Here is a 114248-nt window from a genome sequence, read left to right on the forward strand (position 1 = left end):
CTCGGGTCGGGACGATCCCTTGTACGGTCTGTCCGAGACACACTCGCCGGTAATTGACCACCGGTTGAAAGAGCCTCACGGTCGTGTCATCCGGCCGCGTTCACGACACGCCTCCCTGTGGAGCCGCGTGCCCGTCGGTCAGGAGCAGCCATGGAACCCAGAGCGACGATCAGCACCGAGCGGATCGAGCCGGACATCGTCATCGTCCGCCCGTCCGGCCACCTCGACCTCTCCTCCTCGTGGGAACTCGAGGCCGTCCTGCGCCACGCCCTCGAGGCGGGCGAGATCCGGGTCGTGGTCGACCTTGCGGGAGTGCAGTTCCTCGATTCCTCCGGCCTCGGCGTGCTCGTCGCCTGCCTGAAGGAAGCGCGCCGCGTCGGTGGCTCTTTGCGCGTCGCCGCCGCCGGGGAGCAGCCGGCTCTGGTGCTGCGACTCTCCAACCTCGACCGGCTCCTCGGCAGCACCGCGACCGTCGAGGAGGCCTGTCGTGCCTGAGCGCTCCTTCGTCGTGCGCACACCGCCGGAGGATGGCGTCAGCGTTGTGCACCAGTCCCTCACCGAGCTCTGGGAGGAGGCTCCGGACGTCGAGCGTGTCGATCGCATGTCCTTCGAGACGGCGCTGATCGAGCTGACGTCGAACATCGTCCAGCACGCGCACTCCTACCGCCACGTCATCTGCGTCGTCGAGATCCACGTCAGCGCAACCGAGCTGCGCGCGTCGCTCAACGATTCCGCCGAGGAAGCGCCCGCCGAGGTCGCGGACGTCCGCCCGATGCCCGACGAGTGGGAGGAGGCCGGCCGAGGTATCCCCTTCATCCACGCTCTCGTGAGCGAGTTCTCCTACCGGCGCGTCGATGGCCAGAACCTCTGGACCCTCGCCAGAGCGCGAACATGAGCGAGGCAGCCGAGCACATCCGGCTCGCCTCGGTCGCCGAACTCGACATCAGCGTCGTCACGCCGCAGGAGCGCTTCGACCGCATCACCCGGGTCGCTCGTCAACTACTGCGCGTACCCCTCGCCGAGATCAACATCCTCGAGGAGACGACGCAGTTCACGAAGTCGCCGCTTCGCCCGCCCGGCACGCGCCGCATGCCCCGCGCCGAGTCGATGTGCGACGTCGCCGTGCAGCAGCCGGACCTCCTCGTGGTGGAGGACGCGACGACCGACCCGCGCTTCGCTCAGCGCGGTGTCGTCACCGGCGCGCCGCACGTTCGCTTCTATGCGGGACGACCACTGACCGTCGGCGGCGGCATCCGCGTGGGCACCCTCTGCGTCATCGATAGCGAGGCGCGCCGCTTGACGGACGAGGACCGCACCATCCTCGAGGAACTCGGGCGATGGGCCGAGCGGGAGCTGCTCGAGATCATGCTCTCGGAGCGTGGCCGCGACACTCAGCGACGCCTGCGTTCCGACCGGGTCGCCGAGGGCAACTGGAGCATCGACGCTATGACCGATTCTCTGCATGAGGTCGCCGGTGACTACACCGCGTGGCGGTTCGCCGACGGCGCGCTGACGCTCGAACTGGTCGACGTGATGGGGAAGGGCGTTTCCGCGGCGCTCGTGGCCGCGGCGATCCGGTCCGCCTTCCAAGCCAGACCCTCACTCGCTCCCGCCGATGCCGTCGCCGCGGTCAACCAGCAGCTGATGGCCGATCTCACGGCGACGGGGATGTTCGCCACCGCCCTGGTGGCGCGCCTTGATCCCGTCAGTGGCGCGTTCACCTTCGTCGATGTCGGGCACGGGCTGACCCTGCTGCTCCGGTCCGACGGCTCGACGGAACGACTCGCCTCGACCGGGTTCCCGCTGGGCATCACGGCCGACGGCTCCTGGTACGAAGAGCAGCGATTTCTCGCCCCGGGCGACACGGTGCTCTGCTGCAGCGACGGCCTGCTCGACGCCCTGGGCGGCGGACTCGACGCCTTCGACACACTTGCCCCGCTCGTGCGCGCCGGCGACGACGACGCCCTCTTCGCGCACCTGCACGAGCTCGCAATGGACGCGCACGACGATGTGACAGCGTTGGTCCTGCGACGCACTCCCGCCGCCTCCCCCTCCTGATCGAAAGGACCTCGCTCATGCCTGGTGCACTCGTCCTCGCCGGCGGCGGCCTCGCCGGAATTGCCTGGGAACTCGGGATCCTCCGTGGTCTCGCCGACGCCTCCCCCGAGACCGCCCGCCAGCTGCTCGACCCCTCGACCACCTTGATCGGCACATCGGCCGGATCCGCCGTCGCCGCCCAGCTGAGCACCGGCACCGGACTCGACGAGGCGTACGACGCGCAGCTGCAGGAGGAGTCGGCCGAGATCGGCGCCAACGTCGATGGCGAGCGCCTCCAGGCTCTCTTCGCCGCAGCCGTCGAGGGAGCAGCCTCGCCCGAGGACGCCCGGCGCCGCATGGGCGTGCTCGCTCTCGAGACGGCCACCCTGCCCGAGGGCACGCGCCGCGCCGTGATCGCCGCGCGCGTCGGTGACGCCGACTGGCCAGAGCAACGGCTCCTCATGACGGCTGTCGACACCGCGACAGGCGCGCTCCGAGTCTTCGAGCGGGCCGACGGAGTCCCGCTGGTCGACGCGATCTCGGCCAGCTGCGCCGTGCCCGGCGTCTGGCCACCCGTCAGCATCGACGGCGTGCGCTACATGGACGGCGGTGTGCGCTCCGGCAGCAACGCCGACCTTGCCGCAGGTGCCGACTGGGTACTCGTCGTCACTCCGCTCCCGGGCATGGGCACGCCGGGTGCGGGCCTGATCCCGACGACGGAGCTTGACGCCCTCGCCGGTTCCCGGGTCGAGGTGCTCTACGCCGACGAGGCGTCCGTCGCCGCCTTCGGACCGAACTCCCTCGATCCGGCTGTCCGTGCCGCGTCAGCTCGGGCGGGCCGCGCTCAGGGAGCCCGGGTCGCCTCGCGGATCGCCGCCCTCGTGGGCGCCGAGTAGAGCCAGGGTCACCGCCGCACGCTGTAGCGCGTGAAGAGTGTTCCGTCCGAAAAAGTCTGCTCTTCGCGAAGCTCGAGCCGGGCCTCGAAGCCGCTCGGGAGAAAGCGCGTCCCCCCACCCACGGCGACCGGAACTGTATAGAGCTGCACCTCGTCGACGATGCCGGCGAACAAAGCCGTTGCGGCGAGGGTCGGACCCCCGATGGACACGTCGTGCGCGAGGGCCTGTACCCTCGCCGCGACGACCACGGTGTCGAACTCAGCCTCGAGCCGCGTGCGGCGCGTCGTGACGTCCTGCAGTGTCGTCGAGAACACGATCTTGCTCGCCTCCCACCACATTTCTTGGAAGTCGCGAATGAACGAATATTCCTTGGCGAGGACGAACGGCTCCTCCCAGGCGCGCATCGTCTCGTACATCCGCCGGCCGTAGAGGTAGGTGCCGACAGGCGCATCCCGCTCCGTGATGAACCGGTGCACCTCGGCGCGCGGCTTGGCCCAGGCGAATTCTCCGTCCTCGTCGTTCACATAACCGTCCAGCGATGCGATCCCGCTGTAGATGAGCGCGCACACATCAGCCTCTTTTTCTGGCCGGCTCCGGGTCTGGCCACCGGCGTGACCGTAGGCCCGTGGGCCGAACCCGGCAACGGCCGTCGTCCCGAGTGGCGCGAATCGACTGATTCCGTTCTCAGACAACAGGCTCGCCACTGCGCTAGTCGGTTCTGACCTGTGCCCCTGACCGCGTACCGTGGTCACGCCGCAGAGCGCGGCCGTGGAGGGTTCGGATGAAGGTCAGCCAGCTGCGCCATTTCGTGGCAGTCGCCGAGGAGCTGCACTTCGTGCGCGCCGCCGAGCGGCTCGGGATCTCGCGGCAGAAGCTCGACTCCTCCGTCGCCGCCGTCGAACTCGATCTCGGCACGCCTCTCTTCGAACCCGGCGCAGCAACGACCACGCTCACCGCCGCCGGCCGGCAGCGCCTAGCACAGGCTCGCGAGGAGCTGGCTGCTTTGGGCGACGAGCCAGAGTCGGCGCCGAAGTCGGGCGGCAAGGCAAAGGCGTCCAAGGGAACGGGTCGCGCCCCGATCGTCAAGGGCCAGCCCAAGCCCTACAAGCGCCGCCAATCGCGCTGACCGCGGCGGCTGCGCTGACCTTGGCGGCTGTGGTGGGCCCTACCGGGCTCGAACCGATGACATCCACGGTGTAAACGTGGCGCTCTACCAACTGAGCTAAAGGCCCCCGTCGCGCGGCACACCGCCGACGAGCATCTCGATACTACGACAGGCGCCGCGTCTCGCCCACGGTCTCCTCGCCCGAAGCGTCAGACGTGCGCGGGAGCGAGCGCCTCGATGGCGGCGCGGTAGGCGTCGATCGTGCGGGGCTCGCCAGGAGCGGTTATGAAGGTGTCGCGGATGACGCCCGCTTTGTCGATCAGGAACGTCGCGCGGGCCGCGTAGCCCTTGCCCTCCAGGAACACGCCGTACTCCTTGGCCACGTCTCCGTGCGGCCAGAAGTCCGAGAGCAGCGTGAAGTCGTAGCCCTGCTTCTCGCCCCAGGCGCGCAACGTGTGCTTCGAGTCGACAGAAATCCCGATCAGCTCAACCTCTGCGTGCTGGAACAGCGACACATTCTCGCGCAGACTGCAGAATTCGCCAGTGCAGGTGCCGGAGAAGGCGAGGGGAAAAAATACCAGGGCGACGTTACGCCGCCCGTGGAAGTCGCCCAGCTGGATGCGCTCGCCGTACTGATTCGCGAGTTCGAAGTCGGGAGCCAAAGTCAGCTTCTCGAGAGCCATCGTGTCGATGTCCTTCCGTGCGCACGAGAATCGCGCGAGCACGAGGGGAAATGCTAGCCCCGCTTCTCCGATTTACCAAGAAAAAAGCCCGTCGAAGGGGGACAATCCTCGGCGGTTCCGTCGTGGATCGCCACAGTCCTCATGCGGCCCAAGGCCGCCGAAATCGGTAGGCTGACGGAGGTGCCCGCGCGCGGCTCGTCATCCGAGCCCCGAATCCGCGGATCCGCACCGCTTCATGAGAGTGATGTCTCGGGCACGATCTGCCCCCAGAGAGAGGTCGAGGGTGACTGTTAACGATCAGGACCCGTATTCCGTCGGTCACGTGGACTCGGACCCCGAGGAAACGTCGGAGTGGAACGAGTCGCTCGACGCGCTCGTCGAAGAGCGGGGTGCGGGTCGCGGACGCGACGTCATGCTCAGTCTCCTCAAGCGCTCGAAAGAGCTGCACCTCGGCGTGCCGATGGTGCCGACGACGGACTACATCAACACGATCGCGGCCGAGAACGAGCCCGACTTCCCGGGCAATGAGGACGTCGAGCGCCGGTATCGCGCGTGGATCCGCTGGAATGCGGCGATCCTCGTGCACCGGGCACAGCGTCCGGGCATCGGGGTCGGCGGCCACATCTCGACCTACGCGTCGAGCGCCTCGCTCTACGAGGTCGGCTTCAACCACTTCTTCCGCGGCCAGGACCACCCGGGTGGCGGCGATCAGATCTTCATTCAGGGGCACGCCTCCCCCGGTCCCTACGCCCGCGCCTTCCTCGAGGGACGCCTAAGCGAGCACCAGCTCGACGGGTTCCGTCAGGAGAAGTCGCACGCCGGTGGCGGGCTCTCCAGCTATCCGCACCCGCGCCTCATGCCCGAGTTCTGGCAGTTCCCGACCGTGTCGATGGGTCTCGGACCCATCAACGCGATTTACCAGGCGCAGGCAAACAAGTACCTCACCAACCGCGGCATCAAGGACGCTTCCGACCAGCAGGTCTGGGCGTTCCTCGGCGACGGTGAGATGGACGAGGTCGAATCCCGCGGTCAGCTCCAGGTCGCGGCGAACGACGGCCTCGACAACCTCAACTTCATCGTTAACTGCAATTTGCAGCGCCTCGACGGCCCCGTCCGCGGCAACGGCAAAATCGTGCAAGAGCTCGAGTCGTACTTCCGCGGTGCCGGCTGGAACGTCATCAAGCTCATCTGGGGCCGCGAGTGGGACGATCTGCTTGCTCGCGACACCGAGGGCGCGCTCCTGGACCTGATGAATAAGACGCCCGACGGCGACTTCCAGACCTACAAGACCGAGGACGGCGCCTACGTCCGCGAGAACTTCTTCGGCCGCGACCCGCGCGCCGCGAAGCTCGTCGAGGACTACTCCGATGAGCAGATCTGGGGTCTTCGCCGCGGTGGCCACGACTACCGCAAGATCTACGCCGCCATGAAGGCCGCGACGGAGCACAAGGGCCAGCCGACCGTCATCCTCGCGCACACCATCAAGGGCTACGGTCTCGGCCGCAGCTTCGAGGGCCGCAACGCGACCCACCAGATGAAGAAAATGACGCTGGACAACCTCAAGACGTTCCGCGACACGATGCGCATCCCGATTACGGATGCGCAGCTCGAGGAGAACCCCTACCTCCCGCCGTACTACCACCCCGGTCAGAGCGACGAGGCGATCGAGTACCTGCAGGAGCGTCGTCGCGCCCTCGGCGGCTACCTGCCCGAGCGCCGCTCGAAGTACACGCAGCTGAACCTGCCAGACGACTCCGCCTATGCCATCGGCAAGAAGGGCTCGGGGACGCAGGAGGTCGCCACGACGATGGCGTTCGTGCGCATCCTCAAGGACATCCTGCGCTCGAAGGACTTCGGCAACCGCGTCGTCCCGATCATCCCCGACGAGGCCCGCACCTTCGGCATGGACGCGTTCTTCCCGAATGCGAAGATCTACAACCCGCGCGGCCAGCACTACACGTCGGTCGACCGCGAACTGCTCCTGGCGTACAAGGAGAGCCCACAGGGCCAGATCCTGCACGTCGGGATCAACGAGGCGGGTGCCCTCGCAGCGTTCACCGCGATCGGCACGTCGTACGCGACGCAGGGCGAGCCGCTCATCCCGGTCTACGTCTTCTACTCGATGTTCGGGTTCCAGCGCACGGGCGACGCCATCTGGGCGGCGGGCGACATGATGTCGCGGGGCTTCATGATTGGCGCCACTGCCGGGCGCACCACGCTCACCGGCGAGGGCCTGCAGCACGCGGACGGGCACTCTCCGATCCTTGCGGCAACGAACCCAGCCGTGGTCAGCTACGACCCGGCGTACGGGTATGAGATCGCGCACATCGTGCAGTCCGGTCTCGACCGGATGTACGGCGGGCAGCACCCCGATCCGAACGTCATGTACTACATCACGGTGTACAACGAGCCCATCGTGCAGCCGAAGGAACCGGAGGACGTCGACGTCGAGGGCATCGTGCGCGGCATCCACCGCATCGCCTGGGGCCAGTGGGACGGGCCGAAGGCGCAGCTGCTCGCGTCCGGCGTCGCCGTACCGTGGGCCATCGAGGCGCAGAAACTCCTCGCCGAAGACTGGGGCGTCTCGGCGGACGTCTGGTCGGTCACCTCGTGGAACGAACTGCGCCGTGACGGCATCAAGGCCGAGCAGCACAACTTCCTGCACCCGCAGGACGCTGAGCGAGTGCCCTACGTGACACAGAAGCTCGCCGACGCGAAGGGTCCCTTTGTCGCCGTGTCCGACTTCTCGCACCAGGTCCCCGACCAGCTGCGTCAGTTCATCCCGGGCGACTTCGCGACGCTCGGAGCGGACGACTTCGGCTTCTCGGACACTCGAGCGGCCGCGCGGCGCTACTTCCAGATCGACGGTCCGTCAGTCGTCGTGCGCACGTTGCAGCTGCTCGCCAAGCGCGGCGAGGTCGATCCCTCGCTCGCCGTCCAGGCCATCGAGAAGTACCAGTTGCTCGACGTCAACGCCGGCACCACCGGCAACGCGGGCGGCGAGAGCTGACGGACGAGTCTGTGCCCTCGCAGGAACCCGCTCCGCGGACGAAGGAGCAGACCCTCGCCTGGCTGCGCACCCTCGCGGGTGAGCTTTCGACGCAGACGATCAAGCGTCTCGAGGACACGCTGCCCTGGTACGGCAGCATGCCCCCGGGCCGACGCTCCGCCGTGGGCCTCGTCGCCCAGGCGGGTATTACGTCGTTCATCTCGTGGTTCGACGACCCGTCCGCGACGCCGTGGATCGCTGCCGACGTGTTCGGCGCGGCCCCACGCGAGTTGCTCCGCTCGGTGTCACTGACGCAGACACTTCAGCTGATCAAGGTCACCGTCGAGGTGGTCGAGGACCGCATTAGGAACGGCGGCGAAGACCTTCGCGAGGCGATCCTGCTCTACTCGCGCGAGATCGCCTTCGCCGCGGCCGACGTCTATGCCCGCGCCGCCGAGGCCCGCGGGCTCTGGGATGCGCGCCTTGAGGCCCTCGTCGTCGACTCCATCCTCACGGGCGAGGCCGATGACGAACTCCCGAGCCGCATCGCCGCTCTCGGCTGGCACGGCCACGGCGAGGTCGCGGTGCTCGTGGGGACCGCTCCCAAGATGCTCGACGTCGACCAGCTGCGCCGCACTGCGCGGCACATGAACGCCGACGTGCTGATCGGAGTGCAGGGCAGTCGCCTCGTCCTCGTCATCGGCCGCGCTGAGCCAAGCGAGAACGCGACGGAGGAGACCGGTCCGCCTGTCGGGTTCCTCGAGATTGCCGAGGCGCTCGAGCCGGGGTTCGGCACGGGTCACCTCGTGCTCGGCCACGAGGTGCCGACACTCGTGGACGCCTCCCGGAGCGCCCGTGCTGCCCTCGCAGGCTTCGCTGTCGCTCGCTCGTGGAGGAACGCTCCTCGTCCCGTCAGCGCCGACGATCTCCTCCCCGAGCGCGCCCTTGCCGGCGATCCGCTCGCCCGGCAGAGCCTGATCACCCGGATCTATCGCCCGTTGCAGAAGCATTCGACCGAGCTGCTGACCACGCTCTGGGCCTACCTCGACAACGGTCGCTCGCTGGAGGCGACGGCGCGGGAACTCTTCGTCCACCCGAACACAGTGCGCTACCGCCTCAAGCGCGTGGCCGAGGTGATCGGCTGGGATGCGACGGGCGCGCGGGAGGCGCTCATCCTGCAGTCCGCGCTGATCCTCGGTTCGATGAGCGACCCGGACGGTGCTGTCCGCCGTCGGCCCGCACGTGGCTGACGGTTGTAGACCCGCGACAAGCTCCTTGTCGTTCGTCTGTCACTCCACGCGCCGCACTCGCGTGCGCAGATCGGAAGACTGGATATCGTGATCGTCGTTGTCGCCCCGGGTCAGGGCTCCCAGACCCCAGGTTTCCTTGCGCCCTGGCTCGACGTACCCTCCGTCGCCGAGCAGGTCGCCGCGCACTCGGAGGCGGTCGGCATCGACCTCGCCGCTCACGGCACAGAGTCGGATGGGGACACCCTCCGCGACACCGCGGTCGCGCAGCCGCTGATCGTGTCCGCCGGGCTGGTCAGCCTCGCCGCGCTCCTCGAGGGCGGTCGCCGCGACCGGATCGCCGGCATCGCCGGGCACTCGGTGGGCGAGATCACCGCCGCCGCCGGAGCGGGTGTCCTCTCTGAAGCCGACGCGCTGGTGTTCGTGCGCGAGCGCGCGCGAGCCATGGCCGATGCTGCCGCCGCCACCCCGACCGCCATGAGCGCGGTGCTCGGCGGCGACGAGGAGGCCCTTCTCGCACGTCTGGACGCACTTGGACTCGAGCCCGCCAACTACAACGGCGGCGGCCAGATCGTGGTGGCCGGCGCCGTGGACGCGCTCGCGGCCCTCAAGGAGGAGCCCCTCCACGGCACGCGAGTGATCCCCCTGCAGGTCGCCGGCGCTTTCCACACCCACTACATGGCGTCTGCCCGAGATTCCCTCGCCACCGTCGCCGCCGAACTCGCGCCCGCCGATCCGTCGCTGCGGCTCTGGACGAACCGTGACGGCTCCCTGGTCACGTCCGGCGCGCGATTCCTCGAGCTGCTCGTGGGCCAGGTCGCCTCCCCCGTCCGCTGGGACCTCTGTATGGCGGCGTTCGCCGAGGCGGGCATCACCGGGATCATCGAACTGGCCCCCGCCGGCGCGCTGGTCGGCCTCGCCAAGCGCGGTCTCAAGGGCGTGCCGAGCATCGCCATCAAGTCCCCCGACGATCTAGGCGCCGCCCGTGCCTTCCTCGACGAGCACGCCGCCCAGTAGGAGAGACCCCATGACGACCCCTTCCCTCACCCAGTCCAGCGGCAGCGCCTATACCCGCATCCTGGGCATCGGCGCGGCTCGCGGCGATCTCGTCGTCCCGAACGACGACTTGATCGAGCCGATTAACTCCTCCGACGAGTGGATCCGCCAGCGCACCGGCATCATCGAGCGCCGCCGCGCCTCCGCCGACATCGACGCGGTCGACCTCGCGACAACGGCCTCCCTGGAGGCGATCGAGAAGGCCGGCATCCGCCCGGAGCAGATCGGCGTCGTCCTCGTCTCGACCATCAGCAATACCGTGCAGACCCCGTCGCTTGCCGCGCTGCTCGCCGACCGGATCGGAGCGAATCCCGCCCCGGCCTACGACATCTCGGCCGCCTGCGCCGGCTACACGTATGGCATCGCCCAGGCCGACTCCTTCATCCGCTCCGGCCTCGCCGAGTACGTGCTGGTCGTGGGCGCCGAGAAGCTGTCCGAGCTGGTCAAGCCGACCGACCGCAGCATCTCGTTTCTCCTCGGCGACGGTGCAGGGGCCGCGATCGTCGGCCCGAGCGAGACCGCTGGCATCTCCAAGACCGTCTGGGGCTCTGACGGCTCCAAGTGGGACACGGTCGGCATGGACAACCCGCTTGCGGCCTACCGCGACGGCACCGCGGAGTGGCCCACCCTGCGACAGGACGGCCCCTCGGTCTTCCGCTGGGCGGTCTGGGAAATGGCGAAGGTCGCGAAGCAGGCGCTGGCGGAGGCGGGCATTCAGCCCGAGGATCTCGCCGCGTTCATCCCGCACCAGGCCAATATGCGCATTATCGACGAGCTAGCGAAGCAGCTGAAGCTGCCGGACACCGTGGCTATCGGCCGCGATATCGAGACGACCGGCAACACGTCAGCGGCCTCAATTCCGCTTGCCACCCACCGCTTGCTCGAGGAGCACCCGGAGCTGCACGGCGGCCTGGCCCTGCAGATCGGCTTCGGCGCCGGACTCGTCTTCGGCGCCCAGGTCGTGGTGCTCCCCTAACCGGGGCGGCCCCACCCTAAACTGACCTGTGGTCACCTGACGAAGACCTGATAACAACCCCTCAAGGAGAGAACCATGGCACTGTCCACCGAAGAAGTCCTCGCCGGCCTGGCCGAGCTTGTCAACGACGAGACGGGCATCGCGACCGACTCCGTCGAGATGGACAAGTCGTTCACCGACGACCTCGATATCGACTCCATCTCGATGATGACCATCGTCGTCAACGCTGAGGAGAAGTTCGACGTGAAGATCCCCGACGACGAGGTCAAGAACCTCAAGACGGTCGGCGACGCCGTCACCTTCATCGTCAACGCGTCCGCGTAGTCCGCGCCAGCGCACCCCGGCCGACGCTCGATGGCCGGGGTGCGCCCGGCACCCACCCGTTACGGAACAGAGAAACTCGTCATGACCAAGAAGATCGTCGTCACCGGAATCGGAGCCACTACTCCCCTCGGCGGAACCGCCCGGGACTCCTGGGACGCACTCCTCGCTGGCGAGTCCGGCGTCCGCTCCCTCAAGCACGACTGGGTCGCCCAGTACGAGATTCCCGTCACGTTCGCTGCCGAAGCGAAGGTGCGCCCGGAGGAGGTCCTCTCCCGTCCCGAGGCGAAGCGCCTCGACCCCTCCAGTCAGTTCGCCCTGATCTCAGCGCGCGAGGCCTGGGCCGATTCCGGAATCACCGACGTCGATCCGCTGCGGGTAGGAGTCGACTACTCCACTGGCATCGGCGGTCTCTGGACCCTTCTCGACGCCTGGGACACGCTGCGCGAGCGCGGACCCCGCCGAGTCCTGCCCATGACCATCCCGATGCTGATGCCCAATGCCGCCGCCGCCGCGATCAGCATGGCCATCCCCTCCCGCGCCTACGCCCGCACCGATGTCTCGGCGTGCGCGTCAAGCACCGAGGCCCTCGCGAACGCGTACGAGCACATGCAGCTCGGTCTCGCCGATGTCGTTATCGCCGGCGGCACGGAGGCGGTCGTGCATCCCCTCCCGATCGCCGCCTTCGCCTCGATGCAGGCCCTTTCCCGTCGCAATGACGACCCGTCGACCGCGTCCCGTCCCTACGACGTCTCGCGGGACGGATTCGTGCTCGGCGAAGGCGCCGGCACCCTGATCCTCGAGACGGAGGAGCACGCTCTCGCCCGCGGCGCCCGTATCTACGCCGAACTCGCCGGCGGCGCGGTCACCAGCGACTCCTACCACATCACGGCTCCCGACCCCGAGGGATCGGCCGCTGCCCGCGCGATGATCGGCGCCCTCGAACAGGCCGGAGTCGCACGGACCGACGTCACCCACCTCAACGCCCACGCGACCAGCACGCCCGTCGGCGACATTGCCGAGTACCGCGCACTTGCCCGCGTTTTCGGCGACCACCTCCCCTCCATCGCCGTGTCAGCGACGAAGGCGGCCACTGGCCACCTCCTCGGCGGCACCGGAGCAGTCGAAGCGATCTTCACCGTCCTCGCCCTGCACGAGCGCACCGCTCCGCCCACCATCAACCTCACCGAGCAGGACCCGCAAATCCCGCTCGACGTGGTCACGAGCCCCCGCCGCCTCAACGACGGACCACTCGTCGCGCTCTCGAACTCGTTCGGGTTCGGCGGGCACAACGCTGTCGCCGCGTTCCGGACGGTGTAGCGGCGGCGCTCAGCCGACCCCGTGCATCCACACCACCGGCGCGAAGTCGCTCGCGTAGCGGAACGGCTCGAGTTCGTCCTCCCACGCCTGGCCGAGGGCGAGACGGAGTTCGCGGTGCAGCTCGATCGGGTCGGCGCCGGCCCGTTCCATAGCGGAGCGGATGCGGTCCTCGGGGACGACCGTGTTGCCGGCGCAGTCGGTCTGCGCAAAGAAGATGCCGAGAGCGGGCGTGTGCATCCAGCGTCCACCGTCGACACCCAGCGAGGGTTCTTCGGTGACCTCGTAGCGGACGTCTGCCCAACCGCGCAGAGCGGAGGCGATGACCGCGCCGGTGCCGGCCGGCCCCTCCCACACGAACTCGGCCCGCTGGGTGCCCCGCAGCACGGGCTGCTCGATCCAGGCGAAATTTACGGCACGACCAAGAGCGCGACCTGTCCCCCACTCGAGGTGGGGGCAGAGCGCGCGAGGGGCGGAGTGCACGAAGAGCACACCCCGAGTCTGTTGCGCCACCATGGTGTCCTCCGATCGTCCCGGTGCGTCTTCCCCAACGACCCGGACCACGGAACACCTTGCGGCGCATTCTTCACTTAGACGGTGAACAAGCCACCGGGTCACATTATGCAGGAGGCGCGGACGTCCGACAACACGGCTCGCCGTCGTTGCCCCTGCCTATACTCAGGTCGTCCGCGCCGCCGGCCGGACAGCAATGGGGAGGAGTTCCGTGTCTGTCCGCGACGGCCTGCTCGGCCTGCTCACTCTCGGACCCGCGTACGGTCTCCAGTTGCACGCGGAGCTGCTCGATCGTGCCGCCCATCGTCGCCGGGTGAACGTCGGCCAGATCTACTCCACTCTCGAGCGTTTGCGCGAGCGCGGCCTCGTAGCGGCTGCCGGAACGACCGATGACGGTCTGCCGCTGCACGCCCTCACCGAGGAAGGCCGTGCCGAGGCACTCGCCTGGCTGAACGGCGACGGCGCTTCCTCCGAGGAGGACTGGGACGACGTCCTCGACCGCATACTCCTCTCCTCAAGCGTGTCCGCGGACGGACTCGTCGCGGTGCTTGACGCTTACGAGCGCTCGATGCCCGTCGAGCCGGTCGAGGAGGAAGACCTCGAGGGGCACCCGCAGCGCCGCCTTGCCGCGGTCGCCGCACAGCTGCGCGCTCAAGCGCTTCGACGCCTCCTCGACGCGGCCCGCGACGAGCTCTCAGGCGAGAGCCCAGGGCGGAGCGTGCGAGGCTTCGCCCTTGAGCGACCGCGCCGCGGTCGCCGCGCAACGAGCCGAAACGAGACAGGTACGGGTGCGGTCGCCTAGGGTAGTCCGCATGTCCCGCACCCCCCTCGGTCTCCGCACGCCCTCCCGGGCGCGTCGCCGCCTCCTCGCGGCTGGAGCGGGCACCGTCCTCGTGCTCTGCACGGCATTCGCCGCGCCGCTGTCCGCGTCCGCCGCCTACGATCCGTCCGACTACCCCTCGTGGTCCGATGTCGAGGCCGCGAAGTCGAGCGAGAGCGCGACCGCCGCCGAGGTCGCTCGCATCACCGGTTTCCTCGCCGACCTGCGCGACCAGGCCGCAGCGCTGACCGACGCCGCCATCAGCCGTGCCGCCGAGTCCGACGCCGCGCAGAGGGCGCTCGACGAAGCGACCCAGCGCGTGAGCGCACTCGAAGAGCGAGCTGCCTCCGCCCGCTCCGATGCAGACGCTGCGAAGGGGCAGGCCGGCCGTCTCGCCGCTCAGCTGTACCGCACGGGCGGGAGCGACGGGACACTCAACCTCCTCATGGGCGGGAAGGAGTCGAGCGAACTGCTCTACCGCCTCGGCACAATGTCGCAGCTCACCCAGCAGACCAGCCGACTACAGACCGCGGCGCAGTCGACCGAGAACCAGGCCGCCTCCCTCGCCGCGCAGGCCGAGCAGGCCCGGAGCGAGCGCGTCTCGCTCGCCACCGCTGCCGCCGACGCGCTCTCCTCCGCTCGTTCAGCGCAGGCCGACGCCGACGCGAAGGTCGCCGAACAGGAGAAGTACAGCGAGCAGCTCTACACGCAGCTCGCCTCGCTCAAGAGCACCACGGCCGAGGTCGAGAAGCAGTACTCCGACGGCCAGGATGCCAAGGCCTCCTTCGAGGAGCAGCAGCGCCAGTCCCGCCTCGCAGCCGAGGCCGAAGCCGCCAGACAGAGTGCGGCCAGTGCCCCCGCACGCTCCGATGGCGGCAGCGGCGTCGAACTCGGCAATGACGACCCGACCGGCGCCCGCAATAGCTCCGCGAAGACGATCGGCGCGCTCGGCACGTACACGGGCAACTCCGGCGGCATGTCGCCGGCGCAGGCGCAAGCGTATGCCCGGTCCGTCGTCGGCAACTATGGCTGGGGCCAGGACCAGGTCGATCGCTGCCTTATCCCGCTGTGGAACGGGGAGTCGGGCTGGCGCTGGAACGCGTTGAACAGCTCCTCCGGCGCCTACGGTATTCCGCAGGCTCTGCCCGCAAGCAAGATGGCGACCTCGGGTGCCGACTACCAAACGAACGCGCAGACGCAGGTCAACTGGGGCCTGTCCTACCTCAAGAATTCCTACGGCTCCCCGTGTGCCGCCTGGTCGAGCTGGAACAGCCGCTCTCCGCACTGGTACTAATCGGCACTGGTACTAATCGGCACTGGTACTAGCCGCTCCGCTCACTTCGCCCGGTCGTACGACTCGACCACCGCGACGGTGACCGGGAAATCGACCTCGCCCGCTCCGAATAGAGAACGTCCGGCGCGCACGGCCGACTCCCGGACGATCGCGGCCACGCGCTCGGCCGCCTCCGTCGGGGCGTGCACGATGACCTCGTCGTGCAGGAAGTACACCAGGTGGGCACGACCCACGGCGCCGCCCTCGGCGCGCAGGCGCGCCCGCAGCTCGCCCATCCAGCACAGCGCCCACTCTGCCGCCGTACCCTGTACGACGAAGTTACGGGTGAATCGGCCCCACTCGCGCGCTCGCGCCGCGTCTGCCGCGAGCCCTTCTGCGCCGGGCGGCGAGCTGCGTCCGAGCCGGGTCGACACGGGCTCGCCGCGCTCCCCCGCGCGCGCTGCCGCCTCGACGTGCGCAACCGAGCGAGGGTAGGCCCGGGCGAGCCGGGGCAGGAGCCGCCCCGCCTCCCCACTCGTTGCGCCATACATCGCTCCGAGCATCGCAACTTTGGCGCGCGGCCGATCAGGGACCACTCCTGCGTCCACGATGCCCTGGTAGAGGTCACGTCCGCCTCCGGCGGCGGCCATCGCCGAGTCCCCGGACAGGGCGGCCAGGATGCGCGGTTCGAGCTGTGCGGCGTCGGCGACCACGAGACTCCAGCCCGGATCGGCGGTAACCGCCGCGCGGATCTGCCGGGGCAGTTGCAGCGCGCCTCCGCCCGAGGTCGCCCAGCGGCCGGTGACGACGCCACCCACCACGTACTCGGGGCGGAACCGACCGTCGTGCACCCAGGCGTCCAGCCACGCCCAGCCATTGGCGGTCAGCAGGCGCGAGAGCTTCTTGTACTCCAGGAGCGGAGGCACCGCCGGGTGGTCGATTGACTGCAACTCCCACGAACGTGTCGACTCGACGGCCAGGCCCGCGCGTCGCAGGGCCCGCAGAAGTTCCGACGGCGAATCGGGATTGAGTTCGGGCGCATTCAGTTTCTCGCGCAGGACGACGGCCAGTGCCTCGAGGCGAGACGGGCGCCCGCCGAACAGCGGCCGCGGACCGAGCAACTCGGTCAGGACGCGGTCGTGCACGTCGGCGCTCCAGGGCAATCCGGCCGCGGCGATCTCCCGGGCGATGAGGGCTCCGACGGATTCGGCGGCGAGCAGCAGGCGGAGGCGGCCAGCCTCGGACGCGGTCGAGAGAGCCTCCTCCTGACGCGCGAGTTCGGCCAGCGGGTCGAGTTCGTCCGCGCCATCGCCAGCCTCCTCGAAGCCCACCAGCGTGTCGAGGGCAGCGGGCGCTGCGGCTCCGGCGTCCCAGGCGTCGAGGGGTGCCCGGGCGAGCGGCGAGCCAGCCGTAGCAACCGAGCGGCGGAGGATCGCGCGGGCCAGCCGCAGGTCGAGGCAGCGCGCCACCACGACTCCAGCGGCGAGCAGCGCGGGATACCAGCGTGCGGTGTCGTCCCAGACCCAGCGCGGTCGATCCAGCTCCCGTTCGCGGACGAACGCGACCAGCTCGACGGGCCCTCGGCCACTGCCCGTCTCGGCGCCGGTGCCGGCGTCGACTGCCCGCCATGCGCCGGTGGGACCGCCCACGAGTGCGAGGAGCATCCGCCCATTCTTCTCCGCCGATGCGCGCGCGACGACGCTCATGCTGGGGTCTGCGACGACGGGTAGCCCGGAAACGGCTTCTCCTGGGCGGTCGGCGGCTGGTGTGCCCAGAGAGCTGCGGCAATCGTGTCCATCGAGCGGGAGTAGCCGACCAGTACGCGCCTGCTCGGTTCTGCGGCCCATGTGACGGCCCGGAACCAGGTCTCCCGGTAGGGGCCAGTCTCGATTCTCCGCACGACGCCAATCCGGCCGGTGCGCATCGCATCGACCATCACCCACTCGTCCGGGCCGCTGCTACGCAACATCTGGAGCGGACTCCACTCGACCATCGCGTCTCCCGCCGTTCGATCCGCCACCGTGGCGAGGACGGTCGCTGCGGAGCACACCCACAGACTATCGAACATATGTTCGAATGGTGACAGTGTGGAGACGAAGTTGGCGCTTCCCGGCGGCCGATCCGGTGAACGCGAAGCTAGTTGTCGCCCGACCAGGGAGCCTTGGTCATGGCGATCAGTGCCGCGGTCCCGGAGACGATGCCGACACCGGCGATGGCGGCTACGACGAGCCAGAGCACGAGTTCCATGAAGGCAGTCTACCGAGCCCGCGTCACGCGGAGAGCGGCGATCCGGCGCCGACGTTCCTGGCGGCGGCGGCGCACCCGGTGCGTCCAACGCTGCGTGGGCGAGCCGAGCCCAGGATGGCGGCCCAGCGTGTGCACGGCGCGGTCGAAGCGCCGAACCATGTCGGCAAGCGCACCGAAGGGGCGCGCCGAGATGCCCACCTCAAGGTGGCGGTCGAACACGATCCTGTGCCGCAGGCCGAGGTGGACACTGATCTCGACGTCGTCGTGCACGTAGGCATCATGGCGGTGCACCTCGTCGGTGATCTCCTCCCATGCCGAACGCCGGACGGCACAGTTGGAGCCGAAGAGCGGCCAGTTCGCCAGCGCCGACCCCATCAGCACGAAGTAGGCGTCCATGTAGACGAACCTGGCCAGGACTCGCGCGAGCGGTCCGAGTTCGTCGAAACGGCCGGGTCCGGTGACGGCACCCACCTCCGGATCGGCGAAGTGCGCGGCGACACGCGCCACCCAGTCCGGTCCTGGCCGGGAGTCTGCGTCCAACCGCGCCAGCACCTCTCCCCGGGCCTCATCGAAGCCGTGCGCGGTGCTCGCGGGGATCCCCGCACCCCCGTGCCGCACCACCCGCGCTCCCGCCGCACTCGCGACGACCGCACTGTCGTCCGTGCTGCCGTCATCCACGACAACGACCTCGAACGGAGCGAGCGTCTGCTCACGGAGGAGAGCGAGCAGCTGCTCGAGATGGCGGGCGTCGTCCTTCACGGGGACGACGACCGAGATACGCCGGTAATCCATCCGCACAGTCAACGCGATCGGAGCCACTGGCGGCGACTGCGCCACGCTTCTGACCGACATGCCTGACCCCTGACCCGGAAATGGCGTCCGCTCGCCCGGTATTCTCGAAGGAGTGCTCCGGCGGGCGGGGCGCCGGTTCCAGAATGTAGGTGACGCACGTGTGGTTCCGGCGTCGGCGCAGATTCAAAATGCGACCCTACGACCCCGACGAGAATCCGTCGCCCGAGCCAGCCTCGGTCGAGGAGGCCGCCGAGGAGGGCCTGATGCTCGCCCAGTACGCGAGCCGGATGGCGGTGAAGAACCGGGTGCTGATGGACGGCCTCGCCGCCGACGTGCCCTTCGACGTGGCCAGGTACTCCGCCGCGGCCGCGGCCGAGCTCGACAAGCTCGCGCGGGAATCAGAGGCGGCAGCTGTACGCCTGCACGGGATCGCGGAGGACGTGACGTCGGTGGGCGGCCGCTCCGATCACGTGCACGACTACCGCTCGGCCGATGTGGACAACCTCGATCATCGCGAGCAGCTCTCGCTCCTTGTCGCCAACTCCCTGCGCGAGCGCGCCCGCGATAAGGAGTACCTCGCCCGCCTCGTTGACGACGCACGGCAGGACGCGTGGCGCGAACTCGCCGAGTCGATCGAGAAGAGGCTCGACAGCACCCCCCGGCTCGACCCGGACGACGAGGAGTACCGCCGCGACCGATCGGTGCGGATGGCGCTCGTGGTCGTCGATGACCTCATGAAGCTGGCCCAGGAGCGCGGCGTCAGCCTCGAGGACTGAGCATCAGGCCCAGCGTGCGCATCAGGCCCAACCTGCGCGGAACGACTCCGTCGCCTCGGCGGAGTGCGCACGCACCGACTCCAGCAGCTCCTCCATCGAGGTGCTGCGGAGAAATGCCAGCCGATCGAGCTCATTCACCGGCGCGACGCCGGCCAGCTGCCACGCGTGCGCGACGGGGTCATCGGCCAGCTCGACGACGGCTCCGTAGCGCTGCTCGACGAACTCGCTCGCGACGGCAAGCGCCGTGCGGACCGCCGACTCCGCTGCACGGAGTGCAGGCGCGTGCCCGTCGTCCCAGTCGAGGTCCGGCAGCAGACGCACCTCGGCGCGCGGATAGGGGTCGTCCTCGTACCAGCGCACGACCTCGAACCGCTCCGCGCCGACGGAGTCGAGAGTAACGAACGCCTCGGCGCCGTCGATGTTGAGGATGCGAGCGCGCGCGCCGACCGCGAAACGCTGGTCGCCGCCGCCCACCTCCTGGCCGCGCTCGATGAGCACGACGCCGAAGGCGAGAGTCTCGTCCTCGAGCACGTCGCCCAGCATCCGCAGGTACCGCGGCTCGAACAGCCGGAGCGGGAGCGGCATGTGCGGCAGAAGCACCGAGCCGAGCGGGAACATGGGGAGATCAGGCACGGATTCAGGCAACCACGTCGCGGCGTGGGAGGCCAGTACGGGCGCGGGGGGCTTCGGACGTGCTAGCGGTCTGCCGCGGTACTCGACGCACCCCTTTACGTGTTCCACGCCCGCGAGAGGCCGAATCGCGAGGGCATGCTACCGTCCACAAGTGGCAAACCCGGAACTGTCAACCGCCTTGCGCGCAAGCCTACCCGATCGCCTTCGCTCGCTCGACGGGCTCCGCGGTATCGCGGCCCTCGTCGTTCTCGTGCACCACGCGCTCTTAACAGTTCCCGCCCTCGCTGACGTCTACTTTGACGGTGCGCCCGAGCCGGAGACCGGATCCTTCGCTTGGTGGATGACCTACACGCCGCTGCACCTGTTCTGGATGGGAACAGAGGCGGTCTCGCTGTTCTTCGTCCTCTCCGGATTGGTTCTCGTCCTGCAGGTTGTCCGCTCACCGAAGTTCTCGTGGCGAGCCTATTACCCGTCCAGACTCGTTCGGTTGCACGGGCCGATCGCAGCAGCCGTTGTCCTCGGTGCCCTTCTCACCGTGTTCGTCCAGCGCTACGACGACCCCGACTTCAGCCGCTGGGTGAACGTTGTCGGCGACAGGTACGACGCGAAAGGCTTCATTAAGGACATCGTCGTCGTCTTCGGAATTTCCGGCGTCATCATCCCGCTCTGGTCCCTGCAGTGGGAGATAATCTTCTCGCTCGCGCTTCCTGCTTATGTCTGGATCGCAACCCGTGGTGCGCAGTGGGCGTGGTGGAAAATCGCCGCCTCGCTGCTACTCATCCTCGCCGGCGCGCTTACCGACCAGGCCGCGCTCTGGAACCTGCCCGTCTTCGCGATCGGGGGAATCCTCGCCGCGCACTGGAGCGCTGTCTCCGCGGTCGCTGACCGGATTACGCGGCACCGGTGGGCCTGGCCCGCCATCGTCGCGGTCGCGGTCGTGCTTGCCTCGGTGCGGTGGGAAGCGATCCAGATCGGTGTAGATGAGGGGCTCGCACGCCGTGTCAATGTCATCGCAATCATCGGTCTTACTCTCCTCGTCCTCGCGGCAGCGTTCTGGCGGCCGATGGTTGGGCTCCTCGAGTCGCGATTCGCGCAGTGGGCTGGACGTGTGTCGTTCAGCCTTTACCTGGTGCACGAGCCCATCGTTGTCACGACCCGGTACCTGTTCGCGGACTGGTCGCCGTGGGCGTGCCTTGCGGTGTCGGTGCCGGTGTCTCTGCTGGTCGGGCACCTGTTCTTCAGCCTGGTCGAGAAGCGTTTCCACAACCTCTCGAAGAGCGTAGGCCGGCGGCTCGCGCCGCAGGCCTAAGACGTCTCGGCGGACGCTACAGCGGCGAGCAGCACGGTGCCCGGCAGCTCGGAACTTCGATCGGCACATCGAAAAGGCCGTTGGTCGAGGCCCGTCCCCCGAGGACTCATCTCTGCCGGTGTGGGCGCTGGAGTTCGACGCGAAGGCCATCCGCCTCGACGCGGCCACGCAGTACGCGAACGCTGTTCACGCGATGGCGTTCGACCTCACCCACGACGTCAACGAACTAGTGCGTTCCGCGCAGTCAGGAGATAAGCGATGCCGAAGAGGAGACGGGCGCCGCTAATGGGGTGGCATCCCTCGGTGCCGATGCAAAGCAGCTGCTAGCGGAGCAGCCGGATCGGGTTCCGAACCCGACAGGACTGTTCTCCGCCGGCTCCGGCTACCGAGAGGCCGGCATTGCGCCCGGATCTATCTGGAAGAAGGACTCGTCGTTCTTCCGCTGGTTACCCTCTCCGAGTGGGGCGGTGGCACGTCCTACGACTACGGCGGACCCGGCCCGATCATCCGGCACCAGCAGCAGGCGAGCAGGACGTACGGAAACGGTGGCATCTCGCTCACAAACGTGCAGGTGCTCGAATCAGATTTGACCAACACGGCCCACGATCAGCGCCGAGACGACATCGTGCAGCACTAGTCGCGACCACCACATGACTATGTTCCGACGGTGCGAGCACACCGCCGGCTCCCGACTCCCCTCCTTCGCGAAGCTTGTGAGGACTTTCTTGTGGCGAGTCTTGTGAAACGAGTCGTCCAAGCGGCAACCTTGCCGCTTCGCGGCTCGACTTCGACCCACACAACGAAAAAGACGATTCCCGCAGACGGCAAGACTGGTCAAGGAGGACGGATGGAGACGGACGAGGGAGCGATGCCCGAGAGTAGTCCCACAGGTTCCGACCGCGACGACTGAGAAGGATAACTAGATCGGGTCGCTAGCGAGTCAGACGACGGCAGACGCCGCCACTCGCCGTGCTGGGTTACCTGCCCAGGCTTCTCCGGCGGGCACGTCCGCGAGCACGACCGCATTAGCGCCAATCACTGCATCGTCGCCTACCCTCAGGATGTGGCCCGAGCGGAACAGGACGACGGCACCCGCTCCGATGACGACCCGGTCGCCGATGATGATGCCTCCGCCGGGCTTAGACACGCTAGAGGGCAGGTGCACATCCGAGCGACCGAGCGTCACTCCCTGGTAGAGCTTCACGTCGTCGCCGAACTCGACGGCAGGGTGAACGACGAGACCGACAGCCCCGTGCGCGAGACGAAGCCGCTGGCCGCGTACGACGCCAGCAGGGAATTCGACGCCAAGCAGTTTGAGCGCGCGGAAGGCCAAGGGCCGGAGCGGCCCGGCGAGGGCTTCAACACAGCGCTCCGGCAGATTGCGGTCAGAAGGCATGCAGAAATCGTACACGGTTGCACAAAATCGCGAGAGTATCCGTCGTCGCGTGCAGGAGCTCCTCGCGAGGCGCGGCAGCGGTCATGCTCAACCCGGAAAAGGGTCGGGGCCTACACGACTTCGAGGGTGCGCGACCTCGCCAACAACCGCACGATCGCGCGTGGAGCGCCGACTTCCTTCTTCTGCCCCACGTCTGAAACCGCGAAGCCCCGACTGGCCGCCCGATTGGGCAGTTCCCGCAGGGCGTACGGGACTTGAACCCGCGACCGACGGATTATGAGTCCGCTGCTCTAACCAGCTGAGCTAACGCCCCGCGATGCGGAGGGAGGCGCGCTTCATCTCCTCGAACGCCTCGGGCGCGAGCGTGAGTGCCGTCGTCAGACGCTCGGCCAGGGCCTCGGCGCTGCCGGGCTCGAAGAGGTAGCCGTTCTCGCCGTCGTGCACGAGGTGCGGGAGGGCCATCGCGTCGGCGGCAGGCCCCCGAGGACATCAGGGCAAATCAGCACATCTCGTGCTCCGACCGGGTGCGACTACGAGCGCTATCACGGATCAGAGGGTCTGCTCTACCCTCACAGCATGTCGCAGACGGGGATCTCGAACGCCATCCAGGTAGCAGCAGTCGTCGCAGCGGTGATCGCGTCGATCATCGCGCTTGTCATCTCGTACCTTGACAGACGCAACGCCAGACGCATCGCGGACGCGGACCGAGCAACAGCTGCGCGACAGGCGCGGCTTCAAATCGAGTTGGACGCTGCGACAAGACTTCTTACCAATATGACCAGAGGCGGCTCGCCGTCAACGCGATCCTTCGAGACATGGATCAGGTATCCACGATGCGCGTGCACCGTAGACGCACGGCTGCCAGCTGAGGACCCCGCATCCGGCGTTCCGCTACTGTGTATCGCATGACCTTTTCGGAAGCGTTCGAACTCTCGCCCGAATGGCTATCTCCTTACGCGATAACCATCCTTTTAGTCGCCCTCCTACTTGCCGTTCTACCCTACGTAATCGCTTTCTATATCATTCGCGGGGCAGTCCTCAGCGCCCTGAGAAAGTTCGCGAATACGGAGCCGCCGCGGGAGACGCCCGATCAGATTATGAACCGCAAGCTGATTGACGACGAGCGCAAACCGGACGAGGCACCCTGGTGGGAAGACCGGGAACCAAAGTGGAAGCGGGACCTACGCCATCCCAAGGACTAGAGGTCACGGCATATAGCGCGAGTTCGGATTGCGGGACAGAAATGCGGGACATCGTTATCCAGGAGGGGGACGGATCACCGCATGGGATTCTTTGAACGACGACGCCTAGGGGATGATCGGCCGCGAGGCTCTTGGCCACAGATCGGAAACGTGCACAGAAACGGCGAACGGCAGGTCGGCATCGAATCTGGGCCTGTTGACCCGTTTTACGCAGCCGGCACGCCCCCCGTGCAACGTCTGTATCACTCGACCGTGTCGCCTGCGATCGCTGGCGTGCGCATCGATGACGCTCTCGACGTGTCGTTCGACGGGGTGAAGCATTGGTGGGCGTATCTGGACGGTGAACGTCTAGGCCGGCTGACGTGGAGTGTGAGCGATGGGCCTCGTATCGCTGAGCAGGATCCCGGGTTTACATATCCGCCCGACAAAGTCGTCAACTGCGGCGGATTCGTCTACCCGAGGTAGCTCGCCGGCCATCGGCGTTCGGGCAAACGGAAACGCAGCAGCCCTACTGCTTCCTGCGTGCGAAAGGAGAGCACGCCATCCGCTGAACACGTCTGTCAGCGGACGTTCACGGGTCAGGCGGGAAGGGTGACCGCGACGTCGCCGAGATGTGGTTCAACTCTCGGCAGGAGATTGGCGGCTCGACGCGCCGACGGTACCGCACGGAGCTTGACCGGTACGTCCTGCCGAAGTTCGGGGACCGGACGATCAACTCGATCAGCGAGCAGATGGTCGAGGAGTGGGTGGTCGAACTGCGCGAAGGGTGCCCCCCACGAGTTCAAGATCGAGCGGCGGCAGGCAGCGCTCGTCGCGCCGACAATCGTCCACGGTGGATCACCGACGCTACGAGTCGATGTCCGGGGCACGTTTACGGAGGACGAAGAGGGGAACAGGGTAGAGACTCGCACGAAGAGCCGGAAGACGCGCATCGTCCCGATCCCCCGGTTCGTCACCGACAAACTCGAGCCGCTGACGGTCGGGAAGGCCGGCGCCGACTACCTGTTCCGTACGTCGACTGGCACCGCGCTACACGATCACAACTGGCGCTACCGCGTATTCGGGAAGGCTGTTGAAGGTGCCGGTCTCGGTGGTCTCGGTCTCACTCCCCATTCGAGGAGACACACCGCGGCGAGCATGGCGATCACCGCCGGCGCTGACGTGCTCCTCGTGGCCAGGATGCTCGGCCACGCGAACCCGTCGATCACACTGAGCCTCTACAGCCACCTATAGCCGGACCGGATGGCCGTGGACCCGCGTAATCTCGCGGACCTAGGGCCGTTTTTGTAGGGCGTACGGGACTTGAACCCGTGACCGACGGATTATGAGTCCGCTGCTCTAACCAGCTGAGCTAACGCCCCGCGGCGCCCGAGGCCGTCAGAAGGCGGCGCGCGCGGACGCAGCGTCGGCGGCCGGATCGGCCACCGGCTCCCCACGATACAGGCTCTCGAAGGTGCTGATCGTGCGGTTGATGTCGTGCGCCGCGACGATGCGGAGGGAGGCGCGCTTCATCTCCTCGAACGCCTCGGGCGCGAGCGTGAGTGCTGTCGTCAGACGCTCGGCCAGGGCCTCGGCGCTGCCGGGCTCGAAGAGGTAGCCGTTCTCGCCGTCGTGCACGAGGTGCGGGAGGGCCATCGCGTCGGCGGCGACTACGGGGAGTGCCGACGCCATCGCCTCCATCGTCGCAATGCTCTGCAGTTCGGCGATCGATGGCATGGCGAACACGGAGGCGCGGGTATATGCCTCTTTCAGCTCGGAGTCGGAGACGTAGCCGGTGAACCGCACGCGGTCGGAGATGCCCAGCGTGGAGGCGAGCTGCTGGAGGTTGCGCATCTGGTCCCCGCCACCGACGATCTCAAGCATCACGTCGAGCGACGGATCGAGCAGAGCGACGGCGCGTAGCAGGACATCGATGTGCTTTTCGCCGGTGACGCGGCCGACGAAGAGGATCACATTGCTCGAGCGCGGCGTGAAGTCGGGCGTGTAATTGTCGGCGTCGATCCCGCAGGAGATGGCGCGAACGCCCTGGAGTCCCGTGTACTTCTCAAGGAACTGCGCTGCCTTGCGGGTCGGCGTGGTGACCGCCTCCGCGCGCCCAAAGGTCCGGCGCGCCGCCCGCCACGCCATCTGCACGGCTTTGGCCTGGACGGCCTTGGGCAGGAGGGTGAACTCGAGCATGTTCTCGGGCATGAAGTGGTTGGTACCGACAATCCGGATTCCGCGCTTAGCGGCCTCGATGCCAAGACCGCGGCCGACGATGATGTGTGACTGGAAATGCACGACGTCCGGCTTCACCTCGTCGAGGATGCGTGCGCTGTTCTGACGTATCCGCCACGGCATCGCGAAGCGCAGCCAGTCGTGCGGAAACCAACGCCAGCTGTAGAGGCGGTGGAGGGTGACCCGCTGGCCCTCGTGGGTCTCGACCCTGGTGCCGCTCCAGCCGTCGGCCGAGGGCGCGATGACATGGACCTCGTGGCCGCGCTGGGCGAGGCCGGCCGCCAGGCGCTCCGCGAACTTCGCGGCTCCGTTCACATTGGGAGCGAAGGTGTCGCAGCCAATCACGACCGTGAGCGGACGGGCATCGGACGACTTCGAGGGGAATTCGTCGCGGGAATCTGACACGGGGTGGTCCTAACGGTGTCGTGCCGCTCGTGGAGAAAAGGGAGCGATCGGCGGAGGTCGGTCTGTGTCGGGGTTCTCGGGCGATTCATTGTAGGCAGAGGACTTCTCAGCACCCAGGAGCACACGCCGCCTATCGCGCCTGAGGGTGATGCTTGGCGAGAAGGAACACGCCCGAAATGGCGACGGCTCCCGCAGCGATGAAAAGGGGGATCGCCCACGGAGCGGCGTACTCGGCCTCGCCCAGGACGATGATCCCGATGGCGACGGCGACGAGCGGATCGATCACCGTGAGCCCGGCGACGACCAGGTCCGGCGGGCCGGTCGAGTACGCGTTCTGCACGAAGTAGCCGCCGAGCGCGGCCGCGGCCACGAGCGCCACGATGCAGACGACGGTCAGCGGATCGAACTCGGCGTACTTGATGCGGTTGAGGACCACCTTTGCCAGGGTCGCCACAAAGCCGTAGACCACTCCTGCTCCGACGATGTAGAAAAGCGCCTTCGCCCCGCGACGGAAGACGCGGAAGGCGACCACGAAGACCACGAGTACGACGGCCAGAATCACGAGGATGGTGATCAACTCGGGCGTCCTAATCGCCTTGTCCACGGCGTTGAAGGCGGCAACGAGCACGAAGGTTCCCACGCCGCCCACGCAGAGGATGACCGCGCGCACCGACGCCGCATTCAAGCGCACATGGCTGACCCGGGCATTGACGACGGCCGTGATCACGAGTGCGACGGCCCCGAGCGGCTGCACCACGATAAGTGGGGAGAAGCCGAGGCTCGTCAGCTGGAACACGATCGCGAGGCCCAGCAGGAGCGTCCCGATCACCCAGGACGGGCGGGAGAGCAGGGCGATCATCTGCCCGCCGCTGAGGCTCGACGAGCCGGAGCGCTTCGAGAACCGCTCCACCTTGGCGACCCCGCGATGCTGGAACTGCGCGCCAAGAGAGAGGAACACTGCGCCGACGAGGGCGATGGGAATGCCGATGAATTTCGCCGGATCGTTGAGAAGTTCGGCGAGATCGGCGGGCATGGGGTCGACCCTACCCAGATCGGGGGCGGGAGACCTCCGACGCACGGGGGACGGCGCAAGCTGAACGGACGATCGCCGTGGGGGTCCCACTACCCTGGCGGTATGGCCGTCCTCCCCATCCGCATCGCCGGCGACCCTGTCCTGCACTCCCCCGCTGCTCCCGTCACCGAGTTCGACGACGCGCTGCGAAGCCTCGTCGCCGACATGTTCGAGACGATGGACACCGCCCCCGGGGTCGGTCTCGCCGGGCCTCAGGTCGGCGTGCCACTGCGGCTGTTCGTGTACGACTACCCCGACGAGGACGGCACTTCCAGACGCGGCGTCGCCATCAATCCCGAGCTCTTCGTGACGCCGACCGCACTCGGCGAGGCCGATGAGGAGACGGAGTCGGAGGGCTGCCTCTCCTTCCCGGGCGAGCGCTTCCCTCTGCGCCGCTCCGAGCGGGCGATCCTCCGCGCGGTCGATCTGGCGCACGAACCGTTCGAGATCGTTGCAGAGGGCTGGTTTGCGCGCGTGTTCCAGCACGAGTTCGACCACCTCGACGGTGTGCTCTACGTCGACCGCCTGGAGGACGAGTACCGCAAGCCCGTCGCCAAGATCATCCGCAAGCGCGGCTGGGGCCAACCTGGCGTCTCATGGCTGCCTGGCGTGGAGCACCTCGAAGACTGACTAGGTCAGATCGACTCCGTGCACACCATTGTGGTGGCGGACCACGGGGAAGGAGGCGGTGACGCTGCGGCCGACGCCGGGGGTGCGCTTCTCGGTCACGTCACCGCCGAAGAGGGCGGCGCGCTCGCGCAGTTCTGCCAGGGCGGGACTGTCGATCCGCTCGGTGAGGGAGCGCAGGTCGGCGTCGAAGGCGCTCAGGTCCTCTTCGGCGCCGCCGTGACGTTCGCGATCGTCGTCGACCTCGACTCGCAGTCCCGTCGTGGTCCAGCGCGAACTGATGCGCACCTCGGTTCCGGCACCGCCCGTCGCGAGAGCGGACTCGAAGGCGTACTCGAGCACGCGCAACACCGCCACTTCTGCCCCGTCCTGCAGCGGGAACGGCTCGCCGAACGACTCCTCGCGCACGCTCAGACCGCGCTCACGCGCACTCTCGATCAGCGGGACGGAGCCGCCGGTGCGCGGCAACTCGCCGGGATCGACGTTCGCGACTGTCGCGATGCGGCGCAGCTGAGCGAGAGAGGCCTCGGCAGCGCGCACTGCGCGCACGGCAGAGCGCGAGGCAGCAGCCGGGTCGCGGTCCACGGTGAGTCGAACGCTCTCGGCCTCCTCGATGACGTGCGCGGCACTGCGGACGGCGAGCTGCTCTAACTCCCCCACGATGCGCAACCGCGCCTCCTGCTCGCCGACAGCCAGCTCCAGGCGAACGACGCGCGCTGCCTCCTCGGCTCGGCCCTCGGCCGCGCTGCGCTCGGCTGCGACAGCGCGCCGCCAGAGCACGACAGCCACGATCAGCGCGAGCAGGGCGAGGACGAGGACGACTTCGAGCACGACGGCCTCCGGAGCTGTTCGAGCGGATCGGCGCGGGGGACACCGGAGAGAGATGGTACTCGCGAGCCGGTCGGCAGACCTAAGCGGTCGGAAGGGATTGCGGAGTCTCGCAGCCGAGAGCGTGTCAGTGCCGAATGGAGCGCGTCACGGTGAAGCGGCGGTCGCGCGCCACGACCGTCGTCGGCCCGACCGCGCGGCGGAGTTCGGCCGGGTGTGCCAGGTGCGAGTTGAACACGGTCCAGAGCAGGCCGCCCGGGCGCAGCACCCGGCCGGCCGCGCGGAGCATCCGGCGCGCGACGAGATCGGTGACGGCGCCATCGGAGTGAAAAGGCGGATTGCAGAGCACCGTGTCCACCGAGCCGGGCGCGAGCGTCGAGGCGTTGTCGTCGCGGAGTACGTGCACAGCCACTCCGTTCGCCGCAGCCGTCGCGCGGGCCGACTCGACCGCGATCCGCGAAGTGTCGGTGGCGGTCACCGCGATGTCGGGACGTGAGCGGGCCAGGACCGTGGCGAGGATCCCGGTTCCGCAGCCGAGGTCAAGGGCCGTGCCCGCCGGCAGCGAGCCGAGGTCGAGGGCGTCGAGGAGCGCGCGCGTGCCGAGGTCGAGCCGGGCGCCGGCGAAGGCGCCGGGCAGAGCGACCACCTCCAGGGCGAGCCCGTTCAGGTGACGACGCTCAGGTGCGGGAGCGAGTGGCTGCTGGACGCGGGCGTCGCGTGCCAGAAGTGCGCGCGACTTCTGCCGGGCGAGGGAGATGTCGACCCGCTCGTAGCGCTCGCCGAGGAGGTCGTTCATCGAGTGGGTCATGTGCTTGATCCGACCCGCGCCGATGAGGGTCGCCGACGGATTCGCGAGCGCGACCTCGGCGGTGAGGGCGGCCAGCGCGTCGAGCGAGCGCGGTAGGCGCAGCAGCACGGTGTCGGCGTCGCGGACCGCCTGCGCAGCCGATTCGACGATCTCGATCGGGGCGACCTCAATTCCCGATCCGCGCACCGCCTCCGCGTTGAGGGCCAGCGCCCGCTCCGCGGTGATCGAATCCTGCACCACGCGCACGGAACGGCCCTCGGCAGCGAGGCCAAGGCTGAGCGCTCCGTAGGCGTCGCCGACGACGGCGACCCGTCTGTGGTCGGGGGCGAGGTCGAGCAGCAGACGATCGCTCGCATCTACGGCGACGAGCGCGGGAGACTCGACGTCTGGGCGGCGGCGAACAAGGCCAAGCACGTCCTCGCGCATCGCGCCTTCCCGTCGCTGGCGTCCGCCCGGAGGACGAGCGGGCAGGAAAAAGGGCCGGGCAGGAAAAAGGGCCCGAGAGTGGAGTCTCAGGCCCTTCGCTCCCCGACTTGGACTCGAACCAAGAACCTATCGGTTAACAGCCGATTGCTCTGCCAATTGAGCTATCGAGGATCATCCGACCACCCGGAGGCGATCGACGGGTTTACTTTACCAAAGTCCCCCAGAACACCAAATCCGCCCGTCTCACGATGCTCGCGGGGACGCGTCAGTAGCCGGCGCGAGGTCAGTAGCCAGCGCGAGGGTCGACGCGGCCGAGGAGCGGGGCGCCGGCGGCGAATGCCTCGACGTTGGCGCGGACCCGCTCGGCCAGGAGCGGCGCAGTCATCTCGGGAGTATCTGCGCTGTGCGGCGTGATGAGGCAACGGGGCTCGCTCCAGAGCGGATGCCCGTCAGGCAGCGGCTCGGGATCCGTCACGTCCAGAGCGGCTCCGGCCAACCGTCCCTCCGCCAGGGCGACGACGAGCGCGTCGGTGTCGATGAGGCTCCCCCGCGCGATGTTCACCAGCACGGCACGCTCGGGCAGGCACGCAAGCACGTCCGCGTCGACCAGGCGCTCTGTTCCCGAGGTCGCGGCGGCGGCCAGCACGAGCACATCGGCGTCCTCGACCACCTCGGGCAGGCTCGCGCTCGCGACCGTCCGCTCGGCCCCCGGCACCGGCTCGTCCCCACGGCGCACCACGGTCACCCGGCACTCGAAGACGCTGAGCAGCCGCAGCAGCTCGAGGGCAATGCCTCCCGCTCCGACGATCACGACCGAGGCGCGGTGCAGAGTGACCGCGCGCTTCTCGCCCCAGGAGGAGGCGCGCGCCCGCTCGGGCAGGAAGCGCAGCAGAGCCAGCACGAGTGCCAGGGCGTGCTCGGCGACCGGCTCCGAATACGCGCCCTTGGCGCTGGTCCAGACGACATCGGCGTCGGAGGCGGCGAGCATCGGGGCGAACACGTCGACCCCGGCCCACGGCAGCTGCACCCAGCGGATCGACGGATGCTTCTCGAGCACCGCGGCCAGCTCGTCGGCGCGGCCGTAGGACAGCCAGAGCAGCCCGTCGGGGCGCTGGTCGAGTCCGACGACGGTGCCGCCGGCAGACTCGATCGCCTCGGTGAACACCGGCTTGGCCCGTGGGAGCACCGCCACCCTTGGAGCGCTCACTGCTCCGCCGCCTCAACGCGGTGCGCCCGGGAGGAGTCGAACCGCTCGTACTCGGCGAACGCGGCCCCGAGTTCGCGCACGTAGGGGTGCCGTGCCTCGACCAGCACGTCGAGCAACGGCCCGTGGGCGACGACCTCGCCGCCGACCAGCACGGCGATCCGATCGGTCGCCCGGCTCAGCACGTCGACGTCGTGACTGACCACGACCGCCGCGAACCCGTCCTGCCGCCGCAGGTCGGCCAGCAGGTCGACAATCGACTCCCGAACGGTCGCGTCGATGCCCGAGGTCGGCTCGTCGGCGATGAGCACCGTCGGGCCAAGCACCAGCGCGCGAGCGATGGCGACGCGCTGGCGCTGCCCGCTCGAGAGTTCGTACGGGTAGCGGTCGAGGAGGAACAGCGGCAGGTGCACAGAGTCGAGCAGGGTTGCCACGCGCATCGCGGCGGCCTTCGGGTCGTAGTGCCGGTCGCGGAGGAAGATCGGCTCGGCGATCAGCTCCGAGACGGTCAGCTCCGGGCGAAGTGTCGCCCCGGCGTCCTGCGCGAGGTGCGCAACATCGACGGTGAAGCGCTTGACGTCACGGGCGGGGAGCGAGCGGAGGCGGTGGCCCGCCACGATCGCGTCTCCCCCAATAATGGCGGGTCGGATGCGGCCACCATCGCCACCGAGCCCAGCACCACCGAGCCCAGCACCACCAAGGACCCGCGCCAGCGTTGACTTGCCCGAGCCGCTGCCACCGAGGATCCCGAGTACCTCGCCAGGCTCGACCCGCAGGCTGACGCCTCGCAGCGCCGTCCACCTGCGGCTGATGCCGTGGGGTGGATACTCGACGCTGAGGTCGTCGATGATGATCGGGGCCGGATCCTCGGCGGTGCGGCTCACGCCCGGCGCTCCGCCGCGACGATGGAGTGCAACAGCTCGCGGCGCGTGGCCTGCTCGACCGGGTCCGGCACCGGCAGAGAGGCGAGCAGTCGCTGAGTGTAGGGGTGCTTCGGCGCCGCGAGCACCTCGGCTCCCGTGCCCTCTTCGACCAACTCACCGCGGTAGAGCACCGCTATGCGATCGGCCAGCAGGTCGACCACGGCGAGGTCGTGGCTGATGAACAGCGAGGCGAAACCGAACTCACGCTGGAGCTCGGCGAAGAGCTCGAGCACGCGCGCCTGGACCGACACGTCCAGGGCCGACGTCGGCTCATCGGCGATCAGCAGCTTCGGCCCGAGCGCGAGGGCGCGGGCGAGGCTGGCGCGCTGGCGCTGCCCTCCCGAGAGCTCGTGCGGGTAGCGGTCACCGTAGGAGCGCGGGAGCTGCACCGCCTCGAGCAACTCATCGACCCGACCGCGGGCGGCTCGGGCGTCGCCGGCCCGCCCGTGCACGATCAGCGGCTCAGCGACGCACTCGGCGATGGTGAGCAGCGGATTGAAGCTCGACGCCGGATCCTGGAACACGAAGCCGATGCCGCCGCGGACGGGGCGGAAGGCGCGCTCGCGGATGCCGCGCATCTCCTGACCGAGCACCCGCAGCGAGCCACCGGTGACCGAAGTCAGGCCGGCGATCGCTCGGCCGATGGTCGTCTTGCCCGAGCCGCTCTCGCCTACCAGGCCGAGCACCTCCCCCGCGCGGATGCGGAACGAGACGCCGTCGACCGCGACGAAGCCGGGACGTCCGAGTCGGCCGGGGTACTGGATCCGCAGACCGTCGGCCTCGACCAGGGTCTCGGTCTCGGGCGCCTCGGCGCGCTCGATGGCGCGGACACGGGCACGCTCAACACCCTGACCCACGTGCGGCACCGCGGCGAGGAGCGTGCGCGTGTACTCGGCCTTCGGCGACGAGAACAGCTCGGCGACACTCGCCTCCTCGACGAGCTCGCCCTGGTACATCACGGCGACGCGGTCGGCGAGGTCGGCAACGACACCCATGTTGTGGGTGATCAGCACGATCGAAGTGCCGAACTCGTCACGGCAGCGCCGGAGCAGGTCGAGGATTTCGGCCTGCACCGTCACGTCGAGAGCAGTGGTCGGCTCGTCGGCGACGATGAGGCCCGGGTCGAGCACCAGCGCCATCGCGATGACGACGCGCTGCTTCTGCCCGCCCGAGAACTGGTGCGGGTAGTAGTCCACCCGCTTCTCCGGCTCGGGGATGCCGACGGTGCGCAAGATGTCGATCGCCCGCTGCCGCGCCTCCTTCTTCGTCACGGAGCCGTGGGCGCGGAGCCCCTCGGCGATCTGCCAGCCGACGGTGAACACGGGGTTGAGGGCCGTTCCCGGCTCCTGGAACACCATCGCGACGTCCGTGCCGCGTAGCTCGCGCAGGCGCGCCGTCGGCACGGACACGACGTCGGTGGCCGAACTCCCGTCCTTCTTCGAGAGCAGTACCACTCCGGAGGCGGTCGCCGTTTCGGGCAGCAGGCCCAGGATCGTCTTCGCGGTCACGGTCTTGCCGCTGCCGGACTCGCCGACGATGGCGAGGACCTCGCCGCGCTCGACGCGAAGGCTGACTCCGGCAACGGCGCGGACGGCTCCGCGGTCGCTCGCGAACGCGACCTTGAGGTCCCTGATGTCAACGATCGGGCGAGCGTCGTGATCCACCGTCCGGTCCCTCATCGCGTTCCCTCCACTCCGGCGACGGCACCGGCAGCCACCGCGCGCCGACCCCGCAGGCGCGGGTCGGCAAGGTCGTTCAGACTCTCGCCGACGAGCGTAATACCCAGCACCACGAGCACGATGGCCAGACCCGGGAACACCGAGGTCCACCAGATGCCACTCGTGACGTCGGAGAGCGCCTTGTTGAGGTCGTAGCCCCACTCGGCGGCCGAAGTCGGCTCGATGCCGAAGCCGAGAAAGCCCAGGCCCGCGAGCGTCAGGATCGCCTCGGACGAGTTGAGCGTGAAGATCAGCGGCAGGGTGCGGGTGGCGTTGCGCAGGACGTGGCGGAACATGATCCGCGGCGTCGACGCTCCAATGACCTTCGCGGACTCGACGAACGCATCACCCTTGATCCGCACCGTTTCGGCGCGGATGACCCGGAAGTACTGCGGAATGTAGACCACGGTGATCGAGACCGCCGCGGCGACGATGCCCGCCCACAGGTTGGACTGCCCACCCGAGATGACGATCGACATCACGATCGCGAGCAGCAGGGTCGGGAAGGCGTAGACCGCGTCGCAGATCACGACCAGCACCCGGTCGAGCCAGCCGCCGAGGTAGCCGGAGACGAGACCGAGGAACACACCGAGAAAGAGCGACAGGACGACGGCGACCACGATGACCAGAAACGCGGTCTGCGCCCCCCAGAGCACGCGCGAGAGGACGTCGTAGCCACCGACGGTGGTGCCGAGCAGGTGCTCAGCGTTCGGTGGCTGCTGCGCGCCGAACGCCTCGTCGCCCGAGCGCAGCTGCGAGTAGCCGTAGGGCGCGATCAGCGGAGCGAGGAGCGCGACCAGGAGGAACGCGCCCGTGATCACGAGGCCAGTGACGAGCATCCCCCGTTGGAGGCCGATGCTCTGGCGCAGCTGGTGGACGACCGGAAGGCGGTCAACGAGGCGGCGGCGCGGGCGCGCCGAGGCGGTAGTGCTCATAGTCAGTACCTCACTCGCGGGTCGATGAGCGCCGCGATGACGTCGACGATGAAGTTGGTCAGCGCCACGATGACGGCGAGCAGGGCGACGATGCCCTGCACCGCCACGAAGTCGCGCGCCTGGAGGTACTCGGCAAGCTGGAAGCCGAGGCCCTTCCACTCGAAGGTGGTCTCGGTGAGGACCGCGCCGCCGAGCAGCAGTGCGATCTGTAGGCCAATCACGGTGATGATCGGGATGAGCGCCGGCCGGTACGCGTGCGTGCGGACCAGGCGGAACTCGCTCACTCCGCGCGAGCGCGCCACATCGATGTAGTCGGTGCCGAGCGTGCCGATCATGTTGGTGCGCACGAGGCGGAGGAAGATGCCGGCGGTCAGCAGGCCCAGCGCGACGGCGGGCAGCACCGCGTGCGAGAGGACGTCGGAGAGCGCGTCCGGGTCGCCGGTCTGGAGCGCGTCGATCAGGTAGATGCCGGTCTTGTTCTCGAGGAACTGGAGCGAGAGCTCGGTGCTGGTCGAAGCGCGGCCGGCGACGGGAAACCACTTCAGCCAGACCGAGAAGACCAGCTTCAGCAGCAGCCCGGCGAAGAACACCGGGGTGGCATAGCAGAGGATCGCGACGATGCGCAGCACCGCGTCGGGCGTGCGGTCGCGGTAATAAGCGGCGAGCATCCCGAGCGGAATGCCGACGACGAACGCGACGATCAGGCTGTAGAAGGCGAGTTCGACGGTCGCGGCGCCGTAGGTGAGCAGCACCTCGGTGACGGGGCGATTGTCGCTGAGTGTTGTACCGAAGTCACCGGTGACCAGGCCGCCGAGGTACTCGACGTACTGCACGAACAGCGGCCGGTCGTAGCCCGCGGCGGCGACGCGCTCGGCAAGCTGATCCGCGGTCAGGCGCCCGCCGAGGGCCGCCGTGATCGGGTCGCCCGTGGAGCGCATGAGCAAGAACACCATCGTCACGAGGATGAAGACGGTCGGGATGATGAGCAGGAAGCGGACGAGCAGGTAGCGCCCGAGTCCGCCCCCTGAGCCGCGCGGTCGCCTGGTGGGCGCCGTCGGTGCAGCCGTCATGGCTGGCGTCACGTGATGCCTTTCGTGGCCGCGAGGGTGTGGATCAGCTCTTGCTGAGTGCCGCGTAGCGGAACTTGAACGAGGCGTCGAGAGTGCCCTCGGCTCCGCTCACCGCGCTGCCGACGACGGCGACCTGCGACCCCTGCAGGTAGGGGACGGTCGAGAGCTGCGCCGCGACCTTCTCCTGAATCTGCTCGATCAGCGCAGTGCGCTCGGCGGAGTCGGTGGTCGACACTTGCTGCGCGATCAGGCTCTGCACCTGGGCGTCATCGAAGTGGTTCGCGAGGAAGTTCTCCTTGATGAAGAACGGCGAGAGATAGTTGTCGGCGTCGGAGTAGTCGGGGAACCAGCCGAGTTGGTACGCGGGGTAGACGTCGCTCGAGCGGTCCTTCGAATACTGCACCCACTCGGTGGTTTGCAGGTTGACGGTGAACAGGCCGGTCGACTCCAGCTGGTCCTTGATCAGCGCGTACTCATCCCCCGAGGACGGCCCGTAGTGATCGTTCGAGTACTGCAGGTTGAGGGTGACCGGAGCGGTCACGCCGGCGGCGTCGAGGGTCGCTTTGGCCTTCGCAGCGTCAGGCTTGCCCGCGCCGTCGCCGTAGAGCGACTTCAGCGGCTCGACCGCACCGGTCAGACCGGCGGGCACGTAGGAGTACAGCGGGGTGTAGGTGCCCTTATAGACCTGGTCGGCGATCTCGTCGCGGTCGATCAGATCGGCCACGGCCTGACGCACGGCGAGGGCCTTGGCGCTGTCCGCCTCCGCGGTGGTCGCGCCAAACGGCTGGGTGTTGAAGTTGAAGACGATGTAGCGGATCTCGCCACCCGGGCCGTCCACGACTTTCACCGTATCGTTGCCGCGCAGGTCGTCGACATCGGTCGCCGACAGGCTGCGGAACGCGACGTCGATATTGCCTTCCTGGATGTCCAGCTTGAGGTTCGAGGAGTCGGCGTAGTACTTGACGTTGACCGTGCTCGTCTTCGCCGCCCCGAGAACACCCTGGTACTCCTCGTACGCCCTGTACTGGATCAGATTGTTCACGTCGTAGTTGGTGATCGTGTACTGGCCGGCGAAGGCGTCACCCGAGACGATGTCGGCGTCGGGGGTCAACGCGTCGGCCGAGAAGACCTCCTCATCCACGATCGGGCCCGCGGGGCTCGAGAGGATCTGCGGGAAGGTCTGATCGTTCTCCGACTTGAGCGTGAAGACGACGGTCGTCTCGTCTGGAGCCGCGACACTGTCGAGGTTCGCGAGCAGCGAGGATGGGCCGTTTTCGGCTGCGATGCCGACCTGGCGATCGAACGAGAACTTCACGTCGGAGGAGGTGAGATCGTGGCCGTTGGCCCACTTCAGTCCCTCCTTGAGCTTCACGGTGTACTCCGTGGGCGAGGTGAACTCGGCCGACTGTGCGATGTCGGGCTCGACGTCCGGGCTGCCGTACGGCGTGTTCATCAGGAACGGGAACACCTGGTTCATTACGGCGAATGAGCCGTTGTCGTACGAGCCAGCGGGGTCGAGGGTCGTGATCTTGTCGGTGGTGCCGATGGTCAGGGCCCCTCCGGCGCTACCGCCGGGCGAGTCGTTCCCGCCGGCGGAGCAGCCCGCCAGCACGAGCGCGACCGCGGCGAAGCCTGCCGCCGCGGCGAATGCACGGGTACCGCGGGTGGATGCGGAAGTCATCTCCGTCTGCCTCTTCCTGTCAAAGAATGGGATGCGGGCGTGCGCGTTGTCGGCACACAGATGTCCTGCCCGCAGTTCTGTTCCTCAGTGGTAACACAAGTGGAAGCGCTCTCCGAACCCGAATGGGGGTGCTGTGGATTTCTTCACACGACCGCAACACGCTCACTCGACGCGCAGAGCTCGCTTCTCTCGCTCCAGCTCGACGAGCCGAACCTGCACGGCGCGGGCCAGCACCGGGTCGGCGGACGCGCGCTGCAAGGCTCCGTGCAACTCGGCGATCTCGCGCAGCAGGTCACGTTCGATGAGCGAGATCGCCACGTCACGGGCATAGCGCTCGAGGCCCGCCTCGTCGGCGGCCGGGATCGGAGCGACCGCGAGCTGGCGCACCAGCGAGGCGAACGGCCCGGGGACATCGTCCGCGACATGCTCGACCCAGTCGCGATCATCGGCGCGCTCGAGGTTGGCGACCACGGCGTCGCGGACCACGCGCAGAGTCTCGTTGGTGACCGCCGCGTGCGCCGCCCGGGCCAGCAGCTCCTGACCCATCGCCTGGGGCAGTTGCAGCATCGCCATCAGCGCCTCGCGCTCGATCCGAGTGACCACGTCGACCGGCAGGTCCGCGAGGCGCGCGCTCGCGACCTGCTCCGAGCGTTGCTCCTCCGGCTGGGCACGCGGCCGATCACGACCGGCATTGCGGATAGCCCGATTGGCCTCCTCGATATCGATCCCCCCGATCATCGACGCCAGTTCCCGGGCATAGCCGTCCCTTTCGGCCCAGTCCCTGATGTTCGCCACGTACGGTGCGGCACGACGAAGAGCGGCGACACGACCACCGACACTCGTGAGATCGAATTCGGACACCATCTGCCGGAGTGCGAAAGTATGCAGCGGCTGCTTGCCGTCGATCAGTCGGCGAACAGCGTCGTCGCCTCTGTTCAGCCGGAGGTCGCACGGATCCAGACCGCTGCTCTCAACCGCGACGTACGTCTGCGACGCGAAGCGGCTCTCCTCATCGAATGCCTTTTTCGCGGCATTCTGGCCGGCGGCATCCGGATCGAACGTGAAAATGACCTGACCGTTCACGCCGCGCGCATCACCGAGCACTCGCCGGATGACCTTGATGTGGTCCACACCAAAGGCCGTGCCGCAGGTGGCGACCGCGGTGGGGACACCCGCGAGGTGGCAGGCCATGACATCCGTGTAGCCCTCGACAACCACGACCTGATGCCCACGCGAGATATCGCGCTTGGCGAGATCGAGCCCGTAGAGCACCTGGGACTTGTGGTAAACGGGCGTCTCCGGGGTGTTCAGGTACTTGGGTCCCTTGTCCTCCTCCAGGAGGCGGCGCGCGCCGAAGCCGACGGTCTGACCGGTGATGTCGCGGATCGGCCAGATGAGCCGGCCGCGGAACCGGTCGTAGACGCCGCCGCGGTTGTTGCTGCTGACGAGACCGGCGGCGGTGAGCTCCTCCTCCGAGAAGCCGCGGCGCTTGAGTGCGGTCGTCAGGCCGTCCCAGCCGTCGGGGGCGAAACCGACTCCGAAGCGGTCGGCGGCGGCGCGGTCGAAGCCACGCTCGCCGAGGAAGCGGCGGCCCACATCGGCTCCGGGAGTCGCGAGCTGCTCGCGGAAGAACTCCTCCGCCGCATCGTTGGCGGCGAGCAGTCGCGCCCGACCGCCGGTCTCGGGAGCCTGGCCGCCGCCCTCGTCGTACTGGACCTGGTAGCCGACCCGCGCGGCGAGGCGCTCGACTGTCTCGCTAAAGGAGCCGTGGTCCATCTTCATGAGGAAGCTGTAGACGTCGCCAGACTCCTGACAGCCGAAGCAGTGGTAGAAGCCAGCTTGCGGGCGGACGTGGAAGCTGGGGCTGCGCTCGTCGTGGAAGGGGCAGAGGCCCTTGAGCGAGCCGACTCCCGCTGACTTCAGCGTGACGTACTCGCCGATCACGTCACCGATATTGATGCGGGCCTTGACCTCCTCGACATCTGACTGTCGGATCCGAGGCATACCCGCCATCGTATCCGCCGCGAGAGCGCCCCGGCCGGGCTGTGGGAACTTCCGGCGTGCGCATCAGGTCAACCGCTCGAACCACGCCAGTGCGCTCTGATCGGTGAGGTTCGCGACCTGGTCGACGATGACCCGGCGGCGAGCGTCGTCGTCGGAGGCGGCATGCCAGTCCTCAGCGAAGCCGGGTTCGAGGGTGCCGGGGCCGCGGTCGAGGAGGGTGTCGGCGAGCCGGGTGAGCACGTCGCGCTGCTGGGCGTAGATCGGCTGCCGGGTGTTCCGCGACATCACGAAAGTCGCGACGATGCCCTTGAGCACGGCGATCTCGGCCTGCTGCTCGCGCGGCACGACGACGTGGCCGCCGAAGCGGACGAGGTCGGGGTGCTGGAACGCCTCCCGAGTCGCTTCGGTGGCGGCGCCGGCGAAGCGACCGATGAGCTGGCTCGTGAGGTTCTTGAGCCGGGCGTGGTCGCGACGGGAGCCGTCCCAGGAGGAGACCCAGACATCGAGCGAGTCGAGCCGGTCGAAGGCGGCGGCGAGTTCGTCGTGGTCGACCTCGCCGCCGACCCAGGAGTGCATCGACCCCACCAGGTCGTCGTGGTCGGCGCGGGAGCCGAGCGCCTCCACGTCGATGTAGCCCGAGACGACCGCGTCCTCGAAGTCGTGCACCGAGTAGGCGATGTCGTCGGAGAGATCCATCACCTCCGCTTCGATGCAGCGCACCCCCTCCGGCGCCCCCTCCCGCATCCAGGCGAAGGCGGGCTCGTCGTCGGCGTAGTAGCCGAACTTGGCACGGCCGGACGGGTCGGCGACCGAACGGGTGTCGGGCCAGGGGTACTTGCAACTCGCGTCAAGGCTCGCGCGGGTGAGGTTGAGGCCGTAGGGACGCGCATCGCCGCCGAACACCTTTGGTTCGAGCCGGGTGAGCAGGCGGAACGTCTGCGCGTTGCCCTCGAAGCCGCCAATGCCCTCGGCCCAGGCGTTGAGCGCACGCTCACCGTTGTGCCCGAAGGGCGGATGGCCAATGTCGTGGGCGAGGCAGGCAGTGTCGACCACGTCGGGGTCGAGGTCGAGGCTGGTGGCCAGTTCGCGGCCGATCTGCGCCACCTCGAGCGAGTGGGTCAGGCGGTTGCGAGCGAAATCAACCCCTGCGGTCGGGCTGAGCACCTGCGTTTTCGCCGCGAGGCGCCGCAGAGCACTGGAGTGAAACAACCGCGCACGGTCGCGGGCGAAATCGGAGCGGCGGGTCGAGTGGTCCTCCGGCAGGAAGCGCTCGATGTCGACGAGCGAGTACCCCCAGAGCGCGCGGTCATCCACCGCTGTTGTGGATCTCGGCGGCCGAGACCGCATTGCGCTGGAGGGCGTCGAGTTCACGGGACTCGAGCCAGCGGTCGGGCAGCGAGGGGACCTTCGGCGAGCCGGCGCGTCCACGCTGGCCCTCGGCCGCCTCGCCGGGGTACGGCTGGCTCCAGTCGAGGGTCGCGAGCAACTCATCGAGCTGCGCGAGCGACTCGACCGTCGCGAGGCGGGCGCGCAGGTCACCACCGACCGCGTAACCCTTGAAGTACCAGGCAACGTGCTTGCGGATGTCGCGGCAGCCGCGCTCCTCGCTCTCGAAGAAGTCAACCAGCAGCTCAGCGTGGCGGCGGAACGCGCCCGCGACCTGCCCGAGGGAGGGGCGAAAGCGCTCATCCGAGCCCGCGAAGGCGGCGGTGAGATCGCCGAAGAGCCAGGGGCGCCCGAGGCAACCGCGGCCCACGACGACGCCGTCGCAGCCGGTCTCGTTCATCATCCGCAGCGCGTCCTCGGCCGACCAGATGTCGCCGTTGCCCAGCACAGGCACGTCGGTGATCGCCTCCTTGAGGGTGGCGATGGCCGACCAGTCGGCGTGGCCGCTGTAGAACTCGGAGGCGGTGCGCGCGTGCAGCGCGATGGAGGCGACGCCCGCGCCCTCCGCAGCCCGCGCGGCCTCAAGGTAGGTCAGGTGATCGGGATCGATGCCCTTGCGCATCTTGACGGTCAGCGGGACACGCCCTGCGGCCTGCACCGCTCCTTCGACGATCTGGCGGAACAGCGGCAGCTTCCACGGCAGCGCCGCTCCCCCGCCCTTACGCGTGACCTTGGGCACCGGGCAGCCGAAGTTGAGGTCGATGTGGTCGGCCCGGTCCTCGGCAACGAGCATCGTGACCGCCTCGGCGACCGTCGTCGGATCGACTCCGTAGAGCTGGATAGAGCGCACCGACTCGCTCGGGTGATGGCGGATCAGGCGCATCGACTCCGGCGTACGCTCGACCAGCGCGCGGGACGTGATCATCTCGCTGACGTAGAGGCCATTGCCGTACTCGCGGCAGAGTCGACGGAACGCCGTGTTGGTGATGCCCGCCATCGGGGCGAGCACCACCGGCGCATCGAGTTCGAGGGGGCCGATCCGCAACGCCGGTGCGGTGCGCGCGGGCGGGGTGACCGTAAGAGTGGAGGACATCGGTATCGATTCTCCCAGATCCTGTGTTGGGGAAAGCGGAACGGCGAGCGGAGAGGTGGAGAAGATGAGCGAGAGCACACCTGTGGAGGAGGGCCTAAAGCGTTTCGCGGCCGATGCCCGAGCTCGACACCTTGAGGTCGAGATCATCGAGCGGCCCCCGGCCGGCAGCCTTGCGGAGGCGGCAGAGGCTCTCGGGATCGAGACGAACGAGATCGTGAAGTCCCTCGTCGTCAAGCGCCACGACGGCGGCTACCTCTTCGCGCTGATCCCCGGTGGCCGGCAGATCGCGTGGCCCAAGCTCCGCGCAGTCGTCGGCGTCAACAAGCTGCGCCTTCCCGACGAGGCCGCAGCTCTGTCTGCGACCGGCTATCGCCGCGGCACCATCACGCCCATCGGTTCAACCACCGCGTGGCCGGTCTACGCCGACGAGCGGATCCTCGGACGGCGAATCGCGATGGGCGCAGGAGCCGACGGCCGCAGCGCCTTCATTGACGCGGACGCCCTGGTCGCCGCGTTCGGGGCGACGGTCGCGGACATCACCACGGAGGAGCCTGCGCGCTGACCGCTTAGCCGCGGCCGAAGCGTCCTAGCCCCGCAGCAGCCGAACGAGCTCGTCCACATCGGACTCATCGTTCCAGAGGTGGAACGCCACACGGAGCCGGCCCCCGCGCCCTGAGACGCGGAGCCCCGCAGCCTGAAGCCGAGTGAGGTCCGCGGCGTCGGCGTCCGGCCACGACACAATCGCCCGGTGCTGCGGCTCCCGGTCGAGCCGCTCGCAGAGAGCGTTGCCCAGGCCGGAGGCATGGGCCCACACCGCGGCGAGGTCGAGCGAGCGGAACAGCGCGAGCGAGGCTTCCGCCCCCGCGAAGGCCTGCCAGGCGGGAGACACATCAAAGCGGCGTGCGTTCTCGGCGAGGTGCATAGCAGGCCCGTAACAGGACGACCAGACGTCCTCGCCGGAGTACCAGCCGGCCTGCACCGGCACCAGTTCGGCCGCGTACTCGGGCGAGACCGTGAGGAACGCCACTCCACGCGGCGAACAGAGCCATTTGTAGGCGTGGGTGAGCGTCGCGTCGAATCGGGACGCGTCGACTGGGAGCACACCCGCGGCCTGAGTGAAATCGCACGCGGTCCGGACCCCGTGCCGAGCGGCGGCCTCGATCACGGCGTCGAGGTCGGCGAGGGCACCGCTGCTCGACTGCACCGCCGAGAACACCACGAGGTCGTCCGCGTCCTCGACCGCATCGGCCAGCGCCTCCAGCGCGACGGAGCGGACGGCTACTCCGCGGTGCGCCTGGGCCAGGAAGGGGAAGACAATCGAGGAGAAGTCGCCGTCGACGCAGAGCACCCGGGCTCCGTCGGCCAGCGAGGCAGCGAGCACAGCGGCCATCGCTGAGGTCTGCGAGCCGATCGCAACGGAGCTGGCGGGGACACTCACGATGTCGGCGAACGCCTCCCGGGCGCGCTCAGCGACGGCACCGTAGCCGGCCGCCGTGTTCTCCCCCGACGACCAGCCCTCGAGGTCTGCGCGCAGGGCCGCCACCGTCTCCCTCGGCGGAAGACCGAGTGTGCAGGCGTTGTGGTAGCCGCGCGCACCGTCGAAGCGCGCGCGTAGGTCGACAGAATGTGGCAGGGCGGTACTCACCCTTTCAGGATGAGGCTCCGGAGCTGGATCGCCAAGTCGCCGCGAGGGTCGGCCCGTGGAAGACGCTGCCCGCGAGGCCGAAGCCGACGAGTCCAACCCGGATCATGCGGAGGCTCCCGGCACATCCACAGCGCCGCCGAAGCGGCGGGAGCGCCCGGCATAGTGCTCGATCGCCTCCCACAGGTCGGTACGGCTGAAGTCGGGCCAGAGCCGGTCGAGGAATACCATCTCGGCGTAGGCGCTCTGCCAGAGCAGAAAGTTGCTCGTGCGCTGCTCGCCGGAGGAGCGCACGAAGAGGTCGACGTCCGGCAGCTCAGGCACGTAGAGGGCTCGCGCAATCGTCTTCTCGCTGATGCCCGAGGGCTTCAGGCGTCCGGCTGCAACCTCGCCGGCGAGCCGCTGCACCGCGTCGGCAATCTCGGTGCGTCCGCCGTAGTTGACGCACATGGTGAGGGTCAGCACGTCGTTGTCGGCGGTCAGCCGCTCGGCGAACTGCAGTTCGGTAATGACGGACGCCCAGAGCCGGGGCTTGCGGCCCGCCCAGCGGACGCGCACGCCCCACTCGTTCAACTGGTCGCGGCGGCGGTGCAGCACCTCGCGGTTGAACCCCATCAGAAAGCGCACCTCCTCGGGCGAGCGCTTCCAGTTCTCGGTTGAGAACGCGTAGACGCTGAGGTGCTTGACGCCGATCTGGATCGCACCGGCCACCACGTCGAGCAGCGCCGCCTCGCCGCGCCTGTGGCCTTCGATCCGAGTCAGACCGCGGGAGTTGGCCCACCGGCCGTTGCCGTCCATCACGATCGCGACGTGAGAGGGGACCGCCTTCCGCGGGATCTCAGGCGGGTGGATCCCCGTCCAGTCGAGGGGGCGGTACGGCTCGGCGTCCTTGTTGGTGAAGGGCTTCATCGGGTGACGTGCTCCAGGGATCTCAGACCGCGTTCGAGGTGGAACTGGGTGTAGGCGGCAACGACTCCGCTCGCCCGCGACCGCGCCGAAGGCTCGGTCGTTTCGGCGTGCCCCCAGTCTCCCGTGAGCAGTGCGCCCAGCAGAACCACGACGTCCGGAGCGACCCGCGGGGCTCCGGGCGGCGTGCAGTCGGCACAGACCACGCCTCCGAGCTGCACCACCACGGCGCCGTGCGGCCCCGGGGCACCGCACCGCGCGCAGTCGTCGAAACTCGGCGCCCACCCCGCGATCGAGAGGGCACGCAGGAGGTAGGAGTCGAGGGTGAGCACCGGCTCGTGCTCGTGCCGCGACAGCGAGCGCAGCGCGCCCACCAGGAGGAGGTACTGCTGTAAAGACGCGTCGGCGTCGGTCAGGCGGTCAGCCGTCTCAACCATCGCGCTCGCGGCCGTGTAGCTGTCGTAGTCGGCGGCGATCAGCGCACCGTAGGCCCCGAGCGACTCCGCCTGCGTGACGATGTCGAGGCTCCGGCCCTCGTAGAGCTGGAGGTCGGCGACCATGAAAGGCTCGAGCCGCGAGCCGAACTTGGAACCGGTCTTGCGCACACCCTTGGCGACGGCGCGGATCTTGCCGTGGCCGCGCGAGAGCAGAGTGACGATGCGGTCGGCCTCGCCCAGCTTGTGCGTGCGGAGCACCACGGCTTCGTCACGATAGGTGGGCATGCGCCGATTATCCCCCCGACCACCGACACCCGCCTGGCAGCGCGGCGAAGCGGGAGCCCGCACCGTGGAACGATGTCCACGTGGCAGCCTCCCTCTTCGAGATCCCGGCCTGGGCCGACCTGCTCGCGATCGCCATCGGCTGCCTCCAGGGCGCGATGTTCGCGGGCGAGTTTCGCGACCGTCGGATCGACCTGCTCGGCGTCACCATCATCGGCACGGCGACGGGGCTAGGCGGCGGCGTGCTGCGCGACCTGCTCCTGCAGACGCCCCTCGTGGCGCTGCACACCGACGCCTACCTGATCGTCGCGGTCACCGCCTCGCTCCTCGGGATGCTGCTCCAGCACCTGCTGAACCGGGTCGACGGCACGATCACCGCCCTCGACGCCCTGACCCTCGGGCTCTTCGGCGCGATCGGGACCACGAAGGCCCTGTCGCTCGGGGTCCCGGAGGTACCTGCGGTCTTCGTCGGAACCGTCTCGGCCGTGGGCGGCTCCGTCGTCCGCGACATCCTGCTCAATCGGCCGATCGCGCTGATGCACGTCGGCTCCCTCTACGCGGTCGCGGCCTCGGCCGGCACCGTCGTGCTCGTAGTGACCCTGCGCTTCGGAGTGACGATCGGTTTCGCTGCGACCCTCTCCGTTGCGGTGACCGCGGTCATCCGCCTGCTTGCCGTGCGCTACGGCTGGAGCCTCCCTGAGCAGCGCGCGCTCAGAGGAGTCCCCCGCCTCCGCTGGCGCCGCCGCACCTGACGCCCTTCGCGGCGAGGCAGGTCAGGCGGTGGCTGCGACCAGGATGGGGACCGGGGCCTCCTCGCGCAGGGCACGATTGACGGCCGAGACGATTGCCTTCAGCGAGGCGGTCGAGATGTCCGCGTCGACACCGACACCCCACAGGGTGCGGCCGTTCACCGAGCACTCGACGTACGAAGCGGCGAGGGCGTCGCCACCGGCGCTGAGCGCATGCTCGGCGTAGTCGAGGACCCGCACCTCGACGCCCTGCTGCCCGAGCACGGCCTCGAAGGCGTTGATCGGCCCGTTCCCGCGCGCGTCTGCCGTCACCCTCTCCTCGCCGACGCGCAGCACCGTGTCGAGGGCGATGCTGCCGCCCAGGTCGCTCGACGTATCGGTGCGCAGCAGCTCGAAGCGCCCCCACTTCTCGTCGGAGCGCTCCGCAGGCAGGTACTCGTCCTGGAACACCGACCAGATCTGTCCACTGGTCACCTCGCCGCCCTCGGCGTCGGTCTTCGCCTGCACGACTCCCGAGAACTCGATCTGCAGGCGGCGCGGCAGATCGAGCGCGTGGTCCGTCTTCAACAGATAGGCGATGCCGCCCTTGCCCGACTGCGAATTGACACGGATGACCGCCTCGTAGGAGCGGCCCAGATCCTTGGGATCGACCGGCAGGTACGGCACCGCCCAGGTGAGCTCGTCGACTCCGCGGCCGGTGCGCTCGGCCTCGGCCTGCATCGCCTCGAAGCCCTTCTTGATGGCGTCCTGGTGCGAGCCGCTGAACGCGGTGAAGACCAGGTCTCCGGCCCACGGGCTGCGCTCGGGCACCGGCAACTGATTGCAGTACTCGACGGTGCGCTTGATGCCATCCATATCGCTGAAATCGATCTGCGGATCGATCCCCTGCGTGAACAGGTTCACGCCCAGAGCGACAAGATCGACGTTGCCGGTGCGCTCGCCGTTACCGAACAAGCAGCCCTCGATCCGGTCAGCGCCGGCCAGATATCCCAGCTCCGCGGCGGCAATGGCGGTACCACGGTCGTTGTGCGGGTGCAGCGAGAGGACGATGTTCTCGCGCTGCGCCAGGTTGCGGCTCATCCACTCAATGGAGTCGGCGTAGACGTTGGGGGTGGCCATCTCGACGGTGGCGGGCAGGTTCAGGATGATCTTGCGCTCGGGCGTCGGCTGGAAGACCTCGACGACGCGGTCAGAAATCTCGCAGGCGAAGTCGAGTTCGGTGCCCGTGTAGCTCTCGGGCGTGTACGTGTAGTAGACAGCCGTACCCGGGACGGACGACTCCATCTCGCGGCACTTGCGCGCCCCGGCGAGGGCGATGTCGATAATTCCCTGGCGGTCCTTGCGGAACACCACTTCGCGCTGCAACACGCTCGTCGAGTTGTAGAGGTGCACGATCGCCTGGCGGGCGCCGCGGATCGACTCGTAGGTGCGCTCGATCAGGTGGTCGCGGGCCTGCGTCAGGACCTGAATGGTGACGTCCTCGGGAATCGCGTCCTCCTCGATGAGGCTGCGCACGAAGTCGAAGTCGGTCTGGCTCGCACTCGGAAAGCCAACCTCGATCTCCTTGTAGCCCATCCGGACCAGCAGATCGAACATGATCCGCTTGCGCTCTGGGCTCATCGGATCAATGAGGGCCTGGTTGCCGTCGCGCAGGTCGACGGCGCACCAGCGGGGCGCGGTGGTGATGCGCTTGCCCGGCCAAGTGCGGTCGGGCAGGTCCACGGCAATCAGCTCGTGGAAGGGGCGGTACCTGCCGATCGGCATGGGCGACGGCTTCTGGTTGTTCTGCATGGTGCTCTCCTGCATCGTGCTCTCCCGGCGGCCTTGCGGACGAGGGTGTGGTCAGCCGACGACGAACTCCGCGACGAGGGTGGCCTGAAAATCAGATCTCGTCGCGGCGGAGAAGAAGGAGCAATCCGAAGCGCACCCGGTCAGGCTAGCACCGCGCCCGCAGAGACGTCATCCCAGGACGCGGCTACTCACCGGCCAGGCCGTTCTCGTACGCGTAGACGACGAGCTGGACGCGGTCGCGGAGCCCGAGCTTGCCGAGCGTGCGGCTGATGTGGGTCTTGACCGTGGCCTCGCTCAGGAATTCCGCACGGGCGATCTCGGTGTTGCTCAGGCCCCGAGCAGCCAGGTGGAAGATCTCGCGCTCACGGTCGGTGAGAGTCGTGAACTCCGGCGGCGTCTCCCGGCCGCTACCGGCCGCGCCGAAGTGCTCGAAGAGCTCGCGGGTGGCGGAGGCCGCGACGACCGCCGTCCCCGCGTGCACCGTGCGAACCGAGGCGAGCAGGAAGCCGGGCTCGGTGTCCTTGAGGAGGAAGCCGCTCGCTCCGGCCCGGATCGCTCGGGCAGCCGCCTCATCGAGGTCGAAGGTCGTCAGCACCAAGATGCGCGGCGCGTCCACTCCCCGCTTGTGAGCGTCGGCGAGAATCCGCCGCGTCGATTCGATGCCATCGACTCCCGGCATCCTGATGTCCATCAGCACGACATCGGGAGCCAGCTTCGCCACCAGTTCCGCGCCCTCGGCCCCGTCCGAGGCTTCACCTACCACCACGAGATCGGACTGCGAGCCCAGGAGCATGCGGATACCGGCGCGGAACAGCGCCTGGTCGTCAACGAGGACGACGCGGATGGACTCGGTCATGTGGGGATGCCTCCAGAGGCGAGGGGGGACGTGGCGCTCGACTCACGAGCGAGGGAAGACGTAGCGGGGAGGCGCGCGTCAACGACGAAATCCTCCCCCACAGGTCGCGCGGCGAGGGCGCCGCCGACCAGGGTGGCGCGCTCGCGCATCCCGACGAGGCCGTGCCCTTCGCCCGGCAGGGCGTCGCGCTCGACCTCGAGGCGGCGCGCATTGCGAACGGTCAGGACCAGCTCATCGCCGGAGCGGCAGAGGGAGACCTCGATCGCCGAGCCCGGACGACCGTGCCGCAGGGCGTTGGTGGTCGCCTCTTGCGCGATGCGGTACAGGGCCAGACCGACAGCGCGGGGCACCGCTTCCAGATCGACGGCTACGTCGGCGCGCACCGGAGTGCCTGCACCGCCGACGCTGTCGAGGAGCGCGGGCAGGTCGGGAGCGCCCGGCTGCGGACCGTCGCTCTGCGAATGCCGAAGCTGCGCGAGAAGTACTCGGACATCGGCAAGCGCGTCGCGGGCGACGGAGGAGATGGTCAGCAGTGCCGCGTCCGTCTGCTCGGGACTCGAGGCGCCAAGATAACGCGCGCCGTCGGACTGCGCGATGACGACCGCAAGGGAGTGGGCCACGACATCGTGCATGTCACGGGCGATCCGGTTGCGCTCCTCGACCGCGTCGAGTTCGCGCTGAGCCCGCGCCCGCTCCTGTTCCGCCTGGGCACGCAACATTTGGCCCTCCCGCGCACGCCGCACTGCCCGCGAGAGCAGACCGATGGTCCAGGACAGGCCGAGCATCGCGAGGATGCCGCCGAAGGCCACTCCGGCGAGCAGCACACTGTCGCTGCGGCCCTTGGGCAGGTTGAACTTGAGCGTCAGATAGGCGACCGCGACGACCGCACCGAGAACAGCCGAGACCGCGCCGGCGATCCGTACGCGTCGTGACTCCGACGCACCGGTGCAAAACAGCACGGCGAGGATGGCCAGATCACCGGGGCCAGGCGAGAGCTGCACGCTCATCTGCAGGGCGACCGCGACCCACGCGATCGTGAGGGCGAGCGGGGGCGAGCGACGACACAGCACCAGCGCGACGGAGAAAACGCCGGCGACAAAGAGGTGGAACGATTCCGGCCGCTTGACGTAGGGCAGCCCGCCGATCAGGAGCAGAACGAGGGCCTGCACGCCCGCGATGCCGACCGAGAACGGCAGTTGAGGACCCGCAACCCGCGTCAGCAGCGCGTCAACCCTGTCACCGGGGCCGGCCGGTGCCCGCAGGCCGAGCACGAACACGAGGACGTGCGCTGCGCTGATGATGGAGGCGACCACCACCACGGCCGTGGCAAGGAGGACGGATCCCATCGCCTGCGTGTCGCTGTAACCGAGGGCCTGGCCGAGCGGAGGGAGGGCGCCGAAGCCGCCGATCGCCGCGAGCACGAAGACACCGGCGAGAACGAGCGAGCGTGCCCAGAGCCCGAGACGCCGTGCACTCTCCCAGACGACGACAAGGCCGACGAGCAGGGCATCGACGGGGACGCCGACGACGAGCAGGCCGCCTCCGGCGAGGACACCAACGGCGCAGAGGGAGGGGGCGAGCGCCGGGAGGAACGCGGCGACCGCGAGTCCGAGGGCGAGCAGGAGACTGCCGGCGAGGCCATCGAACCGCGTGCTGCCGAGGTCGGTCAGCAGCAGGTACAGGCCCGCGAGCAGCACTCCAGCGATCGGCAGCGTCGCCGGTCGGTCGAGGAAGGCACGCATGGTCCCACGGTACGGGCCTGGGGGCTCGGCGGCGTCGTCCTGCAGCGTGATCTTCCGGCTACTACGTCCGGGGGCGCCTTAGAAACCGAGGCGCCCCAGCAGCTTCGGATCGCGCTGCCACTCCTTGGCCACCTTCACGCGAATCGAGAGAAACACCCGGCGCCCGAGGAGGCGCTCGATCTGCTCGCGCGAGACCGCTCCCACCTCGCGCAGGCGCTGCCCACCCTTGCCGATGATGATGCCCTTTTGGCTGTCGCGTTCGACGAAGACATTGGCGTAGATATCGATCAGCGAGCCGTCCTCCCGCTCGACCATGTCATCGAGGGTCACCGCGAGCGAGTGCGGAAGCTCGTCAGAGACCCCCTCGAGAGCGGCCTCGCGGATGAACTCGGCGATGCGCGAGAACAGGTCCTCGTCGGTCACCGCCTCCTTCGGGTAGAGCGCGGGCGACACCGGCATCAGGCGGAGTAGCTCGACCGCGAGCACGTCAAGCTGCTCCTCGGTGACGGCCGAGATCGGCACGATGGTGTCCCACTCGCGCAATTCCGAGACTGCGAGCAGTTGCTTGGCGACGGACTTCTTCGAGGAGAGGTCGACCTTCGACACGATGGCGACCTTGCGCGCACGCGGGAAAGCGTCGAGCTGCTCGTTGATGAAACGATCGCCGGGCCCGATCGGTTCGTCGGCGGGGAAGAGCATCCCGATCACATCGACGTCACCGAGCGTCGACGTCACCAGGGAGTTCAGACGCTCGCCCAGGAGGGTGCGCGGCCGATGAATGCCCGGAGTGTCGACCACGATCAGCTGACCGTCTGGGCGATGCACGACTCCGCGGATGGCGCGCCGCGTGGTCTGCGGCTTGGAACTCGTGATGGCGATCTTCTCACCGACCAAAGCGTTGGTCAGGGTGGACTTGCCCACGTTCGGGCGGCCGACGAAAGACACGAAGCCCGCCCGGTACGGCACAGCGGCGGGAGTGGTGTCGGTCATCGTTCCTCGTTCCGATCGCCCGAGACTCCGGCTCCGCGAGAGGGAGCCGCGCCCGGGCTGGGGGTGGTGGTGCCTCCGGCGGCGAGGATCGCGACCGGGCCGGTGCCGGGCTCGCCGGCGGTGTCGAGTTCGGGATCGCGTCGGACGATCACCGTGGAGATGGTGCCACGGCGCGGATCCGCCTGTTCAGCCTCGAGGATCACGCCGCCGATGCGCGCGGTGGCACCGCGCTCCGGGAGGCGTCCGTAGGCCTTGGTCAGCAGACCGCCGACGGAGTCGACGTCGTCGTCCTCGAGGTCGAGCTCGAAGAGTTCACCCAGCTCGTCTACGGGGAGTCGCGCCGACACGCGATAGACCCCGGGCGCCGTCTCCTCGAAGAGGTCGACCTCGCGATCGTACTCGTCCGAGATGTCGCCGACGAGTTCCTCGATCAGGTCTTCGAGCGTGACAAGACCGGCGATTCCGCCGTACTCATCCACGACCATCGCGAGGTGATTGGACTCGAGCTGCATCTGGCGCAGCAGCTCGTCAGCCTTTTTCGACTCCGGAACGAACAGCGCCGGGCGGGCGAGCTCGGCGACGGTGCCCTCGATGTCCGGCCTCTCGTAGGTGTGCCGGGCCACGTCGCGGAGGTAGAGGACACCGAGCACGTCATCGGCGCCGTCGCCGATCACCGGGAGGCGTGAGATGCCGCGGCTGAGGAGGAGGCCCATCCCCGCGCCAACCGACGAGGTCGCCTCGATCGTGACCATGTCAGTCCTCGGCACCATGACCTCGCGCACGAACGTGTCGTTGAACTCGAAGATCGAGTGGATCAGTTCGCGATCGTCCTGTTCGAGCACGTCCTGCTCGGTAGCCTCGTCCACCATGCTGAGCAACTGCTCCTCCGAGGAGAAGCCTGCCGAGCGCCCGGTACCGGGGGTGACGCGGTTGCCCAGAGCGACGAGTCCGTGCGCGACCGGGCCCAGCGCCAGACGGAGGACGTGGATGAGCGTCGCGCTCGTCCCCAGGACCGCTCGGGCGTGCGCACGGCCGACGCTGCGCGGGCTCGACCCGACGAGCACGAACGAGACGGCCGCCATGATCAGGACCGCCAGCAGCAGGGCCAGCCACAGCTGCTCAATCTCGACCACGAGGACCGTCGTGACGAACACGGCCGCGGTCGTCTCGGCCGCGATGCGCGAAAAATTGACGACATTGACATGGGCGCTCATGTCTCCCGAGATCGCCCGCAGCGCCCGCGCACTGCGGGAGTGCTGGGCCATGTCGAGCAGGTCGCTGCGCGAGAGGACGCCGAGCGCAGCATCGGTCGCAGCGAACCATCCACCCACGGCGACGAGCGCTAGGGCGGCGATGAGGAGTTGAAGAGTGGGCACGGCGGGACCTAGCGCCGTCGCTCGCCGATGTGGAAGCCGACCAGGATGTCGCGCTGGATGCTGAACATCTCGCGCTCCTCCTCGGGCTCCGCGTGATCGAAGCCCAGCAGGTGCAGCAGACCGTGCGCGGTCAGCAGGTGCAACTCATCGAGCAACGAGTGGCCGGCCGTCTCCGCCTGGTTCTGCGCGACCTGGGGGCAGAGCACGATGTCGCCGAGGAGCCCCGCCGGCGTCTGCTCGTCCTCTGTGCCTGGTCGCAGCTCGTCCATCGGGAAGCTGAGCACGTCCGTCGGCCCTGGTTCGTCCATCCACTGGAGGTGCAACTGCTCCATCGCGCCCTCATCGACGAGCACGATCGCGAGCTCGGCGTCGGGGTGCACGTGAAGCGAGTCCAGCGCGTAGCCGGCCAGGCGCACCAGAGCCGCCTCGTCGACGGGGATGGTCGACTCGTTGTTGATCTCGATGCTCACGGGGAGTGGGGTTCCTTCGGTCGGAGGGGGTGGCGGCTTAGGCGCGCGGGGGCTGACGGTCACCGCTCGGCCGGGCCGGGCCGCCGCGGCGCTCGGCACGATGGGCGAACTCGCGCGCCTGCTCGCGTTCGAAGTGCTGGGCCTGCTTCTGCTGGTCGTAGTCGGTGTAGGCATCGACGATGCGGCCGACGAGGCTGTGCCGGACCACGTCCTCGCTGGTGAGACGGGAGAAGTGGATGTCGTCGATGCCCTCGAGGACGCGCGTGACGAGACGGAGCCCGCTCGCGCCGGTAGGCAGGTCGACCTGTGTGATGTCGCCGGTGACGACCATCTTCGAGCCGAACCCCAGCCGGGTGAGGAACATCTTCATCTGCTCGGGCGTGGTGTTCTGCGCCTCATCGAGCACGACGAACGAGTTGTTCAGAGTGCGCCCACGCATGTAGGCGAGCGGAGCGACTTCGATCGTGCCCGCCGCGAGCAGCTTCGGCACGATCTCGGGATCCATCATCTCGTTGAGCGCATCGTAGAGCGGACGCAGGTAGGGGTCGATCTTGTCGGTGAGCGAGCCGGGCAGGTAGCCCAGCCGCTCCCCCGCCTCGACAGCCGGACGGGTCAGGATGATCCGCTCCACCTCCTTGCGCTGCAGCGCCTGCACAGCCTTCGCCATCGCGAGGTAGGTCTTGCCGGTGCCCGCCGGACCAATGCCGAAGACGATCGTGTTCGTATCGACCGCGTCGACGTACTCGCGCTGGCCCACCGTCTTAGGGCGCACACTGCGCCCCCGCGCCGTGAGGATCGCCTGTCCGAATGCCTCGGCCGGGCTCACCGGACCGCCGTTCTGCAGGATGCGCGCCGACTCCCGAACACCCTCCGGATCGAGATCGTGCCCACTCGCAGTCATGCGCACCAGTTCTTCCACCAGGCGCGTTGCCTCGGCGACCGGGGCGCGCTCACCCTCGAGCGTCACCTCGTTGCCGCGTACGTGGACGCGGACGTCGGGGAATCGTGCTTCGACCGCTCGGATGAGACGGTCCTGAGGTCCGAGGAGGCGCACCATGGCAACTCCGTCGACAGCGACGACGCGGCGCTCGTCGGGGCTCGCGCCCGCATTCTCAACCGGTGGCAAGGGAGCCTTCCGTCTGGTGGCCGCCCAGGACGTGGGCGTGGACGTGAGGTACGGTCTGGCCCGCATCCTCTCCGGAGTTGAAGACGAGACGGAACTGGCCGTTGCTGCGCAAGTCGGCGAGCGACTGAGCGACCTGCACCACCTCGGCGAGCAGGGCGGGCTCAGCGGCGGCGAGCGCGCTGACGGTCGGGTATTCCTGCGTCTTGGGGAAGACGAGCAGGTGCACGGGAGCCTTCGGCGCGATGTCGGTGATCGCGAGGATGCGCTCGTTCTCGAACACGACATCGGCGGGGATCTCGCCCTGGACGATGCGCGTGAAGACGGTGGGTTCGCTCATGAGCCCATCTTAAACGGGGCTTGCGCGCGTCGGGCGCTCCATTCGCCCACGGCACGCGGAAAGAGGGGGCAGGTGGGGCTGTGGAGGAGCGTCACCAGCGGCCGAGCCGGGCCGACAGTATGGCGATCGCCGCGGGTCCAGCGGTCGAGGTACGGAGGACCGAGTCGCCCAGCGCGACAGCCTCGGCTCCCGCCTCCGCGAGCAGCCCGAGTTCCTGGGGAGCGATGCCGCCCTCAGGACCCACGACGAGCACGAGATCGCGCTCATCAGGCACGATCGCCGAGAGCCGCGCCCCGGCGCCCGGCTCGAGCACCAGCACCCGGGCGAGAGCCGTGCGTCCGGCCAGCTCGCGGGTCTGAATGAGCGGCGACACCTCGGGGACCCGGGCGCGCAGCGACTGCTTGCTCGCCTCGCGGACGATGCTGCGCCAGCGCTCGCGCCCCCTCTCCTCCTTTCCGCCCGACCAGCGCGAGACGGAGCGCGCCGCCTGCCAGGGGACGACCTCGTCGACACCGAGCTCGGTCGCGGCCTGCACCGCGAGTTCGTCGCGATCGCCCTTCGCCAGTGCCTGCACGAGCACCAGGCGCGGGGATGGGGCGGGAGCCTCCTCTACCGATTCAACGAGCAGCACCACCCGCGCCGGTTCTGAACTCTCGACGATCGCCGTCGCGACGCGGCCTCGGCCATCGCCGACACGCACCCCCTCGCCCACGCGGATGCGGCTCACGGTCGCGGCGTGCCGCGCCTCCGCTCCGGTGAGCGCGAGGCGGGAGCCGGGAGCGAAGTCGGCCGAATCAAGGGATTCGTCGATGTAGTGATGCGCCACTCGCTCAGCCCAGGAAGCGGTCGCGGAGCTTCGAGAACAGGCCCTGCTGGAAGTGGGTCAGCGCCGGCTTCTGAGGCTTGTAGTGCTTCGCGAACTCCTGGACCAGCTCGCGCTCACGGTGCCCCAGCTTGGTCGGGGTGACGACCTGGATCCCGATCCGGAGATCCCCGCGCCCAGTGCCACGCAACCGCGTCACTCCGCGTCCCTTGATCGTGACGATCTCTGTGCTCTGGGTGCCGGGCTTGATCTCGATGTCGATGTCGCCGTCGAGCGCCGCGAGAGTCGCCGTCGAGCCAAGGATCGCATCCGTCATCTGCACCTCGAGGGTGCAGAGCAGGTCGTCGCCGTTGCGGCTGTAGACGTCGTGATGCTTGACCTTGATCTCGAGATAGAGGTCGCCGTTCGGGCCGCCCGCCGGGCCGACCTCTCCGCTGCCCGGCATCTGGAGGCGGAGTCCCGTATCGACACCCGCGGGGACGTCCACGGGGATCGTCCGGCGCGCGCGGACGCGGCCCTGACCCTGGCAGGTGGAGCAGGGAGTGGCGATGACGGTGCCGTAGCCGCGGCAGGTGCCGCACGGGCTCGCGGTCATCACGTTGCCCAGGAGGGAGCGGACGGTGCGGTGGATCTGGCCGGAGCCGTGGCAGATGTCGCAGGTAATGGGCGAGGTGCCCGGCTGGCAGCACGAGCCCTGGCACGTCTCGCAGAGCACGGCGGTGTCGACCTCGAGGTCGCGGTGGGTGCCGAAGATGACCTCGTCGAGCGAGACCTCGACACGCAAAAGCGCGTCCTGACCCCGCTCGCGACGAGAGCGCGGGCCACGCGAGGAGCCCTGCGCGCCCTGGCCGAAGAAGCTCTCGAAGATGTCGCCGAAGCCGCCGAAGCCCTGGCCGGCGCCACCGAAGCCCTCCTGCGGACCACGGTCGTACTGCGCCCGCTGCTGAGCGTCGCTCAGCACGTCGTAGGCGTGGGTGACGAGCTTGAAGCGCTCGGAGGCGTTCGCGCTCGGGTTGACGTCGGGGTGCAGCTCGCGCGCGAGTCGGCGGTACGCCTTCTTAATCTCATCGGCGGAGGCGTCGCGGTCGACGCCCAGCACTTCATAGTGATCTGCCACAGGTGGCTTCGTCCTTCGTTCGAGTGTGGGTGTGCCGGGCGCGGCGCACCGGGAGGGATCCGGCGGCGGCCGGAGAGGTCGGGGTTTACCCCTCGCCGAGGAGGCGGGAGAGGTAGCGGGCGACAGCGCGCACCGCTGCTATGTTGCCGGAGTAGTCCATCCGGAGCGGACCGAGTACGCCCAGACGCGAGACCTGTCCGCCCGCTGTGTTGTAGCCGCTGGTGAGCACCGACGTCTCCTGCAGCCCGAACGACGCGTTCTCGCGGCCGATGCGCACCGAGATGCCCCGAGGATCCGGCGTCATTTCGGCGAACAGACGCAGGAGTTCTACTTGCTCCTCGATGGCCTCGAGCACCGGAGAGATGCTGCCGGTGAAGTCCTCCTCGGTCCGCACCAGGTTGGCGGCCCCGGCCATCACGAGGCGATCCTGCCGGTTCGCGCCCACCTGCTCGAGCAGCGTCTGCACGATCGGGGCGAGAATCCGATGGCGCTCGGGGGAGAAGCGCTCAGCGACGGACGCGAGAATCCCGGCAGCCTGCTGCAGCCCGAGACCCAGCACCGCGCTGTTGAGCGTCGCCCGAATGTCGCTGAGCAGAGCGTCATCGATGTCCTCCGGAGTCTCGAGGACACGCTGGTCGACCCTGCCGGTATCGGTGATGAGCACCGAGAGGAGTCGGCGCGGAGCGAGGGCGACGAGTTCGACGTGCCGCAACCGCGCGGCGCCGAAGGACGGGTACTGCACGAGGGCAACGCTGTTCGTCAGCTGCGAGAGAAGGCGCACCGTCTTCGCCAGCACATCGTCCAGGTCTGGGCTCTGGCCGAGGAACGTCTCGATCGCCTGGCGCTGCGCGGAGGTCAGCGGACGCAGATCGGCGAGCTGGTCGACGAAGAGGCGGTAGCCCTTGTCGGTGGGAACGCGGCCGGAAGAGGTGTGTGGGGCCGCGATCAGGTCCTCCTCCTCAAGCTGCGCCATCTCGTTACGGATGGTGGCCGCCGAGACCCCGAAAGCGTGCCGCTCGACGATCGACTTCGAGCCGACCGGCTCTCGGTTCGCCACGTAGTCCTGCACGATCACACGCAGGACCTGGAGACCGCGCTCCGTGACCATATGACCGACCTCCCGCCGGACTCCGTGTGCCCGAAGGCACGATGTTCCGCGACGCGAACGCCGCGCGGAGCCTGGCACTCCGCAACTCTGAGTGCCAATCATAACCGCGCAGCACGCCCCCCGAGCGGGGTCACGCAAGGATCGGCCGAGTCCGCCGCTCTCGAGAGCCTGTGGAGGAGCGGGTACTGGTGCGCATGGGGTCGCCGCGTGTCACGATGGACGCCGAGCGCACGGGGCCGCCCGGCGCCGACGACACAACGGAGACCATCATGTCGGCCACTCCTCCCCCGCCTCCCGTGTACGGGACGCCCGCCCCTCCGATCAGTCCCGCGGACGAAAAGACCTGGGCGATCATCACGCACGTCCTCGGCATCTTCTTCACCTTCCTGCCGTCGCTGGTCGTCTTCCTGGTCTTCAAGGGCCGAGGGCCGTTCCTGGAGGCCCACGCGAAATCGGCGCTGAACTTCCACCTCACGGTTCTCATCGCCTATGTCGCGGGGACGATCCTGTCCCTCGTCCTCGTCGGCGTCGTCGTCCTCATCGTGGTGCCGATCCTGGTGATCGTGTTCAGCATCATCGCGGCGGTGCGCGCGAGCGCGGGCGAGTACTACACGTATCCGCTCAGCATCCCGTTCTTCAAGTAGATGCGTCAGCCGTCCGTCAGGCGGCGCACCACCGCATCGGCGAGCAGACGTCCGCGCAGCGTCAGCACGACGCGACCGCCGATCGCCGCTCGGCCGTCCACAAGCCCGTCGGCGATCAGCCCGGCGACCTCGCTCCTGCGCCCGGGATCCACGGCGTCGATCGGCAGCCCGTCGGCCAGGCGCGAGCGCAACAGCACGTCCTCAACCTGTCGGGTGCCCGGATCGAGACTCTCGCGACCCGCCGCGGGCGACGCTCCCCCACTCAGCCGGTCGGCGTACGCCGCCGGGTGCTTCACGTTCCACCAGCGAACGCCTCCGACGTGGCTGTGGGCGCCAGGGCCGACGCCCCACCAGTCGTGGCCAAGCCAGTAGGACAGGTTGTGCCGGGAGCGGTGCTCGTCGTCGCGCGCCCAGTTGCTGACCTCGTACCAGGAGTAGCCCGCCTCGGCGAGTCGCGCATCCGCCAGCTCGTACATGTCGGCCGTCAGGTCGTCGTCCGGGCTGGGGATCTCGCCGCGGCGGATCTGCCGGGCGAGCTTCGTCCCCGCCTCCACGATCAGCGCATACGCCGAGAGGTGGTCGGGCCGAGTGGCGAGGGCGGAGTCGAGCGAGCGCTCCCAGTCGGCGAGGGATTCTCCCGGCGTGCCATAGATCAGGTCGAGGCTGACCTGCAGGCCGGCCTCCCGCGCCCACTGCACGACGCGGGGCACCCGCTCCGGATCGTGGGTGCGCTCGAGGGTGGCAAGCACGTGCGGAACGGCCGACTGCATCCCGAAGCTGACCCTGGTGAAGCCGGCGTCGGCGAGCGCGAGAAGGTAGGCGGCGTCGACCGAGTCGGGATTCGCCTCCGTGGTGATCTCCGCGCCCGGCGCGACACCGAAGTGCGTTCGCAGGCCGTCGAGCATCCGGACGAGGTCGTCGGCCGGCAGGAGCGTCGGGGTGCCGCCGCCGAAGAACACCGTCGCCGCAGGACGGCGAGGCAGACCCGCGCGCTCGAGCACGCCCGCGCCGAGCGCCATCTCGGTGATCGCCTCGTCGGCGTAATCCTGCTGCCGCGCTCCGCGCAACTCCGTCGCGGTGTAAGTGTTGAAATCGCAGTACCCGCAGCGAACCCGGCAGAACGGGACGTGCACATACAGGCCGAGGTCGCGGCTCTCAACGCCCTCCACCACGGACGCGGGGAGGCGTCCGTCGGGTGGAGCCGGGTCGGCGAGCGGGAGGGCGCTCCCCACGTCAGCTGACGCGCGCCGGGAGCAGGGCGCGCAGGTACTTCTTGACCTGGCGCTTCTGGACGGCGCGCAACACAGGCGCGCCCGCGCGATAGAGCCGGGTGGAGGGGCGCGAGAACACACGAATGACGAGCCAGACGGAGTCGTCGGCGCGCTTCTCGACGACGAATGACTCCTCGCCGCTCTCGGGATGACCCTCGAGAGTGCCGTAGGCGAAGCCGACCTGGTCGGGCTCGTCCACGACGTAGACGACGCGCACGGGCGCGTCGAATACGCGGCCGAGCAGCGTCACGCGGAGCACGGCGGTGACGCCGGCGGTGATGTACGGGGTGCCGTCGGGGGCGAAATGCTCCTCCGTCGGCCGGCTTGCCAGGTCGATCGGTGTGCCCGCGGAATCGAAGTTAACCCCCGTGTATTGCACACCGCTGCCACTGGTGATGTCCGTGACCTCGATGCCGCTGCCACGCTGCACTCCCCAGGTCATCAGGGACGCAGCCGCGATGGCGAAACGTTCGGCTCCGGAGCCGAGGCGGGCCTCGAAGCGCTCGGCGGTGAACCCGTCCGGCGGATACTCCAGCAGATCGGGCGCCAGCGTTCCGCCCACGGCCGCGTAGGTAACCTGCGGCTGGCCCTCGAAGTTGGAGCGGCGGATGCTCACGTCCCGACCTTCTTTCCGGACTCCTCGTCTCGCTGCGCATTCCTGTTCATCCGACCCAGCGTATCCGACGCCGAACTTCGCGCTACTTCTTGTCCTTGGTTTCCACGTCGCCCGAGAGCGCGGCGATGAACGCCTCCTGAGGGACCTCGACGCGGCCAACCATCTTCATCCGCTTCTTGCCCTCCTTCTGCTTCTCGAGGAGCTTGCGCTTGCGGGTGATGTCGCCGCCGTAGCACTTGGCCAAAACGTCCTTGCGCATCGCGCTGATCGACTCGCGGGCGATGATTCGGGCGCCGATGGCGGCCTGGATCGGCACCTCGAACTGCTGCCGCGGGATCAGCTTGCGCAAGCGCCCCGTCATCAGCACGCCGTACGCATACGCCTTCTCTCGGTGCACGATCGCACTGAACGCGTCGACCTGCTCGCCCTGGAGAAGAATGTCGACCTTGACCAGGTCGGCCTCCTGCGAGCCGGCGGGCTCGTAGTCGAGCGAGGCGTAACCGGCGGTCTTCGACTTGAGGTTGTCGAAGAAGTCGAAGACGATCTCACCCAACGGCATGTGGTAGCGGATCTCGACGCGGTCCTCGCCCAGGTACTCCATGCCGATCAGCGTGCCGCGGCGACTCTGGCAGAGTTCCATGATCGTGCCGACATAGTCCTTGGGTGCGAGGATCGCGGCCTTGACGATCGGCTCGGTCACCGCGGCGATCTTGCCGACCGGGAACTCGCTCGGATTGGTGACAGTGACGGTCTTCTTATCCTCCGTCGTGACCTCGTAGATGACCGAGGGCGCGGTGGTGATGAGGTCGAGCCCGAATTCGCGCTGGAGGCGCTCGGTGATGATCTCAAGGTGCAAGAGCCCGAGGAACCCGCAGCGGAAGCCGAAGCCGAGCGCGACCGAGGTCTCCGGCTCGTACACGAGCGCGGCGTCCGAAAGCTTGAGTTTGTCGAGGGCCTCGCGCAGGTCGGGATAGTCGCTGCCGTCGATCGGATACAGACCCGAGAACACCATCGGGAGCGGCTCCGTGTAGCCGGGAAGCGACTGCGTAGCCGGCTTGGCCGCGGTGGTGACCGTGTCACCGACCTTCGACTGACGGACGTCCTTCACACCGGTGATGAGGTAGCCGACCTCGCCGACGCCGAGGCCCTGCGTGGCATGCGGTTCGGGGCTCGACACGCCGATTTCGAGGATCTCGTGGGTCGCTCTCGTCGACATCATTTGAATCTTCTCGCGCGGCGAGAGCCGGCCGTCGATCATTCGTACATAGGTGACGACGCCGCGGTAGGAGTCGTAAACGGAGTCGAAGATCATCGCGCGGGCGGGCGCGTCGTTCTCGCCCTGCGGGGCCGGGATGAGTTCGGTGACGCGGTCAAGGAGAGCTTCGACCCCGGCGCCCGTCTTGCCTGATACGCGCAGCACATCGTCCGGATTGCCGCCGATGAGGCTCGCGAGTTCCTTCGCGTACTTCTCGGGGTCGGCTGCCGGCAGGTCGATCTTGTTGAGCACCGGGATGATCGTGAGGTCGTTCTCGAGCGCCAGGTAGAGGTTCGCGAGGGTCTGCGCCTCAATGCCCTGCGCCGCGTCGACCAGGAGGATCGCGCCCTCGCAGGCGGCGAGGGAGCGGCTGACCTCATACGAGAAGTCGACGTGCCCCGGAGTGTCGATCATGTTGAGCGCGAAGGTGCGCCCGTTGCGCTCCCACGGCATCCGCACGGCCTGCGACTTGATGGTGATGCCGCGTTCGCGCTCGATGTCCATCCGGTCGAGGTACTGCGCGCGCATCGCCCGGTCCTCGACGACACCCGTGATGCCGAGCATGCGATCGGCCAGAGTGGACTTGCCGTGGTCGATGTGGGCGATGATGCAGAAGTTGCGGAGGGACGCCGGATCGGTCGCGGCGGGCTCGAGCCCGGTGTGTGCACGTGGAGACATCGTGGGACCAGTGTCCCATGCCGGGCAGACGGGCTCCGGCGGCTGCTCGGCGAGATGCCACGTGTGCACACCTCCGTCGGCGCGTCGCGTACTTACGTGGCATGCCGCATGAGCAGACGGAGACGCGGTTGAAGGGCGACGGCGGGTGCGCTAAAGTTCCTTGTTGGCTTGCGCTCCCCCTCCGGTGATCCGGCAGGCGTGGGGTGATCAGAAGCCGGCGACCTCCAGTCGCACCGCAGGGCGCCCGAACATCTGGAAACCCAGACGCATTTGGAGACCCAGACGCATCTGGAAACCCAGACGCCCGCGGAAGGGGCACTCCGTCGAGTAGCCGGCTGCACACACGCACATCCGAGAAGAAGGTAATCCACGTGGCAAACATCAAGTCGCAGATCAAGCGCAACCTCACCAACAAGAAGGCGAACGAGCGCAATAAGGCCGTCAAGAGCGAGCTGAAGACCGCCATCCGCTCGGTCCACACCGCTATCGCGGCCGGCGACGCCGCCACGGCCTCGACCGCTCTCGCTTTCGCCGCCAAGAAGCTCGACAAGGCCGCCAGCAAGGGCGTCATCCACAAGAACCAGGCCGCGAACCGCAAGTCTGCCATCGCGAAGCAGGTCGCGGCCCTGTAATTCCGCGCGTCGTAACTCCACGCGTCATTGCGACGACGAAGGGGCTCGGCCGTCTGGCCGGGCCCCTTCGTCGTCCCCCATCAGCGTCGATGGATTCCTCGGGCCGAGACGACCGAGACCATGCGCTCGAGGGCGTAGACGGGGTCGCGGGTGGCGCCCTTGACGTTGGCATCCGCGTCGGCGACCGTGAGGATGGCCGTGCCCAGACCCTCGCCGGTCCAGCCCTGCAGGTCGCGGCGGGCGCGGTCGACCTGCCAGGGGGCGAGGCCCAGGCGGGAGGCGACCTGGCCGGAGCCTTCGCGGGAACCGGCGACCTTCGCCATCGTGCGCAGCTTGCTCGCGAACGCGGCGACGATCGGTACCGGGTCGGCTCCGGAGGCGAGCGCATGGCGCAGGCCGAGCAGCGCCTCCCCGTGCCTGCCCGCGATCGCGGAGTCGGCGACCGTGAAAGCCGTGGTCTCGATGCGGCCGCCGTAGTACTTCGCGACGGTCGCCTCGGTGATCTCGCCGGTCACGTCCGAGAGCAGCTGCTGGCAGGCCGACGCGAGCTCGTCAAGGTCGTCGGAGAACGCGGAGACCAGAGCCCGCACGGCGCCGGTCGTCGCGGTCCGCCCGGCCGTGCGGAACTCGGCGATCGCGAAGTCGACCTTGTCGCTCTCGCGTTTGAGTTCGGCGCAGACGATCTCGATCGCCCCGCCGGTGCCTGAGCGGATCGCGTCGAGCAGCTTCTTGCCGCGGTTGCCGCCGCCGTGGCGCAACACCACCGTCGCTCCGTCGGCCGGAGCCCGGAGGTAGTCGAGCGTCTCGAGGAGAAACGCATCGGTGCACTTTTCGACGTTGGAGACGCGGATGAGCCGGGGCTCATCGAACAGCGACGGGCTCGCCAGCGTCAGAAGCTCGCCCGGTGCGTAGCCGCCCGCGTCGATATCGCTGACCTCGAGGCTCGGGTCCTCGGCGCGCAGGAACTCGCGGAGGAATCGCAGTGCACGGTCGGCCAGGAACTCCTCCGGACCCGTGATCAGGACGATCGGGGCGGGCCGCGTGTGGTTCCAGGTGAGCTGCGGGATCGCCGCCTTGGCGGGCGCCGCCTTCGCGCGCGTCGGGGCTCTGCCTGCCATGCCGTCGTCCTTTCGTGACTCGATGATCCGAGCGCCCTCAACCCTACGGTCCGCCTGCGTCCGCCCGACGACGCCGAAGCGCTCGCTCCGCTGGCCCACACGACGACTCCGTCGCTCCGAGATGCCAGCACGACCGTACCGTCGACATCCGACCTCAGCGATTCGACGCCGCGCTCGGCGAGCAGCGCCACAAGCTTCGGGGTCGGGTGTCCGTAGTCATTGCCCGCTCCGACCGAGATCAGTCCGATCCGGGCGCCGAGCGCGTCGTACAGGGCGGACGCCTGGTCGGACGAGCCGTGGTGCGCGACTTTGACAACATCGACACGGCCGACGGGCAGCCGGGCGACGCGTCCCTGCTCCTCTGCTCCGAGGTCACCCAGGAGCGCGACGGACAGCGGAGCACCCCGAGCATCGGGCCCCATGTCGACACGAAGGGCCACGCTCGCCTCGTTCCCGCGAAGGGTGCTCCCCCGCTCCGGCCACTCCACTCGCCAGCGGAGCGACCCGAGAGTGCCGGTATCGCCGCGGACTGCTTCCCGAACCACGGCTCCCGAGCCGCTGAGCGCGGCCCGATCGCGCTCGTCGTCTCGGCCGGCTGCGGGGCCGACGAGTGCGGAATCAGTGCGGCCGAGCGCGGCGTCGAGACCGCCGACGTGGTCGAGGTCGTAGTGGGTGAGCACCAGGAGAGCCACCCGCTCCACGCCCATCAGACGAAGACAGGCGTCGAGCGGCTCCGGATCCGGCCCCGTGTCGACGAGCAGGACGCCGTCGTCGCCGCGCAGGAGGATCGCGTCTCCCTGGCCGACATCGCACAGTGCGACGCGCCAGTCGTCGGGGACGGACGCCGCGCGCAGCAGCGGAGTCGCTACCGAGGCACCACCCGTCGCCGCTAACGCGCAGGCGAGGCCGACAGCGGCGATCCTCCGCAGCCGCGCGAGGCGGGCCGACCGGGTGACCAACACCAGTGCGAGGAGCGTCAGTGCAGTCAGCGCCAGCGCGCCACCGAGGCCCGGCCACCAGGCCAGACGTGGTGAGGGCCAGGACGCGACGGCCCGCGCGATCGAGGCGATCCACCATGCGGGCACGGCGGCGAGACGGATCGCGAGGTCTGCGGCGCCCGGCCACCAGGGCGCGAGCAGGCAACCGACGAGCCCGAGCCCGGTCGCAGCGGGAGCTGCCGGCTCCGCGAGCAGGTTCGCCAACACGCCGTACACAGGCACGGAGGGGTCTACCAGTACAAGGACGGGCTGGCAGGCGAGTTGCGCGGCGGTCGGTACGGCCAGCACGAGCGCGAGCGGCCGTGGGAGCAGCCGACCGAGCGTCGCCGCGAGGGGTTCGGCCAGCAGAAGGAGGCCAGCCGTCGCCAGGACGGAAAGGATGAAGCCCAACCGACCCGCAATTACTGGGTCAGCGACCACGAGCACGACAACGGTGGCGAGCAGTGCCGGCACCGCCGCTCCCGACCGCCGTCCGAGCCGAGCGAGGAGCACCACCGTGGCCATCACCGCCGCGCGCACGACGCTCGGCTCCGGTGTGACCAGCAGCACGAAGGCTGCGAGCGTCGCCAGCGCTGCGACAGTGCGGAGGCGATGCCCGGCTCCGAGGAGCGCCGCGACCGCCCAGCCCGCCACGACCACCAGCGCGCAGTTCGCGCCGGACACGGCCGTGAGATGAGTGAGCGATGCCGTGCGCATGTCCTCCTCGAGATCTGAGTCCAGCGCCGAGGTGTCCCCCGTGGCCAGGCCCGGCAGCAGCCCCGCGGGATCCCCACCGACCAGGGCGGTGCGCTCGAGGAAATGCGCACGGAGCATCGCCGCCAGGCCGGCGGCTCCCTCTGGTGCGCTGCGCTCAAGGACGGCGGAGGCGTTCACCAGGGTCGCCTCGCCTACAGGGCCCTTCCCCGGACCGACCCGGGCCGCGAGCAGCAACTCCGTGGCGACGGGGATGCGCCCTCCTGGGTCGGTGAGCATGACGCGGACCGGCGCAGACACCGGGACGTCGCCGACTCTCAGCGCTGTCGCCTCGAACCACACACCGCCGGTGGCGAGCGGACGCGGTCCACTGTCGACGCGCACGGCCACCGAGGTGACCGCACGACGCTCGGCCGCAGCGCGCAGGGGCTCAGGATGGTCGCCGGGAGCCGACACCACGACGGAGGTAACTGCGAGCACAGCTCCAGCCGCCGCGACGAGCATGCCGCCGAGTACGGCTCGTCCGCGCCACCACCGGAGTTGGAGGAGCAGACCGGCGCCGATGAGGAGCAGCAGCCACGCCGCGGCGCAGGCGGCACCTCCCCACTCCAGCACCGGACCAACCGGGAGCAACCCCGCCGACCACGCGCCCGCCCAACTTGCAACGGTGACGGGAAGCAGGCGGACGTCCGCTGCCCGCACGGCGCTCACGGTGCCACCTGATCGCGGAAGGCCGCGAGGGTCTTCTCGCCGATCCCGGGCACCTCGAGCAACTGGCCGACGGAGGTGAACGGGCCGTTCGCCTCCCGATAGGCGACGATCTTCGCGGCCGTGGACGGCCCGATCTCGGGCAGCTCCTCCAGTTGTGCGGCCGTGGCGACACTCAGGCTCAGCACGGAGCCAGCGGAGGCCCCGGCCGCAGCCGGCCCCGGAGCGGCGGCACCCGCCACGGGGGACATTCCGATCGCGGGAACGATGATCTGCTCCCCGTCCACCACCTTGCGCGCCAGATTGACCGCCGCGCGCTCGGCCGACTCGCGGAACCCGCCCGCTGCGGCCAGCGCATCCGCCACCCTCGCCCCTGGTGGCAGCAAATAGAGCCCAGGAGTCGCGACCTCGCCGGCGACGTGCACGTACAGCGACTCTGCGGTCACCGGCTCGCTCGTCGCCACGGCCGGTTCGAGCGTCCGCTCGTGACCGCCGGCCCGCGCTCCCGCCAGCAGCACGGCGACGACCGCCGCCACGACGACGAGCACCACCGCCGCCCCTGCTCCTACCCGCCAGCGCGGACGGGCACGGCGGGGGCGCAGCAGCGCCGTCAGCTGCTCCTCGTCCGTCCCGTTCGTCTCCCGCATGCGACGACGGTAGGGCGCGTGTCACGGACCCCAACGGCAGCCAGAGCCGATCCGTGGACAGCGCCGCGATTCGCCCGCTGTGGAGGAGCGTCGACGCCACGATGCAGCTCAGCCCCGAAGGCAGAGAAACGTCAGGATTAGCCGAGCGAATTCGTTTCGAGCAGACGCGGGGACAGCAAATAGTGCAAGGCGTCATAGATCACCCCTTGCGAACTGAGTATAGCCAACGCTGAAAAGATGGTGAGCACGAGAAGCTGGGTCAAAATATCACGCATATCCGCAGCTTCGAACCTCCGGGCTCGCCTCGTCATTCGCGACTTTTCAACGGCCCCTCGATTGAAGCCGAGATAAGCATGCCAGTCCAGTAATAACCGCCAGCTAGAGAGCGTGAGAAGGAACGAGAAAATCGCCGCTATGAGCAGAGTCGACGTGAAACCCAGCACGTAGGGGCCTGCTCCGAAGAATGAGGGGACCATCGAGTTGCAGACATAGTCAAAGTATCCGTAAATTCCACTTTTACTTTGCTCCGCCGTCATAATTGGGATCGCCGCTACTAGAGCATCGAGAGAGGTGCCCTCCCGCGAGACGGATCCGAGACTACTCCACACGATCAGGATGATGACGACGGTAACCACTGTGAAGAACGTTGTCACTACGCCGCGCGTGGTCCAAGCCTTCAATCGAGTAGTGCGATCGATCGCGGCAACGAGCATGATGCCGATCGCAGCCGTAACCCCTAGAGAAGCAGCGCGAAAAAGTGGAAGGAAGAGAATAAGAAGCAGCGTGCTACCAATGAGTAAAGCCGAGGACGATGCCACTTTGGCCCAAGTATCGTCGGGAGCGGCCGCACCGTTTGCATGATGAATATTATAAGTTATTGCAGTACGGCGGCTCTTATCTTCAAAGCGCTGGCTGATCCGGACGTCTCCGTCGATCTTATTCCCATTTAGAATCGATTGATTACCATGACTATTAGCGTAAGATAAACCAGATGACACAGGACTCGCTTTCTTACTGGGATCGCGAATCCAATAGCTTTGAAATAACAGTGTGATCAATGATGCGGCGAGTCCGGCGAGAGCCTGAGTCCAGAAGTCATTGATGTCGATGGTTGGCACGGTAGCCCTCCCGTTCAGGTCGGATACGCCACGATAGGGCGGAGCGAACATGCGCGTGGGACCTTGGCGCGGAATCCGATAGGGCGACAGGGCCGGTCGTCGAGTCCGTTAGGACCAGAAAAGCTAGATTCCAAACAATCGCCCAAACGGATGACAACGATGTCCACACGCAGAAAGAGGCGCTTCCGCACAGGAGGATCCCCGCCATGCAATAGCGAGAGGCTGCGCTACACCGCCGCCGTCATCAGGTTCATCACTCGGGGCCTCGCACCACGGCCTTCACGATGTCGCGCCCAACAAACTTGCGGGCTTCGAGGTGCCGTCCTTCGCGAGACGCCAAGCGCGAGCGAGGAACTTGCCACTGCCACCCGGCGACACATCGGCCCAGTCAAATGTCATCCTCCGGCGAGCCAGCGAACGCCATCGTTTGGTTACGGTGACTTTCCCCGGGAGACCGTCTCGACCGCGATGAGTCGGACAAAACACACTCAGTCGACCCCACCCGTCACGCAATGAGAGCGTCCGCACCGTTCTTAGTGACGCCGATGCTCATCCCAACGCCTCCTCCAAGCCACAACACCATATACAGACGCAATGACGAGCGCATCAAGTGCAAGAACAAAAATCCACGAGGAGAGGTTTGTAGTATCCGCGCCTCTGACGAACGCCGCTACCTGAACCGGAATGACGATCATGACGATGATCAGCCAAGGAACCAAGGATGTCTTTCTTTGATTCTTCACTCGCGGCACTGATCCTCAAGAGTTAGAGTCAATCCACTACCGCCGGTAGCCGCAGAGACGCCAGACGCCGCGCCGATTCGAAGAGTGACAGCGGCAAGCACAACCCCCGCTCGCATTGCGTACTGTTCATTAAAGAGATTCATCGGCGGTCCTTTGTCGGCCTACAGTGATCGCAGTCTACGTTAGCCGGTCGCCTCTTACCACTGAAACACTATTCATTCTCGGCGGAGGTTCTTAACATCTGCCCACAGAGGATGTACCCACAGAACCTCAGTAACCGCTGCACCTGACCAAGCCAATTCATCAGAAAGAGCTCGGACAGGCCGCCTACACAGCCGTCGTCACCAGGTTCACCAGTCGGGGCGCCCGCACCACGGCTTTCACGACCTCGCGCCCCACCAGCGCCCGCGCCACGCCGCTCGTCGCCCGCGCCCGCTCCTCCAGCTCGTCAGAAGAGATCTTCGGCGACACTTCCAGTCGGTCGCGGACCTTGCCGTCGACCTGCAGAATCGCGGTCACCTTCTCCTCGACCAGCAACGTCGGATCCGCCTTGCGCCACAGCGCGTGCGCGACAGTGCCCTCATAACCCAGACGGTGCCACATATCCTCCGCCGTATACGGTGCAAACAAATTGAGCGCCATCGCCACGACCTCGGTGGCCTCACGGACCGCCGGATCCCCCGCTCCAGCACCGGAATCAACGACCTTGCGGGTCGCGTTCACCAGCTCCATCAGTCGCGCCACGACCACGTTGAACTTGAACGCCTCAATCAGCGACGGTGACTCCGCGAGGAACCGATGCGTCTGCCGACGCAACGCCGCATCACCGTTCTTCCAATTCACGTCGGGCTTCGAGGTGACGTCCTTCGCGAGACGCCAAGCGCGAGCGAGGAACTTGCCACTGCCACCCGGCGACACATCGGCCCAGTCAATGTCATCCTCCGGCGGGCCAGCGAATGCCATCGTCAAGCGCACGGCGTCGACACCGAACTCGTCCAGCTGCTCCGAGAGCCGCACGATGTTGCCCTTGGACTTCGACATCGCCGCACCGTCCATCTGCACCATGCCCTGGTTAAGCAGCGCGGTGAACGGCTCGGTAAAGGAGACGTAGCCGAGATCGAAAAGCACCTTGGTGATGAAGCGCGCGTACAGCAAGTGCAGGATCGCGTGCGTCACGCCTCCGACGTACTGGTCGACCGGCGCCCACTTTTCGGCGAGCGTGGGGTCGAACGCCCGAGTGTCATCCTTCGGCGAGAGGAAGCGGAGGAAATACCACGACGAATCGACGAAGGTGTCCATCGTGTCGGGGTCGCGGCGCGCGGGCGAGCCGTCGAGCGGGTGGGGCACATTCACCCAGTCCTCTGCCGCTCCCAACGGCGAGGAGCCCTTGGGCTGAAGGTCGAGGCCCTCGGTGGAGGGCAAGACGACGGGCAACTGATCCTCGGGAACGGGGACGAGCTCGCCATCGGCGCCGTGGATGATCGGGATGGGTGTGCCCCAGTAGCGCTGACGGGAAATCAGCCAGTCGCGCAGGCGGTAGTTCTTGGCGGAGCGGCCGCGGCCTCGCTCCTCCAACAGCTTGATCACGCGCTCGATTGCCGTGCGCTTGGAGAGGCCGTCGAGCGGGCCGGAGTTGATCAGGCGGCCGTCGCCGGTGAGCGCCTCGCCGGTGGTCGCCGGGTCGAGCGAGTACTCGCGCTCAAGCGCGGCGAGTTCCTCCGGGTCCTTCGGGATGACCGGGATCGCGCCGGTGACGGACGCGGTCGTGTCGACCACGACACGCACGGGCAGATCGAAGGCGCGGGCGAAGTCGAGGTCGCGCTGGTCGTGCGCCGGAACGGCCATGACCGCGCCGTGCCCGTAATCGGAGAGCACGTAGTCGGCGGCCCAGATTGGCAGACGCTCGCCGTTCACTGGGTTGACGGCGTAACGGCCGAGGAACACGCCGGTCTTGGGACGATCGGCGGTGAGCCGCTCGATCTCGCTCGACTTCTGCACCGTCTCGAGGTATTTGCGGAAGGCCTCGCGTACCTCCTGGTCGCTGCCCTCGACAAGCTCGGAAGCGAGGTCGGAGTCGGGCGCAACCACCATGAACGTCGCGCCGTACAGCGTGTCCGGACGCGTCGTGAAGACGGTGACGCGCTCGGTGCGGCCCTCGATCTCGAACTCGACGTCGGCGCCGATCGAGCGGCCGATCCAGTTGCGCTGCATGGCGATGACCTTCGACGGCCACGACCCCTCGAGCTGATTGAGATCATCCAGCAGGCGGTCGGCGTACTCGGTGATCTTGAAGTACCACTGGGTGAGCTTCTTCTTGACCACGACCGCGCCGGAGCGCTCGGACGTGCCGTCGGGAAGCACCTGCTCGTTGGCCAACACGGTCTGGTCTACCGGGTCCCAGTTGACCCAGCTGTCCTTGCGGTAGGCGAGGCCCTTCTCGTACATCTTGAGGAACAGCCACTGGTTCCATTTGTAGTACTCGGGGTCGGAGGTGTGCAGCACGCGGTCCCAATCGAAGGACGCGGCGTAGCGCTTCATCGAGCGCTTCTGCTGCTCGATGTTGTCGTAGGTCCAGGTGGCGGGGTTCAGCCCGCGCTTGATGGCCGCATTCTCTGCGGGCAGCCCAAAGCTGTCCCAACCGATCGGGTGCAGCACATTGAAGCCCTGCTGCCGCCAGTAGCGCGCAACCACGTCGCCGAGCGCGTACGCCTCCGCGTGACCCATGTGCAGGTCGCCCGAGGGGTAGGGGAACATGTCGAGCACGTACTTGCGGGGGCGCTTGTCGTCGGGGTCGTCCGTCGCGAAGGGGCGCGTCTGCTCCCAGATCGGGAGCCACTTCTCCTGGAGCGCGCGGAAGTCGTAGCGCTCCTCGTCGCTCGCGCCGGTCTGCCGGGAGGTGTCGTCTGCCACAGGTGCTTCTCACTTCTCAAAGAGGGGGAGAACGCGCACGCGTCGGCGGCTGCGTTCGACCATCAACCCTACTGGCCCCGCGAAGACGGCCGACGAACAGGGTGTTGCGTCATTCCTCGGCGACGCCCAGCACCGCGAGCAGCGCGCGGGCCTTGATGCGCGTCTCGTCGACCTCCTCGTCGGGGACCGAGAGCGCAGTGATCCCGCCGCCCGTGCCGAGTCGCGCGCGTTCGCCGTCGAGCACGAGGGTCCGGATCGTCATCGCGAGGTCGAGCGAGCCGTCCGAGCCCAGGCGCCCGAATGCTCCGGAGTAGAGACCGCGCGCTCCGCCCTCCCACTCGCGCAGGAGCTGTACGGCCCGGCGTTTGGGCGCCCCCGTCATGGAGCCAGCCGGGAACAGCGCCGCGATCAGCGCGGCCACACCGACTCCCGGGGCACGCCGGGCTGACACCTCGCTGACGAGCTGGTGCACGTGCGGGTAGGTCTCAACCTCGAGGAGGCGGTCGACCTGGACCGACCCGGGGACCGCGATACGCGCCAGGTCGCTACGCACCAGGTCGACGATCATCACGTTCTCGGCGCGCTCCTTGACGCTCGCGACGAGGTCATCCCGCAACGCCCGGTCCTCGTCGGCGTTCCTCCCCCGCGACCGGGTGCCCTTGATCGGATGTGTCGCCACGCGCCCGTCGGACGTACCGGTGAGGAAGCGCTCGGGCGAGGCGCTGACGAGGGCGCGCCCGCCCGCGCGAATCATCCCGCCGTGGTGGCTCGGGCTCGAGCGGCGCAGCCGCCGGTAGCACTCGATCGGATCGAACCGTCCCTCCACCACAATCTCATCGGTGAGGCAGAGCTGGTAGGCGTCGCCCGCCTGGATGGCGGCCTGGCACCGCGCGATCAGCGCGGTGTACTCGCGGGCCGTGTGGCGTCGGTACACCGCGCCTGCCGGCTCCGGGGCCGCTGGCTCGCGCAGAACGCCCGGGAAAGCCGCGAGCGCGCGCACCGCGTCGGCGAGTTCCTCCTCCGCACCGGTCGCGACCAGTCGGAGCGTCTGCGCAGCATGATCGAACTCGAGCACCGGGTCGCCGCGCAACAGCACCAGAGCGGGCGGAGCATCGGGGCCCGTCGACGTCGGCGACAGGCCGAGGGAGGCCGCGCCCGCCTCATACGAGATCCAGCCGTAGCGGCCGAGCGCACGGTCGCCGAGAGCGAGCTCGGTGTCGACCGCGGCGAGCGCCGCCGACACCTCCCCGCCCGCCTCGACGATCAGCACATTCTCGGGGGCGCAGGAGCCGAGGTAGGAGTGTCCTGCGCTGGCATCCGGTCCCGAATCGAGCCAGAAGGAGGTGTCGGCGCGGGCGAAGAGGGCGAGGTGGACGCGCTCCGGATCGACCCAGGGCAACTCGGTCACGCGCACGGGAGGAACCTGCGTGACCACTCGGCTAGCGTAGGCCGTGATGGAGCAGGTGCGGGAGTGGGACGGTCGCGAGCTCGGTCCCGCCAGTGAGGCTCCCCACGGGGTGCTCGCCGCCGCCGATTCGTGGTTGGTTGCCGAGGGGCGAGTGCGCGGCCTCGACCTGCATCGCGAGCGCTTCCTGTCGGCTGTGGTGGACGCGGGCGGCCCCTCCGACGCGGGAGTCTTCATCGATGCTGCCATCGCCGCGCTGCCCCGCACCGGCGCGTGGTTCCCGAGGGTCGAGCTGTCGGCGGGAGCGCTGCGGCTGCGGCTGCGGCCGGCGCCTCCGCTCGGGCGCTCGGTGGTGCTCTGGACGAGCCCCGTGGATCCGCGGCGCACCCCCGACCGCAAGGGGCCGGACATCAGCCGGCTGGCCCTGCTGCGCGCCCGAGCGCAGGCCGCGGGTGCGGACGAGGCCATCCTGCTCGACGCGGACGGCGCCGTCGTGGACGGCGCGTCCAGTGCGGTGCTGTGGTGGCTCGGCGACGCCCTGGTGATTCCGCCGCCGGAGAGCGCGCGTGTGCGCAGCGTCACGGCGCGCACGATCTCGGTGCTGGCAGGCGCGCTAGGGGTCGATGTGATCGAGGCTCCGGCGGAACCCGTCTCGCTCGAGGGGCGCGAGGTGTGGGTGGCGAATGCGCTGCACGGACTCCGGCTGGCGACGAGATGGCTCGACGGCCCGGCGCTCGCTGCCGAGCCGGGGCGGTTCGACGCCTGGCGGCGCCGGTTGGACGCCCTCCGTCGGCCCCTCCCGGGCGGCTGACGCCTCTTCACCCCCGGACGGAGGGCATCGGAGTTCGTCGTGGATCGCCCGCGCCGTGCAAGCATCGAATACCTCCGCCGCCACTCGAGAAAGTCCTGCGATGACGCACACCGCCCTCTCCCGCTCCTTCGCCTCCGGACTCGTCGCGCTCGTCGCGACCGGAGCCCTGCTCTTCGGCGCGACTCCCGCCCGCGCCGCGGAGAATCCGCAGAAGCCGCTGTCCTCCGTCGAGGAGCCTCCTGCCGCCCTGGCCCCGGCGAGCGACTCGCCCGCGGCCACGCAGCAGACCGCCCGCTCCGCCGTGCGCTATTACAACGCCCTCGTGGGCGGCGAGCAGCTCAACGCCGGCCAGAGGATCGTCTCTGGCACGAACGGCTACTCGTTCCAGATGCAGAGCGACGGGAACGCCGTGACCTACGACCCCACCGGCCACCCCACCTTCGCGACCGACACGCAGGGCCGAGGCAACCGCCTCGTCATGCAGACCGACGGCAACATGGTCGTCTACTCGGCACAGGGCAGCCCCGTCTGGAGCACAAACACCACGAACGAGGCCGGCGCCTCGGTCATCATCCAGGCCGACGGCAACCTCGTCGTCTATCGCGAGAACGGCTCGCCCGCCTGGGCAAGCAGCATCCGCCGCACCATTGCCGAGCCCGTCACGGACACCCTCTTCGCCGGGCAGACGCTGCGTCCCGTGCACCAGCTCACTTCTGCTGACGGTCGCTTCCACGCGGTCATGCAGACCGACGGCAACTTCGTCGGCTACGGACCTCAAGGGGCGGTCTGGGGTACCGGCACCGGCGGCTCGGACAACCGCATCACGATGCAGAAGGACGGCAACGCCGTCGTCTTCGGTGCGGACAATTCGGTCAAGTGGTCCTCCGGCACCCGCGGGACGAACCTCCGGCTCGGCATCAACAATGCCGGCTCGCTCATCATCGTGGACACGAAAGACGACGTGGTCTGGACCAGCCAGGCGGCCTTCCCGTCGACGACGCTGTACGCCGCGAACTCCCTGGAGGCCGGTAGCTTCCTCCGCTCGGCGAACGGCGTCTACCGCGCGGTGATGCAGGACGACGGCAATTTCGTCGTCTACGGGACGTCCGGTCCGATCTGGGCGTCGAAAACCACGCGCCCCGGCGCTTTCCTCGCCCTGGACACCATGGGCCGGCTCTCCGTGGGCACGGAGACGGTCACCGGCTGGACCGTCGTACCAGGCGTCACCTCCGTAGGCCCGTACAAGCTCGTGATGCAGGACGACGGCAACCTCGTCGAGTACGACAGCCGCCGAGCCGTGTGGGCCAGCCGCTGACGGCGGGCCGACTGTCGCACAGTGTCGGGGTGAGCGCTCCCGGCGAGTTCATCCGCTCGGCCCTCGACTACGAGGGCGATGTCTGGCGCGCTCAGGAGGTTCGGGAGCGCTTGGGCGCCGGTCTCGACTCGACCGGTGCCTCGGTCGGGGCGGTGCGCGGCACTGTGCGGGATGCACTGCGGACGTTTCGCGGGCTCTCCCACGACGACGTGACCGCCCTCTCGACCGAACTCTGGAACCCACCGGTATTCGAGCCACGGCTGGCCGCCGTGGTGCTGCTGCAATCGCGCGCAGCGCTCCTGCGCGGCCTGGACCTCACCCGCCTCGAAGGGTTCGCGCGCGACTCGCGAGTAGATGAGCTGAGCGATCCGCTGGCCCGAGACGTCATCGCCCCGCTGCTCGCGGGCCTGGCCGGCGCGGCGCGGACGCGGGCGGACGCGGTACTCGACCGGTGGGCCGCCGAGGGCGGGCGACTAAAGAGCGTCGCGACGGTAGCTCGGGACGACCTTCACAACCAAGGCTGAGAAGCCGGATCTGGAGCGGCCAACCTCCGTCAGCGCGTCTCAGCCTCGGTTCCAATCGCCGCTCCCGCCGTCCGTCAACGCCGTGCCCCGTTCAACGCGAATCCGCTGGTCGAACACGAGCGCCGGAGGCACACGGTGCGCAATCAGCACGACCGTCCGCCCCTCCGCGGCCCGCAGCAGGTCGCAGAGCAGCGCGTCCGCCAAGGGGGCGTCGACCGAGGCGGTCGGCTCGTCCAGCACCAGCACATCGAAGTCGGCGAGCAGGGCCCGCGCCAGAGCGAGCCGTTGCGCCTGGCCGCCAGACACCAGAGAACCGCGCTCGCCCACCCGTGCGTCGAGCCCGCCGCGCGCGGCGACCCAGGAGGCGAGGCCGACCCGCGCGAGCACGTCCTCGAGGACAGCGTCGGCGGCGTTGGGACGGGCGAAAAGGAGGTTCTGCCGAATCGTGTCGTCGAAGAGGTAGGGCTGCTGCTCAACCAGGCCGACGACGCGGCGCACCTCGTCCTGCGGGAGCGTCCGCGCCTCCACTCCGCCCAGGGAATAGGAACCGGAGTAGGCGAGGAAGCGCACTAGCGCATGGGCCAGCGTGGTCTTGCCGGATCCACTGCCGCCCGTGAGGAGGACACGGGCACCGGCGGGCAACTCCAGCGAGACACCGCTCAGGGCAGGGCCGGCCGCTCCGGGCCAACTCACGGTCATCTCGCGCAGCACGATGTCATGGCCGGCCGGCCGCGCCCGCGGATCGACGTCCGCGTCGGAGGCGAGCGCCGGCGAGGACGCCTCCCGGTCAAGGTCCGCCAACCTCTGGGCGCTGGAGAGCGCCGCGCGGGCCGACTGAACAGCCAGCGGAGCCGTGGCCAGCACCTCGAAGACCGCGAGGGGCACCAGCGCGATCACGCCGAGGGCGGGCCCGCCGAGCTGGCCGACCGCGGGCACGCCCAGCGCCAGCCCTGCCCAGACCGCGCCGCCCGAGCAGAGCGCCAGTACGGCCGCCGCGAGCCCGGCCGAGGCCGCCCGGCGTCGCGCGGCGCGAGCGAGCGCCTCCTCGGCCCGGATCACGTTCCCGACCGCCTCGTCGGCGGCGTCGAAGGCGATCAGCACGTCGAGCCGGGTGACCACGAGATTCAGGCGCTCGGCGAGCTCTCCCCGCAGCGGAGCCAGCTCGCGGTCGGCGTGCGCCGAAAGCAGGCCCGCACCGACAGCCCCGCCCGCGAACGCCAGGACGAGCAGCACCAGGAGCACGGCTCCCATCGCGGGCAGGAGTAGCCACACTCCGACCACCGAGGCCGTCGCGACAACCGCCGAGACGAGCAGAGGCTGCACGATCCGCAGCGGCACGTCCTGCTGGGCATCGACGTCGGCGACGATCCGCGACACCAGGTCGCCGCGGCGCACGCGGCCGAGCCCGTCCGGAGCAACGGGCACAAGACGCTCGTAGACGCCGACCCGCAGGTCTGCCAGCGCCCGGAACGCGGCGTCGTGCCCAGCGAGTCGTTCCAGGTAGCGGAAGACCGCGCGGGCGAGGGCGAATGCGCGAACGCCGACGACCGCCATCGAGAGGAAGAGGATCGGCGGCTGCTCCGCCGCCCGCACGATCAACCAGGCGGAACAGGCCAGCAGAGCGACGACGGAGGCGGAGGACAGCAACCCGAAGGAGAGGCCGGGCAGGAAGCGGCGGGGGCCGGGAATCGCCGCGCGGAGGACATCGGCGCGGTTCATCCGAGGACCGCCGCGGGCGTGAGAACGAGCACGGAGTCCGCCGCGGCGATCGTCGCAGGCCGATGGCTGGCGACGACGACGATCACGCCGCGATCGGCGAGCGTGCGCAACCCGGCGAGCAGCGCGCGCTCCGACTCCTCGTCAAGGGCGGCTGTCGGCTCGTCGAGCGCGAGGACGGTGCAGCCGTTCTCGAGCAGCCGGTGCACGGCCCGCGCCACGGCGACGCGCGCGCTCTGACCGCCGGAGAGTCCCGAACCCTCGGCATCGACGCGGCACGACGGAGCGACGTCCGCGGCGGCGAGCGCGAGGGCGCGGCACACGCGCTCAGGGTCCGGGGAGCGCGTGCCCAGCTCGACGTTCGAGCCCACCGTCCCGGGCAGCAGGTCGGGACGCTGGCCCGACCACGCGAGGCGGGCACGCAGGTCGCCGACGGCCTCCCCGCCGAGCAGCAGCGCGCCGTCGAACGGCACGAAGCCCGCGAGGGCCGCGAGGAGGGTCGACTTTCCGGATCCGCTCGGCCCCGTCACGGCCGTGATCGAGCCGACAGGTAGCACTGCATCGACCGGAGCGAGCACCCTGCCGTGCCCGTTGTCGACGGTCAGTCTGCGCAGCTTCAGAGCACCCGCCGATCTCGCCGTCTCCCGCTCCGGCAGCCGAGCCGCACGCTCGATCAGGGCAAACGCCCGCTCTGCCGCCTGCACCCCGTCGGCGGCGGCGTGGAATTCGGCGCCGACCTGCCGCACCGGCAGGAACACGTCCGGCGCGAGAACGAGCACGAACAGCCCGACCGCCAGCCCGAGCGAGCCATCGACCAGCCGAAGGCCGATCGACACGGCGACGAGCGCGACCGACAGCGAGCCCGCCAGCTCGAGCACGAAACCGCTGACGAATGTAACCCGCAGCACCTTCATCGTGTGCAGCCGGTAGTCCTCCGTCAGCGCGCGGATCCGCGTCGCCTGCCGCTCGGCCCTGCCGAAGATCGTGAGCGTCGCGAGCCCGCCGACCATGTCGACAAAGCCCGACGCGAGCGCCTGCAGCCGATCCCACTGCCGCTCCTGCACCGCCCGGGTCGCCCAGCCGATGAGCACCATGAACACCGGAATGAGCGGCAGGGTGACGACGAGGAACAGCGCGCTGAGCGGATCGGCGAGGAAGACGACCAGTGTCAGCAGCGGAGTGGCGATCGCCGTCGCGATCAGCTGCGGCAAGTAGCGGGCAAAGTAGCCGTCGAGGGCGTCGAGCCCGCCACCCAGCAGCGCGACCGTTCCTCCTGAACCCCCTTCGGGCCGACCCGCGGGACCGAGCTTGACGAGAGCGGCAAGCACCGCCGCACGCAACTGGGCCTTCGCGCCGACTCCACCCCGCATGGCGTTCACCTCGGTCGCCCAGGCGAGGACAGCGCGGGCGACGACCACCCCGAGGAGCGCCGCGAGGAGCGGGGCGAGGTCGGAGTCACTCCTGCCGTCGACCGCGCCCGCCACCAGCTGCGCCACCAGCCACGCGAACGCCACGAGGACGAGCGTGCGGGCCAGTGCCAGCGCACCGCCGAGCACCAGGAAGACGCGGGTCGCGCGGGCGTAGCGGAGCAGGCGCGGGTCGAGGGGCTTCACGTCAGTGCGCGTCAGCCGGGATGTGCATTCGGCTGATGCGCGTGCGGAAAATCCAGTAGGTCCAGGCCTGGTAGCCGACGATGAGCGGCACGAACACCAGGGCGGTCCAACTCATGACCGTCAGCGTATACGGCGTGCTCGACGCGTTCTCGATCGTCAGCCCATAGGCGGGCACGTTCGAGGCGGGCATCACAGCGGGGAACAGCGTGGTGAACAGGGCGAGCACAACCAGGGCGATCGTGCCTGCGAGCAGGGTGAACGCGCGACCCTCGCGGCCCCTCGTGATCGCGAACCAGCCGCCGACGAGCGTCACGACGGCCGCGATCGAGAGGGCCCAGGAGGCGGCGCTGCCCTGCCCGAGATTCGTCCACACGAGGAAGACGGCCGCGACCGCGCTGGTCACCAGCCCCGCCCGTGTCGCGAGGCGGCGCGCTCGCTCTCGAATCTCCCCCTCGGTCTTGAGCGAGACGAACACCACTCCGTGGGTGAAGAAGAGCAGGAGGGTCGTCGCGCCGCCCAGCAGGGCGTAGGGGGTGAGCAGGTCGACGACGGTGCCGATGTAGTTGTGATCTGCGTCCATCGGCACGCCCTGCACCATGTTCGCGAACGCGACTCCCCAGAGGAAGGCGGGCACGGCAGAACCGACGACGATCATCGCGTCGAACCGCTTCTTCCAGGCGGCCTCGGGCCGCTGGTGCCGGTACTCGAACGAGACACCGCGCGCGATCAACGCCAGGAGGATGAGCAGCAGCGGCAGGTAGAAGCCGCTGAACACTGTCGCGTACCACTCAGGGAACGCCGCGAACAGCGCGGCTCCGGCCACGATCACCCAGGTCTCGTTGAGGTCCCAGACCGGCCCGATGGTGTTGATCAGCACACGACGGTCGGTGTCGTCGCGCCCGAGGAACGGAAGCGACATGCCGACGCCGAAGTCGAAACCGTCGAGCACGAAGTAGCCGATGAAGAAGAAAGCGACAATCCAAAACCAGAGCACAGCGAGATCCATGCGGAACGCCTCCTAGTAGACCGTGCCGACGAGTTGCGGGCGACCGCTCTCCTCGTCGACCTCGGGAACGTCATCAGGGCCGGCCTGTGCGGCGCGCGTGATCAGGCGGAACTCGACCAGGGCGAGCGTGCCGTAGATCGCGGTAAAGGCGACCAGCGAGATCAGAACCTCAAGCCCGCTCACTCCGGGCGAGACGCCGTCGGCGGTCTTTAAGAGCCCGAACACGAGCCACGGCTGGCGACCCATCTCGGTGAAGACCCAGCCGATGATCATCGCCATCAGCGGGAGCGGAGCCGCCCAGATCGCGATCTTCCACATCCACTGCTTCGGCTCGCGCCCCTTCCGGGTGAACCAGAGTCCGGCTGCGGCAACGCCGATAGCGAGGACGCCGAGCGCCATCATCCAGCGGAATGACCAGTAGGTGACCCAGATGATCGGGGTGTAGTCGCCCGGTCCATAGACCTGCGTGTACTGCGCCTGGAGGTTAGTGATGCCCTCGACCGTGCCGGTGAAGGTGTGCGTCGAGAGGAACGAGAGGAGGTAGGGAATGCGGATCGAGAACAGCTCGCTGGAGCCGTCGGGGGTGCCCCAGGTAAAGACCGAGAAGGAGGCGTCGACGCCGGTGGAGGTCCTGTAAAGCGCCTCCGCCGAGGCCATCTTCATCGGCTGGGTGTCGACCATCGCGAGGCCGAGCGAGTCGCCGGTGACCAGGGTGAGACCGCCGCTGATCAGCATCATCCAGGCACCAAACTTCAGCGCCGGACGCATGGTCTCGAGGTGCTGGTTCCGCGACAGGTGATACGCAGCGACGCTGACGATGACGGCGGCCGACACCATGAAGCAGGCAAAGATTGTGTGCGGGAACGCCGCGAGCGCGACCTTGTTCGTCAGCAGCGCCCCAATATCGGTGAGCTCGGCGCGGCCCTTGGTCTCGTTGATCCGAAAGCCGACCGGATTCTGCATAAACGCGTTTGCCGCGATGATGAAATAGGCCGAGAGTGTGGTGCCGAGAGTCGTGAGCCAGATCGTGGCGAGGTGCAGCTTCTCCGGCAACTTGTCCCAGCCGAAGATCCACAGGCCGATAAAGGTGGCTTCCAGGAAGAAGGCGAGCAATCCCTCGAAGGCGAGCGGAGCGCCGAACACGTCACCGACAAAGCGGGAGTAGTCGCTCCAATTCATGCCGAACTGGAACTCCTGGACGATGCCGGTCACCACTCCCATCGCGAAGTTGATCAGGAAGAGCTTCCCGAAGAACTTCGTCAGCTGCAGGTAGTGCACCTTTCCGGTACGCACCCAGCAGGTCTGAAAGATCGCGACAGTCAGTGCCATGCCGATGGTCAGCGGCACGAAGAGGAAGTGGTAGATCGTCGTCAGACCAAACTGCCATCTCGACAGCAGGAGCGGATCCAGGAGCTCGTTCACGGCTCTGAGAGTAGGTCGACTCTCGAGCGCTGGCGGGCTCGATCCCCGGACTGGAGCGGATGTGCGGGCCTGCGGAGTCAGGCGGCGAGACCCTCATCAGGGCGCCTCTCACGGCGGAGAGCGAGGCGCTGATCCGCCTGTCGCTCGACGTCGAGACACTCCCTCTCGACGTCGAGCGACTCCCCCGCACAATCACTGCCGAGCAGCCCTCATGAGAGTCGAGCCGTCGGCAGCGGGACTCTCGACGCCGAGCAAGTGCAAAGCCGCTCGGTGGCGAAGGAATCCGCCCGGCCACTTCCCCGTCGCACATCTGAAATTCGCCGCTGGGAATCCGTTCGCCGAGCGCGCCCGATCCGAGCGCTCAGGACGGAGGGAGACGTCAGCCCGAGGTGACGCGGGAGCGGGCGCCCGAGAACCAGCGCGGAGCCTGGAAGCCGTACATCAGCACCGGCACCTCGCGGGTCAGCCGCCAATAACCCAGAGCCGCCGCCACACCGATCGCGCAGACCAGCAGCGGCACGACCGGGCCGATCGCGTCGAGCCAGCGCTGCCCGTCGAACAGCAGCAGCGCGCTCGTTGCGAGCGACACGACGAGCACGTGAACCACGTACACCGGCAAGGTATTGCGGCCGATAAACGTGATCCAACCCGCACCCCGCCGATCGGAGAGGAAGCGCGCGACGACGAGGCCGGCCAGCACCGCGAGCACGCTCACCAGTACCAAGCCGATCGTCAGCAGCGGAAATCGGCCACGCACCGCGAGGATCACACCGGCGAGCGCGAGGAAGAGGACGCCAAAGCCGAGGCCGCTGAGGATCCCGCGCCGCTCGACAAAGGCGATCACCACGGTACGCAGGTGGAGACCGAGGAGGAAAAACATCAGGTAGCGCGCCATGCCGTCCCAGGCGATGTTGCCGGTTCCCTCGGACGTGCTGGAACGAACCGCATACCAGAGCACTGCGATGACGGTCGCGATCCCGATCTGCGCACGCCAGTTGATCCGATCCTGGGCGAGCTTGGCCAGCACGAAGAAGATCGTCAGCGCGTAGAGGAACCACAGGCCGTTGTGCGGCATCACGGGCTGCAGGAGGAGCGCTACCGGGTCGGACTCGTCAGTCCCGCCCGGATTCGGAACGATCAGGAAGAAGAGGTAGCGCACCACCGACCAGAGCAGGAACGCCCAGACCAGCAGGCTCAGCCGCGACCGCCACAGCTCGGGCCAGGAGCGCGTGAGCACGGAGCCGGCGAACAGGCCGGAGGCGAGGAAGAAGAGCGGCATCCTGAACGTGATCAAGAGAAGGTTGATGTCGTTCCAGGCGTCGGGTGCCAGACCGGCGGCGGTCGTCCACTGCACCGAATGAGCGAGGGCGACCAGGATGATCGCTATGCCCTTAGCGGTGTCCACCCAGGTGATGCGTGCGCGTGCCATGAGTCCTCATCGGGGTCGTCCGTCACAAATCGGCCAGCGGCATCAGCGGCGGCGGCGATGAGTAAGTGTTGCACAGCTGTGCATCTCCTGTGATATTTCGCATGCTCCTCGCTCTGCGGCGTCGGCGCCCCGCCGAGCGCCCTTCGTCGCCGACTTTCCGCGAGAACCCTCTCCCCTCCCCGCCGATGCCCGATGATCGACGCATGACTCGAGCGACGACCCCGATGACCGGCCGCTCCCGCGGGCAGCGCCGCCTCCTTCTCCTGCTGATCCTGCTCGCCGCGGCACTGGTCCTCGCGGCCGTTGCGACCGCCCTGGCACTCGGCTCCCGGTTCGGAGGGGAGGCAGAACCGCCAGGCCCCGCCGCCACTTCCTCCGTCGACATGGCCGAGCGAGTCGCCGGCCTGGACAAGCGCTTCGCCGACGGCTTCCCGCAGCACAGCATCGTCCTCACGGGTAGCTCAACGATCGGACGCTGGACGACCTCGAAGGAAGACCTGCGCCCGCTCGAGACCTACAACATCGGGATCGGCGGTACGACCGTCGCAGATCATCTCGCCTGGCTCGATCGGATGGTCGCTCCCTTCGACCCGCGTGCCGTCGTCGTCTACGTCGGCGCCAACGACATCAGTGGTGGAGCCGATTCCCGCACCGGCGCCGACACGGCCGAGGCGGTCATCGAGTACCTGCACCGCCTCGAGGAGGTCGCTCCGGATGCCGTTCTCTACTATGTCGAGATAGCCGAGACTCCCGCCCGCGAGACGGTACGCGACGAGGTCCGTGCCGCGAACACGGCGATCAGCGCCTATGCCGAGACCGACGATCGGGTCACCTTCGTCCCCACCGCGCAGACCCTCCTGACGGCCGACGGCAGGATCGACTCCTCCCTCTTCGTTGACGACGGCCTGCACTTCGACGAGGCGGGCTACGCGCGCTTCTCCGAGGCAGTCCGTGCCGTGCTCCTCGCCGACCTGGAGTAGCCGCGCCGACCCCGACGCCACAAGTGCCCACCGACATCACCACCGATAGACTGCTTCAACTGACGCGAGGATGGAGCGACCACGATGCGCAAGATCAGGATCGGCGGGCCGGAGACGGGCACTGCGGAGACCGGCAGACTCAGCGCCGCGACTCGCAGCCGCTACGGCGTCAAGAAAAAGACGACCGCACTCAGCACGTCACACTCGAAGCGGAGTTCTTTTTCGACGGTGGATCGAGTTCGGGCGGAGGCAACGTCCACTCGATCCGACCCGGCAATGAGGTCGCGGAAGACGACGATCGCGGGCGCTGGAGACGACCTTCACACACCCAGCCCCCTCGAACCGCAACTTCGCGCTCTGCTGCAGGCCGTGGTCAATCAGGCGAAGGGTCTGGATCTAGATCGGATCGTGCACTCGAGCGGCGGTGTCGAGGTCGTCGTCTCCAAGATGTTCGCGAGCGTCCCGGGCGCCAACTACTACGACGAGAAAATCGGACCCTTTTACGACACGACGGGCCTACGGATCTGGAAGGGCATCACTCGGCAGTCGATCGATGGACAGGCCGAACGGGGTGATCTGCTCTGCGTGCGCACCAGAGACGGACATCGTCTCTATCCGGCTTTCCAGTTCGACGGCCGGGAGGGCGCACCTCTTCCGCAGCTTCGCCGTGTTCTCGCCGCGCTGGACCCTCGAGGGATCGACGCCTGGGGAGACGCGCTCTGGCTGAACAGTGCAGTACCCGAGTTCGACGGTGCGACTCCGGCGCAGGCGCTTCGTCAGGGCCGGATCGCCGAGGTGGTTGCGCGGGCGAGCCGCGCCGGCTCGCTGTGGGCGCCGTGAGCCGCTCCGACATCGCGCAGCAAAGGCCCGGGACCGATCAGGACCTGAGCGGGTTCCCGTCCGTCTCTCTCGACGCCGAGGTGACATGGCGGGCTCATGCGTCGGATCTTTCGGCGTGGTGGTTCAGCACGAGTGGCCGAGGACGATTCGACCTTCCCACGAAAGGGTCGGACGGGACCTGCTACGTCGCCGACGATGTCCGGACGGCTGTACGGGAGAGCCTGGGCGACAGGATCGTCCCAGACCAGGTGCTCACCCCTGAGGCGGCAGTGCATTTCCGCGTGTCCGCGGTCCTTCCCCCGACAGGAGGGGCGTACGCAGCGGTGACGTCCGTCGCTGCGGACGGGTACGGCGTCACACGCGAGCTGACGACGATGACCGACTACTCCATCACTCAGGAGTGGGCCGCCGTGCTGCACGACGCAGGCTTCGACGGCATCCGGTACTCCTCCCGGTACGCCAGTGCCGCGGGCCCCAACGCCTGGGCGCTGTTCGGTCGACAAGGCACCAACGATGAGCTGCGGGTTGACCGATCGAGAGAGATCGACGGGATCACCGCGTGTGCGCAGGCGGGGATACGAGTCCTCGATCCGCCACCGCTGCGGAGATCGGTCACTGTCCTCCCCCCGCCGGGGATCTGAGCCTCCAGCCCGGTGGTGCTCGCCGCCAACGACCGCGTCTTTCGCGCACTCGCGGCGCGGAAGCAGGCGCGGAGGCGGCTGACGCCCAGCCGTGCGCCCCTACGATCAAGCCATGCTGAGCACCCCCTCCCGCCCCCGGAGCCTCCGGTGAACGACACCCTCAGCGGCATCCTCGACCTGGTCGTGAGCGTGCCGCCCGTGTGGCGCACGCTGCTGGCCGGGCTCGCCATCTTCTTCGAGACGACCATCCTCGCCGGGTTGATCGTGCCCGGGGACACGATCGTCATCGTCAGTGCCACCGGCGTCACCAGTCCGCTGCAGTTCGTTGCCCTCGCGGTCACCGTGGTGGTCGGCGCGCTGTGTGGCGAATCGCTCGGCTTCTACCTGGGGCGCTGGTTCGGGCCGAGGATCCGTGCGTCCCGCCTCGGTCGCCGCCTCGGCGAGAAGAACTGGCTGCGCGCCGAGCGTTATCTTGCTCGGCGCGGCGGGATCGCGGTGTTCCTCTCGCGCTTCCTGCCTGTGCTGCACTCGCTGATCCCCCTGACGGTGGGGATGAGCGGTATGCGCTACCGCACCTTCATGGCGTGGACGGTCCCGGCCTGCGTGCTCTGGTCCTCCGCCTATGTGGGCGTCGGCACGGCGGCGGCCGGGAGCTACCGCGAGCTCTCCGAGAGCCTGCACGGAGCCGGCTATGTGTTCGTCGGCGTAATCGTCGCGTTCGTTCTACTCGTGCTGCTCGGCAAGAAGCTCCTGAGCAAAGCGGAGGCGCGTCACCTCGACGAGTGACGCGCCTCCGAGACGACCCGCGGAGGATCAGCCGACGAGACCCGCCGACTTCAACCACTCGCCCGCGATGGTCGAGGCCGACTTCTGGTCGTTGACGCTCTCGGAATTGAGCGAGACCAGATCGTCCGCCGTGAGCTTGGCGCTGACCGCGTTCAGCACTGTGGCGGCGTCATCGGTGATCTTGCTCGACACGATGGGGACGACGTTGTCGGCGACGAACAGGCCGTCCGGGTCCTGGAGCGCGACGAGATCGTTCTTCTGAATGTTGGGGTCGGCGGTGTAGATGTTCGCCAACTGGATCTGGTTGCTCGTGAGCGCATCGACCGTCGTCGATCCGCCGCTGTCCTCGATCGCCTGGAAGGTCGTCGTGATGCCGTACTTCGACTTCAGGGTCTCGGGCCCGTAGGGGCGCGTCTGCAGCTCGGAGTTGCCGCCGACGACGATGGGGTCGGTGACGTTCTTCAGCGACGCGATATCGGTCAGCTTCCACTTATCAGCGAAGGCCCGGGTCACGGTGTACGAGTTCTGGTCGCTCGCGCCCGCCGCATCGAGCGCGCGGAGGCCGTCGGGCAGAGCCTCGCCGAGCGCCGAGTACACAGCGTCGGCAGTGGTCGCGGTCGCGTCGGGCTGGAGCGCCTGCAGGAGGCTCCCGTCGTACTCGGGGAAGACGTCGATGGATCCGCTCTCGATCTCGGGCAGGTAGATCTCGCGCTGGCCGATGCGCAGCTGTCGGTCGACGGTGAAGCCGTCGTTCTCGAGCGCCTGCGCGTAGATCTCGGCGAGGATCTCGTTCGAGTAGTAGTCCTGCGATCCGACGACGATGGTGTCGCCGCCCGCCGTCGCACCCGATCCCTCAGCGAGCGGATCGCTCGAGGAACACCCTGCCAGTGCCACGACGGCACCGACCGCGAGTGCGCTGAGCGCGACACGGCCCTTCGTGAAGTGTGCTGTGAACATTGCTATTTCCCTTCGTCGATGGGGGTTCCCACCACCGCGCGTCGTCGGGGCGACGAGGCGCGGAATCCTGTGCGGCCGGCGGTACCTGACAGTCCCAGCACGACTCCGCGGGGCACCGCGAGGCGCTGGAGCACGGCGAAGACCACCTCGCTGACCAACGTCAGCAGGATCACGAGGATCGAGCCGGCGAGCATCTGCGGATAATCGCCCGATTTCACGCCGCGGAAGATGTACTGCCCGAGACCGCCGGCGCCGATGTAGTCGGCGAGCGTAGCCGTGGCGATGATCTGCAGCGTCCCCGAGCGCAGCCCACCGAGCAGCAGGGGCAGGCCGAGCGGGACTTCGACCCGCGTGAGGATCTGCCACTCCGTCATGCCGAGAGCGCGTGCGGCGTCGATGGTGCGGCGATCGACAGCCTCGAGCCCCGAGTACGCCCCGGCCAGCACCGAGGGGATCGCGAGCACGACGAGCGCGATCAGGGGAGCACCCAGACCGAGACCCAGGCTCATGGCCGCGAGCACGAGCACGCCGAGTGTGGGCAGTGCACGCAGGCCGCCGGCGATCGGGACCGCGACGCCCTTGCCGCGGCCGGTGTGCCCGATCAGATATCCGATCGGGATCGCGATCGCCGCGGCGATCACCAGCACCAGAAGGCTGATGCCGACGTGCTGGGCGACGCGGGTGGGGATCGCGTAGTTCCCGGTCCAGTGCGCGGGATCGGCGATCCATGCGAACGCCTCGGCGATCAGGTTCACGAGACCACCGCCTTCTCGACGGCATCCGGGCGGCGAGTACGGCGCGCCCCGTCAAGCGCGGTCCAGGGCATCAGGAGTCGCCCGATCAGCACCAGCAGCCCGTCGAGCAGCAGCGCGAGCGCGATGGTCAGCACGATGCCCGTCATGATCTCTCCGCTGATGCCGCGCTGGAAGCCGTCCGTGAACAGCAGGCCGAGGCTCTGAATGCCCAGGACGGCACCGACAGTGACGAGGCTGACCGTGCTCACGGTCACGACCCGAAGGCCCGAGAGCAACACGGGGCCCGCCAGCGGAAATTCGACCCGCCAGAACCGTGCCCAGCCGGAGTAGCCCATCGCGGTCGCCGACTGGCGAACGTCGTCCGACACGGCGCCGAGCGCGTCCGACGTGGTTCGCACCATGAGCGCCACGCCGTAGAGGGTGAGGCCGGTGATCACGTTGGCGCTTGAGCGCAGCGGAAGGCCCAGCAGGACGGGGAGCAGGATGAACATGGCCAGCGACGGAATCGCGTAGAGCACGCCAAGCCCGGTCAGGAGGGTGCCTCGGCTCCAGCGGTAGCGGTTCGCGAACCAGCCGAACGGCAGTGAGACGAGGAAGCTCAGGAGGATCGGTGGGACTGAGAGGGCCAGGTGCGCCAGCAGGTTCGCGACGATCGCGTCCGTGTTGTTGACGACCCAGTTCACTCGACCGAGCCGTCCTGTGTGCGCAGCACTCCAGTCGGGCGCCCGTCGCCGTCGACCACGATCTGCGCGCCGTCGCGCTCCTCGACCCGCAGCGACCGCTTGCCGCGGTCAGCCCCGACAAAGCCTGCGACGAACTCGCTGGCGGGCCGCGCGAGGATCTCGGCCGGCGAGCCCTTTTGCGCGATCCGGCCGCCCTTCTCGAGGATCACGACCTGATCGCCGAGAAGGAACGCCTCGTCGATGTCGTGAGTGACGAAGACGACGGTCTTGTCGAGCTCGTCCTGGAGCCGCAGGGTCTCGCGTTGCAGATCGGCCCGCACGAGCGGATCGACAGCGCCGAAAGGCTCGTCCATCAGCAGGATGTTGGGGTCGACGGCTAAGCCGCGCGCGACTCCGACGCGCTGCTGTTGCCCACCGGAGAGCTGGCTGGGATAGCGGGAGGCGAGCGCACGGTCGAGGCCAACGGTGTCCATGAGCTCGAGGGCTCGGGCGTGCGCGGGCTTCTTGGCGACGCCATTTAGCCGTGGGACCGTGGCGATGTTGTCGATCACCCTCCGGTGCGGGAGAAGACCCGAGTTCTGCATCACGTAGCCGATCCGCCGACGCAGGGCCACGGCCGGGAGCGAGGCGATGTCCTCGCCGTCGATCTTGATCGTGCCCGACGTCGGCTCGATCATGCGGTTGATCATCCTGAGGATCGTGGTCTTGCCGCAACCCGACGAGCCGACGAACACCGTGGTCTGCCGCGACGGCAGGACCAGGGAGAAGTCATCGACGGCCCTCGTACCATCCGGGTACCGCTTGCTCACTCTGCGAAATTCGATCACGCCCGTGCCTGCCTTCGCGCCGCCGTACTGCGTGCCTCGACTCACCGGCTCCAAGCAGAACCGACGGTCAGCAAAACACCATTCGTGGCGAGGTGCCAACCCGGATGTCGAAGCATTGCGCGATTCGACGAAGGAGGCTAGGCGGTCGCCTCCGGAGGCGCCGAGACGTCCCCGTAGTGCGCGATCATGTAGTTGCGCAGCAGCGTGCGGCTCTCGTCGATGAATCGCTGGTCGCCGCTCGGATCGATGAGGAACGCCCGCGTCAGCAGTGCGTCGGCGACTTCGATCGTGACCTCGAGACGGAAGGACAGTTGGGCGCCGCCCGGCAGGCCGTACTCGGATGCGAGGATCTCAGCGAAGCGACGGGCGAAGAAGCCGGCCTCGAAAGCCTCTCCTGCGACCTCGGGCGCGTGGATCGTGTCGACGAAACGGATCGACCGGAAGCCCGGCTCGTTCCGGTGCATCTCGACGAAGGCGTCGATCGAACAGTCAACAGCATCCCACCAGGTGGCCGGCTCGGTGTCGCGGATCTGGGTGATGACGCGGCGACGGAAGCGCTCAAGCGCTCGCTCGCGCAACGCCTGGAGGACCGCAATGCGGTCGGGGAAGTAGCGGTAGACGGTGCCGATGGCGGCACCGGCACGCTCAGCGACCATCGCGGTGGTGAGGCGGTCGAAGCCCACCTCGTCGACGACGGACGCGGCAGCATCAAGTAGGGACGCGAGCCGGGCGGCGCTTCGCACCTGCACGGGCTCGTTCCGAACCTGGGGCGATTCGCCGAACGGGCGGTCGACGAGATTTCCAAGAGGCACGGCGGGCTCCTTCGGTCGGGGTTCCTACAATCGTACGCACGCCGAGCACTTCTCGGTGTCATTTGATGGAAGGTTTCTCGTGTTCGGCGCGCTTTTCGGCGCTTTCGCGGCATCGAGAGGGCACGGAAGACCAGGAGAACGCCATGTGTGGACGATTCGTCCTCGCGCAGACCACCGCCGACCTCGTCGCGCTTTTCGACATCGACGAACCGGGCGCCGACCTCCCTGAGCCCTCCTGGAACATCGCGCCCACTCAGCGGATCGCCGTGGTCGCCGAATCGATGAAGGGCGTCGAGGAGGGCAGTCCGCCTCGCCGCAGGCTGGCGGGCGCCCGCTGGGGGCTCGTGCCCCGCTCCACTGCCGATCCCTCCGCCGGACCGCCACTGATCAACGCCAGGATCGAGTCGGTCGCCGAGAAACCGTCCTTCCGCGAGTCATACGGGGCTCGGCGCGCGATCATCCCCGCCTCCGGCTGGTACGAGTGGCAGGGTGGGGCCGACGGCACACGATCGCCGGTCTACGTGTCGCCAGGTGAAGGTTCGCTCGTACTCTTCGCCGGTCTCTACGAGTGGTGGCGCTCCAGGGAGTCGGGGGCGCCGTGGCTCCTCTCCGCGACGATCATGACCCGTCCCTCGGCCGGAGCGCTCGCTGACGTGCACGAGCGGATGCCTGTGCTGCTGCAGCCCGAGCTGATCGAGGACTGGCTCGACCCCGTGACGCCGGGCGACGGCGAACTGCTCCGCACCACTGCCGAGGGGGCCGCCGAGCTCGCAGAGGAACTCACGGTACGCAGGGTCGGGAGCGAGGTCGGCTCCGTGTCGGCAGGCGGGCCGGATCTGATCCGGCCTCTGGAGTCGTGACCGGCCGATGACAGGGCGGCACGGAGGAGAGCGCGCTCAGCGCATCCGCAGCACGTCTGCCACACTGGGCGGATGCCGCTGACGCCCGAGAGCAAGCCCCTGAGCGCGAGCACGGCAGAGGTCCTGCACCGCGCCGCCCGACTCGAGGACCGGCTCCACGCTTTCCGAATGGGGCGAGTGCAGCGCAAGGGCCACGTCCCCCGGGTCATCCCGTACACCGGCTATGGGACGACCCAGCTGCTGCGGGTGCTCGCCCGCGTCCTCTACACACGGCCGACACCCCCCGGAGTGGAGGAAGTGCGCCCGGTAGAGGGCGTGCGCGGCTGGCGGAGCTTCACGAGCGTGTTCGTCAGCGGAGCCGTCGTCTCGGTCGAGGTCGACGGGCAGCGGCACGAGGTGACCGCCGACCGCGGTGGCGTCATCGACGCCGACCTGCCGATCACCCTCTCCCCCGGTTGGCACACGATTACTCTCTCGACCGCCGAGTCCAAGCCGGTCGAGGCGCCCGTGTTCATCGTGCGGCCGGACGCCCGCCTCGGCGTGGTGTCCGACGTCGATGACACCGTCATGGTGACCGCGCTCCCCCGCCCGTTCGTGGCGGCCTGGAATACCTTCGTCCTCGACGAGCATGCGCGGATGCCCACTCCCGGGATGGCCGTGTTCCTCGACCGCTTCGCCCGCCAGTACGAGGGCTCACCCGTCATCTATCTCTCGACAGGAGCGTGGAATGTCGCTCCGGCGCTCACGCGATTCCTCTCGCGGCACCTGTACCCCGCCGGTGCCCTCCTCCTGACCGACTGGGGACCCACGCACGACCGCTGGTTCCGCAGCGGGAAGCAGCACAAAGAGGAGAACCTCCGCCGGCTTGCCAGGGAGTTCCCCGACGTGCGCTGGCTGCTGGTGGGGGACGACGGGCAGCACGACGAGGAGATCTACTCGGACTTCGCGCACGAGCATCCGGACAATGTGGCTGCTATCGCGATCCGGCAGCTGTCGACCGGGGAAGCGGTGCTCGCGGGCGGCCGCTCAACGGCGCAGGACCGCTCCCGCACGAGCGGCACGCCGTGGGTCTACGCGCCCGATGGGGCAGGCATCTCGGAGCAGCTGAAGGAACTCGGCATCCTCTGACGCACCGCCCCGTCACGACGGAGCCGCCCGCTCCCGGATGGGAGGGGCGGCTCCGTCACACAGCGCGAACTACGCCTGGTGCGTGGCCTGGAGGTCGAGGGTGATGGTGACCTTCTCGCCGATGAGCACGCCACCGGTCTCGAGGGCGGCGTTGTACGTGAGGCCGAAGTCGGTGCGGTCGATCGTCGTCTTGGCGGTGAGGCCAGCCTTGTAGTTGCCGTACGGGTCGGTGCCGAAGCCGCCGAACTCGACCTCGAAGGTGACGGGCTTGGTGGTGCCCTTGATGGTGAGGTCGCCATCGACGAGGAAGTCGTCGCCGTTCGGGCGGACCGACGTCGAGACGAAGTGGATCTGGGGGTACTGCTCGGCCTCGAAGAAATCACCGGTGCGAAGGTGGCCGTCGCGGTTGGGCTCGTTGGTGTTGACGGATGCGACCTCGGCGGTGGCTTCGACCGTGGAGTCGAGCGGGTTCTCGCCGGTGGTGAAGGTCGCGGTGAAGCGCTCGAACGTGCCCTTGACCTTGCTGATCATCAGGTGGCGGACGCTGAACGCGACCTCGCTGTGGGTGGGGTCGATGGTCCAGGTGCCGGCCTTGTAGCCGGGGATGGTGATGATGTCGGTCATAGTTTCTCCTCGAGAGTGACGGTCGTCGCAGGGAGAGTATCCCCGTCCGATGTATGCAAGCGCATCGACGGTGCCCAGTATTGCATGTAGCGACAACTACATCACCTTCGACTCTGTTCAGCATGTGCATCATCTGCGGAACGACGGGGGCCGAGCCCCGGACGGGGGCGGCCAACCGCTTACCCACCGCGGGTCAGTGGTTCGCCGATGGTGAATTCCGAATGCCCAGCAGCGAGACGGCTCCGCCCGCGAACAGGAGCGCCGCCGTCGCCACCGCCGCCCGGGAGAAGCCCTCGACGTCGAGCGAGCCGTGGACGACGAACGAGGTCGCGGCGATCGCGACGAGGCCCGCGATGCGCGAGACGGCGTTGTTCACCGCGGAACCGACTCCGCTGTGGCCGTCTGCCACTGCCCCGAGGATCGTCGACGTCAGCGGCGCCACGGTCATCGCCAGGCCGAACCCGAATAAGAGAATCCCGGGCAACAGCTGCGTGACGTACTCGGCCGACTGATCAACGAAGGCGAGAAAGAGGAAGCCGACCCCGGCGAGGAGAGGGCCGACGCCCATGAACAGCCGCGGGCCGAACCGCGCCGAGAGCGTACCGGACACCTGCGAGAGCAGGAGGAGCAGGATCGTGGGCGGCAGGGTCGCTAGGCCGGCCAGCGTCGCCGAGAAGCCCAGGGTCTGCTGGAGGAAGAGCCCGAGGGTGAAGAACCCGAACGACAGCGCTCCGTAGACGAACGCCGTCGAGACGTTGCCGACCGTGAAGTTGCGGGAGGCGAACAACGAGAGCGGCAGCATCGGATGCGGCACGCACCGCTCCCACAGCACGAAGGCGACGAGCGCTGCGATCCCTCCGACCAGTGCGACCAGGACAAGCGGATGAGCGAGACCAAGCCGCTCCTGCTCGATCAGCGCGAAGACCGGACCACCGAGTCCGACCACACCCAGCACCGCGCCCACGCCGTCGATCGGCACACGGCTCCCGGAGTCGACCGCTCCGAGCCGGCGCAGCAGCACGAGCGTGACGGCAATGGGCAGGATGTTGAGGGCGAAGACGTAGCGCCAGGACCCCGCGTCGACGAGGAGGCCGCCGAGGAGGGGGCCGGCGATCGTCGCGGTCCCGGTCCAGGCCGTCCAGGCGCCGATGGTGCGCCCCTGCGCGGCACCGTGCACGGTCGCGATGATGAGCGCGAGCGAACTCGGCACCAGGATCGCCCCCGCGGCGCCCTGCAGCATCCGGGCGACGATGAGCACCTCCGCCGTCGGCGCGAGCGCGCAGAGCAGCGAGGTGACGCCGAAGCCGATCAGGCCGATCATCATGCTGCGCGCGCGACCGATCCGGTCGGCCAGCGAGCCGGCGACCAGGATGAGCGCGCCCAGAGTGATGAGGTAGCCGTCGACGACCCACTGCTGCACCGCGAGGCCGCCGCCCCACTCACGGGTGATCGCGGGTAGCGCGACATTCACGACAGTCCCGTCGAGGAAGGCGACGAAGGAGGCGAGAACGGCCACCACGAGCACCGCGCGGCGGCGCGTCTCGGCGGGGTCGACGGAGGCGGTCATGCGCGGGCTCCACTCACGTGCTCACCGTACCGGCGAGCGGAGTGGCGCGCCGGGTTCAGCTGCGTCGCCTACTCTCGTAGCCATGTCTGCGCAAGGAACCGCCCGCAGCGGCGTGCTCGCTCGAGTCCTCGGGATCGTCGGAGTCAGTCTCGCGGGAGCGCTGCTCATCACGGTTGGCGTCACTCCGGCTCTCGCCGTCACCGGGCTCGCCTCCAACAATCCGATCGGCCTGTTCGAGACCGTGCCCGAGTACCTCGAACTCGGCCAGTTGGCCCAGAAGACCGAGATCTACGCGAAGCGCGCCGACGGCTCAGACGAACTGCTCGCCTCCTTCTACGCGCAGAACCGCGAGGAGGTGGCCTTCGACCAGGTGAGCCAATTCGCAAAGGACGCCGCGATCTCGACCGAGGACCCGCGCTTCTACGAGCACGGCGGGGTCGACCTGCAGGGCACGATCCGCGCCGTGCTCACCAACCTCGTCGGCGGCAACCTGCAGGGCGGGTCCTCGATCACCCAGCAGTACGTCAAGAACGTCCTGGTGCAGAAGGCGGAGGCGCTCAGCGCGACCGACGAGGCCGCATCCGCCGCCGCGTATGAGGAGGCGACGGCGACCACTCCGGGCCGCAAGGTCAAAGAGATGAAGCTCGCCGTCGACCTCGAGAAGAAGTACAGCAAGGACGACATCCTGCTCGGCTACCTCAACATCGCCGGATTCGGCGGGCAGGTGTACGGAATTCAGGCCGCCGCCGAGTACTACTACTCGACCACCGCGGCCAACCTCAGCCTCGCTCAGGCGGCCAGCCTGATCGCGACAGTCAACAACCCCAACAGCCTCCGCATCGACGACCCCGAGAATATCCCGGCCAACAAGGTGCGCCGCGACTACGTCCTCAGTCAGATGCTGCAGGAGGGCAAGATTTCGCAGGCCGACCACGACGCCGCCGTCGCGGAGGAGGTCGTCCCCGCCATCACGCAGACGCCCACCGGCTGCCAGACCGCGGGCAACGCGGCATTCTTCTGCGACTACATCACTCGCGTCGTTCAGAACGATCCGGCCTTCGGCGATGACGACACGGCCCGCTTCGCGAACTTCCAGCGCGGCGGCTACAAGATCTACACGACCCTCGACCGCGACCTCCAGGACACCGCGGCCAACGCGACGAACAACGCAGTGCCGAAGGTCCCGACCCTCTCTACCAACATCGGCAGCTCGACGGTGTCGATGGAGGTCGGCACCGGCCGCATCCTGGCGATGGTGCAGAACAAGGACTACGACGCGGCGGGCTCGGTCAACGGTGCCAACTTCTCGGCCGTGAACTTCAATACCGATACCGCCTACGGCGGGTCGGCGGGGTTCCAGGTCGGATCGACGTACAAGGTGTTCACGCTGGCGCAGTGGCTCGCCAGCGGGCGGACGCTGAACGAGACGATTAACGGGCGGGAACGGACGTTCCAGGGCTTCCCGGCGAGCTGTGCACCGGGCGGCGAATATGATTCGCCCTTCCCCGTCAGGAACGACGACAGCGAGAACGGCAGCTACAGCGTGCTCACCGGGACGATGAAGTCCATCAACACGGTCTACGTCTCCATGGCGCAGCAGCTCGATCTCTGCGCGATCCGGGACCGGGCCGCAGCATTCGGTGTCAAGGCGGCCAACGGCGGGGAACTCGGTGCGCAGCCGTCCTCCGTGCTCGGCTCCGACTCCAACATCTCGCCGCTGTCGATGGTCACGGCCTTTGCCGGCCTCGCCAACAACGGCAATGCCTGCTCCGCAATCGCCATCGACTCGATCACCGGCCCCAACGGAGCGGCCGTGCAGCCACCGACCTCCACCTGCAACCAGGCCCTCAGCCCCGAGCTGACGGCGGTCGCCAACTACGCGCTGCAGCGGGTCGTTACCTCCGGAACCGCCGCGCAATCCAATCCCTCGGACGGGATCGAGCACATCGGCAAGACGGGCACCACGGACAACGCCGAGTCGACATGGATGGACGGTGCAAGCTCGCGGGTTGCGACGGTCGTCTGGGTCGGCAACATCGACGGGCACACGTCGATGCGCGAGGTCCGCTTCCCCAACTCCGATCTCGGAGCCCGGCAGTACGCCTCCAACATCCGCCACTACATCTGGAACTCGGTCATGACCCGGGCCGATCAGAAGTACGGCGGCAGCGACTTCGCCGCGCCGACCAGCGCGCTGCTGAACGGCCGCCAAATCGTGGTGCCGGATGTCTCCGCCCGCTCACTCACCGACGCCACCGAGACTCTCGAGGACCTCGGCTTCGATGTCACGAAGGGCGCCACCGTCGACTCGGCCGCGCCCGCCGGCACCGTCGCGGGCACCACTCCTGCGGCGGGGACGCCTGTGGCCCGGTCCTCGGATGTCACGCTTCTGATCAGCAATGGGTCCAAGGCTCCGGCCGCGCCCGCACCTCCTGCGACCGGTACGCCGGTTCCGACAGCGCCTGCGGCAACACCGACAGCGGACGTGACGGAGTGAGCTTCGACGCGGAGTTCCTTGGCGTCACCGCTGCGGCGCTGCGTCCGTCATCCGAGCGGGAGGTGCGGCTGCTGGCGTACACGCACTTCGAGGTGCTGCTCGCTCCGGAGCGACGCCTGGCACTCGCGACCGCAGTGAACATCGACGGAGCCCGCCTGGTCGAGCTCGGCCGCGGCGACGACTGGCACCTCGACGAGCGCATCCCGGCCTCTGAGCAGACCGGCCCCGAGGTGTACGCCCGCAACGACCTCGACCGCGGCCACCTCGTGCGCCGCCGCGACCCGGTCTGGGGCGAGCCCGCCGAGGCGCGCGCCGCCAACTACGACAGCTTCTGCTACACGAACGCCGCTCCACAGGCGAGCGGCTTCAACCAGTCGCAGGAGTTGTGGCTGGGCCTTGAGACGCTGGTGCTCGAGTACGCGCACACGTGGCGGACCCGGCTCAGCGTCTTCACCGGCCCGGTGCTCGCCGACGACGACCCGGAGTACCGCGGCGTCGGCATCCCGCGGCGGTTCTGGAAGATCGCGGCGTGGAGCCCGGACGGAGCCTCGCTCGCGACGAGTGCCTACCTGCTCGATCAGAGCGACCTCGTCGAGCGCGTCAGCGAGAGCCTTGTACCGCTCGGCGGCTTCCGCACCTTCCAGCTGCCCGTCGCCGAGATCGGGGCGCTGACCGGGCTCAACGTCGCGGCTCTGGCCGACGCGGACGTGCTGCCGGTGACGGGGGTGCTTTCGGAGTCGTGGCGCGAACTCTCAAGCGCTGAGGACGTGGCGAACGGGCTCCTCCCCCGCTGAGTCGGTGGCGGGAGCAGGATGGGTCTGTGAAATGTCCCGTCCTCGTCGAGATCGACTCCGGTGTCCCCCTGCTCCGCGACCCACGAGAGCCCCTCGTGCACGTAGACGAAGCCGGTTACCTCCGCGGTGACGGCGTCTTCGAGACGGTTGCAGTCCTTCAAGGCCGGCCCCGAGCGCTACCCGAGCACCTTGAGCGGCTCGACGCGTCGGCGCGGGCCATCGGGCTGTCGATCCCCGGGGCTGCGGTCTGGTCGAGGGGGCTGGACCTCGCCGTGGCGGAGCACGAGGCCATCGACGATCTGACGGTGCGATTCGTGGCGGCGTACGGCAGGGGCGACACTGCGCGCTGCACGGTGCGCGCCTCGCCTACTCCGGATGTCCGCGAGTTGCGAGAGCGCGGTGTGGCGATCGTGGTGCTCGACCGGGGCTATGCGAGCGCAGCGCTGGCGCCGTGGCTCCTGGGCGGAGTGAAGACGACGTCGGGCGCGGTCACCCGGGCCGCACTGCGCGAGGCCACGGCGCGCGGTGCGGAGGACGTCGTGTGGCGCACGAGCGACGGGCTGCTTCTCGAGGGTGCGACATCGAGCCTCGTGCTGCTCGCTCGCGGTGTGCTGGCGACGCCGTCCTCGAGCGGGGTGCTCGCGGGGACGACCGTCGAGCGCATCCTCGCGCTCGGCGCGGAGCACGGGCTCGAGCCGGCGCGGCGCGAGCTGCCGGTCGCAGCGCTCGCGGGGGCAGAGGCCGCCTGGCTGGTGTCGAGCACGCGGCGGGCGGTGCCGATCCGCGCCGTGGACGATGCAGTGCTGCCGGTGCATCAGAAGCTAACTGAGGCATTCGAGACCGCCCTGCTCGCCTAAGGCGGGCCGCCTCGACGGCGGGGACGGACGCGCGCGGGGTGACGCCGATGCCGCGAGCGCGCGAGCCGTGTGCAGGCCGACACCCGATTCCTCGGCGTCATGCAGATCGGAGAGCGTGTCGACGTCGAGCCGCATCGTCGAGGTACGCGGCAGTTCGACGAGGGCACAGCCTGCGGCGCGGTGCCGTGCCAGCGAGTCCGGTCCAAACGCCGGAGTGACGAGTGCGCCGGCGGCGAGGAGGAGCGCGGTCGTGCCACTCCCCTCCCGATCGGGCACGACCGCCGGGAGGGTCGTGGCCACGGTGAGGGCCTGCTCAAGATCAGACGTGAGCAGTGCCGGCAAATCTGCGGTCAGCACGATCACGGGAGCCGCGGGGCGCAAGCGCAAGGCCGCCGCACTGCCAGCGGAGACGGCGGAATCGAGGGTGCCAGGATCGGGCACGACGACGAGTTCCGGATGCTCACCGCGCGCTCGCTCGGCCGCGCCGGTATCCGAAGTCACCAGGAGGAGCGTCGCCACTGCCTCCGCGGCCGCAGCAAGGGTGTCGAGGAGGAACGCCTCCGCGAGCTCCCCGCGTGCGGCGACGTCCAGGCGGGTCTTGGAGCTCCCACGCCCCTTGAAGACGACGACGGCACTCCACAGAGGCGTCACTCGCGCTCTCCGCGAGCCGCCGCGACTCCGGCCGCGTAGCCTTCCGCGAACGCCTCGTCGGCGCCCAGCCGGAACATGTCCTCCGGCCCCGTCCGGGTGAGCGAGCGGGCGCCGGGGGCGTCCAGCCCGCACACCAGCCTGGAGAGTCCGCGGACGACCGCGACGGGCCGGCCGCTGGCCTTGCCCTTCACCAGGTCGCCGAGCGCGGCGATCTCATCGGCGACGGCGGGCAGGGTGACGGCGAGTGCGCGGCCGAGCGCGTCCACCCCGCCGCGCAGGTCGTCCACGACGAGCACTCCCGCCGCTCCGATCGCGGCATCGGTCTGGCCGATCCGCCAAGCACGGCCGAGGGTGTCGCTCACCAGCACGCCGACTGTTATGCCGAGGCGCTCCCGAAGCCCCACGCAGAGCGCCCGGGCGGAGGCGTCGGGATCGACGGGGAGCAGCAGCACGGTGCCCTCCGCGACATTGCTCGCGTCGACTCCGGCCGCCGCCTGGACGATGCCGAGGCGGTTCTCGACGATCCGGGTGACGCCGCTGGCGTGGGATCGCGTGGCGACGACGCGGACGGTCTCGGCGGTGATGGCGTCCTCGCGATCGGTCGCGGCGACGACCCTGCCCTCGGCCTTCGAGACGATCTTGCTGGTCACGACGAGGATGTCGCCGCCGACCAGTCGGTCCTCGGGGTCTGCGGCGGAGGCGGCAGCGAGGATCAGCTCGAGCAGATCGTCCTCTGCGGTCACCTCCGGGATGCCGTCGAGGGCCCAGGCCTGCACACGCGCTTCGCTCACCTGTCCATTGTTGCGGCTGCGACCGCGGAGGTTGCGCGAGAGCGGGGGTCAGGAGGCGGCGAGGTAGGCAGCGACCGCGCGCGGGACGTAGGGGGCGATGTCGCCGCCGAGGGACGACACCTGGCGGACCAGCGAACTCGAGACGTGCGCATGGGCCGGGTCGGGCAGGAGGAAGACCGTCTCGACATGGGCGAGGTTGCGGTTCACGATCGCCATCGGGGTCTCGTAGGCCACGTCGACCTGCGAGCGGATCCCCTTCACCAGGATGCTCGCGCCCACGTCGGTGCAGTAGTCGACAAGCAGGCCCATGCTCCAGGAGGCGACAACGATCCGTCCCGCTACTCCCGCCTCCGCGATCGACTGCTCGATCAGAGTGACCCGCTGTGCGATCGGCAGCAGCGCTGACTTGGCGGGGTTGTGCACGACCACGACGTGCAGCTCGTCAACCAGGTGCGCGGCTCGCTCGATCACGTCGAGGTGCCCCAGGGTGACGGGGTCGAAGGAGCCGGGAACGACGGCGATGCGGGCCATGCCGACAGCGTAGGGGACGCGGGCTCGCCGCCGTCCCGCGAGGCCAGGGATCCGGGCCACGCGCACAGCTAGCTCTTGGCGAGGAACTCCCGGTCGCGGTCCTGCACCCGGCGCTCCAGAGCGGCCCTGAGGCGATCGTGCGCGGCGAGGGTCGGGTCCTCCTCGAGGAGTCGTTCGGCCAGGGCTCGCGCCTCGACGATGACGTGGGCGTCCTGCACCACGCGCAGCAGACGCAGAGAGGAGCGGCCGCCCGACTGCGAGTCACCCAGCACGTCGCCCTCGCGCCGCAGCTCGAGGTCCACTTCGGCGAGCTCGAAGCCGTCGAGAGTCGCGGCGACCGCCTCGACCCGCTCCCGTGCGAGGGTGCCCTCCTCCGCCGCCGTGACGAACAGGCAAACGCCGGCGACACCGCCGCGCCCGATCCGCCCGCGCAGTTGGTGCAGCTGCGAGACACCGAACCGCTCGGCGTCGAGCACCACCATCATCGAGGCGTTCGGTACATCGACGCCCACCTCGATCACGGTGGTCGAGACGAGCACATCAATCTCCCCGGCGGCGAAGGCGCGCATGACGGCGTCCTTTTCGTCGGTGCTCATCCGCCCGTGCAGGGCCGCCGAGCGCCGCCTGCCGAGCAGCGGATGCGCGCGGACGCCCTCGATCGTCACCGCGACTGTCGAGAGCGGCGAGGCCGTTGGAGCATCCTCCGCGGCGCGCTCGGTCGGTTCGCCCGGCTCGATCGCCGGGCAGACAAGGTAGACCTGGTGACCGGCGCGGATCTCCTCCTCCGCCCGCTCCCACGCCCGGGCGATCCACGCCGGATGCTCTGCCAGCGGCACCACGTGGCTCGTGATGCCGGGGCGGCCCGCTGGCAGCTCCCGAATGGTCGAGGTGTCGAGGTCGCCAAAGACCGTCATCGCGACGGTGCGCGGAATGGGCGTGGCCGTCAGCACGAGCACGTGCGGCGGCTTCGCCCCCTTGCGCCGCAGTGCGTCGCGCTGGTCGACGCCAAAGCGGTGCTGCTCGTCGATCACGACGAGTGCGAGGTCGTAGAAGGTGACCGCATCGCCGAGCAGCGCGTGCGTGCCGACGACGATCTTCGACGTACCCGAGACGATCCGCAGCAGCGCGGAGCGACGCTCGGCGGCTCCCAGCCCGCCGGTGAGGAGCGTCGGCACGAGCTCCGTCGCGAGTTCGGGCCCCAGCGTGCGCACAATCGAGCGCAGATGCTGCCCGGCCAGCACCTCGGTCGGCGCGAGCAACGCCGCCTGCCCGCCGCTCTCCGCCGCGGTGAGCATGGCGCGGAGCGCGACGAGCGTCTTGCCCGAGCCGACCTCCCCCTGCACCAGGCGGCTCATCGGGCTCTCGGTTGCGAGGTCGGCCTCGATCTCACGACCCACCGCGCTCTGTTCGCCGGTCAGACGGAAGGGCAGGGCGGAGTCGAAGCGCTCGAGGAGGCCACCTGGCGAGGGAACGCGGGCGGTCGCGGGGGTGCTCCGCGCCGAGGCACGGCGCTCAAGCAGCGCGAGCTGCAGGAGGAACGCCTCGTGGAAGCGTAGAGTCTCGCGCGCCTGCGCCTCCTCCCCCTCGCGCTGCGGGCGGTGGATCAGCTCGAGCGCGTCGCCCAGCGGCAACAGGCCACGGCCGGCCCGGACCGGCTCCGGCATCGGATCGGGCACGTCGCGCAGCCCGTCGAGGAGCACACCGATCGCCGCCTGGAGCTGCCAACTCGAAAGCGCGCTCGTCGCCGGGTAAATCGGGATGGGCCGCTCCGCCCAGTCCTTCGCCAGCTCCGCGCCGCCCGACGTCACGGCCGCCTCCTCATCGTCGAAGAGCCGGTAGTCGGGATGCGTGAGCTGCGGAGTGTCGCGGAACATCGAGACGGTGCCCGCGAAAATCCCGCGCACACCGCGGTGCAGCTTGGCCGCGCGCCACGGCTGCCCGAAGAACGTCAGCGAGAGGGTCCCCGAGCCGTCCGAGATGACGACCTCGAGCAGCGTGCCTCGTCGATTGCGCATCGGGCGCTCCCGCACCTCGCGCACCTCCGCGACGATCGTGACGCTCTCGCCGATCGGGAGTCGCGAGAGCGCCGTCAATTCACCACGCTTGGCGTACCGGCGCGGATAGTGCCCCAGCAGCTCGCCGACAGTGCGATAGCCGAACGCCTTCTCGACAGCACCGGCGGTACGCGGCCCAATCAGCGGCGCAAGGGAGGCGTCGAGGGGGTCCGGGATCACCTAGCGATCATAGGTCGGACCTCCGACGCCCGGGCCGGGCCAGCAGGTCGAGCGCCGACCGCGGCACGACCGCTGCGAAGGCCCGCCGCCCACCTCCGGCGCTGGCACGCAGAGCCGCGACCACCGCGGCGGCAGCATCCCACGACTCCGCCTCGGTCGACTGCGGGGCGTAGCGCCGACGCTCGATCCGCTCCCGCAGTCGGCGCAACGACTCCCGCGCCGCTGCGTCGAGTTCTGGAGCGATGCGCGCCTCCTGAGCCCGTGGTGACTCTCCGGCCTCGACCGGAATGCCGAGGTCGCGCGCGCTTGCGAGCAGCTCCGCCCAGGCGGCCTCGCTCGAGCCGGCACGAGCGGCGCGACGGCGCAGGCTCCGCTGCACGAAGCGCACCAACCAGGGCACCAGGAGCACCAGAAGCAGGAGCAGCCAGAGCGTCACGGCAGGAGCGGCCCTCGTTGCCGCGTCCTCGACCGCACCGCTCGTCGGAGTCGGTGTGGGGGCTGTCGCAGCGCCGGTCGCCGCGGGGGCGCTCGACGCCCCGGGCGCCGCGCTCGACGTCGAGCCCGGAGTCGTCGACCGGGTCGAGGCGGTCGCGCTGGGGAGCGTGTAGGAGGCGGGCGCACCGCGACTCGGCGTGGGCTCGAACGGCAGCCAGCCGACGCCCGCGAAGAAGAGTTCGGGCCAGGCATGCAGATCGGAGGAGAGAACGCGGTAGCTGGTCAGGTCGTTGCCGCGAGAGGGTACGACCGAACCGGGCTGGTAACCGATCGCGAGGCGCGAGGGGATGCCGAGCTCGCGTGCCATTACCGCCATCGCCGAGGCGAAGTGCACGCAGTAGCCCTCGCGCGCCTCGAGGAACGCGGCGAGCACGCCGACGCCGTCACCGTCGTAGCCCTCCTCAGCAGGCGTCTCCTCCGAATACCGGAACTCGGACGAGCGGAAGAATGATTGCAGTGCCCGCGCGCGGTCATAGCCGGTGGAAGCATCGGCCGTGACCTCGAGCGCCGTCGACAGGACGATCTCGGGGACGTCATCCGGCAGCGACAGATAGCGGTCCAGCCCCGTCGGCGCGGGCGCGTCGACCAGCTGCTGCGGATCAGGCGTGAGGCGCAGCGCCTGGACCTCGTAGTCGTCGCCCGCCCTGGTGGTGGCGTCGCCGCGGATCGAGCCGTCCTGCACATCCTGCAGCCAGCTCTCGCCCACGCCCGACAGGGAGGACACGGGGTAGGGCACGGGGAGCCACTGACTCCGCAGCGTCTCGATCGACACGTCGACCTCCTCCGCCTCGCGCGGAACGCCCTCGCCCAGACCCTCCGGCGGGATCGGTGAGTCGATCGCGGCCGTCTGCTCGGTGTCGCTCGGACCCCAGTTCTCGCCGCCGAAGTCCGAGACCGTGAGCACACGGAGATAGACGGGCAGCTCGGAGTCGGTGGCGTAGCGCAGCACCGTCACCGGATTCGGTCGACGCAGATCGCTGCCGAGGGCGACCACCGGATCAATTGCGCCGTTGAACAGCGCGCCCGAGACTCCGGAGGTGGCGGTGGTCCGCGCGTAGCCGGTCGCCGACCCCGCGAGCAGCCCGGCGCCGACGACGACGACCGTGACGATCGCGAGCGACGGCAGGGCGGTGGCCGGTGTGACCGGCCGGCCCTTGCTCCGCGCGGGTGTTGCGCTGACCGCGAGAATGCCCGCGTAGGCGACGGCGGTGAGCACCAGGCTCGCCCAGGAGACGTCGGAAGGGTCGACGATTGCAGGCACAGCGAGCAGCGCCGCGGGGAAAAGCCCGGCCAGCGCGGGCACGCGCACGGAGAACGCGAGGAGATCAGCCGCCCAGGTCAGCACCACGACGCCGCCAATCAGGAGGAACGAGATCCCCTCGTCAGCGACGGCCGGCAAACCCTGTTGGGCGATGGAGGCGAAGCCGCCCCGGGCGAGCGCCTCCGCCTGCGCCACGGCACCCGGAGTGGGCACGACGAACAGCAGTGCCCGTGCCGACACGAAGATCGCCGTCAGGACGCCGACGGCCGTCGCCGTGCACAGGATCGGCGGTACGACCGGATGCGCACGGAGCGCCCGCGCAGCGGCAGGGACCGCGAGCACCACGGCCACAGCGACGGCCAGCTGCACCAGCCAGCCGACTCCCACGAGCAGGCGCCCGGAGCCCCAGGCGGCCGCGACGATCGCAAGCCAGAGCAGCGCGCTGAGCAGGACGGACCCGGAGCGCGGGTCACGCTCGGAGCGGCGGCTCACGTGATCACCCGCAGCGCGAGGGCCTGTGCCCACGCCTCCTCGACGGAGCCGCCCGGATCAACCGCGACGGGGTACCAGCCGAGCGCGGCCACAGCACCCTCCTCCTCGGGCGTCCCGCCCACCAGGAACGCGATCGCCGGCCGAGCGTGCGCGGCGAGCGTGGCGAGGGCGTCGAGGTCCTCCTCGTGCAGACGCGACAGCACCGCGAAGACCGGTCGGACTCCCTGGGTCTCGCGCATCTGGGCGACGACCCGCGGGACGGCCGGAACCGACTCGTGCGAGGGCACGAGCTCGGCGAGGCGCAGCAGGACGTCGTGCGCCACCTCGCGCTGGTCCTCCGAATGCTCCCGCTCCTCCGTCGCCCCGGTCTCGACGAGGTGCGTCTCGAACCCGCGTTCGAGCAGGTGCACGGCCAGCGATGCGGTCATCGAGACCGCCCACTCCAGACACTCGTCCCCTCGCCGTTCGGCGATCCGCTCGGTCCGGGTCTCGAGCAGGATCCAGGCGTGCGGGTCGGTGCTCTGCTCGTCCTGGCGGACCATCAGCTCACCCGAGCGCGCGCTGGCACGCCAATGCACCCGCCGCATCGCGTCGCCAGGACGATAGTCGCGCGGGATGACGTCATCGGTGCCTGCTCCGGCCGTCGCATGGGCGACCGGGCTCGATCCCCCGGCGCCGTGCGCGTCGAGCACATCGCTTGCCAGCGGGACCGCGCGTGGGGTCACGACGAACGGCTGCGCGGCTCCCACGACGCTCTCGCGCACAGCCAGGCCGAGCCCGTCTCCGCGCACCAGGCGGAGGGGACCGATGCGGTGAATACCGCGCCGCTGGGCCGGAAGCCGGTACCGGGCACGGACTCTGCCCCGCGGGGGGACGGCGGGGATGGCGAACCCGCCCTCCGCGACGGTCCGACCACCGACGGCGCCGCGCTCGATCCGCTCCAAGCCGTCCTGTGCGCGCGCGCCGGCACGCAGCGCGCCCGCGCGGTTCTCGAGCACGACCTCGACCTCGACGATGTCACCCACCGAGACGATCGGCGGAGTGAAGTGACGCTGCACACGAAAGGACGGCGTCGAGAGGACGAGCGACACGAGCGCTCCCAGCGGCAAGCCGAGCAGGACGAGGCCGAGGAACAGCAGCTCGCGGAACTCGGACAGCGGCGCGATGACCACACCCGCGAGACCGAGCAGCGCCAACACCCAGCCTCGAAGGGTCAGCGCCACCCCGGCACGCGCGGGCAGCCCGCCGAGCCGGGCCGACGGGGCCTCGGCTGCGCGCTTCTTAGTCGCCACGGCCGCTGAACGGGACGGGCGTGGCAGCGACGATGCGCCGGACGATCTCGGTCACCGAGTGCGACGCTCCCACGCCGGAGCGGCCGGGGAGACGGGTGGCCGGTAGGAGGCGGTGGCCAAGCACCGGCACCGCGAGGGCGTCCACATCATCGGGGACCACGAAGTCGCGGTCGTTGATCGCAGCGAGCGCCTTGGCCGCCGCGATGAGCTGCAGCGTGGCGCGCGGGCTCCCGCCCAGACGAAGCTCCGGATCGATGCGGGTCGCCTGCATGATCGCGACGACGTACTCCTGCACGGGCGGCGCAACGTAGATCGCGCGCACGTAGGCCATCATCCGCTCGAGTTCGACCAGCGCGACGACCGGGCGCAGATCATCGAGCGGGCTGGCCGCGTCGCGGGTGCGGATCATGTCGAGCTCGGCGCGTTCGTCCGGGTAGCCGAGCGAGAGACGCGCCATGAAGCGGTCACGCTGCGCCTCAGGGAGGCTGTACGTGCCCTCCATCTCGACCGGGTTCTGCGTGGCGATCACGGCAAAGGGGCTCGGGAGGCGGTGGGTGACGCCGTCGACCGAGACCTGCCGCTCCTCCATGCACTCCAGCAGGGCGGACTGCGTCTTCGGCGAAGCGCGGTTGATCTCGTCGCCGATCAGGATGTTCGCGAAGACCGGGCCCGGCTTGAACTCGAAGTCGCGGGTCGCCTGGTTGTAGATCGAGACGCCGGTGACATCGGAGGGCAGCAGGTCGGGAGTGAACTGGATCCGGGCGACGCTGCCGCCGACGGAGGCGGCCAGCGACTTCGCGAGCACCGTCTTGCCCGTGCCGGGGACGTCCTCCATCAGGAGGTGCCCGCCGGCCAAAAACACCGTCAACGCCATCGAGACCTCGGCCGACTTCCCGTCGATCACGCGGGTGAGATTGCCGAGGACGTCGCTGCAGTGCGCCGTGAATTCCTCGCGGGTGAGGGGCGTCTCGGATGCCGTCCGGCGACCGTCAGCGGAGCGGGTGTCTTCGAGAGACGTCATAGCTATGGATTCTCGCAGTGTCAGCGGGAAAAGGACCCAGGTTTCCCGACTTAGGCGCGCGTGCTTGCGTCGAGATGCCGTGGTTACTGTCGAAACGCCTCCTCCGCGGCGTCCCGGCGAGAGCGGGCCGTCTCGCCGCTCTGGAGGCACCCCGCCCTATGCTCGGTGCGGTGACCAGGATCATCGCCGGATTCGCCGGCTCGCTCACCCTTCGCGTCCCACGCGCGGGCACCCGTCCCACCAGCGACCGCGTCCGAGAGGCCGTGTTCTCCGCCCTCGAGGCGCGCAACGCCCTCGACGGAGCGACCGTCGTCGACCTCTACGCCGGCTCCGGCGCTCTCGGGCTCGAGTCGGCCAGCCGGGGCGCAAGCGCCGTCGTTCTGGTCGAGCGCGACCCCAGGGCCGCCCGGACCGCAGGAGAGAACGCCCGGGCGATCACGACGGCGGCCACGAAGAACAGGCGACCCGCGCCGCGGATCGAGGTGGTGACCGGCTCCGTCCGGTCCTTCCTCGACAGCTCGCCGGCCCTGAACACCGACACGGTGTTCCTCGATCCGCCTTACGACCTCGGCGAGGACGAACTCGCCGCCGACCTGGCCGGAGTGGTGCCGATGCTGCGCCTGGACGCGGTGGTCGTCGTCGAACGCAGCTCGCGCAGCCCCGAGCCGCACTGGCCTACCGGACTGGAGCGGGAGCGGCGCAAAGACTACGGCGAGACCACCATCTGGTGGGCTTCGCCTGCGTCGCCCACTGCATCCGCGGAGTAACCGGAGCTCAGCCGGCCCCGCCGTCCCATCGGCCGATGTGACCCCATTCCTCCCGCAACGAGGAAGAGATAACCATGTCGTGCCAGGACCCGTTGCGCCACTGGGCGCGTCGCACGACTCCCTCCTCGATGAAACCCGCAGAGCTTAATGCACTCCTCTCCGCGATATTCTGTTTGTCGGTGTAGGCCTGCACTCTTTCCGCGCGCGAATGGCGGAACAAGTAGTCGACCAGTAGGCGGTGAGCCGCTGTACCGATCCCCCTCCTTCTCTGCCCTTCGTCTATCCCGACAGCAATGGTCCAACATGCCGAGGACGAGCGCCCCCAACTAGCCGACAACCACTCCACTCGTCCAGCCAGCTCGCCATCGACGACGACCGACAGCATTCCACCCTGATCACCAAGCAGACCGCCCTCGGCATATCGAGCGCGGACGCGAGAGAGATCCGTGAATCCGAACCATTGGAACTCACCTGTTCCGCTCTCGGTGAGAAGCGCGTTCTCGAACCGCAGGAGAGCCGCGTCGTCCATTGGCGCCAGACGTATTTCTGTCATGTCGATAGACCCTTCTTTTTCACCACGATGTCCCGGTCACCCCCGCATCATCCCTGCGAGCCGTCCCACCCGAGATAGGGATCCCACCCGCCGCGCTCCACCAGCGGCGCACCGTTCAGTCGCACCTCCGGCGCCCCCTCACGCACGACCCCCAGAGCCGTGAAGCCCGCAGGGAGCGCGGTTCGGGACGCGAAGCACGCCAGCATCGCGTGGTCCTCACCGCCGCCCAGCACCAGCGCCCGCGCGAGATCGAGAGTGACACCCTCGAATTCCAGCAGTTCCCGCGCGCGCCTCTCCACCGCCTCCGCCTCCAGGTCGATCACGACTCCGCTCGCCCGCGCCAGTCGCCGCGCGTCGAGCACCACGCCGTCCGAGACATCCATCATCGCGGTCGCGATCCCGCCCGCCGCGATGCCCGCTGCAATCGGTGCCGTCGGCCGCAGCTGGGCGTCCAGCAGCGCCGGGAAACGCTCGCGCAGGCGCGCGGCGAGAGCGGCCGACGGCTCCCCCTCCTCCCGCGCCCGCTCGAAGAGCAGCCGCAACCCGAGCCCCGCACGACCGAGCGGCCCCGCAACCGCCAGCACGTCACCCGGCCGCGCGCCACTGCGCAGCACCGGCGGCCGGCCATCGAGCGAGCCGAACGCCGTGATCGAGAGCGTCAACGTCGCCGAGGCGGACAGGTCGCCCCCAACGACTCCGCAGCCCGGCGCCATCGCGGCGCAGCCCGCGGCGAGCCCGGCCGCGATCCCCTCCAGGACATCGACCCGGAGCGTCTGGGGCGCGGCGAGCGCGACGACGAGCCCGGTGGGACGGGCGCCCATCGCGGCGACGTCGGCGAGGTTCGACGCGGCGGCCTTCCAGCCGAGATCATGGGGGCTCGACCAGGCGAGCCGAAAGTCGGGCCCGTGCACCATCATGTCCGTTGTCACCACGAAACGCCCGTCTGGCGCCCGCAGGACTGCACTGTCGTCGCCCGGTCCGACCAGGGTCTCCGAACCGCCCACTCCCCCGCTGGAAAGCCGGGCCAGAACCCGCGCGAGCACGTCGCCCTCGCTCAGGTCGCCCAGGGTGGGACTTCGATCGGCTGCCATGCTTCACACGCTAGCGTTGACGGCGATGTCCTCCCGCCGACTCCGCACTCCTCTAATCGCCGCGTCCGCCCTGCTCCTGCTCTCCGGCTGCTCGGCAGCCGTGGCCCTCGAACCCGCCGCGGACGCCACAAACACCGGGTGCGCCGCGGTGTCGGTCCGCCTCCCCGACCTGGTCGCCGACCAGCCTGAACGTGAGACGAACGCGCAGGGCACCGCGGCGTGGGGCACGCCTGCGGCGATCATCCTGCACTGCGGCGTCGAACCCCCGGCCCCGACGACGGTTCTCTGCGTCACCGTGCGAGGAGTCGACTGGATCATTGACGAGTCGCAGAAGGATGACGACATCTACACGCTGACCACGTACGGGCGCGATCCGGCCGTCGAGGTGACGGTCGACCAGAGTCGCGTGTCAGCGTCGTCCGCGGTGCTCGATCTCGCGAATGCGGTCTCCTCCGTCCCGCAGTCCCGGCACTGCACGAACGTGTCCGACTCGAACACCCTCGATCCCACGGGCACACCCACCGGCTGATCCGATAGGGCTGATTCCGCACACGATCGCCGCCACGGTCGGACCTCGCTCGACAGCCACCTGAGCGCTTTCAGCCAGCCGACGCTCCCGAATCGACGTCAACGGTGAGCGCTGGAGTCATCGCGGCGATGGGGACGCGGTCAAGCGCTACATCGATCAGTTCGCTGATGAGGTCGGAGTAGTCGACTCCGCTCGCGCCCCACATCCGCGGGAACATCGAGATCGGAGTAAAGCCCGGCATGGTGTTGATCTCGTTGACGACGAAGCCCTCAGCCGTCAGGAAGAAGTCGACCCGGGCGAGCCCCTCGGCGCCAATCGCGTCGAACGCACGCACGGCGAGAGCGCGCATCTCGGCTAGCTCGTCATCGGTCAGGTCGGCGGGACAGACGAGTTCGATTCCGGCAGCGCCCAGGTACTTCGCCTCGAAGTCGTAGAAGCCACGGCCGGTCACGACGACCTCCCCCGCAACAGAGGCGCGCGCCGGCGCGCCGCGGCGACCGCCCAGCACTCCGATCTCGACCTCGCGACCGAGCATGCCCGACTCGATCAGCACCCGCGAGTCGTGCGCGAACGCCACCTCGAGCGCCGCCTCAAGCTGCGCGGGCCCGTCAACCCGGCTAACGCCCACACTCGAACCGGCCCGGGCGGGCTTCACGAAAGCCGGCAGACCCAGCTCGTCCAGGGCAGCGGCGGCGGCGGCGGGATCGGCGCACCACTGGGATTCGGTCACCGTGTACCAGGGAGCGACCGCAAGCCCCGCGGCCCGCAACACGGTCTTGGTGAAGTGCTTGTCCATCCCCAGTGCCGACGCGAGCACGCCCGAGCCGACGTACGGCAGCCCGACGAGTTCGAGCAGTCCCTGGATCGTGCCGTCCTCGCCCCACGGGCCGTGCAGGATGGGCAGCACCACATCGATCTCGCCGAGCGAGCGGACGGCACCGTCAGCGGTCGTGACGGTCAGCTCGCGCGAGAGCGCCGACTCCGGCCAGCTCACCCGACTCCCGTTGTCCTCGACGCGGGGCAGCGCCGTGGCGTCGAGTGCGAACTTCTCGGCGCGGTCCTCCTCGAGCACGAACGCGCCGTCGGAGGTGATCCCGACCGGGATCACCTCGAAGCGGTCACGATCAATTGCCCGCAACACCCCGGCCGCCGTTGCGCAACTGATCGAGTGCTCGCTGGAGCGTCCCCCGAACAGAACGGCCACTGCGAGCTTGCTGGTCATCGAGGTTCCTCTCGCCCTGTGGCTCGTCCGAATCCGTGGTCAGGTGCGGCGCGATGTCCTTCGGATCGAGCGTACCGGCGAGCACCTGCGCCACCTGTTCGACGATGGGCATGTCGACGCCTCGCGCGCGGGCCAGTTCGAGCACCGGGGCGACGGAGGCGAGTCCCTCGGCCGTCTGCTGCATCGACTTCACCACATCGGTGAAGCTGTAGCCCTGCCCGAGCAGGCGGCCGGCCGTGTTGTTGCGCGAGAGCGACGAACTGGACGTCGCGATCAGGTCGCCGAGCCCGGCGAGCCCCGACATCGTCTCGGGACGTCCGCCGTAGGCGACCGCGAAGTCGGTCATCTCGGCGAGCCCGCGCGTGATGATCGACGCCTTCGTGTTCTCGCCGTAGCCCACGCCGTCCACGATGCCGATCGCGACGGCGATCAGGTTCTTCAACACCCCGCCGAACTCCGTGCCGATCACGTCCGTGTTGACATAGGACCGGAAGTAGCGGTTGGTGGCCGCGAGGGCCACCTCCTGCGCGGTCAGGAGACTTTCGGAGGCGATGACCGCGGCGGTCGGCTGCTCCTTCGCGATCTCGAGGGCAAGGTTGGGTCCGGAGGCGACCGCGATGCGGTCCGGGGCGACAGGCAGCATCTGCGCGATCACCTCGCTCATCCGTTGGCCGGTGCCCTTCTCGACGCCCTTCATCAGGCTGACGAGCACGGTGCGTTCGGTGAGGAACGGCGTGATCGCCTCGAGGTTGCTGCGCAGCGATTGTGACGGGATCGAAAGATAAACGTGGTCCGCGCCCTCGAGCGCCTCCTCGATCCGCGGGGTCGCACGGATGGTGCGCGGCAGGTTGATGCCGGGGAGGTAGTCGCTGTTGCGCTTGGCCTCCGTGATCTCGCGCGCGAGCTCAGCCCGCCGCGCCCACATCACGACGTCCGAGCCGCCGTCGGCGAGAATCTTCGCGAACGTCGTCCCCCAGCTGCCGGCGCCCAGGACGGCGACGCGTCGCGGGACGGGAATCGGCGTCTTCCTACTGCTCGGAGTCAAAGCGACCCGTGCCCTTCTGATTGTGGTCGGCCGGGTCCCAGCGCTTCTCGGGTGCGCTCTCACCGCGCAACTCCTCGAGCAGGCCGGTGATCGCCGCCATCACGACCGCTGACGCCTCGTTCAGGGTGGCGGAGTCAAGGCTCCGCCCCCGGAAGGCGGAGAGGTCGACGGGGTCGCCGATAAGAACGTCGACCCGCTTGCGTCGGAACAGCGTGATCCGCCTGGAGTAGCGGCCCATCAGCTGCTGCGTGCCCCAGTGCGCAACGGGGACGACGGGGAGGTCGTACTGCAGCGCCATCCGCACCGCGCCGGTCTTGCCGCGCATCGGCCACAGCTCGGGATCGCGAGTGAGCGTGCCCTCGGGATAGACGATGACCGACCGGCCCTCATCGACGAGGGCCTTCGCGGCTTTCAGCGGCTCTTTGCCGCGAACGGAGCCAGCACGCTCGACGGGAATCTGGCCGGAGCTGCGCAGAATCGCGCCGACGACGGGGACTGAGAAGAGCGACGCCTTCGCGAGAAAGCGGGGCGCGCGACCACAGCGCCACAGCGTCCAGCCGGTGATGATCGGGTCGATCTCGCTGTAGTGGTTCGGCGCGAACACGAACGCGCCCGTGCTCGGGATCTTGTGCCCATCGCGGATGCGCAGGTCGACCGACGCGGTCATCACGGGGATCACCGCCGCCGCCAAGAACCAGAAGATGGACGGACGACTTCTCTCAGACACCCGCCCATCCTCCCATCCCGTAGCCCGTCCCCCGCGCCCGGAGCCACCTCAGTACAAGGCTGGCTTGGTACAAGGCTGGCCCGGTACAAAGCTGGCCCGGTGCGGTTACACGTCGAGGGAGAAGTCGGCTCCCAGCAGCTCCAGCTTGGTGAGGAAGTTCTCGTAGCCGCGGCTGATGATGCCCACGTTCGAGACCGTGGACGTGCCCTCGGCCGAGAGCGCTGCGATCAGGTGCGAGAATCCACCGCGGAGGTCCGGCACGACGATGTCGGCGCCGTGCAGCTTCGACGGGCCCGAGATCACGGCCGAGTGCATGAAGTTGCGCTGACCGAAGCGACAAGCCTGGCCGCCGAGGCACTCGCGGTGAATCTGGATCGTCGCCCCCATCTCGACAAGCGCATCGACGAAGCCGAAGCGCTGCTCGTAGACGGTCTCGTGGACGATCGAGACGCCCTTGGCCTTGGTGAGCGCCACGACCAGCGGCTGCTGCCAGTCGGTCATGAAGCCGGGGTGCACGTCGGTCTCGATGATGACCGGCTTGAGCTCGCCGCCCGGGTGGTAGAAGCGGATGCCGTCCTCGGCGATCTCGAAGGCGCCGCCGACCTTGCGGAACACATTGAGGAAGGTCGTCATCTCTTGCTGACGCGCACCACCCACGAAGATGTCACCGTCGGTCGCCAGCGCCGCGGCGGCCCAGGAAGCGGCCTCGTTGCGGTCGAAGAGCGCGCGGTGGCTGTAGCCGGTGAGGCGGTCCACGCCCTCGATGCGGATCACGCGGTCGGTGTCGACCGAGATGATGGCGCCCATCTTCTGCAGGATATTGATGAGATCCATAATCTCCGGCTCAATCGCCGCGCCCGAGAGCTCCGTGATCCCGGAGGCACGCACCGCGGTGAGCAGGACCTGCTCGGTTGCCCCGACGCTCGGGT

The 114248-nt window shown here is 68.7% G+C and carries 106 protein-coding genes, 4 tRNA genes and 2 pseudogenes (1 of these 112 cut by a window edge); 38 read left to right on the plus strand and 74 right to left on the minus strand.

What is annotated here, in order from left to right; translation table 11 throughout:
* Nucleotides 1-150: 150 nt before the first annotated feature.
* Genes HRF29_RS02745 through HRF29_RS02760 form a run of 4 tightly spaced genes read left to right on the plus strand, consistent with a single transcriptional unit; the run spans nt 151 to nt 2933 of the window.
* Nucleotides 151-495 carry an STAS domain-containing protein gene (locus HRF29_RS02745; protein ID WP_173244278.1) on the plus strand — a complete coding sequence of 115 codons (345 nt, stop codon included), beginning with the start codon at nt 151-153 and terminating at the stop codon, nt 493-495.
* On the plus strand, nt 488-895 hold the full coding sequence (locus tag HRF29_RS02750; protein ID WP_173244281.1) for an ATP-binding protein: 408 nt from the start codon (nt 488-490) through the stop codon (nt 893-895). Before HRF29_RS02745 ends, HRF29_RS02750 begins: the two co-directional genes overlap by 8 nt.
* On the plus strand, nt 892-2058 hold the full coding sequence (locus HRF29_RS02755) for a PP2C family protein-serine/threonine phosphatase (protein ID WP_173244285.1): 1167 nt from the start codon (nt 892-894) through the stop codon (nt 2056-2058). The genes HRF29_RS02750 and HRF29_RS02755 overlap by 4 nt, the downstream gene beginning before the upstream one ends.
* A gap of 17 nt (nt 2059-2075) precedes the next feature.
* Nucleotides 2076-2933: a patatin-like phospholipase family protein gene (locus tag HRF29_RS02760; RefSeq protein ID WP_173244288.1), complete on the plus strand. Its 858-nt coding sequence runs from the start codon at nt 2076-2078 to the stop codon at nt 2931-2933.
* 8 nt (nt 2934-2941) lie between these two features.
* Here the strand turns inward: HRF29_RS02760 and HRF29_RS02765 are convergent, their stop codons facing one another.
* Complete coding sequence (locus HRF29_RS02765; protein WP_173244291.1) at nt 2942-3502, minus strand: dihydrofolate reductase family protein; 561 nt, start codon at nt 3500-3502, stop codon at nt 2942-2944.
* Between the two features lie 212 nt (nt 3503-3714).
* Between HRF29_RS02765 and HRF29_RS02770 the strand changes: the two genes are divergently transcribed.
* Nucleotides 3715-4059, plus strand: coding sequence for a LysR family transcriptional regulator (locus tag HRF29_RS02770; protein ID WP_173244294.1), 345 nt, complete (start codon nt 3715-3717; stop codon nt 4057-4059).
* Between the two features lie 30 nt (nt 4060-4089).
* On the opposite strand, the gene HRF29_RS02775 is transcribed toward HRF29_RS02770, so the two are convergent.
* Nucleotides 4090-4165: transfer RNA gene (locus HRF29_RS02775), tRNA-Val, on the minus strand.
* Between the two features lie 82 nt (nt 4166-4247).
* Complete coding sequence (locus HRF29_RS02780) at nt 4248-4721, minus strand: peroxiredoxin (protein ID WP_173244297.1); 474 nt, start codon at nt 4719-4721, stop codon at nt 4248-4250.
* A 283-nt stretch (nt 4722-5004) separates the two neighbouring features.
* Here HRF29_RS02780 and aceE point away from each other — a divergent pair, with 283 nt between their 5' ends.
* The 6 genes from aceE to HRF29_RS02810 all read left to right on the plus strand — a co-directional run bounded on the left by aceE (nt 5005) and on the right by HRF29_RS02810 (nt 12630).
* Nucleotides 5005-7731 (plus strand): pyruvate dehydrogenase (acetyl-transferring), homodimeric type, encoded by a 2727-nt coding sequence (gene aceE, locus HRF29_RS02785; RefSeq protein ID WP_173244298.1) that lies wholly within the window; start codon nt 5005-5007, stop codon nt 7729-7731.
* 11 nt (nt 7732-7742) lie between these two features.
* The gene (locus HRF29_RS02790) at nt 7743-8960 is read left to right on the plus strand and encodes a PucR family transcriptional regulator (protein ID WP_343043619.1); all 1218 of its coding nucleotides are present in this window, start codon (nt 7743-7745) and stop codon (nt 8958-8960) included.
* 87 nt (nt 8961-9047) lie between these two features.
* Nucleotides 9048-9974 (plus strand): acyltransferase domain-containing protein, encoded by a 927-nt coding sequence (locus HRF29_RS02795; RefSeq protein ID WP_173244301.1) that lies wholly within the window; start codon nt 9048-9050, stop codon nt 9972-9974.
* A 10-nt stretch (nt 9975-9984) separates the two neighbouring features.
* A complete protein-coding gene (locus HRF29_RS02800) occupies nt 9985-10989 on the plus strand; it encodes a beta-ketoacyl-ACP synthase III (protein WP_173244304.1) in 1005 nt (334 codons plus the stop codon).
* 75 nt (nt 10990-11064) lie between these two features.
* Complete coding sequence (locus HRF29_RS02805; protein WP_068213431.1) at nt 11065-11313, plus strand: acyl carrier protein; 249 nt, start codon at nt 11065-11067, stop codon at nt 11311-11313.
* Between the two features lie 81 nt (nt 11314-11394).
* Nucleotides 11395-12630, plus strand: coding sequence for a beta-ketoacyl-[acyl-carrier-protein] synthase family protein (locus HRF29_RS02810; protein ID WP_173244307.1), 1236 nt, complete (start codon nt 11395-11397; stop codon nt 12628-12630).
* 9 nt (nt 12631-12639) lie between these two features.
* On the opposite strand, the gene HRF29_RS02815 is transcribed toward HRF29_RS02810, so the two are convergent.
* Nucleotides 12640-13143, minus strand: coding sequence for a DUF3145 domain-containing protein (locus HRF29_RS02815; RefSeq protein ID WP_173244310.1), 504 nt, complete (start codon nt 13141-13143; stop codon nt 12640-12642).
* Nucleotides 13144-13351: 208 nt separating this feature from the next.
* On the opposite strand from HRF29_RS02815, the gene HRF29_RS02820 reads away from it, so the two are divergent.
* Together HRF29_RS02820 and HRF29_RS02825 are read left to right on the plus strand one after the other, a co-directional pair.
* A complete protein-coding gene (locus HRF29_RS02820; protein WP_173244313.1) occupies nt 13352-13942 on the plus strand; it encodes a helix-turn-helix transcriptional regulator in 591 nt (196 codons plus the stop codon).
* 10 nt (nt 13943-13952) lie between these two features.
* Complete coding sequence (locus HRF29_RS02825) at nt 13953-15254, plus strand: coiled-coil domain-containing protein (RefSeq protein ID WP_173244316.1); 1302 nt, start codon at nt 13953-13955, stop codon at nt 15252-15254.
* A gap of 41 nt (nt 15255-15295) precedes the next feature.
* On the opposite strand, the gene HRF29_RS02830 is transcribed toward HRF29_RS02825, so the two are convergent.
* The 3 genes from HRF29_RS02830 to HRF29_RS02840 all read right to left on the minus strand — a co-directional run bounded on the left by HRF29_RS02830 (nt 15296) and on the right by HRF29_RS02840 (nt 18272).
* On the minus strand, nt 15296-16897 hold the full coding sequence (locus tag HRF29_RS02830) for a bifunctional 3'-5' exonuclease/DNA polymerase (protein ID WP_246226583.1): 1602 nt from the start codon (nt 16895-16897) through the stop codon (nt 15296-15298).
* A gap of 38 nt (nt 16898-16935) precedes the next feature.
* Complete coding sequence (locus HRF29_RS02835; protein ID WP_173244324.1) at nt 16936-17301, minus strand: hypothetical protein; 366 nt, start codon at nt 17299-17301, stop codon at nt 16936-16938.
* A 188-nt stretch (nt 17302-17489) separates the two neighbouring features.
* Nucleotides 17490-18272 (minus strand): glycosyltransferase family 2 protein, encoded by a 783-nt coding sequence (locus HRF29_RS02840; protein ID WP_173244327.1) that lies wholly within the window; start codon nt 18270-18272, stop codon nt 17490-17492.
* A 188-nt stretch (nt 18273-18460) separates the two neighbouring features.
* Here HRF29_RS02840 and HRF29_RS02845 point away from each other — a divergent pair, with 188 nt between their 5' ends.
* The gene (locus HRF29_RS02845; protein ID WP_173244330.1) at nt 18461-19048 is read left to right on the plus strand and encodes a hypothetical protein; all 588 of its coding nucleotides are present in this window, start codon (nt 18461-18463) and stop codon (nt 19046-19048) included.
* Nucleotides 19049-19069: 21 nt separating this feature from the next.
* On the opposite strand, the gene HRF29_RS02850 is transcribed toward HRF29_RS02845, so the two are convergent.
* Nucleotides 19070-19681, minus strand: coding sequence for an LON peptidase substrate-binding domain-containing protein (locus HRF29_RS02850; protein WP_343043620.1), 612 nt, complete (start codon nt 19679-19681; stop codon nt 19070-19072).
* Nucleotides 19682-19832: 151 nt separating this feature from the next.
* On the opposite strand from HRF29_RS02850, the gene HRF29_RS02855 reads away from it, so the two are divergent.
* The gene (locus HRF29_RS02855) at nt 19833-20990 is read left to right on the plus strand and encodes an acyltransferase family protein (protein WP_173244333.1); all 1158 of its coding nucleotides are present in this window, start codon (nt 19833-19835) and stop codon (nt 20988-20990) included.
* A gap of 940 nt (nt 20991-21930) precedes the next feature.
* On the opposite strand, the gene HRF29_RS15075 is transcribed toward HRF29_RS02855, so the two are convergent.
* The 3 genes and pseudogenes from HRF29_RS15075 to HRF29_RS02870 all read right to left on the minus strand — a co-directional run.
* The gene (locus HRF29_RS15075; RefSeq protein ID WP_173244336.1) at nt 21931-22386 is read right to left on the minus strand and encodes a serine O-acetyltransferase; all 456 of its coding nucleotides are present in this window, start codon (nt 22384-22386) and stop codon (nt 21931-21933) included.
* Between the two features lie 239 nt (nt 22387-22625).
* Nucleotides 22626-22699 (minus strand) — tRNA-Ile (locus HRF29_RS02865).
* 8 nt (nt 22700-22707) lie between these two features.
* A pseudogene (locus tag HRF29_RS02870) lies at nt 22708-22860 on the minus strand (glycosyltransferase); the annotation flags it as partial.
* 431 nt (nt 22861-23291) lie between these two features.
* Between HRF29_RS02870 and HRF29_RS02875 the strand changes: the two are divergent.
* From HRF29_RS02875 to HRF29_RS02885, 4 genes and pseudogenes are all read left to right on the plus strand, one after another.
* Nucleotides 23292-23588, plus strand: coding sequence for a hypothetical protein (locus tag HRF29_RS02875; RefSeq protein WP_173244342.1), 297 nt, complete (start codon nt 23292-23294; stop codon nt 23586-23588).
* 252 nt (nt 23589-23840) lie between these two features.
* A complete protein-coding gene (locus HRF29_RS02880) occupies nt 23841-24053 on the plus strand; it encodes a hypothetical protein (protein WP_173244345.1) in 213 nt (70 codons plus the stop codon).
* Nucleotides 24054-24199: 146 nt separating this feature from the next.
* Nucleotides 24200-24286, plus strand: a pseudogene (locus HRF29_RS15440) (hypothetical protein); the annotation flags it as partial.
* Nucleotides 24261-24821, plus strand: a complete 561-nt coding sequence (locus HRF29_RS02885) for a site-specific integrase (protein WP_173244348.1) — start codon at nt 24261-24263, stop codon at nt 24819-24821. The pseudogene HRF29_RS15440 and the gene HRF29_RS02885, both read left to right, overlap by 26 nt.
* A 54-nt stretch (nt 24822-24875) precedes the next feature.
* Here HRF29_RS02885 and HRF29_RS02890 read toward each other — a convergent pair.
* The 3 genes from HRF29_RS02890 to HRF29_RS02900 all read right to left on the minus strand — a co-directional run bounded on the left by HRF29_RS02890 (nt 24876) and on the right by HRF29_RS02900 (nt 27243).
* Nucleotides 24876-24949 (minus strand) — tRNA-Ile (locus tag HRF29_RS02890).
* Between the two features lie 16 nt (nt 24950-24965).
* Nucleotides 24966-26210, minus strand: a complete 1245-nt coding sequence (locus HRF29_RS02895; protein ID WP_343043621.1) for a glycosyltransferase — start codon at nt 26208-26210, stop codon at nt 24966-24968.
* Between the two features lie 130 nt (nt 26211-26340).
* The gene (locus HRF29_RS02900) at nt 26341-27243 is read right to left on the minus strand and encodes a DMT family transporter (protein WP_173244351.1); all 903 of its coding nucleotides are present in this window, start codon (nt 27241-27243) and stop codon (nt 26341-26343) included.
* A gap of 102 nt (nt 27244-27345) precedes the next feature.
* On the opposite strand from HRF29_RS02900, the gene def reads away from it, so the two are divergent.
* Nucleotides 27346-27912, plus strand: a complete 567-nt coding sequence (gene def, locus HRF29_RS02905; RefSeq protein ID WP_173244354.1) for a peptide deformylase — start codon at nt 27346-27348, stop codon at nt 27910-27912.
* Here def and HRF29_RS02910 read toward each other — a convergent pair whose 3' ends face one another.
* The 12 genes from HRF29_RS02910 to dusB form a co-directional block, all read right to left on the minus strand.
* On the minus strand, nt 27913-28740 hold the full coding sequence (locus HRF29_RS02910; RefSeq protein WP_173244356.1) for a sensor histidine kinase: 828 nt from the start codon (nt 28738-28740) through the stop codon (nt 27913-27915). It lies immediately after the preceding gene.
* A 124-nt stretch (nt 28741-28864) separates the two neighbouring features.
* On the minus strand, nt 28865-29971 hold the full coding sequence (locus tag HRF29_RS02915) for a class I SAM-dependent methyltransferase (RefSeq protein WP_173244359.1): 1107 nt from the start codon (nt 29969-29971) through the stop codon (nt 28865-28867).
* 98 nt (nt 29972-30069) lie between these two features.
* Nucleotides 30070-30142 (minus strand) — tRNA-Asn (locus tag HRF29_RS02920).
* A 112-nt stretch (nt 30143-30254) separates the two neighbouring features.
* Nucleotides 30255-31178, minus strand: a complete 924-nt coding sequence (locus tag HRF29_RS02925; RefSeq protein WP_343043622.1) for a D-isomer specific 2-hydroxyacid dehydrogenase family protein — start codon at nt 31176-31178, stop codon at nt 30255-30257.
* On the minus strand, nt 31175-32059 hold the full coding sequence (locus tag HRF29_RS02930; RefSeq protein ID WP_173244362.1) for an ATP-binding cassette domain-containing protein: 885 nt from the start codon (nt 32057-32059) through the stop codon (nt 31175-31177). Before HRF29_RS02930 ends, HRF29_RS02925 begins: the two co-directional genes overlap by 4 nt.
* Nucleotides 32056-33762: a dipeptide ABC transporter ATP-binding protein gene (locus HRF29_RS02935; protein ID WP_343043623.1), complete on the minus strand. Its 1707-nt coding sequence runs from the start codon at nt 33760-33762 to the stop codon at nt 32056-32058. The genes HRF29_RS02930 and HRF29_RS02935 overlap by 4 nt, the downstream gene beginning before the upstream one ends.
* An 11-nt stretch (nt 33763-33773) precedes the next feature.
* Nucleotides 33774-34751, minus strand: a complete 978-nt coding sequence (locus HRF29_RS02940) for an ABC transporter permease (RefSeq protein ID WP_173244368.1) — start codon at nt 34749-34751, stop codon at nt 33774-33776.
* Nucleotides 34752-34753: 2 nt separating this feature from the next.
* Nucleotides 34754-35821 carry an ABC transporter permease gene (locus HRF29_RS02945; protein WP_173244371.1) on the minus strand — a complete coding sequence of 356 codons (1068 nt, stop codon included), beginning with the start codon at nt 35819-35821 and terminating at the stop codon, nt 34754-34756.
* Between the two features lie 43 nt (nt 35822-35864).
* Nucleotides 35865-37502 (minus strand): ABC transporter substrate-binding protein, encoded by a 1638-nt coding sequence (locus HRF29_RS02950; RefSeq protein ID WP_173244374.1) that lies wholly within the window; start codon nt 37500-37502, stop codon nt 35865-35867.
* Between the two features lie 162 nt (nt 37503-37664).
* Nucleotides 37665-39506, minus strand: coding sequence for a DNA primase (gene dnaG, locus HRF29_RS02955; protein ID WP_173244377.1), 1842 nt, complete (start codon nt 39504-39506; stop codon nt 37665-37667).
* A gap of 63 nt (nt 39507-39569) precedes the next feature.
* Nucleotides 39570-40853, minus strand: a complete 1284-nt coding sequence (locus tag HRF29_RS02960) for a deoxyguanosinetriphosphate triphosphohydrolase (RefSeq protein WP_173244379.1) — start codon at nt 40851-40853, stop codon at nt 39570-39572.
* The gene (dusB, locus tag HRF29_RS02965) at nt 40813-41985 is read right to left on the minus strand and encodes a tRNA dihydrouridine synthase DusB (protein ID WP_173244381.1); all 1173 of its coding nucleotides are present in this window, start codon (nt 41983-41985) and stop codon (nt 40813-40815) included. The genes HRF29_RS02960 and dusB overlap by 41 nt, the downstream gene beginning before the upstream one ends.
* A gap of 64 nt (nt 41986-42049) precedes the next feature.
* Here dusB and HRF29_RS02970 point away from each other — a divergent pair, with 64 nt between their 5' ends.
* A complete protein-coding gene (locus tag HRF29_RS02970) occupies nt 42050-42547 on the plus strand; it encodes an aminoacyl-tRNA deacylase (protein WP_173244384.1) in 498 nt (165 codons plus the stop codon).
* 24 nt (nt 42548-42571) lie between these two features.
* Here the strand turns inward: HRF29_RS02970 and HRF29_RS02975 are convergent, their stop codons facing one another.
* The 3 genes from HRF29_RS02975 to recO all read right to left on the minus strand — a co-directional run bounded on the left by HRF29_RS02975 (nt 42572) and on the right by recO (nt 45255).
* Entirely contained in the window at nt 42572-43630 is a 1059-nt protein-coding gene (locus HRF29_RS02975) for an aminotransferase class V-fold PLP-dependent enzyme (RefSeq protein WP_173244387.1), read from the minus strand.
* Nucleotides 43631-43732: 102 nt separating this feature from the next.
* A complete protein-coding gene (locus HRF29_RS02980) occupies nt 43733-44536 on the minus strand; it encodes an isoprenyl transferase (protein WP_173244390.1) in 804 nt (267 codons plus the stop codon).
* Nucleotides 44533-45255: a DNA repair protein RecO gene (gene recO / locus HRF29_RS02985; RefSeq protein ID WP_173244393.1), complete on the minus strand. Its 723-nt coding sequence runs from the start codon at nt 45253-45255 to the stop codon at nt 44533-44535. Before recO ends, HRF29_RS02980 begins: the two co-directional genes overlap by 4 nt.
* A gap of 80 nt (nt 45256-45335) precedes the next feature.
* Between recO and HRF29_RS02990 the strand changes: the two genes are divergently transcribed.
* On the plus strand, nt 45336-46004 hold the full coding sequence (locus tag HRF29_RS02990) for a trimeric intracellular cation channel family protein (protein ID WP_343043625.1): 669 nt from the start codon (nt 45336-45338) through the stop codon (nt 46002-46004).
* 21 nt (nt 46005-46025) lie between these two features.
* Here the strand turns inward: HRF29_RS02990 and leuA are convergent, their stop codons facing one another.
* The 11 genes from leuA to hrcA form a co-directional block, all read right to left on the minus strand.
* Entirely contained in the window at nt 46026-47792 is a 1767-nt protein-coding gene (gene leuA / locus HRF29_RS02995) for a 2-isopropylmalate synthase (protein ID WP_173245882.1), read from the minus strand.
* 184 nt (nt 47793-47976) lie between these two features.
* On the minus strand, nt 47977-48648 hold the full coding sequence (locus HRF29_RS03000; RefSeq protein ID WP_173244396.1) for a response regulator: 672 nt from the start codon (nt 48646-48648) through the stop codon (nt 47977-47979).
* The gene (locus HRF29_RS03005; RefSeq protein WP_173244399.1) at nt 48645-50390 is read right to left on the minus strand and encodes a sensor histidine kinase; all 1746 of its coding nucleotides are present in this window, start codon (nt 50388-50390) and stop codon (nt 48645-48647) included. Before HRF29_RS03005 ends, HRF29_RS03000 begins: the two co-directional genes overlap by 4 nt.
* A gap of 78 nt (nt 50391-50468) precedes the next feature.
* Nucleotides 50469-51380: a GTPase Era gene (era, locus tag HRF29_RS03010; protein ID WP_173244402.1), complete on the minus strand. Its 912-nt coding sequence runs from the start codon at nt 51378-51380 to the stop codon at nt 50469-50471.
* Nucleotides 51377-52756 carry a CNNM domain-containing protein gene (locus HRF29_RS15265; protein WP_173244405.1) on the minus strand — a complete coding sequence of 460 codons (1380 nt, stop codon included), beginning with the start codon at nt 52754-52756 and terminating at the stop codon, nt 51377-51379. Before HRF29_RS15265 ends, era begins: the two co-directional genes overlap by 4 nt.
* Nucleotides 52757-52764: 8 nt before the next feature.
* Entirely contained in the window at nt 52765-53226 is a 462-nt protein-coding gene (gene ybeY / locus HRF29_RS03020; protein WP_173244408.1) for an rRNA maturation RNase YbeY, read from the minus strand.
* 37 nt (nt 53227-53263) lie between these two features.
* Nucleotides 53264-54352: a PhoH family protein gene (locus HRF29_RS03025; RefSeq protein ID WP_425503082.1), complete on the minus strand. Its 1089-nt coding sequence runs from the start codon at nt 54350-54352 to the stop codon at nt 53264-53266.
* On the minus strand, nt 54339-54689 hold the full coding sequence (locus HRF29_RS03030) for an HIT domain-containing protein (RefSeq protein WP_173244414.1): 351 nt from the start codon (nt 54687-54689) through the stop codon (nt 54339-54341). The genes HRF29_RS03025 and HRF29_RS03030 overlap by 14 nt, the downstream gene beginning before the upstream one ends.
* A 91-nt stretch (nt 54690-54780) precedes the next feature.
* Nucleotides 54781-55515 (minus strand): 16S rRNA (uracil(1498)-N(3))-methyltransferase, encoded by a 735-nt coding sequence (locus HRF29_RS03035; protein WP_173244417.1) that lies wholly within the window; start codon nt 55513-55515, stop codon nt 54781-54783.
* Nucleotides 55516-55519: 4 nt separating this feature from the next.
* The gene (dnaJ, locus tag HRF29_RS03040) at nt 55520-56629 is read right to left on the minus strand and encodes a molecular chaperone DnaJ (RefSeq protein WP_173244421.1); all 1110 of its coding nucleotides are present in this window, start codon (nt 56627-56629) and stop codon (nt 55520-55522) included.
* An 85-nt stretch (nt 56630-56714) separates the two neighbouring features.
* Complete coding sequence (gene hrcA / locus HRF29_RS03045) at nt 56715-57737, minus strand: heat-inducible transcriptional repressor HrcA (protein ID WP_173244424.1); 1023 nt, start codon at nt 57735-57737, stop codon at nt 56715-56717.
* 194 nt (nt 57738-57931) lie between these two features.
* Here hrcA and HRF29_RS03050 point away from each other — a divergent pair, with 194 nt between their 5' ends.
* Entirely contained in the window at nt 57932-58381 is a 450-nt protein-coding gene (locus tag HRF29_RS03050; protein WP_246226656.1) for a DUF4870 domain-containing protein, read from the plus strand.
* 5 nt (nt 58382-58386) lie between these two features.
* Here HRF29_RS03050 and hemW read toward each other — a convergent pair whose 3' ends face one another.
* From hemW to lepA, 3 genes are all read right to left on the minus strand, one after another.
* Complete coding sequence (gene hemW, locus HRF29_RS03055) at nt 58387-59613, minus strand: radical SAM family heme chaperone HemW (protein WP_173244427.1); 1227 nt, start codon at nt 59611-59613, stop codon at nt 58387-58389.
* 1 nt (nt 59614) lies between these two features.
* Nucleotides 59615-60268: a DUF1990 domain-containing protein gene (locus HRF29_RS03060; protein WP_343043626.1), complete on the minus strand. Its 654-nt coding sequence runs from the start codon at nt 60266-60268 to the stop codon at nt 59615-59617.
* Nucleotides 60269-60350: 82 nt separating this feature from the next.
* Nucleotides 60351-62201 carry a translation elongation factor 4 gene (lepA, locus tag HRF29_RS03065; protein ID WP_173244430.1) on the minus strand — a complete coding sequence of 617 codons (1851 nt, stop codon included), beginning with the start codon at nt 62199-62201 and terminating at the stop codon, nt 60351-60353.
* A 371-nt stretch (nt 62202-62572) separates the two neighbouring features.
* Here lepA and rpsT point away from each other — a divergent pair, with 371 nt between their 5' ends.
* Nucleotides 62573-62833, plus strand: a complete 261-nt coding sequence (rpsT, locus tag HRF29_RS03070) for a 30S ribosomal protein S20 (protein WP_173244432.1) — start codon at nt 62573-62575, stop codon at nt 62831-62833.
* An 80-nt stretch (nt 62834-62913) separates the two neighbouring features.
* On the opposite strand, the gene holA is transcribed toward rpsT, so the two are convergent.
* From holA to HRF29_RS03100, 6 genes are all read right to left on the minus strand, one after another.
* The gene (gene holA, locus HRF29_RS03075; protein ID WP_173244435.1) at nt 62914-63951 is read right to left on the minus strand and encodes a DNA polymerase III subunit delta; all 1038 of its coding nucleotides are present in this window, start codon (nt 63949-63951) and stop codon (nt 62914-62916) included.
* Entirely contained in the window at nt 63852-66353 is a 2502-nt protein-coding gene (locus HRF29_RS03080; protein WP_173244438.1) for a ComEC/Rec2 family competence protein, read from the minus strand. The genes holA and HRF29_RS03080 overlap by 100 nt, the downstream gene beginning before the upstream one ends.
* Complete coding sequence (locus tag HRF29_RS03085) at nt 66350-66997, minus strand: ComEA family DNA-binding protein (protein ID WP_173244441.1); 648 nt, start codon at nt 66995-66997, stop codon at nt 66350-66352. Before HRF29_RS03085 ends, HRF29_RS03080 begins: the two co-directional genes overlap by 4 nt.
* A gap of 137 nt (nt 66998-67134) precedes the next feature.
* Nucleotides 67135-68115 carry a hypothetical protein gene (locus tag HRF29_RS03090; protein ID WP_173244444.1) on the minus strand — a complete coding sequence of 327 codons (981 nt, stop codon included), beginning with the start codon at nt 68113-68115 and terminating at the stop codon, nt 67135-67137.
* A gap of 1070 nt (nt 68116-69185) precedes the next feature.
* Nucleotides 69186-71768, minus strand: a complete 2583-nt coding sequence (gene leuS / locus HRF29_RS03095; RefSeq protein WP_173244447.1) for a leucine--tRNA ligase — start codon at nt 71766-71768, stop codon at nt 69186-69188.
* Nucleotides 71769-71877: 109 nt separating this feature from the next.
* A complete protein-coding gene (locus tag HRF29_RS03100) occupies nt 71878-73203 on the minus strand; it encodes a chorismate-binding protein (RefSeq protein ID WP_173244451.1) in 1326 nt (441 codons plus the stop codon).
* A 19-nt stretch (nt 73204-73222) separates the two neighbouring features.
* On the opposite strand from HRF29_RS03100, the gene HRF29_RS03105 reads away from it, so the two are divergent.
* The 3 genes from HRF29_RS03105 to HRF29_RS03115 all read left to right on the plus strand — a co-directional run bounded on the left by HRF29_RS03105 (nt 73223) and on the right by HRF29_RS03115 (nt 75823).
* Complete coding sequence (locus HRF29_RS03105; RefSeq protein WP_173244454.1) at nt 73223-73984, plus strand: aminotransferase class IV; 762 nt, start codon at nt 73223-73225, stop codon at nt 73982-73984.
* A gap of 100 nt (nt 73985-74084) precedes the next feature.
* On the plus strand, nt 74085-75299 hold the full coding sequence (locus tag HRF29_RS03110; RefSeq protein ID WP_173244457.1) for a hypothetical protein: 1215 nt from the start codon (nt 74085-74087) through the stop codon (nt 75297-75299).
* Between the two features lie 29 nt (nt 75300-75328).
* Nucleotides 75329-75823 (plus strand): DNA alkylation repair protein, encoded by a 495-nt coding sequence (locus HRF29_RS03115; RefSeq protein ID WP_173244460.1) that lies wholly within the window; start codon nt 75329-75331, stop codon nt 75821-75823.
* Nucleotides 75824-75862: 39 nt separating this feature from the next.
* On the opposite strand, the gene cydC is transcribed toward HRF29_RS03115, so the two are convergent.
* The 5 genes from cydC to HRF29_RS03140 all read right to left on the minus strand — a co-directional run bounded on the left by cydC (nt 75863) and on the right by HRF29_RS03140 (nt 83009).
* On the minus strand, nt 75863-77542 hold the full coding sequence (gene cydC / locus HRF29_RS03120) for a thiol reductant ABC exporter subunit CydC (RefSeq protein WP_173244464.1): 1680 nt from the start codon (nt 77540-77542) through the stop codon (nt 75863-75865).
* Complete coding sequence (gene cydD, locus HRF29_RS03125; RefSeq protein WP_173244467.1) at nt 77539-79152, minus strand: thiol reductant ABC exporter subunit CydD; 1614 nt, start codon at nt 79150-79152, stop codon at nt 77539-77541. Before cydD ends, cydC begins: the two co-directional genes overlap by 4 nt.
* Nucleotide 79153: 1 nt before the next feature.
* Entirely contained in the window at nt 79154-80158 is a 1005-nt protein-coding gene (gene cydB, locus HRF29_RS03130; RefSeq protein WP_173244470.1) for a cytochrome d ubiquinol oxidase subunit II, read from the minus strand.
* 12 nt (nt 80159-80170) lie between these two features.
* Complete coding sequence (locus tag HRF29_RS03135; protein ID WP_173244473.1) at nt 80171-81580, minus strand: cytochrome ubiquinol oxidase subunit I; 1410 nt, start codon at nt 81578-81580, stop codon at nt 80171-80173.
* Nucleotides 81581-81959: 379 nt separating this feature from the next.
* Complete coding sequence (locus HRF29_RS03140; RefSeq protein ID WP_173244475.1) at nt 81960-83009, minus strand: acyltransferase family protein; 1050 nt, start codon at nt 83007-83009, stop codon at nt 81960-81962.
* 203 nt (nt 83010-83212) lie between these two features.
* Here HRF29_RS03140 and HRF29_RS03145 point away from each other — a divergent pair, with 203 nt between their 5' ends.
* The 4 genes from HRF29_RS03145 to HRF29_RS03160 all read left to right on the plus strand — a co-directional run bounded on the left by HRF29_RS03145 (nt 83213) and on the right by HRF29_RS03160 (nt 86256).
* Nucleotides 83213-83989 (plus strand): GDSL-type esterase/lipase family protein, encoded by a 777-nt coding sequence (locus HRF29_RS03145; RefSeq protein WP_173244478.1) that lies wholly within the window; start codon nt 83213-83215, stop codon nt 83987-83989.
* A 276-nt stretch (nt 83990-84265) separates the two neighbouring features.
* A complete protein-coding gene (locus tag HRF29_RS03150; protein WP_173244481.1) occupies nt 84266-84829 on the plus strand; it encodes a hypothetical protein in 564 nt (187 codons plus the stop codon).
* An 80-nt stretch (nt 84830-84909) separates the two neighbouring features.
* Nucleotides 84910-85470: an RES family NAD+ phosphorylase gene (locus HRF29_RS03155; protein WP_343043660.1), complete on the plus strand. Its 561-nt coding sequence runs from the start codon at nt 84910-84912 to the stop codon at nt 85468-85470.
* Between the two features lie 147 nt (nt 85471-85617).
* Entirely contained in the window at nt 85618-86256 is a 639-nt protein-coding gene (locus HRF29_RS03160; protein ID WP_173244487.1) for a VTT domain-containing protein, read from the plus strand.
* A 27-nt stretch (nt 86257-86283) separates the two neighbouring features.
* Here the strand turns inward: HRF29_RS03160 and HRF29_RS03165 are convergent, their stop codons facing one another.
* The 5 genes from HRF29_RS03165 to HRF29_RS03185 form a co-directional block, all read right to left on the minus strand.
* The gene (locus HRF29_RS03165) at nt 86284-87213 is read right to left on the minus strand and encodes an ABC transporter substrate-binding protein (protein ID WP_173244490.1); all 930 of its coding nucleotides are present in this window, start codon (nt 87211-87213) and stop codon (nt 86284-86286) included.
* Between the two features lie 2 nt (nt 87214-87215).
* A complete protein-coding gene (locus HRF29_RS03170; protein WP_173244493.1) occupies nt 87216-87968 on the minus strand; it encodes an ABC transporter permease subunit in 753 nt (250 codons plus the stop codon).
* Nucleotides 87965-88651, minus strand: coding sequence for an ABC transporter permease subunit (locus HRF29_RS03175; RefSeq protein WP_173244496.1), 687 nt, complete (start codon nt 88649-88651; stop codon nt 87965-87967). The genes HRF29_RS03170 and HRF29_RS03175 overlap by 4 nt, the downstream gene beginning before the upstream one ends.
* Nucleotides 88648-89478 (minus strand): ATP-binding cassette domain-containing protein, encoded by an 831-nt coding sequence (locus tag HRF29_RS03180; protein WP_173245891.1) that lies wholly within the window; start codon nt 89476-89478, stop codon nt 88648-88650. The genes HRF29_RS03175 and HRF29_RS03180 overlap by 4 nt, the downstream gene beginning before the upstream one ends.
* 137 nt (nt 89479-89615) lie before the next feature.
* Nucleotides 89616-90290: a TetR family transcriptional regulator gene (locus tag HRF29_RS03185; RefSeq protein WP_173244499.1), complete on the minus strand. Its 675-nt coding sequence runs from the start codon at nt 90288-90290 to the stop codon at nt 89616-89618.
* Between the two features lie 143 nt (nt 90291-90433).
* Between HRF29_RS03185 and HRF29_RS03190 the strand changes: the two genes are divergently transcribed.
* Nucleotides 90434-91150 (plus strand): SOS response-associated peptidase, encoded by a 717-nt coding sequence (locus tag HRF29_RS03190; protein ID WP_173244502.1) that lies wholly within the window; start codon nt 90434-90436, stop codon nt 91148-91150.
* A gap of 72 nt (nt 91151-91222) precedes the next feature.
* Nucleotides 91223-92278, plus strand: a complete 1056-nt coding sequence (locus tag HRF29_RS03195) for an App1 family protein phosphatidate phosphatase (RefSeq protein ID WP_173244505.1) — start codon at nt 91223-91225, stop codon at nt 92276-92278.
* Nucleotides 92279-92347: 69 nt separating this feature from the next.
* Here HRF29_RS03195 and HRF29_RS03200 read toward each other — a convergent pair whose 3' ends face one another.
* Both HRF29_RS03200 and HRF29_RS03205 read right to left on the minus strand, forming a co-directional pair.
* Entirely contained in the window at nt 92348-92902 is a 555-nt protein-coding gene (locus HRF29_RS03200; protein ID WP_173244508.1) for a YceI family protein, read from the minus strand.
* Nucleotides 92903-93095: 193 nt separating this feature from the next.
* Nucleotides 93096-94469, minus strand: coding sequence for an MFS transporter (locus tag HRF29_RS03205; protein ID WP_173244511.1), 1374 nt, complete (start codon nt 94467-94469; stop codon nt 93096-93098).
* An 82-nt stretch (nt 94470-94551) separates the two neighbouring features.
* Between HRF29_RS03205 and HRF29_RS03210 the strand changes: the two genes are divergently transcribed.
* From HRF29_RS03210 to HRF29_RS03220, 3 genes are read left to right on the plus strand one after another with little or no spacing between them, the layout of a single operon-like run.
* The gene (locus tag HRF29_RS03210) at nt 94552-96966 is read left to right on the plus strand and encodes a transglycosylase domain-containing protein (RefSeq protein WP_173244514.1); all 2415 of its coding nucleotides are present in this window, start codon (nt 94552-94554) and stop codon (nt 96964-96966) included.
* The gene (locus tag HRF29_RS03215; RefSeq protein WP_343043627.1) at nt 96963-97760 is read left to right on the plus strand and encodes a DNA/RNA non-specific endonuclease; all 798 of its coding nucleotides are present in this window, start codon (nt 96963-96965) and stop codon (nt 97758-97760) included. Before HRF29_RS03210 ends, HRF29_RS03215 begins: the two co-directional genes overlap by 4 nt.
* Nucleotides 97761-97786: 26 nt before the next feature.
* Entirely contained in the window at nt 97787-98617 is an 831-nt protein-coding gene (locus tag HRF29_RS03220; protein WP_173244517.1) for an aminotransferase class IV, read from the plus strand.
* On the opposite strand, the gene cofC is transcribed toward HRF29_RS03220, so the two are convergent.
* The 7 genes from cofC to HRF29_RS03255 all read right to left on the minus strand — a co-directional run bounded on the left by cofC (nt 98582) and on the right by HRF29_RS03255 (nt 107385).
* Nucleotides 98582-99268: a 2-phospho-L-lactate guanylyltransferase gene (gene cofC / locus HRF29_RS03225; protein WP_173244520.1), complete on the minus strand. Its 687-nt coding sequence runs from the start codon at nt 99266-99268 to the stop codon at nt 98582-98584. The genes HRF29_RS03220 and cofC overlap by 36 nt on opposite strands.
* Nucleotides 99265-100059, minus strand: a complete 795-nt coding sequence (gene cofE, locus HRF29_RS03230; protein ID WP_343043628.1) for a coenzyme F420-0:L-glutamate ligase — start codon at nt 100057-100059, stop codon at nt 99265-99267. Before cofE ends, cofC begins: the two co-directional genes overlap by 4 nt.
* 48 nt (nt 100060-100107) lie before the next feature.
* A complete protein-coding gene (gene coaD / locus HRF29_RS03235; protein WP_173244523.1) occupies nt 100108-100590 on the minus strand; it encodes a pantetheine-phosphate adenylyltransferase in 483 nt (160 codons plus the stop codon).
* Nucleotides 100591-100658: 68 nt separating this feature from the next.
* Nucleotides 100659-102824 (minus strand): ATP-dependent DNA helicase RecG, encoded by a 2166-nt coding sequence (locus tag HRF29_RS03240; protein WP_425503086.1) that lies wholly within the window; start codon nt 102822-102824, stop codon nt 100659-100661.
* 7 nt (nt 102825-102831) lie between these two features.
* Nucleotides 102832-105072 (minus strand): transglutaminaseTgpA domain-containing protein, encoded by a 2241-nt coding sequence (locus HRF29_RS03245; RefSeq protein ID WP_173244526.1) that lies wholly within the window; start codon nt 105070-105072, stop codon nt 102832-102834.
* Nucleotides 105069-106364, minus strand: a complete 1296-nt coding sequence (locus HRF29_RS15085; RefSeq protein ID WP_173244529.1) for a DUF58 domain-containing protein — start codon at nt 106362-106364, stop codon at nt 105069-105071. Before HRF29_RS15085 ends, HRF29_RS03245 begins: the two co-directional genes overlap by 4 nt.
* A complete protein-coding gene (locus HRF29_RS03255; RefSeq protein WP_173244532.1) occupies nt 106354-107385 on the minus strand; it encodes an AAA family ATPase in 1032 nt (343 codons plus the stop codon). The genes HRF29_RS15085 and HRF29_RS03255 overlap by 11 nt, the downstream gene beginning before the upstream one ends.
* Before the next feature lie 170 nt (nt 107386-107555).
* Between HRF29_RS03255 and HRF29_RS03260 the strand changes: the two genes are divergently transcribed.
* Nucleotides 107556-108152 (plus strand): RsmD family RNA methyltransferase, encoded by a 597-nt coding sequence (locus HRF29_RS03260; protein ID WP_173244535.1) that lies wholly within the window; start codon nt 107556-107558, stop codon nt 108150-108152.
* A gap of 7 nt (nt 108153-108159) precedes the next feature.
* Here HRF29_RS03260 and HRF29_RS03265 read toward each other — a convergent pair whose 3' ends face one another.
* Both HRF29_RS03265 and thiL read right to left on the minus strand, forming a co-directional pair.
* Entirely contained in the window at nt 108160-108705 is a 546-nt protein-coding gene (locus tag HRF29_RS03265) for a GNAT family N-acetyltransferase (protein ID WP_173244538.1), read from the minus strand.
* A gap of 47 nt (nt 108706-108752) precedes the next feature.
* Nucleotides 108753-109796 (minus strand): thiamine-phosphate kinase, encoded by a 1044-nt coding sequence (thiL, locus tag HRF29_RS03270; RefSeq protein ID WP_173244541.1) that lies wholly within the window; start codon nt 109794-109796, stop codon nt 108753-108755.
* Between thiL and HRF29_RS03275 the strand changes: the two genes are divergently transcribed.
* Nucleotides 109795-110325: a DUF3515 domain-containing protein gene (locus HRF29_RS03275; RefSeq protein WP_246226585.1), complete on the plus strand. Its 531-nt coding sequence runs from the start codon at nt 109795-109797 to the stop codon at nt 110323-110325. The genes thiL and HRF29_RS03275 overlap by 2 nt on opposite strands.
* A 70-nt stretch (nt 110326-110395) precedes the next feature.
* Here HRF29_RS03275 and HRF29_RS03280 read toward each other — a convergent pair whose 3' ends face one another.
* The 4 genes from HRF29_RS03280 to murA all read right to left on the minus strand — a co-directional run.
* On the minus strand, nt 110396-111547 hold the full coding sequence (locus HRF29_RS03280; RefSeq protein ID WP_173244547.1) for a D-alanine--D-alanine ligase family protein: 1152 nt from the start codon (nt 111545-111547) through the stop codon (nt 110396-110398).
* Entirely contained in the window at nt 111450-112592 is a 1143-nt protein-coding gene (locus HRF29_RS03285) for an NAD(P)H-dependent glycerol-3-phosphate dehydrogenase (RefSeq protein WP_187698101.1), read from the minus strand. The genes HRF29_RS03280 and HRF29_RS03285 overlap by 98 nt, the downstream gene beginning before the upstream one ends.
* Entirely contained in the window at nt 112576-113259 is a 684-nt protein-coding gene (locus HRF29_RS03290) for a lysophospholipid acyltransferase family protein (RefSeq protein WP_173245906.1), read from the minus strand. Before HRF29_RS03290 ends, HRF29_RS03285 begins: the two co-directional genes overlap by 17 nt.
* Nucleotides 113260-113424: 165 nt before the next feature.
* A protein-coding gene (gene murA, locus HRF29_RS03295; protein WP_173245909.1) for a UDP-N-acetylglucosamine 1-carboxyvinyltransferase crosses the window boundary here: on the minus strand, nt 113425-114248 show its 3' portion. The gene runs 499 nt beyond the window's last position; the window shows 824 of its 1323 coding nt (coding positions 500-1323); the start codon falls outside the window, past its right edge; it ends in the stop codon at nt 113425-113427.

Source organism: Rathayibacter agropyri (assembly GCF_013249015.1).
Lineage (GTDB): Bacteria > Actinomycetota > Actinomycetes > Actinomycetales > Microbacteriaceae > Rathayibacter > Rathayibacter agropyri.

Coding starts and splice junctions, on each gene's coding strand:
- HRF29_RS02745 (WP_173244278.1), top strand. CDS start 151: ATGGAACCCAGAGCGACGATCAGCACCGAGCGGATCGAGCCGGACATC.
- HRF29_RS02755 (WP_173244285.1), top strand. CDS start 892: ATGAGCGAGGCAGCCGAGCACATCCGGCTCGCCTCGGTCGCCGAACTC.
- HRF29_RS02760 (WP_173244288.1), top strand. CDS start 2,076: ATGCCTGGTGCACTCGTCCTCGCCGGCGGCGGCCTCGCCGGAATTGCC.
- HRF29_RS02770 (WP_173244294.1), top strand. CDS start 3,715: ATGAAGGTCAGCCAGCTGCGCCATTTCGTGGCAGTCGCCGAGGAGCTG.
- HRF29_RS02780 (WP_173244297.1), bottom strand. CDS start 4,721: ATGGCTCTCGAGAAGCTGACTTTGGCTCCCGACTTCGAACTCGCGAAT.
- HRF29_RS02800 (WP_173244304.1), top strand. CDS start 9,985: ATGACGACCCCTTCCCTCACCCAGTCCAGCGGCAGCGCCTATACCCGC.
- HRF29_RS02805 (WP_068213431.1), top strand. CDS start 11,065: ATGGCACTGTCCACCGAAGAAGTCCTCGCCGGCCTGGCCGAGCTTGTC.
- HRF29_RS02810 (WP_173244307.1), top strand. CDS start 11,395: ATGACCAAGAAGATCGTCGTCACCGGAATCGGAGCCACTACTCCCCTC.
- HRF29_RS02815 (WP_173244310.1), bottom strand. CDS start 13,143: ATGGTGGCGCAACAGACTCGGGGTGTGCTCTTCGTGCACTCCGCCCCT.
- HRF29_RS02825 (WP_173244316.1), top strand. CDS start 13,953: ATGTCCCGCACCCCCCTCGGTCTCCGCACGCCCTCCCGGGCGCGTCGC.
- HRF29_RS02830 (WP_246226583.1), bottom strand. CDS start 16,897: ATGCTCCTCGCACTCGTGGGCGGTCCCACCGGCGCATGGCGGGCAGTC.
- HRF29_RS02835 (WP_173244324.1), bottom strand. CDS start 17,301: ATGTTCGATAGTCTGTGGGTGTGCTCCGCAGCGACCGTCCTCGCCACG.
- HRF29_RS02840 (WP_173244327.1), bottom strand. CDS start 18,272: ATGGATTACCGGCGTATCTCGGTCGTCGTCCCCGTGAAGGACGACGCC.
- HRF29_RS02845 (WP_173244330.1), top strand. CDS start 18,461: ATGCGACCCTACGACCCCGACGAGAATCCGTCGCCCGAGCCAGCCTCG.
- HRF29_RS15075 (WP_173244336.1), bottom strand. CDS start 22,386: ATGCCTTCTGACCGCAATCTGCCGGAGCGCTGTGTTGAAGCCCTCGCC.
- HRF29_RS02875 (WP_173244342.1), top strand. CDS start 23,292: ATGACCTTTTCGGAAGCGTTCGAACTCTCGCCCGAATGGCTATCTCCT.
- HRF29_RS02900 (WP_173244351.1), bottom strand. CDS start 27,243: ATGCCCGCCGATCTCGCCGAACTTCTCAACGATCCGGCGAAATTCATC.
- def (WP_173244354.1), top strand. CDS start 27,346: ATGGCCGTCCTCCCCATCCGCATCGCCGGCGACCCTGTCCTGCACTCC.
- HRF29_RS02915 (WP_173244359.1), bottom strand. CDS start 29,971: ATGCGCGAGGACGTGCTTGGCCTTGTTCGCCGCCGCCCAGACGTCGAG.
- HRF29_RS02940 (WP_173244368.1), bottom strand. CDS start 34,751: ATGAGCACTACCGCCTCGGCGCGCCCGCGCCGCCGCCTCGTTGACCGC.
- HRF29_RS02945 (WP_173244371.1), bottom strand. CDS start 35,821: ATGACGGCTGCACCGACGGCGCCCACCAGGCGACCGCGCGGCTCAGGG.
- HRF29_RS02950 (WP_173244374.1), bottom strand. CDS start 37,502: ATGACTTCCGCATCCACCCGCGGTACCCGTGCATTCGCCGCGGCGGCA.
- dnaG (WP_173244377.1), bottom strand. CDS start 39,506: ATGCCTCGGATCCGACAGTCAGATGTCGAGGAGGTCAAGGCCCGCATC.
- HRF29_RS02960 (WP_173244379.1), bottom strand. CDS start 40,853: ATGCGGTCTCGGCCGCCGAGATCCACAACAGCGGTGGATGACCGCGCG.
- dusB (WP_173244381.1), bottom strand. CDS start 41,985: ATGTCCTCCACTCTTACGGTCACCCCGCCCGCGCGCACCGCACCGGCG.
- HRF29_RS02970 (WP_173244384.1), top strand. CDS start 42,050: ATGAGCGAGAGCACACCTGTGGAGGAGGGCCTAAAGCGTTTCGCGGCC.
- HRF29_RS02980 (WP_173244390.1), bottom strand. CDS start 44,536: ATGAAGCCCTTCACCAACAAGGACGCCGAGCCGTACCGCCCCCTCGAC.
- recO (WP_173244393.1), bottom strand. CDS start 45,255: ATGCCCACCTATCGTGACGAAGCCGTGGTGCTCCGCACGCACAAGCTG.
- leuA (WP_173245882.1), bottom strand. CDS start 47,792: ATGCAGAACAACCAGAAGCCGTCGCCCATGCCGATCGGCAGGTACCGC.
- HRF29_RS03000 (WP_173244396.1), bottom strand. CDS start 48,648: ATGACCGAGTCCATCCGCGTCGTCCTCGTTGACGACCAGGCGCTGTTC.
- HRF29_RS03005 (WP_173244399.1), bottom strand. CDS start 50,390: ATGCGTGCCTTCCTCGACCGACCGGCGACGCTGCCGATCGCTGGAGTG.
- era (WP_173244402.1), bottom strand. CDS start 51,380: ATGACCGACACCACTCCCGCCGCTGTGCCGTACCGGGCGGGCTTCGTG.
- HRF29_RS03030 (WP_173244414.1), bottom strand. CDS start 54,689: ATGAGCGAACCCACCGTCTTCACGCGCATCGTCCAGGGCGAGATCCCC.
- hrcA (WP_173244424.1), bottom strand. CDS start 57,737: ATGGTCACGGAGCGCGGTCTCCAGGTCCTGCGTGTGATCGTGCAGGAC.
- HRF29_RS03050 (WP_246226656.1), top strand. CDS start 57,932: ATGGGGTCGCCGCGTGTCACGATGGACGCCGAGCGCACGGGGCCGCCC.
- lepA (WP_173244430.1), bottom strand. CDS start 62,201: ATGTCTCCACGTGCACACACCGGGCTCGAGCCCGCCGCGACCGATCCG.
- holA (WP_173244435.1), bottom strand. CDS start 63,951: ATGGCAGGCAGAGCCCCGACGCGCGCGAAGGCGGCGCCCGCCAAGGCG.
- HRF29_RS03085 (WP_173244441.1), bottom strand. CDS start 66,997: ATGCGGGAGACGAACGGGACGGACGAGGAGCAGCTGACGGCGCTGCTG.
- HRF29_RS03105 (WP_173244454.1), top strand. CDS start 73,223: ATGGAGCAGGTGCGGGAGTGGGACGGTCGCGAGCTCGGTCCCGCCAGT.
- HRF29_RS03110 (WP_173244457.1), top strand. CDS start 74,085: ATGACGCACACCGCCCTCTCCCGCTCCTTCGCCTCCGGACTCGTCGCG.
- cydC (WP_173244464.1), bottom strand. CDS start 77,542: ATGAACCGCGCCGATGTCCTCCGCGCGGCGATTCCCGGCCCCCGCCGC.
- cydB (WP_173244470.1), bottom strand. CDS start 80,158: ATGGATCTCGCTGTGCTCTGGTTTTGGATTGTCGCTTTCTTCTTCATC.
- HRF29_RS03140 (WP_173244475.1), bottom strand. CDS start 83,009: ATGGCACGCGCACGCATCACCTGGGTGGACACCGCTAAGGGCATAGCG.
- HRF29_RS03145 (WP_173244478.1), top strand. CDS start 83,213: ATGACTCGAGCGACGACCCCGATGACCGGCCGCTCCCGCGGGCAGCGC.
- HRF29_RS03150 (WP_173244481.1), top strand. CDS start 84,266: ATGAGGTCGCGGAAGACGACGATCGCGGGCGCTGGAGACGACCTTCAC.
- HRF29_RS03165 (WP_173244490.1), bottom strand. CDS start 87,213: ATGTTCACAGCACACTTCACGAAGGGCCGTGTCGCGCTCAGCGCACTC.
- HRF29_RS03190 (WP_173244502.1), top strand. CDS start 90,434: ATGTGTGGACGATTCGTCCTCGCGCAGACCACCGCCGACCTCGTCGCG.
- HRF29_RS03195 (WP_173244505.1), top strand. CDS start 91,223: ATGCCGCTGACGCCCGAGAGCAAGCCCCTGAGCGCGAGCACGGCAGAG.
- HRF29_RS03200 (WP_173244508.1), bottom strand. CDS start 92,902: ATGACCGACATCATCACCATCCCCGGCTACAAGGCCGGCACCTGGACC.
- HRF29_RS03205 (WP_173244511.1), bottom strand. CDS start 94,469: ATGACCGCCTCCGTCGACCCCGCCGAGACGCGCCGCCGCGCGGTGCTC.
- HRF29_RS03210 (WP_173244514.1), top strand. CDS start 94,552: ATGTCTGCGCAAGGAACCGCCCGCAGCGGCGTGCTCGCTCGAGTCCTC.
- coaD (WP_173244523.1), bottom strand. CDS start 100,590: ATGGCCCGCATCGCCGTCGTTCCCGGCTCCTTCGACCCCGTCACCCTG.
- HRF29_RS03255 (WP_173244532.1), bottom strand. CDS start 107,385: ATGACGTCTCTCGAAGACACCCGCTCCGCTGACGGTCGCCGGACGGCA.
- HRF29_RS03265 (WP_173244538.1), bottom strand. CDS start 108,705: ATGACAGAAATACGTCTGGCGCCAATGGACGACGCGGCTCTCCTGCGG.
- HRF29_RS03275 (WP_246226585.1), top strand. CDS start 109,795: ATGCTTCACACGCTAGCGTTGACGGCGATGTCCTCCCGCCGACTCCGC.
- thiL (WP_173244541.1), bottom strand. CDS start 109,796: ATGGCAGCCGATCGAAGTCCCACCCTGGGCGACCTGAGCGAGGGCGAC.
- HRF29_RS03280 (WP_173244547.1), bottom strand. CDS start 111,547: ATGACCAGCAAGCTCGCAGTGGCCGTTCTGTTCGGGGGACGCTCCAGC.
- HRF29_RS03290 (WP_173245906.1), bottom strand. CDS start 113,259: ATGACCGCGTCGGTCGACCTGCGCATCCGCGATGGGCACAAGATCCCG.